General features: G+C 72.2%; 76 protein-coding genes (1 of these 76 cut by a window edge). 48 read left to right on the forward strand and 28 right to left on the reverse strand.

From position 1 onward, the window contains the following. From EU555_RS19815 to EU555_RS19845, 7 genes are all read left to right on the forward strand, one after another. Positions 1-184: the end of a 2Fe-2S iron-sulfur cluster-binding protein gene (locus EU555_RS19815; protein WP_135416949.1), read on the forward strand. 1886 nt of this gene lie to the left of the window's left edge; 184 of the gene's 2070 nt are visible here — the last part of the coding sequence; the start codon falls outside the window, past its left edge; the stop codon is at positions 182-184. A gap of 174 nt (positions 185-358) precedes the next feature. Next, positions 359-1267 carry a LysR family transcriptional regulator gene (locus EU555_RS19820; RefSeq protein WP_135416950.1) on the forward strand — a complete coding sequence of 303 codons (909 nt, stop codon included), beginning with the start codon at positions 359-361 and terminating at the stop codon, positions 1265-1267. 239 nt (positions 1268-1506) lie between these two features. Continuing rightward, a complete protein-coding gene (pbpC, locus tag EU555_RS19825) occupies positions 1507-3579 on the forward strand; it encodes a penicillin-binding protein 1C (RefSeq protein ID WP_245524391.1) in 2073 nt (690 codons plus the stop codon). A 126-nt stretch (positions 3580-3705) separates the two neighbouring features. Then, a complete protein-coding gene (locus tag EU555_RS19830) occupies positions 3706-5757 on the forward strand; it encodes an AI-2E family transporter (protein ID WP_135416952.1) in 2052 nt (683 codons plus the stop codon). Positions 5758-5851: 94 nt separating this feature from the next. Further along, complete coding sequence (gene hisN / locus EU555_RS19835; protein WP_135416953.1) at positions 5852-6643, forward strand: histidinol-phosphatase; 792 nt, start codon at positions 5852-5854, stop codon at positions 6641-6643. A gap of 362 nt (positions 6644-7005) precedes the next feature. Beyond that, positions 7006-7458, forward strand: a complete 453-nt coding sequence (locus EU555_RS19840; protein ID WP_135416954.1) for a hypothetical protein — start codon at positions 7006-7008, stop codon at positions 7456-7458. 67 nt (positions 7459-7525) lie between these two features. Beyond that, complete coding sequence (locus EU555_RS19845; protein ID WP_135416955.1) at positions 7526-7894, forward strand: hypothetical protein; 369 nt, start codon at positions 7526-7528, stop codon at positions 7892-7894. A gap of 73 nt (positions 7895-7967) precedes the next feature. Here EU555_RS19845 and EU555_RS19850 read toward each other — a convergent pair whose 3' ends face one another. The 4 genes from EU555_RS19850 to EU555_RS19860 all read right to left on the reverse strand — a co-directional run bounded on the left by EU555_RS19850 (position 7968) and on the right by EU555_RS19860 (position 11549). Next, positions 7968-8843, reverse strand: coding sequence for a hypothetical protein (locus tag EU555_RS19850; protein ID WP_135416956.1), 876 nt, complete (start codon positions 8841-8843; stop codon positions 7968-7970). A 912-nt stretch (positions 8844-9755) separates the two neighbouring features. Further along, complete coding sequence (locus tag EU555_RS37085; protein WP_342636486.1) at positions 9756-9983, reverse strand: hypothetical protein; 228 nt, start codon at positions 9981-9983, stop codon at positions 9756-9758. Further along, complete coding sequence (locus EU555_RS37090) at positions 9977-10378, reverse strand: hypothetical protein (protein WP_245524398.1); 402 nt, start codon at positions 10376-10378, stop codon at positions 9977-9979. Before EU555_RS37090 ends, EU555_RS37085 begins: the two co-directional genes overlap by 7 nt. 172 nt (positions 10379-10550) lie before the next feature. Continuing rightward, a complete protein-coding gene (locus EU555_RS19860; protein WP_135416958.1) occupies positions 10551-11549 on the reverse strand; it encodes an alpha/beta fold hydrolase in 999 nt (332 codons plus the stop codon). A 258-nt stretch (positions 11550-11807) separates the two neighbouring features. Between EU555_RS19860 and EU555_RS19865 the strand changes: the two genes are divergently transcribed. Then, the gene (locus EU555_RS19865; RefSeq protein WP_135416959.1) at positions 11808-12272 is read left to right on the forward strand and encodes an Hsp20 family protein; all 465 of its coding nucleotides are present in this window, start codon (positions 11808-11810) and stop codon (positions 12270-12272) included. Positions 12273-12337: 65 nt separating this feature from the next. On the opposite strand, the gene EU555_RS19870 is transcribed toward EU555_RS19865, so the two are convergent. The 5 genes from EU555_RS19870 to EU555_RS19890 form a co-directional block, all read right to left on the reverse strand. Continuing rightward, positions 12338-12655: a carboxymuconolactone decarboxylase family protein gene (locus tag EU555_RS19870; protein ID WP_342636487.1), complete on the reverse strand. Its 318-nt coding sequence runs from the start codon at positions 12653-12655 to the stop codon at positions 12338-12340. Between the two features lie 114 nt (positions 12656-12769). Then, positions 12770-14218 carry a TadE/TadG family type IV pilus assembly protein gene (locus EU555_RS19875; protein WP_167858614.1) on the reverse strand — a complete coding sequence of 483 codons (1449 nt, stop codon included), beginning with the start codon at positions 14216-14218 and terminating at the stop codon, positions 12770-12772. A gap of 17 nt (positions 14219-14235) precedes the next feature. Then, positions 14236-14970, reverse strand: a complete 735-nt coding sequence (locus tag EU555_RS19880) for a TadE/TadG family type IV pilus assembly protein (protein ID WP_167858615.1) — start codon at positions 14968-14970, stop codon at positions 14236-14238. After that, positions 14942-15487, reverse strand: a complete 546-nt coding sequence (locus EU555_RS19885) for a TadE family protein (RefSeq protein WP_167858616.1) — start codon at positions 15485-15487, stop codon at positions 14942-14944. Before EU555_RS19885 ends, EU555_RS19880 begins: the two co-directional genes overlap by 29 nt. Before the next feature lie 591 nt (positions 15488-16078). After that, entirely contained in the window at positions 16079-16522 is a 444-nt protein-coding gene (locus EU555_RS19890; RefSeq protein ID WP_135416963.1) for an RNA polymerase subunit sigma-70, read from the reverse strand. A gap of 199 nt (positions 16523-16721) precedes the next feature. Between EU555_RS19890 and EU555_RS19895 the strand changes: the two genes are divergently transcribed. From EU555_RS19895 to hemC, 3 genes are all read left to right on the forward strand, one after another. Next, positions 16722-17021, forward strand: coding sequence for an antibiotic biosynthesis monooxygenase family protein (locus EU555_RS19895; protein ID WP_135416964.1), 300 nt, complete (start codon positions 16722-16724; stop codon positions 17019-17021). 50 nt (positions 17022-17071) lie between these two features. Further along, positions 17072-17278: a hypothetical protein gene (locus tag EU555_RS19900; RefSeq protein ID WP_135416965.1), complete on the forward strand. Its 207-nt coding sequence runs from the start codon at positions 17072-17074 to the stop codon at positions 17276-17278. Positions 17279-17362: 84 nt separating this feature from the next. Next, entirely contained in the window at positions 17363-18298 is a 936-nt protein-coding gene (gene hemC / locus EU555_RS19905; protein WP_135416966.1) for a hydroxymethylbilane synthase, read from the forward strand. A gap of 16 nt (positions 18299-18314) precedes the next feature. Here the strand turns inward: hemC and pncB are convergent, their stop codons facing one another. Beyond that, positions 18315-19607: a nicotinate phosphoribosyltransferase gene (gene pncB / locus EU555_RS19910; RefSeq protein WP_135416967.1), complete on the reverse strand. Its 1293-nt coding sequence runs from the start codon at positions 19605-19607 to the stop codon at positions 18315-18317. 146 nt (positions 19608-19753) lie between these two features. Continuing rightward, entirely contained in the window at positions 19754-20263 is a 510-nt protein-coding gene (locus EU555_RS19915) for a pyridoxamine 5'-phosphate oxidase family protein (RefSeq protein ID WP_135416968.1), read from the reverse strand. A gap of 218 nt (positions 20264-20481) precedes the next feature. Between EU555_RS19915 and EU555_RS19920 the strand changes: the two genes are divergently transcribed. The 7 genes from EU555_RS19920 to EU555_RS19950 all read left to right on the forward strand — a co-directional run bounded on the left by EU555_RS19920 (position 20482) and on the right by EU555_RS19950 (position 27647). Beyond that, positions 20482-20691 carry a TOBE domain-containing protein gene (locus tag EU555_RS19920; RefSeq protein ID WP_135416969.1) on the forward strand — a complete coding sequence of 70 codons (210 nt, stop codon included), beginning with the start codon at positions 20482-20484 and terminating at the stop codon, positions 20689-20691. 231 nt (positions 20692-20922) lie between these two features. Further along, positions 20923-21951, forward strand: a complete 1029-nt coding sequence (locus tag EU555_RS19925) for an iron ABC transporter substrate-binding protein (protein ID WP_135416970.1) — start codon at positions 20923-20925, stop codon at positions 21949-21951. After that, positions 21948-22985 (forward strand): FecCD family ABC transporter permease, encoded by a 1038-nt coding sequence (locus EU555_RS19930; RefSeq protein WP_135416971.1) that lies wholly within the window; start codon positions 21948-21950, stop codon positions 22983-22985. Before EU555_RS19925 ends, EU555_RS19930 begins: the two co-directional genes overlap by 4 nt. Then, positions 22982-23752 carry an ABC transporter ATP-binding protein gene (locus EU555_RS19935; protein WP_135416972.1) on the forward strand — a complete coding sequence of 257 codons (771 nt, stop codon included), beginning with the start codon at positions 22982-22984 and terminating at the stop codon, positions 23750-23752. Before EU555_RS19930 ends, EU555_RS19935 begins: the two co-directional genes overlap by 4 nt. A 488-nt stretch (positions 23753-24240) precedes the next feature. Then, a complete protein-coding gene (locus EU555_RS19940) occupies positions 24241-25725 on the forward strand; it encodes an amidase (protein WP_135416973.1) in 1485 nt (494 codons plus the stop codon). A 145-nt stretch (positions 25726-25870) separates the two neighbouring features. Then, positions 25871-27160 carry a PQQ-dependent sugar dehydrogenase gene (locus EU555_RS19945; protein ID WP_135416974.1) on the forward strand — a complete coding sequence of 430 codons (1290 nt, stop codon included), beginning with the start codon at positions 25871-25873 and terminating at the stop codon, positions 27158-27160. A gap of 169 nt (positions 27161-27329) precedes the next feature. Continuing rightward, complete coding sequence (locus EU555_RS19950) at positions 27330-27647, forward strand: c-type cytochrome (RefSeq protein WP_135416975.1); 318 nt, start codon at positions 27330-27332, stop codon at positions 27645-27647. A 30-nt stretch (positions 27648-27677) separates the two neighbouring features. Here EU555_RS19950 and EU555_RS19955 read toward each other — a convergent pair whose 3' ends face one another. Further along, positions 27678-29147: a sensor histidine kinase gene (locus EU555_RS19955; RefSeq protein WP_135416976.1), complete on the reverse strand. Its 1470-nt coding sequence runs from the start codon at positions 29145-29147 to the stop codon at positions 27678-27680. Further along, positions 29144-29830 (reverse strand): response regulator transcription factor, encoded by a 687-nt coding sequence (locus EU555_RS19960; protein WP_135416977.1) that lies wholly within the window; start codon positions 29828-29830, stop codon positions 29144-29146. Before EU555_RS19960 ends, EU555_RS19955 begins: the two co-directional genes overlap by 4 nt. Before the next feature lie 338 nt (positions 29831-30168). On the opposite strand from EU555_RS19960, the gene EU555_RS19965 reads away from it, so the two are divergent. The 8 genes from EU555_RS19965 (at position 30169) to EU555_RS20000 (ending at position 42716) form a co-directional block, all read left to right on the forward strand. Beyond that, positions 30169-31518, forward strand: coding sequence for an efflux RND transporter periplasmic adaptor subunit (locus tag EU555_RS19965; protein WP_342636488.1), 1350 nt, complete (start codon positions 30169-30171; stop codon positions 31516-31518). 7 nt (positions 31519-31525) lie between these two features. Further along, a complete protein-coding gene (locus tag EU555_RS19970; protein ID WP_135416978.1) occupies positions 31526-34663 on the forward strand; it encodes an efflux RND transporter permease subunit in 3138 nt (1045 codons plus the stop codon). A 139-nt stretch (positions 34664-34802) separates the two neighbouring features. After that, positions 34803-35318, forward strand: coding sequence for an RDD family protein (locus EU555_RS19975; protein WP_135416979.1), 516 nt, complete (start codon positions 34803-34805; stop codon positions 35316-35318). A 147-nt stretch (positions 35319-35465) separates the two neighbouring features. Beyond that, positions 35466-36218 carry an arginyltransferase gene (locus EU555_RS19980; RefSeq protein ID WP_135416980.1) on the forward strand — a complete coding sequence of 251 codons (753 nt, stop codon included), beginning with the start codon at positions 35466-35468 and terminating at the stop codon, positions 36216-36218. Between the two features lie 155 nt (positions 36219-36373). Then, positions 36374-38266, forward strand: coding sequence for an autotransporter domain-containing protein (locus EU555_RS19985; protein WP_135416981.1), 1893 nt, complete (start codon positions 36374-36376; stop codon positions 38264-38266). A gap of 291 nt (positions 38267-38557) precedes the next feature. Continuing rightward, complete coding sequence (purB, locus tag EU555_RS19990; protein WP_135416982.1) at positions 38558-39868, forward strand: adenylosuccinate lyase; 1311 nt, start codon at positions 38558-38560, stop codon at positions 39866-39868. Positions 39869-40015: 147 nt separating this feature from the next. Then, entirely contained in the window at positions 40016-41287 is a 1272-nt protein-coding gene (locus tag EU555_RS19995) for an SAM-dependent methyltransferase (RefSeq protein ID WP_135416983.1), read from the forward strand. 151 nt (positions 41288-41438) lie between these two features. Next, a complete protein-coding gene (locus EU555_RS20000; protein WP_135416984.1) occupies positions 41439-42716 on the forward strand; it encodes an NAD(P)/FAD-dependent oxidoreductase in 1278 nt (425 codons plus the stop codon). A 471-nt stretch (positions 42717-43187) separates the two neighbouring features. Here the strand turns inward: EU555_RS20000 and EU555_RS20005 are convergent, their stop codons facing one another. The 4 genes from EU555_RS20005 to EU555_RS20020 form a co-directional block, all read right to left on the reverse strand. Further along, positions 43188-44066: an amidohydrolase family protein gene (locus tag EU555_RS20005; RefSeq protein ID WP_135416985.1), complete on the reverse strand. Its 879-nt coding sequence runs from the start codon at positions 44064-44066 to the stop codon at positions 43188-43190. After that, on the reverse strand, positions 44059-45345 hold the full coding sequence (locus EU555_RS20010; protein WP_135416986.1) for an MFS transporter: 1287 nt from the start codon (positions 45343-45345) through the stop codon (positions 44059-44061). Before EU555_RS20010 ends, EU555_RS20005 begins: the two co-directional genes overlap by 8 nt. 155 nt (positions 45346-45500) lie before the next feature. Next, entirely contained in the window at positions 45501-47459 is a 1959-nt protein-coding gene (locus EU555_RS20015; RefSeq protein WP_135416987.1) for a methyl-accepting chemotaxis protein, read from the reverse strand. A gap of 130 nt (positions 47460-47589) precedes the next feature. After that, positions 47590-49731 carry a hybrid sensor histidine kinase/response regulator gene (locus EU555_RS20020; protein ID WP_135416988.1) on the reverse strand — a complete coding sequence of 714 codons (2142 nt, stop codon included), beginning with the start codon at positions 49729-49731 and terminating at the stop codon, positions 47590-47592. Positions 49732-50014: 283 nt separating this feature from the next. Between EU555_RS20020 and EU555_RS20025 the strand changes: the two genes are divergently transcribed. Then, positions 50015-51643 (forward strand): dihydroxyacetone kinase subunit DhaK, encoded by a 1629-nt coding sequence (locus EU555_RS20025; RefSeq protein ID WP_135416989.1) that lies wholly within the window; start codon positions 50015-50017, stop codon positions 51641-51643. Positions 51644-51797: 154 nt separating this feature from the next. On the opposite strand, the gene EU555_RS20030 is transcribed toward EU555_RS20025, so the two are convergent. After that, positions 51798-52355, reverse strand: coding sequence for a Ros/MucR family transcriptional regulator (locus EU555_RS20030; RefSeq protein ID WP_135416990.1), 558 nt, complete (start codon positions 52353-52355; stop codon positions 51798-51800). A 226-nt stretch (positions 52356-52581) separates the two neighbouring features. Between EU555_RS20030 and EU555_RS20035 the strand changes: the two genes are divergently transcribed. The 3 genes from EU555_RS20035 to EU555_RS20045 are packed head-to-tail and all read left to right on the forward strand — an operon-like array spanning position 52582 to position 55333. After that, positions 52582-52797: a ferredoxin gene (locus tag EU555_RS20035; protein WP_135416991.1), complete on the forward strand. Its 216-nt coding sequence runs from the start codon at positions 52582-52584 to the stop codon at positions 52795-52797. Next, positions 52794-54089 (forward strand): NAD(P)/FAD-dependent oxidoreductase, encoded by a 1296-nt coding sequence (locus EU555_RS20040; RefSeq protein ID WP_205820960.1) that lies wholly within the window; start codon positions 52794-52796, stop codon positions 54087-54089. The genes EU555_RS20035 and EU555_RS20040 overlap by 4 nt, the downstream gene beginning before the upstream one ends. Next, a complete protein-coding gene (locus EU555_RS20045; protein ID WP_135416992.1) occupies positions 54086-55333 on the forward strand; it encodes a cytochrome P450 in 1248 nt (415 codons plus the stop codon). The genes EU555_RS20040 and EU555_RS20045 overlap by 4 nt, the downstream gene beginning before the upstream one ends. A 49-nt stretch (positions 55334-55382) precedes the next feature. On the opposite strand, the gene EU555_RS20050 is transcribed toward EU555_RS20045, so the two are convergent. After that, positions 55383-57182 carry an MBL fold metallo-hydrolase gene (locus EU555_RS20050; protein ID WP_135416993.1) on the reverse strand — a complete coding sequence of 600 codons (1800 nt, stop codon included), beginning with the start codon at positions 57180-57182 and terminating at the stop codon, positions 55383-55385. 258 nt (positions 57183-57440) lie between these two features. Here EU555_RS20050 and EU555_RS20055 point away from each other — a divergent pair, with 258 nt between their 5' ends. Continuing rightward, positions 57441-57854, forward strand: a complete 414-nt coding sequence (locus EU555_RS20055) for a MarR family winged helix-turn-helix transcriptional regulator (protein ID WP_167858617.1) — start codon at positions 57441-57443, stop codon at positions 57852-57854. Positions 57855-57858: 4 nt separating this feature from the next. Here EU555_RS20055 and EU555_RS20060 read toward each other — a convergent pair whose 3' ends face one another. From EU555_RS20060 to EU555_RS20075, 4 genes are all read right to left on the reverse strand, one after another. Next, on the reverse strand, positions 57859-58320 hold the full coding sequence (locus tag EU555_RS20060; RefSeq protein ID WP_135416995.1) for an acyl-CoA thioesterase: 462 nt from the start codon (positions 58318-58320) through the stop codon (positions 57859-57861). Continuing rightward, positions 58317-60128, reverse strand: a complete 1812-nt coding sequence (locus EU555_RS20065; protein WP_135416996.1) for a feruloyl-CoA synthase — start codon at positions 60126-60128, stop codon at positions 58317-58319. The genes EU555_RS20060 and EU555_RS20065 overlap by 4 nt, the downstream gene beginning before the upstream one ends. A gap of 3 nt (positions 60129-60131) precedes the next feature. After that, positions 60132-61346, reverse strand: a complete 1215-nt coding sequence (locus tag EU555_RS20070) for an ABC transporter substrate-binding protein (RefSeq protein WP_135416997.1) — start codon at positions 61344-61346, stop codon at positions 60132-60134. Between the two features lie 356 nt (positions 61347-61702). Further along, a complete protein-coding gene (locus EU555_RS20075; RefSeq protein ID WP_135416998.1) occupies positions 61703-62494 on the reverse strand; it encodes a crotonase/enoyl-CoA hydratase family protein in 792 nt (263 codons plus the stop codon). 137 nt (positions 62495-62631) lie between these two features. On the opposite strand from EU555_RS20075, the gene EU555_RS20080 reads away from it, so the two are divergent. The 4 genes from EU555_RS20080 to EU555_RS20095 all read left to right on the forward strand — a co-directional run bounded on the left by EU555_RS20080 (position 62632) and on the right by EU555_RS20095 (position 66311). Further along, positions 62632-63603, forward strand: a complete 972-nt coding sequence (locus EU555_RS20080) for a 3-hydroxyacyl-CoA dehydrogenase NAD-binding domain-containing protein (protein WP_135416999.1) — start codon at positions 62632-62634, stop codon at positions 63601-63603. A 133-nt stretch (positions 63604-63736) separates the two neighbouring features. Beyond that, complete coding sequence (locus EU555_RS20085; RefSeq protein WP_135417000.1) at positions 63737-64618, forward strand: beta-keto acid cleavage family enzyme; 882 nt, start codon at positions 63737-63739, stop codon at positions 64616-64618. An 11-nt stretch (positions 64619-64629) separates the two neighbouring features. After that, on the forward strand, positions 64630-65850 hold the full coding sequence (locus tag EU555_RS20090; RefSeq protein ID WP_135417001.1) for an ABC transporter substrate-binding protein: 1221 nt from the start codon (positions 64630-64632) through the stop codon (positions 65848-65850). After that, positions 65847-66311, forward strand: a complete 465-nt coding sequence (locus tag EU555_RS20095) for a DUF3237 domain-containing protein (RefSeq protein WP_135417002.1) — start codon at positions 65847-65849, stop codon at positions 66309-66311. Before EU555_RS20090 ends, EU555_RS20095 begins: the two co-directional genes overlap by 4 nt. Positions 66312-66375: 64 nt before the next feature. Here EU555_RS20095 and EU555_RS20100 read toward each other — a convergent pair whose 3' ends face one another. Then, complete coding sequence (locus EU555_RS20100) at positions 66376-67404, reverse strand: PAS domain-containing protein (protein ID WP_167858618.1); 1029 nt, start codon at positions 67402-67404, stop codon at positions 66376-66378. A 643-nt stretch (positions 67405-68047) separates the two neighbouring features. Between EU555_RS20100 and EU555_RS20105 the strand changes: the two genes are divergently transcribed. Both EU555_RS20105 and msrA read left to right on the forward strand, forming a co-directional pair. Beyond that, a complete protein-coding gene (locus tag EU555_RS20105) occupies positions 68048-68308 on the forward strand; it encodes a hypothetical protein (RefSeq protein WP_167858619.1) in 261 nt (86 codons plus the stop codon). Positions 68309-68424: 116 nt separating this feature from the next. Beyond that, positions 68425-69084, forward strand: a complete 660-nt coding sequence (gene msrA, locus EU555_RS20110; RefSeq protein WP_135417005.1) for a peptide-methionine (S)-S-oxide reductase MsrA — start codon at positions 68425-68427, stop codon at positions 69082-69084. Positions 69085-69127: 43 nt separating this feature from the next. Here the strand turns inward: msrA and mepA are convergent, their stop codons facing one another. Further along, on the reverse strand, positions 69128-70048 hold the full coding sequence (gene mepA, locus EU555_RS20115; protein WP_135417006.1) for a penicillin-insensitive murein endopeptidase: 921 nt from the start codon (positions 70046-70048) through the stop codon (positions 69128-69130). Positions 70049-70243: 195 nt separating this feature from the next. Between mepA and EU555_RS20120 the strand changes: the two genes are divergently transcribed. Next, positions 70244-70618: a PRC-barrel domain-containing protein gene (locus tag EU555_RS20120; RefSeq protein WP_167858620.1), complete on the forward strand. Its 375-nt coding sequence runs from the start codon at positions 70244-70246 to the stop codon at positions 70616-70618. 18 nt (positions 70619-70636) lie between these two features. Here EU555_RS20120 and EU555_RS20125 read toward each other — a convergent pair whose 3' ends face one another. Beyond that, a complete protein-coding gene (locus tag EU555_RS20125; RefSeq protein WP_135417008.1) occupies positions 70637-71002 on the reverse strand; it encodes a hypothetical protein in 366 nt (121 codons plus the stop codon). Positions 71003-71012: 10 nt separating this feature from the next. After that, positions 71013-71426 carry an EVE domain-containing protein gene (locus EU555_RS20130; protein ID WP_135417009.1) on the reverse strand — a complete coding sequence of 138 codons (414 nt, stop codon included), beginning with the start codon at positions 71424-71426 and terminating at the stop codon, positions 71013-71015. A 209-nt stretch (positions 71427-71635) separates the two neighbouring features. Between EU555_RS20130 and EU555_RS20135 the strand changes: the two genes are divergently transcribed. Further along, positions 71636-72262 (forward strand): LysE family translocator, encoded by a 627-nt coding sequence (locus EU555_RS20135; protein ID WP_135417010.1) that lies wholly within the window; start codon positions 71636-71638, stop codon positions 72260-72262. 69 nt (positions 72263-72331) lie between these two features. Here the strand turns inward: EU555_RS20135 and secB are convergent, their stop codons facing one another. Then, positions 72332-72829 carry a protein-export chaperone SecB gene (secB, locus tag EU555_RS20140; protein ID WP_135417011.1) on the reverse strand — a complete coding sequence of 166 codons (498 nt, stop codon included), beginning with the start codon at positions 72827-72829 and terminating at the stop codon, positions 72332-72334. A gap of 459 nt (positions 72830-73288) precedes the next feature. Between secB and EU555_RS20145 the strand changes: the two genes are divergently transcribed. The 9 genes from EU555_RS20145 (at position 73289) to EU555_RS20185 (ending at position 84147) form a co-directional block, all read left to right on the forward strand. Continuing rightward, entirely contained in the window at positions 73289-74008 is a 720-nt protein-coding gene (locus EU555_RS20145) for a Tim44/TimA family putative adaptor protein (protein WP_205820962.1), read from the forward strand. 103 nt (positions 74009-74111) lie between these two features. Next, on the forward strand, positions 74112-75329 hold the full coding sequence (gene mltA / locus EU555_RS20150; protein ID WP_135417013.1) for a murein transglycosylase A: 1218 nt from the start codon (positions 74112-74114) through the stop codon (positions 75327-75329). Continuing rightward, the gene (locus EU555_RS20155) at positions 75326-75982 is read left to right on the forward strand and encodes a Smr/MutS family protein (protein ID WP_425375135.1); all 657 of its coding nucleotides are present in this window, start codon (positions 75326-75328) and stop codon (positions 75980-75982) included. The genes mltA and EU555_RS20155 overlap by 4 nt, the downstream gene beginning before the upstream one ends. 546 nt (positions 75983-76528) lie before the next feature. Next, positions 76529-77881: a transcription termination factor Rho gene (rho, locus tag EU555_RS20160; protein WP_425375136.1), complete on the forward strand. Its 1353-nt coding sequence runs from the start codon at positions 76529-76531 to the stop codon at positions 77879-77881. 546 nt (positions 77882-78427) lie between these two features. Beyond that, the gene (gene mnmE, locus EU555_RS20165; RefSeq protein ID WP_135417015.1) at positions 78428-79738 is read left to right on the forward strand and encodes a tRNA uridine-5-carboxymethylaminomethyl(34) synthesis GTPase MnmE; all 1311 of its coding nucleotides are present in this window, start codon (positions 78428-78430) and stop codon (positions 79736-79738) included. Positions 79739-79836: 98 nt separating this feature from the next. Continuing rightward, entirely contained in the window at positions 79837-81720 is a 1884-nt protein-coding gene (gene mnmG / locus EU555_RS20170) for a tRNA uridine-5-carboxymethylaminomethyl(34) synthesis enzyme MnmG (protein ID WP_135417016.1), read from the forward strand. Beyond that, a complete protein-coding gene (gene rsmG, locus EU555_RS20175; protein WP_135417017.1) occupies positions 81717-82358 on the forward strand; it encodes a 16S rRNA (guanine(527)-N(7))-methyltransferase RsmG in 642 nt (213 codons plus the stop codon). Before mnmG ends, rsmG begins: the two co-directional genes overlap by 4 nt. Beyond that, positions 82355-83224 carry a ParA family protein gene (locus EU555_RS20180; RefSeq protein ID WP_245524393.1) on the forward strand — a complete coding sequence of 290 codons (870 nt, stop codon included), beginning with the start codon at positions 82355-82357 and terminating at the stop codon, positions 83222-83224. Before rsmG ends, EU555_RS20180 begins: the two co-directional genes overlap by 4 nt. 35 nt (positions 83225-83259) lie before the next feature. Beyond that, entirely contained in the window at positions 83260-84147 is an 888-nt protein-coding gene (locus EU555_RS20185) for a ParB/RepB/Spo0J family partition protein (RefSeq protein WP_135417018.1), read from the forward strand. The last annotated feature ends 305 nt before the right edge of the window (positions 84148-84452 follow it).

The following is an 84452-nucleotide window of genomic DNA, read 5'->3' on the forward strand; positions in this document are numbered from 1 at the left end:
GGCAAGGGGCCTCAGCCCCGCGTTCAGCTGCCGGGCCGGCACCTGCGGCACCTGCCGGACCAGGCTCGTGGCCGGCACGGTCACCTACCGGAACGAGCCCTCGGCCGCGACGGCGGCGGACGAGGTCCTGATCTGCTCGGCGGTTCCCGCCGCGGGCAGCGGGCCGGTCCATCTGGCCCTGTGAACGGCGCGGCCCGCGGCAGGGCGGGCCTCCCGGCGGGATGAGCCAGGCGCCGGCCGACGCGATTCACCATCCCGGGACGAACTCGCGGCGCGATCCCGCGAAGAGCTGTAATCGTCAACAGGACGGTGATCGTCGTGACGAGGGTCGGGCCGTCCGGGACGGAGGAGGCAGGCCATGGATCGCTGGCAGGCCATGCGCATCTTCGCGAAGGTGGCGGAGACGGCGAGCTTTTCCGAGACCGCGCGCCTCCTGCACATGAGCCCGCCGGCCGTGACCCGGGCCGTGGCGGCCCTCGAGGAAGCGATCGGCGCCCGGCTGTTCGTGCGCACGACGCGCTCGGTGAAGCTCACGGAGGCGGGCGGGCGCTACTACGAGGATTGCCGGCGCATCCTGGCCGACATCGTCGAGGCCGAGGCGGCCGCCGCCGGCTCCTACGCGACGCCGTCCGGCACGCTCGCGGTCACGGCCTCGGTCCTGTTCGGCCAGATGCACGTGCTGCCGATCGTCACCGACTACCTCGACGACTACCCGAGCATGGCGGCGCGGACGTTGTTCGTGGACCGCCAGGTCAACATCGTCGAGGAGGGCATCGACGTCGCGATCCGCATCGGCCACCTGGCGGATTCCGGCTTCACGGCGGTCCGGGTCGGCGCGGTGCGCCGCGTGGTCTGCGGCGCGCCGGCCTATTTCGAGCGCCATGGCGTCCCGCAGACCCCGCAGGACCTGAAGGACCACCGCATCGCCATGTCGACGGGCGCCTGGGCCTCGCCGGAATGGCGGTTCGCGCAGGACCAGCGCGTGACGGTCCATCCCGCCCTGGTGAGCAACACCAACGCGGCCGGCATCGCCGCCGCGGTGGCGGGCTGGGGCCTGACGCGGGCCTTGCACTACCAGATCGGCCCGGCCCTGCGCGAAGGGCGCCTCCGGATCGTGCTCGCCGAGTACGAGGAGGAGCCGCTGCCCATCCACGTGGTCCATCCCGAGGGGCGGCAGGCGCCGGCGAAGGTGAGGACGTTCGTCGACCTCGCCGTGTCGCGGCTGCGCGCTAACCCGCTGCTCGATGGAGGGAAACACGGGACGTGACGGCGGGCACGACCTCTCTCGCCGATCGTGTCCCGTCGCGAGGGCATGCCGACGGCCGGCCACGCGTGCCGGCGACGAGGTCCCCCGCCACAGCGTCGCGCACCGTGTCCCCGGGCGAGCCGGCCCGTTCGACCCTCGAAAAGCCCGTCGCAGCGGCCCATCGCCCCGGACCGCGAAATGCGGCAGGATGACCCCGGACCGGCGGCAGGACGACGGCAATGGGAGCGGGCACGAGACCGATGAGCCGGCGCCGCAAGGCAGCCCTGGCGCTCGCCGGCCTCGCCGGCGGCTCGGTCGTCGCCACCGCGATCTGGCTCGGGTCGGTCCTCGCCCAGCTGCCGCCCATCGACCTCGTCGCGGCCGAGGCCCGCTCGGCGGTCGTCCTCGACCGCGCGGGCGCCCTGCTGCGCCCCTTCGCCACCGCGGACGGGCGCTGGCGGCTGCCGCTCGAGCCCGCGGCGACCGATCCCCGCTTCCTCGCCATGCTGACGGCCTACGAGGACCGCCGCTTCCGCGCCCATCCGGGCTTCGACCCGGCGGCGCTCCTGCGGGCGGCCGGGCAGTGGCTCGTCGCCGGGCGGATCGTGTCGGGCGCCTCGACCCTGTCGATGCAGGTGGCGCGCCTCATCGAGCCGCGGGGCGAGCGCTCGCTGAACGCCAAGCTGCGCCAGGTCGCCCGGGCGGTCGCGCTGGAGCGGCGCCTCGGCAAGGACGGCATCCTGCGGCTCTACCTGGCCCTCGCGCCCTATGGCGGGCCGGTCGAGGGCCTGCGCGCCGCGAGCCTCGCCTATCTCGGGCGCGAGCCGACCCGCCTCACCCTGGCGGAGGCGGCCCTGCTGGTCGCCCTGCCGCAGGCGCCGGAAGCGCGCCGGCCCGACCGGTTCCCGCAGGCCGCCCGCCGGGCCCGCGACCGGGTGCTCGACATCGCGGCCGCCCGCGGCGTCGTCCCGGCCGAGGAGGCGGTGGCCGCCAAGGCCGAGCCGGTGCCGATGGCCCGAAAACCCTTCCCGATGCTCGCGCCCCATGCCGCCGAGGCCGCCCTGGCGCAGGAGCCCGGCCGGCGCGTGCACCGCCTGACCCTCGACGCCCGGCTCCAGGCCCGCCTCGAGCCGCTCGCGGCGGAGCGGGCGGCGGCGCTCGGGCCCGGGCTGTCGGCGGCGATCCTCGTTGTCGACAACGCCACCGGCGAGGTGCGGGCGCAGGTCGGCAGCGCCGGCTACCTCGACATGGCGCGCGCGGGCGCCATCGACATGACGGCGGCGATCCGCTCGCCGGGCTCGGCGCTCAAGCCCTTCGTCTACGCCATGGCGTTCGAGGCCGGGCTCGCGCACCCTGAGACCCTGATCGAGGACCGCCCGTCGCGCTTCGGCGCCTCCTACGCGCCGGAGAACTTCGACCTCACCTTCCAGGGCACCGTGACGGCGCGGCGCGCGCTCCAGCTCTCCCTCAACGTGCCGGCGGTGGAGCTGATGGAGGCGGTGGGCCCGGCCCGCTTCATCGCCCGCCTGCGCGCCGCCGGCGCCGGGATCGTCCTGCCGCGGGACGCCGCCCCCGGCCTGCCGGTGGCGCTCGGGGGCCTCGGCATCACGCTCAGCGACCTCGCCCGGCTCTATGCCGGGCTCGCCCGCGGCGGCTCCGTGCCGGCCTTGCGCCGGCGCCTCGACGTCCCGGCGGAGCCCGGGACGGTTCCGCCGCGCATCGCCGAGCCGGTGGCGGCCTGGTACGTCGCCGATAGTTTACGCGGCACGCCCCCGCCGGAGAGCGCCCTGCCCAACCGCCTCGCCTACAAGACCGGCACGTCCTACGGCTACCGCGACGCCTGGGCGGTGGGGTTCGACCGAAGGCACACCGTTGCGGTCTGGCTCGGGCGGCCGGACGGGGCCGGGGTGCCGGGCCTCGTTGGGCGGGTCGCGGCCGCGCCCCTGCTGTTCGACGCCGTCGCGCGGCTCGGGGCCGAGCCCGAGCCGGTGCCGCGGCCCCCCGACGCCCTGGTGGCGACGACGAGCGCCCTGCCGCCCCCCTTGCGCCACCTGCGCCGCGACGCCGCCGCGGGCCCGGCCGACCGCCTGCGCATCGCCTACCCGCCGGACGGGGCCCGGATCGATCTCGGCGCCCATGAGGGCGCGCCGGCCGGCCTCGCCCTCAAGGCGCTGGGCGGCACCCTGCCGCTGACCTGGCTCGTCGGCGGCCTGCCGGTGACCGAATCCGACCGCCGCCAGGCCGAGTGGCAGCCCGACGGGGCCGGCTTCGTGCGCATCTCGGTGCTCGACGCGGCGGGCGCGAGCGACAGCGTCATGGTGCGGATCGAGTAGCCCCGACCCCATTTTCGCGGGGTTCGCCCAGCGTCACCGGGGGATCGTTTCGCGCCCCGCCCCGTTCCCCCCTCGTGGAAAGCGTGGCGCATCGGGCCCGCCGCGCAAGCGTTGGATGTGCGTCGCATGGCGGATGGGCGAGACGATCGCAGGCGGGTGTTTCCCACCAGGCCGGCCCGGGTCCAGGCCGCCGAGACCCCCGGCGACGGGCTCGCGGCCCCCCTCGTCATCGCGGCGGTGATCGTGGCGGCCCTGTATTTCGGCCGCGAGATCCTGATCCCGATCGTCATCGCGGTGCTCCTGAGCTTCGTGCTCGGGCCCTTGGTGGCGCTCCTGCGCAAGCTCCGGCTCGGGCGCCTGCCGTCGGTCGGCGTCGCGGTGCTGCTGCTGCTCGCCGTGGTGGCGGGCCTCGGCGCGCTGATCGGCATGCAGCTCGCCGATCTCTCGACCGGCCTGCCGCGCTACCAGCGCACCATCGCCCAGAAGGCCGAGAACCTGAAATCCGGTCCGCTCGGCGACATCGCCGGGTATCTGCGCAGCATCAACCACCAGATCCAGCAGGCCGGCGCGGCCGAGCAGAAGCCGCAGGAGAAGCCCGAACCGGGCAGGCGCGCCGCCCCGCCGGCGGTGCAGAACCCCGACAAGCCGCTTCTGGTCGAGGTGCGCGACCGCGAGCCCGGCCCGGTCGAGCTCGCCGAGAAGGTGCTGGCCCCGGTGGTCTCGCCGCTCGCCACCCTCGGCATCGTCTTCGTGGTGCTGATCTTCATCCTGGTCCAGCGCGAGGACCTGCGCGACCGGATGATCCGCCTCGTCGGCTCGAGCGACCTTCACCGGACCACCGTGGCGATGGACGACGCGGCGCGGCGCCTGAGCCGGTTCTTCCTGGTCCAGCTCGCCCTCAATGCCGGCTTCGGCCTCGTCATCGGCGTCGGTCTGTGGCTGATTGGCGTGCCGAACCCGATCCTGTGGGGCATCTTCACCGCGCTGATGCGCTTCGTGCCCTATATCGGCGCCTTCCTGTCGGCCCTGCTGCCGCTGGCGCTGGCGGCCGCCGTCGATCCGGGCTGGAACATGGTGCTGGCGACCGCGGCCCTGTTCCTGGTGCTCGAGCCCCTGGTCGGCCAGTTCATCGAGCCCCTGGTCTACGGCCACTCCACCGGCCTGTCGCCCTTCGCGGTGCTGGTCTCGGCGCTGTTCTGGACCTGGCTCTGGGGGCCGGTCGGGCTCCTGCTCTCGACGCCGCTCACCGTCTGCCTCGTGGTGCTCGGCCGCCACGTCGACAAGCTCGAATTCCTCGACGTCCTGTTCGGCGACCGGCCGGCCCTGACCCCGGTCGAGAACTTCTACCAGCGCATGCTGGCCGACGATCAGGACGAGGCGCAGGAGCTGGCGGAGGTCATCCTCGCCCAGTGCTCGCTCTCGTCCTACTACGACGAGGTCGCCCTCAAGGGCCTCCAGCTCGCCGCCACGGATGCCCGCCGCGGCGTCCTGACCGAGGACCAGCTCGACCGCATCCGCATCGGCATCGCGCAGCTGATCGAGGACCTCTCCGACCGCGACGATACCGCGCCCTCGGCGCGCCCGACCCTCGCCGGGCGCCTGCTGCCGAGCCGGGCGGAGGAGGAGATGCCCTGCGAAGCCGCGCCGGCGGTGCCGGACGCCCCGGCCCCGGACCGGCTGCCGGAGGCCTGGCGGCGCGAGGGCGCGGTCCTGTGCGTCGCCGGCCGCGGGCCCCTCGACGAGGCCGCCTCGATGATGCTGGCCCAGCTCCTCGGCAAGCACGGCTTCGGCACGCGGGTGGTGCCGTTCGAGGCGGTGTCGCGGACGGCGATCGGCGCGCTCGAGGCCGCCGAGGCCCGGATGATCTGCATCTCCTACCTCGAGATCAGCGGCACGCCCGCCCACCTGCGCTACCTCGTCCAGCGGGTGCGGCGCCGGGCCCCGGAGGCGCAGATCCTGGTCGGGCTGTGGCCGGCGGACGACGCGGTGCTGACCGATCCCGGCGCCCGCGAATCGATCGGCGCCGACCACTACGCCGTGTCCCTGCGCGAGGGCGTCGAGGCCTGCCTCGAGGCGGTGCGGGAGGTGCCGACCGCCGAGCCCGCTCCCGCCGGATCCCCGGTCGCCGAGCCCTCTGCCGCCGAGCCCCGCCGCGAGCCGGCACCCGCCGGGGCATGAGGCCGCCGCTGCGGGGCTTGACGCCGGCGCCGCTCCGTCCTTTCGATCCGGCGGGAATGGGCCGAGGGCCCGCCGAGCCGGAATCGGGGACAGCATGAGCGTGGTGGATTTCGCGCGGTTCGTGGACGAGCTCGCCACCCAGTCGGGCCAGGCCATCCTGCCCTTCTTCCGCGCCGCCTTCGCCACCGAGGACAAGTCCAAGGGATCCGCCGCCTTCGACCCGGTCACCGAGGCCGACCGGGCCGGCGAGGCGGTGATGCGCCAGCTGATCAAGCGCAGCTTCCCGGACCACGGCATCCTGGGCGAGGAGTTCGGCTCCGAGCGCGAGGACGCGGAATATGTCTGGGTGCTCGACCCGATCGACGGCACCCGCGGCTTCATCGCCGGCCTGCCGATCTGGGGCACGCTGATCGGGCTCACCCGCGGCGGCGTGCCCTGCTACGGGCTGATGAACCAGCCCTTCACCGGCGAGCGCTTCTTCGGCGACGGCGAGGCCGCCCACTACAAGGGCCCGCATGGCAGCCGCCGCCTGCGCACCCGCCGGAAGGGCGACCTGGCGGAAGCCATCCTCCACACCACCGACCCGCGCCTGTTCGGCGAGGGCACGTCGGACCGGCAGGCCTACGAGCGGGTCGAGACGGCCAGCCGCCTCGCCCGCTACGGCGCCGACTGCTACGCCTACGCGATGCTGGCCGCCGGCCACATCGACCTCGTGGTGGAGGCCGCGCTCAAGCCCTACGACATCGTGGCGATGATCCCGGTGATCGAGGGCGCCGGCGGAATCGTCACCACCTGGGAGGGAACGTCCGCCGCGAAAGGCGGGCGGATCGTGGCGGCGGGCGACAAGCGGCTGCACGAGGCGGCGCTGGCGCTGCTGAACGCCTGACGACACCGTCCGGCCGGCCTTACGGCGGCAGGAGCCCCGGCAGGTCCGGCAAGGGCAGGTCCGGCAAGGGCAGGTCCGGCAAGGGCAGGTCCGGCGAGGCCGGACGTGACCGGCGCGCGCGGGAGCGGCGGCCGGTCGACCCCGTCCGCGCCAGCGCGCCGGTGCGCTCCCGCGCATCGCCACACGCCTTGCGCGACGTCGTCCAGTCCCGACACCTGCCCCAGGTGCAGGCTCGATCTCGACTCGGACGTTGTTGACGTCATGTGCGCTTGAGCACACAGTGACTCACGACGACTTGACGCTCACTTGGTCGCCTCCGCCGGACACCAGAGCAGGTCAGCCCCCTGTTCCGCGATTTCCGGGTGATCAGCCGGCGCGGCGACAACACGTCCGGCACGGTGTTCGTGAGCTACAACTTCACGGACGATCTCTCGGCCAGCGTCGTCGGCACCATCGCCCACTTCGAGAACGATTTCGTGCCGGGAGCGGTCCTGCCGTTTCCCCTGCGGATCCAGCGCCCGAACATCAACAGCACCGTCTACCGGGTCGGCGTGGACGCAACCTATCGGGTGACTCCCGACTCATCCGTGGGACCGACCGCGAGCCTCCGCTACCGCGACCGGAACGGGTTCCTGCCGACCCTGATGCAGTTCGCGCCGGCCAACACCCGGTACGGGCTCGGCGGCGTGGCGCAGTACGCGGTCACGGACGCGCTGACGCTCAAGGGTCGGTCGAACGGATCTGGATCCACACGCGGCGCATGCCCGATCGGGTCGACGCGAGCACCGGGCTCGTCCTTCCGGGAACCGGCGTGATCGCCCTGGCCACCCAGAGGCCTGGGCCTTCGCCGGCAGCCTGACCTACCGCTTCTGAGAGGGGCACATGAGTTCCGCACGCCTCTGGATGGCTCTCGGCAGCCTCCTCGTCGCCGCGATGCCGACCCCGGGCGCGGCCCAGCCCACCCCGCCGGACGAGGCGCTGGCGCCGGCCGTCAGCACCGTCGCGCCCGCCATGCCGGACGACCGGCGCTGCCCGGAAGGCCGCGGGCCGTCGGGGCGGTGCGTCAACCCGGCCCTCGCCCTGGCGGGACGGGACCGCCGCATCGTCTTCACCCAGCCGCGCCTCTCCTTCCTGGCCCCGCCCCGCGTCCTGCCGAGCGCGACGGTGACGAGCGACCGCCTGTTCCGCTCGCCCAACAACCCGATCACGGATGCCGACGTCGAGATCAGCCGGATCCTCGGCCTGCGCTGAGCGACGGCCCGCGGCGATCGTCGGGCGATCGCCCGCGCGGGCCGCCGGCGCGGTGCGGCACGCCTCGCATCGGTCAGGCGGCGTCCGAAGCCGAGAGGCACGCCATCGCGGCGGCGTGCGAGCGGTCGAGCAGCGAGAGGCGCCCTGCGATGTTGCTGTCGAGCGCCGCGACGAGTTCCGGGCGAGCGCGCAGGCGGCCACGGGCATCGACCTCGATGTCGCCGTCGGCGGCGGCGGCCTTGAGGAGAGTGCGAACATGGGTGCGCGACACGCAGAACCGCCGGCCGAAATCCGTGTAGTCGACCGCAACCCATCCGTCCGGACGGAGGTGCTGCCGGCGGACGAGCCTCATGAGCATCAGCATGCCGGCCGATGCCGAGTAGAAGCGCAGAAGCCGTGTATTCGCGAGAATGATCTCCCGCGCCATGGTCTGGAGCGTCGCGATCCAGGCCCCGCGCATCGCCTTGAGGAACGCGAGATCCTCGGCCAGCGGGAGAGCATAGCGTTCACGGCCGAACAGGACGCCGAGAGGTTCGTAATGCGACCGGACGAAGGCCCGATCGTGGTCGATCAGCGCCGGCGTCGGCAGGACGATGCGCAATCGCCGGTCGTTGGGAGCCGGGGCGATCCGGAGATGGCCGACCTGCACGAAACGGGCGACGATGAGATCGATCTGGCGTGGGCTGGCGACACCGAACCAGCCGACGGTCTCCTTGAGCCGGCTGATCGTCGGCCAGCTCGCCACGTCGTCCTCCCGGTATCCGCCCCATAGCGCCATGACGATGCCGTAGACCAGGATCCGCCCGCCATCGAGCATGAGCTCCATCGTCGACGGCTTGGCCTCGTGGAGTTCCAGCACGGCGTCGATGTAGACGTCGCGACTGGCGGGGAATCGTGGATCCTGCAGGATCCGGTCGGGTGTCGCGTATGCCCGCTCCGTGGCTTCCAAGACCGCAGGCCCGTTCCGTCGCCGATGCACGGGGATAGAAATACGCATTTTTCTCCATGTGCAGCAACCGCGCGCTCATGATTCTAGGGACGACGCCGCGAAAGACTTCGGCGCGCAGAAGCGGCCCGTCACTGCCGGCGCGGATGACGGCAATGCGTGGGGTCGTAACCGGTCATGGTGCCGGCGATGCGGCACAGAAAGCCATCGTCAGATCACACTCGATTTTCCTAGCCATAAGACGCATAAACCGAAGGCTTCTATCCGTAATTATCGCAAACTTAATCCGATATTTGTTTCAATATATGTTGTACTGCGGCGATTTTCAAGCACATTTAGCGCGATATAAAACTATCCATATGCCGATAACATAGGTTTCTAAATTAGAATTAAGATATTTTGCTGACGATATGCACGACTAATTACATATGTCAATTCGCAAAATCAACATTCATTTGATCACCGCCGGCCACCAGAGACGTCCGGCACGAGGAGTGATCACCAGGACGTACGCTGCTCTCACGGTTCTCGCCACCCTGGTCTCCAGCCCCGCCTGGGCCGCCTGCCACGTCGATCGCTGTCCGCCCTGTCCCACGGGCGGCGGAATGCCGGTCGCCCAGCCCACGCAGGTCGCACAGGTCCCGCAGACCGTGATCGGGCCGAGGATCATCCCCACGGTAAACCGTCGGCATCCGCAACGCCCCCACCCCGCCGCCGCCGCCGGCGACCAATCCCAAGCCGCTGTTCACCTCGTCGACCCAGGAGGCGGCGAAGGGCGCCTTCGTGAAACCCCAGCCCGGCGTGGTGAAGACCCCGGCCAACGCCAACACCCGCCAGTTCCGCTGATCCGGGCCGACGCCGGAGGATCAGGCGGCCTCGGCCGCGTCGCAAGGGGGACCCGCGCGCCGTCCTGGCTCAGGCCGAGGGCGCGGCGGCGGCGGCGGGATCGAGCGCGCCGAGATCGATGTAGGGGTCGAGGCCGGGCTGGTGCTCCGAGATGACGGCCGCCCCGGCCGCTTCGGCCACCAGGGATTCGACCCGGTAGGGCAGGATCTCGCCGGCGATCCCCCTGATCTGGATCGGCGGGAGCTCCACCGCCCGCACGAAATCGCTCACCTGCGCGTAGGTCTCGAAGCTCAGCATGATGCCGCCCGGCTCGGCGACCTGCTGCAGCCGGGCGGCCAGGTTCGCGGCGGCCCCGATGATGGGGTAGTCCCGCTGACGCGCCGCCCGATCTCCAGCGACAGGGTGGCGGGCAGCGGGATCGCGCCCGGCACCTCGCGGAAATCGTGCGTGACGGTGACCGGGACCTCGGCCGTGACGACGTGGTTGACCACCTCCTCCGCGTAGAAGGTCATCATCTCGTTGATGAGCTGGCCGGTCTCGGTCGCCTGCAGGCGCAGGATCTGCTCGGAGAGGCCGCGCAGATCGAGCCAGGCCGCCACTGGAAGCCCGACGAGGCCCAGGACCACGGCGACGAGGAGGAACGGTATCACCCGTCCCGGGCGATCGAGGCCTGTCTCTCTCCCTGCCGCCATCTCGTCGTCCCGAGCGGAACACGGTGCGCCCGCCCCTGCCACATTATCGGCGATGTGGCGACCTCAGGCTACGCATCTGCGCCGCCAGCCCCGCCGGATACGAGGCATGGACGACGCGCGGCCTGCGGCGAGGCGCCGCGATCCGGCGGTACCGTGGCGGCGGGCCGGCCGCTCAGGCGACCTGCGCGGGGACCGGCCTGTCCGCCGCCGAGCCCGGCACCGGGGTCTGCGAACCCGGCACGAAGGCGTCGAAGGCCGCCCAGAACTGCGCCCGGATCGCGTCGCGCTCCATCAGGATCTCGTGGCGGGCGCCGCGCAGGGTGATGGTGTGGCCGGCGGCGAGGCGCGCGGCGAAGCGCTCCACCGCCGGGGTGCTGCAGACCGGGTCGGCGCCGGCCGCCACCACCAGCACCGGCACCCGGATGCCCAGCGCGTAGCGCGGATCCTCGAAGCGGCGCATCGCCCGGAAGGCGGCGGCGAGCCAGCCGATGGTGGGGTCCCCGATCGCGCCGGCCCCGACCGCGAGCGCCGCGGCGGCGTTGCGGGCGTAGCGCACCGGATCGGCGGTGAGGCGGTTGTTCGGGAACGGCTTGGTGGCGATCGAGACCGCCGAGCCGCCCGGCACGTAGCGCCGGGCCAGCCCCAAGGCCCGCAGGAAGGCGGCGAGCCGCATCGCCGCCTTCGGCCGGCGGATCATGCAGATCGCCACCATCGGGGCGAGGACCACCAGCCGGTCGAAGGGCAGCCAGCCCTCGCGGGCGGCGGTGAGGCAGACCGCACCGCCCATCGAATGGGCGAGACCGAAGAACGGGCGCGGCAGCCCGGCCTCCATGACCTGCGCCTCCACCGCCGCGAGGTCGAGCCGGTACTCGGAAAAATCGTCGACATGGCCCTTGTGCGGGTCCTCGACGGTGCGGTCGGAGCCCCCCTGCCCGCGCCAGTCGAAGGCGACGACGTGGAAGCCGCGCGCGCGCAGCTCGGTCACGGTCTCGAAGTACTTCTCGATGAACTCCGCCCGGCCCTGGACCAGGCAGACGGTGCCCTGGATGGTCCGCGCCGTCGGCGCCCAGGTGGCGACCCGCAGCGACAGGCCGTCGGCGGTGCGCACGGCGCGCAAGGTGGCGCCCGGCGGGATCGGGTTGTCGGGCGTGGCGAGCAGCGGCACGGTCACGGTCGGGTCCCCGGAAACGTCGTCCCGCGCATCCTCGCACGGCAGAGCCTTAAAAGTGAGGCATGGGCGCGCGCGCGATCCACACCCGATCGGGGGCCTGAAAAAAATTCGCGCGACCCTGCTGGCGCCGGCCTTGAACAGTCTAGACCCCACTCCGATATCCCGGGGGCGCCGGCCGATACGGCGGCGCGCAAGACCGGGACCGGCCCCCGCGGCGGACCCACAAGACTACATATTGCTTCATACGGAGAATATGTCATGCGTCAGTTCGATCTCGCTCCCCTGTACCGTTCGACCGTCGGCTTCGACCGCCTGTTTTCCGCCCTCGACCAGTTCGTGAGCGCGGATGCGGCGCCGACCTATCCGCCCTACAACATCGAGCGCACGGCCGAGAACGCCTACCGGATCACCCTGGCGGTGGCCGGCTTCACCGACCAGGATCTGTCGATCGAGGTCCGTGAGAACGCGCTCACCGTGAAGGGCGAGCGCAAGGCCGAGGCCAAGCAGGCCGAGTTCCTGCACCAGGGCATCGCGGCCCGCGGCTTCGAGCGGCGCTTCCAGCTCGCCGACCACGTCCAGGTGACGGGCGCGGCGCTGGAGAACGGCCTGCTCCATGTCGACCTCGTCCGCGAGATCCCGGAGGCCAAGAAGCCCCGCCAGATCCAGATCGCCTCGGGCTCCCGCCCGCAGTCGATCGAGGGCAGCGTCCAGAAGGCCGCGTAACGCGCCTTCGATCCCGTCAGGGGAGCGCCCCGGCCGCCCGGCCGGGGCGTTGTCGTGCGCGACGGTCAGGGCAGCAGGTGCGTGCCGTGGGTCAGCGCCGCGCCGGCCCGCAGGGCGACGGCCACGAACACGGTCTCGGCCAGTTCCTGCTCGCTGGCGCCGGCCCTCTTGGCGGCCTCGCGGTGCACCTCGAGGCAGTAGGGGCACTGGGTCGTCAGGGCGACCGCCAGCGCCATCAGCTCCTTGTACTTGCGCGGGATCGCGCCGTCGGCGAGCGCCGCCTTGTCGAGGGCCTCGAAGGCCCCCATCGCCTCGGGGGCGAGGCTCTTCAGGGCGGGCAGCTTCTTCAGGTTGGCGGCGTCGTACAGGGCGTGGTCGTGCATGGCGTGTCCTCCCGGTCTGCCGGTGCCGGCCACCCGTCGGCCGGGGCGGCTCGGCCTCCTGACAGTTAGCGCAGGGCGGACGCGCGCCAATGCGCCCCGGGATGGGGTGCCCCGCTACTGCGTGATGCGCGCGAGCGCGCCGGTGGCGGCGAACATCTTGGCCACCGCGGTGTTGATCTCCGCCGGCGTGCTGGCCGCGTAGGCGTCGGCGCTCGACGTGGCGCAGGCGGCCATGTTCGAGGAGATCGAGCTCAGCAGGTTGGCCTGGATGTAGTCGAAGATGGTGTTGAGCGCCGCGGACGAGCTGCGCAGGTTCGCGGCCGGCACGATGTAGCGCGTGTTCAGCGTCATCACCGTGTAGCCTTTGGTCTTCATCGCCGAGCAGGCGCTGGGATCGAGCGACTGGATGTAGATCGGGACCGCGAACTGCGTGTACTTGTTGCAGTTGGCCTGCGTGCAGGGCGACCAGGGGGTGAAGTTCGAGTCGTACCCGTCCTGGCTGCCGTTGCTGGTGACCTTGATGTCGGAATCCTGGACGCCGTCGGTGATGAACATCACCGTGCCCTGCGGGGTCAGGGAGGTCAGGCCGGTGCCGGGGACCGGCAGCAGGGTGTTGAGGCTCTTGAGCCCGTAGGTCGAGTTCGTGCCGCCGTCGTTCAGGGCCGCGCTCAGCTCGATCCCGCCGACTGCCGCGATGGCGCCCTGGAGGTCGGACGAGAGCGGGAAGACGGACTTGAACTGGCTGCTGAAGGTGTAGATCGCGACCTTGAACCGGTTGGTGTTGCCGGTGCTGATCATCTGGTTGAGCGCGGCGATCACCGACTGCTTGGCGACGTCGATCCGCAACGTCGCCCCGGCATTGCGCGCGGTCGTGGTCGTGCCGGTGTAGTGGCAGGCGACGGCGCAGCCATTCGTCGCCGTATAGACGATCTGCTGGTCGGCCTGGGTCGCGCCGATCCCCATCGACGACGAGGTGTCGATGATGATGTAGATGTTGTTGAAGCCCGGCATCGTCAGCGTCGTGGCGCTCGAGCCGGACAGGGCGCTCGTGCTGGTGCCGAGATACTTCATGAACAGCGTCGGCATCGACAGGCTGTAGGAGACCTTCGCGCTCACCGTGAGCCCCAGGGCGGTGATCTGGATCGTCGGGACCGGCGCCGTCGACGGCAGGGCGCCGAGATTGGCGTTGAACTGGGCCTGCGCCTGGGTCTTGGCCGAGGCGATGGCCGCGCTCGTCGGGTCGAGAACCCCGGTATAGTTGAGGATGTAGGTCTGCACCCCGGTGATCGCCGCGATGGCGGCGGCATCCGCGGCGCGGTCGAGCTTGGCCTTGTAGGCCAGCGCCATGCCGTAATCGGTGGCGCAGCCGAGCGCCCCGATCAGCGGCACCAGGCAGAATCCGGTGATGAGCGCGACGTTGCCCCGGCGGTCGCCCGCGAGCGCCCGGCCGCGCCGGCGAAGGCCGGACAGGGCGCGGCGCGCCACTGCGTGCGCGACCGCGCGCGCGCCCTCGGTGATGCGCATGGTGCCCTCCACGAACGGCCGCGAGGCGGCCAGGACCATCAAGGAGATCCGGGAGATCAGGGACATTGCTGGCCGAACCCGTCGTCGCCGGAGGCGGCCGCGTACGCGATGGCGTTCGTGTAGCGCGGTTTGATGTAGGCCGAGCGCCGGATCGTCACCGTCTTGAACAGCGTCGAGAACAGGAACGGGGTCCAGTTGAAGGAGAGGTCGGCGACGATGACGAAGGACGGCGGCGAGCTGGTCCCCTGCGGGTTCGCCACCGGCGTGAACAGCGAGGCCGGCAGGGTCGCCGGGTCCGGGTTCGCGGTGTCGAGGGCGGCGGCGAGCGACGCGCCGCAGGCGCGCTGCTTGTCGCCGCCGGTCCAGGCCACCTTCGCCTTGTAGGTGCAGGAGGCCGTGCAGCCGGCGACCGTCGGGCTGAAGCTGATGCCCGCCATGCTGATCAGGATGTCGCTGTTCCAGGCGACCTTGCGGAGCGCGGCGTCGGCCAGCACCTGCGGGAAGATCAGCATCACGGCGTCGTTGGCGTAGTGCAGGTCGGCCGAGGCGATGCTGCTCGACACGTTCATGGCGATGATGCCGGCGACCCCGCTCGCCGCCTCGGCGATGAGCCGCGCCTGGCGGATGAAGCGCGCGTACTCAAACGCCCCTCCCGTCAGCGCGACCAGGAACGGGAAGACCAGGGCGAATTCGAGGGCCGCGACCGCGCCCCGGTCGGACGGGAAGGCCACGATCCGGCGCCAGGGCGGCCCGGGCGCGGTCTCAGCAGCCCGCATACGCGACGGCACCATTGTAGGGCTCCGAGCGGAAGGTGGTGCTGGCCATGAGGACGTAGCTCGGCTTGCCGTTGAAGGTCGTCGGCGCCGCCGAGGCGAGGAGGCCGGTGAGGTAGGTGGTCGGGTACTGGACCTGCAGGACGACGTACTGGCCGCCGGCGCCGGGGCAGAACTTGCCGGTCCCGTCGAGGGGCGGCTGGACCAGCCCGGTCCCGGCGGCATTGACGTAGGCGTAGTAGCCGGTCGGCGACTGGCCCTCCTGGACCACGCTCATCGTCACGAAGACGTTGGCGCAGACGAAGGTCGACGGCAGCTTCGGGCACACGACCTGGTCGCGGAACTGCGTCGCGGTGAGCCCCGCCGTGGAGATCGCGCCCGTGGTGACGGCGCGCGCGCTGGCGCTGGCGGCGCTGTCGAGGGCCGCCATCAGGAAGAAGGCGTATCCGGTCTGGATGATGCCGAGCAGGGTCATGGTGAAGGGCGCGGCCACGAGGGCGAACTCGACCGCCGTGACACCGCGCGCATCGGCCAAGGCGCTGCGGCACGACGCAGCGAAATGGCGGGCGCGGCGCCGCCACCCGCCCGCACACGCTGTGGGCTCATCTTGCCTGACCATGACGGATTTTTGCCGGATCACTCATGCCGAGGGACACTAGTGAGTCCTTGCCTACCCGCGGATTAAATCGTTTCCGCTCAAATGACACATTTATGCTCTTGGTTAATTAATGTCCGGTCAAACACTGTAGCTAGACTGCAAGGATTAGGCAGGAAGGCCTGCCTCTCTGCTGGAGCGTCTCGTCTCCGGCGCGGCCCGTCGCTACGGCGCCGCGCGGGCCGCGCTCGGCGCATCGCACGCGGACGGCGCCGAGGCACGGCGCGACCGCCATTCACGCCCATGACGGATGCCGTCGGGCACGTGTCCCTGGGTCAGCTCCGACGGCCGCAGCCGGGGACGAGCCGGATCGGCGCCGCCTGCGCCCGGCGGCGCCCCGGACGTCATCCGAAATCCGGTTGATCGCTTCAGGCGATCCCTGTGGGATCGCTTTCGCGATGCGGATTTCGGCGTCGCCCAGGCGTGCGAGCGAGGCTCCGCCGTCGCGGGCTGGTGAGACCGGATCCGGTATCAGAGGTCGCCGAAGGCGAGCTGGGCCGAGGTCGGGCGCTTGGCCGGCTTGCCGGTCTTGTCCTTGGGCGCCGCCTTGGCGGCGGCCTTGCGGGGACGCTTCGGCTCGGCGCCGCGGATGCGCGCCTTGCCCTTGTCGCGGGCCACCGCCTCGGGGGCGGCCTGATCGCCCGAGAGCCACTTGCCGCGCTTGATCACCTCGTTCACCCGGCCCTGGTTGACGCCGAGCTTGAAGGCGATCTCCTGCTGGGTCATCTCCGTCGACCCGTGCAGGTCGAGGATCATCCGGGCGAGCTCGGGCGTCATCTTCTTGCCGACGATGCGGCGGCCGGGCTTGACCACCCGGTTGGCGCGGTCGCGCTCGCGCAGGCGCTCGAGGATCGCCAGCGCCATCAGCATGCCGTTCTCGCGCAGGGCTTCCTCGAATTCCTTCAGCGTCGCCATCAGGACCGAACTCCGCTGTCACGCTCCGGCAGGAAAACGGCGCCGGGCGTGGCCGGTTGCCGCCGCGCGTGCGTCATCCACGGTTTGTGCGCCCCCGGCCCTCGTGTTGGCAACCGCCCGCCCGCGTCATCCACCGCTGTCCGCGTTGGACAAGACCGGCGGCTTCGCGCATGGCTTCGCGCCGAGACGGGAGGACCGCATGGTACTGGAGATCGCGCAGATCGACGTGAAGGCCGGGCACGAGAGCGCCTTCGAGGCCGGGGTGGGCCGGGCGGCGGAGCTGTTTCGCCGCGCCAGGGGCTGCCGCGGCATGGAGCTGCAGCGCTCGGTCGAGATCCCGACCCGCTACCGGCTGATGGTGCAGTGGGAGACCCTGGAGAACCACACCGTCGATTTCCGCGAATCGGCGGACTTCCAGGCCTGGCGCGCGCTGGTCTCGGAGCACTTCGCCGGCCCGCCGCAGGTGGAGCACACGGTGCTGTCGGTGCACGGCTTCTGAACCGGGCCTCCCTCCGGCCGTTCCCCCGGGACCACGACCGGAGGCACGCCATGATCGAGCACGGGGAGACCGAGGACCGAGAGACCGGCGGCGGACAGACCGACCGCGGACGGCCCGACCCGAAGCCGGGCGAGGGGCTCGCCAACGACAGCCTCGGGGCGAGCCGCCGCCCCGCCGGCGCCGACCCGGGCGGGGCGCCCGCCACCGGCACGCCGCAGGGCGGCCGGCCCGCCGACGCGCAGGTGCCCAAGGAGTAGCGGACGGCATGCGGCAATGGCGTGACACGGGGCGCCCGACTCGCTACTCGCGAAGCGAGGCTCCTCGATTTCACGGCACCCGACATGGCCCGACGTCCCCTGCGAATCGGCACCCGCGGCAGCCCGATGGCGCTCGCCCAGACCGGGATGGTGCGCGACCGCATCGCGGCCGCCCATCCCGCCCTCGCCGAGCCCGGCGCGATGGAGCTCGTCGTCGTCACCACGGTGGCCGACAAGGTGCTCGACCGGCCGCTCTCCGAGATCGGCGGCAAGGGCCTGTTCACCAAGGAGCTGGAGCAGGCGCTGCTCGCCGATCAGGTCGACGTCGCCGTCCACTCGATGAAGGACGTCGAGACCTGGCTGCCGGACGGCCTCGTCATCGCCTGCATCCTCGCGCGCGACGATCCCCGGGACGCCTTCCTGTCGCCGCGCGCGGGTCGCCTCGCCGACCTCGCGCCGGGAAGCCGGGTCGGCACCTCGTCCTTGCGCCGCGGCGCCCAGGTGCTGATGCGCCGGCCCGACCTGCAGATCGTGCCGTTGCGCGGCAACGCCAACACCCGGATGAAGCGGCTCGAGGAGGGCGCCTGCGACGCCACGCTGCTGGCCATCGCGGGCCTCGAGCGCCTCGGCCTTGCCGACCGCGCCCAGGAGATCCTGCCGGTGAACGAGATGCTGCCGGCAGTGGCGCAGGGGGCGCTCGGCATCGAGTGCCGGGCGGGGGATGCCGACGTGATCGCACTCCTGCAGGCGGTGGCCTGTCCCACGACGACCATCGCGGTCAATGCCGAGCGGGCGCTGCTCGCGGAACTCGACGGCTCCTGCCGCACCCCGATCGCGGCGCTGGCCCAGATCGACGGCGACAGCCTCACCCTCGACGGGCTCCTGTTCCTGCCCGACGGCAGCGCCCACTGGGCCACCCACCGCACCGGCCGGGTCGCCGACGCCCTGGCGATCGGGCGCGACGCCGGCGCCGAGCTGAAGGCGAAGGCGGGCGAGACCTACCGGGCGAAGCTGCAGTGAGGGCCCGGCGCGGTCCTCACACCAGCACCGGCACCGCCCGCTGGGCCCCCACCCCGAACACCCGCTTGTAGCGCTCCACCTCCTCCTCCGGCCCGAGCGCCTTGGTGGGATTGTCGGAGAGCTTCACGGTCGGGCGGCCATTGGCCGAGATCACCTTGCAGACGATGGAGATCGGGTCGAGGCGCTCGTCCGGCGCCAGGCCGCGGAAGTCGTTGGTGAGCAGCGTGCCCCAGCCGTAGCCGATGCGCAGGCGGCCATGGAAGTGGCGGTGGATCCGCTCGATCACGTCCACGTCGAGCCCGTCGGAGAAGATCGCCAGCTTCTCGCGCGGGTTGCGCCCGTGCCGGGTCCACCAGCGGATCGCCTCTTCGCCGCCCTCGATCGGGTCCTTCGAATCGATGCGGATGCCGGTCCAGTCGGCCATCCAGGCCGGCCCGCGCTCGAGGAAGCCGGTGGTGCCGTAGGTGTCGGGCAGGATCACCAGGAGGTTGCCGGCGTAATCCCGCTGCCAGTCGGCGAGCACGAGGTAGGGCGCGCGGGCGAGATCTTCCTCGGTGTCGGCGAGGGCCGAGTAGACCATCGGCAGTTCGTGCGCGTTGGTGCCCACCGCCTCGATGTCGTGGCGCAGGGCGATCAGGCAGTTCGAGGTGCCGAGGAAGCTGTTGCCCAGGCCCTCGATCATCGCCTCGACGCACCAGTCCTGCCACAGGAAGCCGTGGCGGCGGCGCGTGCCGAAATCGGCGATCGACAGGCCCGGCAGGGTCTTCAGCCGCTCGATCTTCTCCCAGATCCGCGTCATGGCGCGGGCGTAGAGCACCTGCAGCTCGAACTTGCCCATGCCCTTGAGCACGCCGCGCGAGCGCAGCTCGTTGAGGATGGCGAGTGCGGGCACCTCCCACATCGTGGTCTCGATCCACGGGCCGTGAAAGGTCAGCACGTACTGGCCGTCCTGCTTCTCCAGCAGGTAATCGGGGAAGCGGAAGTTCTCGAGCCAGTCCATGAAGTCCGGCGAGAACATCTGGCGCCGGCCGTAGAAGGTGTTGCCGCGCAGCCAGGTCGACTCGCCCCGGGTGAGCCGCAGCGACCGGCAATGGTCGAGCTGCTCGCGCAGCTCGCCGGGGTCGATCAGGTCGGCCAGCCGCACCCGGCTGGTGCGGTTCTGGATCCCGAAGGTGACCGAGACGTTCCGGTGACGCCGGAAGATCGTCTGGGCCATCAGCAGCTTGTAGAAGTCCGTGTCGAGCACGGAGCGGATGATCGGATCGATCTTCCAGGTGTGGTTGTAGACCCTGGTCGCGAGATCGAGCATCGCCCGTGCCTGCCTGAGGCGGCCGCCCGCGCGGGCGGCCGGAACGCCGCCCAACGGGACGGCCAAGAGCGCGAAACCGGCACGGTTCGGGGGCGCAAGTCAAGCCGCTGCCCCGCGCCTCTGCGCAATCCTCACATGCGCGATTATCAGCGGGCGCCGAGGTCGACCGCCTTCTTCTCGGTCTTCGGCGACTCGCCGGTCACCGCCGCCTTCACGTAGCCGTAGAGATGCAGCATCGTGGCGTTCGGGCTGTCCCAGTACTCGCCCTTCTCGGGGTGGACCCGGATCAGCGCGATCGAGGGATCGTCCTTGCCGCCCGGGAACCAGGTCTTCAGGCTCTCGCTCCACTTGGCGTCGATCTGCGCCTTGTCGCGCACGATCTCGGCCTTGCCCGAGACCGAGACGTAGTTCTGGCTCGACGGGTCGGCATACGACAGGTTGACCTGGTTGTCGCGGCCGATCTCGTTCGTCACCGGCGCGTCGTGCTTGACGAAGAACCAGAGGTCGCCGGCCTCGTCCGCGTCCTGGTTCCACATCGGGCGGCTGCGGAGCTGCCCGTCGGCATCGGCCGTGGTCATCATCGCGACCTTCACATCCTTGATCATGGCGAAGAGCTTCTTCGCGCCCTCGTGGTCGCGGTGGCTGCCCTGGTGCATCTCGATCTCCCGTAACGGCATGACGAGCGGGCAGGCCCGCTCGAAGCTGCACGACAACGGACGATGCCCGCTTTGGTTTCGGCGCCCGGCGGGCGGAGATGGGCGCGAATTCGGGCGCGCGCCGCTCGCCGGAGAGCGGGATCGCGCCTATCTGTGCCGGCGGAAGCGGCCGTCCGAGGCGCCGCCGCGATGCGGGACGATCCAGGAGACCCGACCCCATGAAGATCAGCGCGCGCAACCAGCTCGACGGCAAGGTCGTCGAGGTGAAGAAGGGCGCCACCACCGCCCATGTCCGGGTCGAGCTCGCCGGCGGGCAGATCGTCACCGCGGCGATCACCAACGAATCGGCCGACGAGCTGGGCCTGTCCCCGGGCAAGGCCGTGAAGGCGGTGATCAAGTCCAGCGACGTGATGATCGCGACGGACTGAGATCCAGTTCGAGAGGCTGAACGGCCACGCAGATGCGTTTATCATCCAACCCGCGACCTCATCCTGAGGTGCCGGAGCGAAGCGGAGGCCTCGAAGGACGGCTCCAGGGATCGCAGTGGCTTCTGGAGCCCTCCTTCGAGGCTCCTTGCAGCCGCACCTCAGGATGAGCTCGCGGGTAGGACAAGGATTGAAACCGATCACTTCCGTCATCAGGCCCTGAATGTGTTCGCGATGCGGTCCGACCGACGTTCCCTGCTCATCGGCTCCGCGGCCTTCGCGCTGACGAACGCGGCGCGCGCCGCCGAGGCGTTGCGGGACGATGCCGGCCGGGCCCTCGACCCCCTCCGCCCCCCCGTCGCCCGGGTGTTTCCGGCCGGGCCCCCGGCGGCGATCCTGCTCTATACCCTGGCTCCCGAGCTGCTCCTCGGCTGGCCGCGGGCGATCCGCCCGGCGGAGCGGCCCTACCTCCTGGCGCAATCCGCCGACCTGCCGGAGGTCGGGCGCCTGACGGGGCGCGGCAACACCGCCAACCTCGAAGCGGTGCTGGCGCTCAAGCCCGACCTGATCCTCGACGTCGGCGCGACCGCCGAGACCTACCGCTCCCTCGCCGACCGGGTGCAGGGCCAGACCGGCATCCCCTACGCCCTCCTCGACGGCCGGCTCGCCGCGGCGCCCGCGACCTACCGCAGCCTCGGGCGCCTCGTCGGGCGCGAGGCGGCGGCCGAAACCCTGGCGGTCCTGGCCGAGCGGACGCTCGCGACGGTGCGCGAGCGCGTCGCCGCGGTGCCGGAGGAGAGGCGCCCCCGGGTCTACCTCGCCCGCGGGCCCCGCGGCCTCGAGACCGCGCGCCAGGGCTCGATCAACGTCGAGGCGCTGGCGCTTCTGGGCGCCGTCAACGTGGCGGGGCCCGGCGGCAGCCTGGCGCAGGTCTCGCCCGAGGACGTGGTGGCCTGGGCGCCCGAGGTGATCGTCGCCCTCGATCCCGCCTTCGCGGCGGCGGCACGGCAGGACCCGCTCTGGCAGGCGACGCCGGCCCTGCGCGGCAACCGCCTCCATGTCAGCCCGACCCTGCCCTTCGGCTGGGTCGACGCCCCACCCTCGGTCAACCGCCTCGTCGGCCTGTGGTGGCTCGGAAAGATCCTCTATCCGGCGCAGTTTCCCGAGGACATCCGGGCGGTCGCCCGCGACCTCTACGGCCGGCTCTATCACGTGACGCCGGACGATCCCGCCCTCGACCGCGTGCTGGCGGGAGCCCTGTGAGCGGCATCGCGCTTGCCGGCGCCCGGGCGGTCCGGCTCGGCGGGCCCTGGCTCGCGCTCCTCGCCCTGGTGCTGGCGGCCGCCCTCGCCTTCGGGGTCGGGCGCTACCCGGTCTCGCTCCTCGACGTCGCCCGGGTGCTCCTCGCCCGCCTCACCGGCCACGCGCCGGACGTGGCGCCGGCGGTCGAGGCGGTGGTGCTGCAGATCCGGGGGCCCCGCATCGCCGCCGCGATCCTGATCGGCGCCGCCCTGTCGGTCGCCGGCACCGCCTTCCAGGGTCTGTTCCGCAATCCCCTCGTCTCGCCCGACATCCTCGGCGCCTCGTCGGGGGCGGCCCTCGGCGCGGTCCTCGGCATCTGGCTCTCCCTCGGGGTGCTGGCGATCGAGGGCCTCGCCTTCGCGGGCGGGCTTCTCGCGGTCGCCTGCGTCTACGCCCTGGGAGCGGCCCTGTCGGGCCGCGATCCCGTCCTGGTCCTGGTGCTCGCCGGCGTCGTCATCGGCTCGCTCCTCGGGGCGGGCGTCGGGCTCATCAAGTCCCTCGCCGACCCCTACAACCAGCTGCCGGCGATGACCTTCTGGCTGCTCGGCAGCCTGTCGGCGACGCACCCTTCCGACCTCCTGCCGCTCGCCGGCCCGGTCGTCCTCGGCACCGGGCTGCTGCTCCTGCTGCGCTGGCGCCTCGACGTCCTGTCGCTGCCGGACGAGGAGGCGCGTTCCCTCGGCCTCGCCACCGGCCCGCTGCGGGTCGCGGTGGTGGCGGCCGCGACCCTCGTCACGGCGGCGAGCGTGGCGGCGGCGGGGATCGTCGGCTGGGTCGGCTTGGTGGTGCCGCATCTCGCCCGCTTCCTGGTCGGGCCCGGCTTCGGCCGGCTGATCCCGACCGCGGCGCTCCTCGGCGCCGGCACGCTGCTGACCATCGACACGCTCGCCCGCACCGTGGCGCCGGTCGAGGTGCCGCTCGGCATCCTCACCGCCTTCGTGGGCACGCCGGTCTTCCTGTGGCTGCTCGCCCGGGCGGAGCGCGACTGGTCGTGACCCTGCTCGCGGCCGACGACCTCGCCTTCGGCTATCCGGGCCGGGAGATCGGCCGCGGCCTGTCGGTGCAGCTCGCCGCCGGCGAGGCGCTGGCCTTGCTCGGCCCCAACGGCGGCGGCAAGACCACGCTCCTGAAGACCCTGCTCGGCCTGCTGCCGGCGCGGGCCGGTACCGTCCGGGTCGCGGGCCGGCCGCTCGAAAGCCTCACCGCCCGGGAGCGGGCGCAGGCGATGGCCTACGTGCCGCAGGCCGGCGCCAGCGCCTTCGCGTTCACGGCGCGCGCCGTGGTGCTGATGGGGCGCACCAGCCGCACCGGCCTGCTCTCGGCCCCGTCGCGCGCCGACCACGCGGCGGCGGAAGGAGCGCTTGCCCGGATGGGCATCGCCCACCTCGCCGAACGGCCGGTGACGCGGCTCTCAGGCGGGGAGCGCCAGCTGGTGCTGGTCGCCCGGGCACTCGCCCAGGAGCCCCGCATCGTGGTCCTCGACGAGCCGACGGCGAGCCTCGATTTCGGCAACCAGGGCCGGGTGATGGCCGAGATCCTGCGCCTGCGCGCCGACGGGCTCGGCCTCCTCTTCACCACCCACGACCCCAACCAGGCCGCCCGCTACGCCGACCGGGCGCTGCTCCTGCGCGGCGGCTCGGCCCTCGCCGCCGGTCCGGTGGCGGCGGTGCTGGAGGCCGGGACCCTCGGCCGGCTCTACGGCGCGCCGGTCGAGGAGGTGCGGGACACCGCCACCGGCGCGCGGGCCTTCCTGCCCGGCTGAGCATGCGCGCGGGGCGTCACGGTGCACGATGGTGGGGCTTGATCGCAGGGTCGGTCCATCCCACCCGCAAACCTCATCCTGAGGTGCTGCTTGCAGCAGCCTCGAAGGAGGGTTCCAGGGACCGCGGCGATGTCTGGAGCCCTCCTTCGAGGCCCACGATGTGGGCACCTCATGATGAGGTTTGCGGGTGGGAGAGATGACAAACTTATCTTTCTATGCAAATTCACGTACAGTAGCATGCCGTAGACGGGTTTTCGCAGATTTTATTTCGTATCATACTTTGAAGAACTGGTCACGATGCCGACGGCCGGAGCCTGGTGCTGCTACGATCCGACATGTGCCTGCAGAACGGGCGGCAGCCCGGCACGACGCCGTCCGTCCACGGCGCGGGCACCATGCAGGGAGCGATGGGCCGACCCGTACCCACCGCGCTTGCCGAGCCGCCGAGCCCCGTGCTCCGCTTCGGCGAGACGCCTCAGGATGCCCGGATGCCCACCTCCACCGATCTCGTGACGATCCGCGCCACCGACCTCGCGCGGGCGATCCGCGACAGGGCCGTCTCGGCCCGCGAGGCGATGCAGGCCCATCTCGACCAGATCGCCCGCCACAACCCGGCGGTGACCGCGATCGTGTCGTTGCGCGACCCGGACGTCCTCCTGGCGGAGGCCGACGCCGCCGACCGGGAACTGGCGGAGAAGGGTCCGCGCGGGCCGCTGCACGGGCTGCCGCACGCGGTGAAGGACCTCTCCGCCACCGCCGGGATCCGCACGACGCAGGGCTCGCCGCTGTTCCGCGACACCGTGCCGGACACCGACGCGCTCCACGTCGCGCGCCTGCGGGCGGCGGGCGCGATCCTGATCGGCAAGACCAACGTGCCGGAATTCGGCCTCGGCTCGCACAGCCGCAACCCGGTCTTCGGCACCACCCGCAACGCCTACGACCCGGCGAAGGCCGGCGGCGGCTCGAGCGGCGGGGCCGCGGTGGCGCTGGCGCTCCGCATGGTGCCCCTCGCCGACGGCAGCGACCATGGCGGCTCGCTGCGCAACCCCGCCGCCTGGAACAACGTGCTGGGCCTGCGCACCGCCGCCGGCCGGGTGCCGGGCCGTACCGACGAGGTCTTCCTGCCCCCGCTCACCGTCAACGGGCCGATGGCGCGCTGCACCGCCGATCTCGGCCTGCTGCTCTCGGTCCAGGCCGGCTACGATCCCCGCACGCCGAACGCGATCCGCCAGGACCCCGCGATGTTCGCCGAACCGCGGCCGCGGGACCTGAAGGGCCTGCGCATCGGCTGGATGGGCGATCTCGGCGGCCATCTGCCGTTCGAGCCCGGGGTGCTCGACCTCTGCGAGGCCGGCCTCCAGGTCTTCTCCGCCCACGGCGCCGCGGTCGAGCCGGTGCTGCCGGCCTTCGACCCGGAGGCGATCTGGCGGTCCTGGGTCCTACTGCGCCAGTGGATCACCGGCGCCACCCTCAAGCCGTACTGGGACGACCCGGACAAGCGCGCCCTGATGAGGCCCGAAGCCGTCTGGGAAGTCGAGCAGGGCTTGAGGCTCTCGGCCTTCGACGTGCACGCGGCCAGCGTCACCCGCACCGCCTGGTACCATTGCGTGCGCGGCCTGTTCGAGCGCTTCGACGTGCTGGCGCTCCCCTCGGCCCAGGTCTTCCCGTTCGACGCCGAGGAGACCTGGCCGCGCCGCGTCGGTGGGCGCGCGATGGACACCTATCACCGCTGGATGGAGGTCGTGGTGCCGGGCACGCTGTCGGGCTGCCCGGCGATCAGCCTGCCGGTCGGCCTCAACCCGGCCGGGCTGCCGATGGGGATCCAGCTCATCGCCCCGAACCAGGACGAGGCCAGTCTGCTCGCCATCGCGGCGGCCTACGAGGCCGTCACGGGCTTCGACCGGATCATGCCGCCGGTCCTGGCAGACCGGTCGCCGGTCCTGGCAGACCGGTCGCCGGCCCTGCGCGGTTGAGCCTCACCGGCGGGAGGCCTGAATCACGGCGGCGTGAACGGCCGAGGCGTCCTGTCCTGCTTGCTGCTGGCAGAGCCTGCCGGCATACATGGCGGGCAACAAGCTCGGCCACGCCGAAAACGGCCGATTCCCGGAGGAGACCTCGATGAAGCCCTTCCTGATGGCGGCCCTCGCCGCGAGCGTGTCCTTCGCGGGCGCTGCGCTCGCGCCCGCCGCGTCGGCGCAGGACACCACCGCCGGCGATACCAAGGCCAAGGTCGACAACCTGGAGAAGCTCGGCAACTTCCGGCCGACCGGCGTCGCCGAGCCGGCCCCGATCCCGCAGACCGGCCGGCGCGCCGACGCGATCAACCGCACGCTGCAGAAGATCAAGGTGCCGGACGGCTTCAAGATCGAACTCTACGCCGTGGTGCCGGATGCCCGCGCCATGGCGGTCGGCCCGAATGCCGGCGTGGTCTGGGTCGGCACCCGCAAGTCCAAGGTCTACACCGTCACCGACCGCGACAAGGACCGGGTCGCCGACGAGGTGAAGGTCTACGCGCCGGGCATCGACTTCAAGATCCCGAACGGCGTCTGCTTCTCCCGCGACGGCGTGCTGACCATCGTCGAGCAGAACCGGGTGCTGGCGTTCCCGGCGGCCGAGTTCTTCTACGAGGGGACGGACGGCCCGGCCGTCGTCGTGGTCAAGCAGGGCGAGCTGATCCCGCCGGGCGAGGAGAGCTACAACCACACCGCCCGGATCTGCCGCATCGGGCCGGACGGCAAGCTCTACGTCTCCCTCGGCCAGCCCTACAACGTGCCGCCCAAGGAGAAGTCCGACCTCTACGCCAAGACCGGCATCGGCGGCATCATCCGCATGGACGCCGACGGCAAGAACCGCGAGGTCTACGCCACCGGCATCCGCAACTCGGTCGGCATGGACTTCGCCCCCGACAAGACCCTGTGGTTCACCGACAACCAGGTCGACGGCATGGGCGACGACCAGCCGCCGGGCGAATTGAACCAGATCACCAAGCCGGGCCAGAATTTCGGCTTCCCGTGGTACGGCGGCGGCGGTGTGCGCACCGTCGAGTACAAGGACGACAAGGTCCCGGCCGACGCCGTAGCCCCGAAGGCCGAACTGCCGCCCCACGCCGCCGACCTCGGCATGATCGTCTACAAGGGCAAGCAGTTCCCCGAGAAGTACCGCGGCGGCATCTTCACCGCCGAGCACGGCTCCTGGAACCGCACCACGCCGATCGGCGCGCGGGTGATGTTCGTGCCCGTCAACAAGGACGGCACCGCCGGCAAGCCCGAGCCCTTCGCCGAGGGCTGGCTGACGGAAGGCGGCGAGTATCTCGGCCGCCCGGTCGACGTAGCGACCCTGCCGGACGGCTCGCTGCTCGTCTCCGACGACACCGCGGGCGCGATCTACCGCATCTCCTACGAGAAATAGGCCGCACGAGATCGGCCATCCGGGGGGCGGTCCCGGAGCCCTGCCCGATCGCATTGCAATCGGGCAGGGCTCCAGGTCTTTGATTGTGCCGCATTGACTTCGACGAACCGGTCTCCGCTTCGTCGGACGATGCTCTGGCGGCCGCCCCTCCCCGTTTCAGGAGACGACCATGACCCGCGCCCTCGCCCTCCTGCTGCTTCTCGCCGCCACGGCTCCGGCCGCCGCCGGGGACGCCAAGGCCGGCCGGGCCAAGGCGGTGTCCTGCCAGGCCTGCCACGGCCTCGACGGGCTCTCGAAGCTGCCCGACGCCCCCAACCTCGCCGGCCAGGTCGAGCCCTACCTCGTCAAGGCCCTGACCGAGTTCCGCAACGGCACCCGCAAGAACGAGGTGATGTCGGTGGCGGCGCAGGAGCTGACGGATTCCGACATCGCGAACCTGGCGGCGTATTACAGCGGAATCCAGATCGACGTGGTCCCGCCGGGCTAGCGCGGACGTGCGCCGCCCGCTGCCATCACGTCAGAGAGGATCACGACCGCTGCGCGGCTGCAGAATCCCGGCTGGAGCCGAGGCGCCGGCCTGCGCGACGGCGAGGCGCCGGCGCGCCGGGTCGGTGGGCGCCGGCACCGGGCAGACGAGGGTGAGGCGCGCGCCGCCGCCCGGCGCCTTCCCGGCCTCCACGGGAAAGCCGTGCAGCCGGGCGATGGCCGCCACGAGGCCGAGGCCGAGGCCGAGGCCGTTGCCCGGCGTCTGGCGGGCGCGCTCGGCGCGGTAGAAGCGCTGGAAGATCCGGGTCCGCTCGGCCGGCGGAATGCCGGGTCCGGAATCCTCGACCACGATCACGCTGGCGGCCGGCCCCTGCTCCAGGCCGACCCGCACCGAGCCTCCGGCGGGCGTGAACTTCACCGCGTTGTCGATCAGGTTCGAGACCGCCTCGAACAAGAGGTCGCGGTCGCCCTCGACAGGGGAGCGCCCCGCCCCCTCATCGACCGCGACGGCGAGCGCGACGCCCTTGTCCTCCGCCACGGGCTCGAAGAACTCCGCCGCCTCGCGCACGATCCGGGTGAGGTCGACCGGCGCGAAGCCGGCCCGCCGCAATCCATGCTCGATCTCGCCGATGCGCAGCACGGCCGTGACCATGGCGAGCGTCTGATCGATCCAGGCCAGGCCCTGGTCGATCGCCTCGCGGAACTCCGCGACGCTGCGGGCCTGCTCGCGGCTGCGCTCCAGCCGCGCCCGCAGCCGCGTCAGCGGCGTGCGCAGGTCGTGCGCGACCGCGTCGCCGACGCTGCGGACCTCCCCCATCAGGCGCTCGACCTCGTCGAGCATCCGGTTGACGTTGCGGGCGAGGCGGTCGAACTCGTCGTCCCGGCTCCCGACCGGCAGGCGCCGCCGCAGGTCGCCACGCATCACCTCGGCGAGCGCCGCCTCGGTGACGGCGAGGCGCCGGCGGGCCCGGCTCGCGAGGAGGAGGCCGCCGAGGCCCGACAGGGCGAGGGCCGGGACCAGCCCGAGGCCGAAGGCCCGCAGGGTCGTGGCCCGCACCCGGTCGATCTCGTCGGTGTCGTGGCCGATCACCACGGTGCCGCCGTCCGGCAGCGCGAGCGCGGTCGCCCAGATCTCGTCGCCGAGCGATCCCTCGCTCACCTCGATCGTCGCGCCGACCCGCTCCGCGTCGCCGTCGCGGGCGAGCCCCGCCGGCAGGCCGACGAGATTGCCGGCCAGCCGTCTCCCGTCGCGCCCGAACACGCCGCCGTAATGGGTGGCGTGGCGGTCCATGGCGATCCAGGTCTCGACCCGCGCGCTCGCCGCCGCCGGGTCCTCGGCGGCAGCCCGCACTTCGAGCCGCAGCGTCTCGGCCAGCTCCTCGCGCAGGAACGACACCGTCTGCCAGTAGACGAAGCCGAACATCGCCAGCGCCAGCAGGACCGACCACAGGGCGATGCCCAGCGCCCAGCGAAAGGTGGTGGAACGCAGGAGATCGGTCATCGCGGTTCGTCATCAGGGGTCAGCGTGAAGCCGATGCCGCGCACGCTGTGGATCACCGGCGGCTCGCCCGCCGCCTCGAGCTTGCGGCGCAGGCGGCCGAGATGCACGTCGATGAGGTTCGATTTCGGCGTGAAGCGGTAGTTCCAGACCTCCTCGAACAAGAGCGCCCGGGTCACGACCTGGCCGGGGCGGCGCATCAGGTATTCGAGCAGGGTGAGCTCCCGCGGCAGCAGGTCGAGGTCGCGCCCGCCGCGCCGCCCGATCCCGGCGATCAGGTCGATCTCCAGGCTGCCGACCCGCAGCAGCGTCTCGCGGGTGTCGGCCGGGCGGCGCAGCAGCGCCTCGATGCGCGCGGCGAGCTCCCCGAGCGCGAAGGGCTTGGCGAGGTAGTCGTCGCCCCCCGCCCGCAGGCCGCGGATGCGCTCGTCGACGTCCGAGAGCGCCGAGAGCACCAGGGCCGGCGTGCGGTCGCCGGCGCCACGCAAGCCTTGCAGCAGGCTCAGGCCGTCGAGCCCCGGCAGCATCCGGTCGAGGACGATCGCGTCCCAGGCCTCAGCTGTCGCGCGCTCCGCCCCCTCCGGCCCGGCCGCCGCCCAGGCGACCGCGTGCCCGCGCCCGCGCAGGTCGCCCAGGATCTCCTGCGCCGTCGCGGCGTCGTCCTCGATCAGGAGCAGCTTTGCCACGTCTGTCTCGTACCCCGCCGCTCGGCTTGCCGGTACCTCTCCCCGGGAAGGGCGCTTCGGGACAACCCGGGACAAGACATGGCGCGGGATCCCCTCTCCAGGCGATGCCGGGCTTGCCCGGTATCGCTCAAGGTGTGGGAGAGGGGGACCCGCGTCTTTTCTTGTTCCCAGACAGCCCTGTCACGGAAGTGAGAAGAGGCGCCTTCAACACCCGCTTCTTCCCCCAAACCCGCCCGCTATCCCAGCGGAAACCGAAACGTGAACGCGAATTTAATGGCCGGCCTGACCCCGGCCCATAGGTGTTGGAACGATTCCAATCGAGCCGGGTGAGAGAGGTCGTGCTGCTGGCCGTCGAGACCGTCGCGCGCGTCGTCGAGAGCGAGGCGCGCCCTGGGCAACGGGCGAAGGAGGCTCCGGTGGTGCGGCCGCCGCGCCCGGGCGGCCGGCCGCCGTGGCGCGGGCTCGTCCTCCTCGTCGCGGTGCTGGCGCTGGCCGGGGCCGGCTCGTGGTACCGCGACGCCGCCGGGACGGCTTTGGCGCCCGTCCTCGCCCGGCTCGGGCTGATGGCGCCGGCGCCCGCCCCCGAGGCGCAGGAGAGCGCCGCCCCGGCCGACCCGAACCTCGTCACCCTCGACGAGGCCGGCCGGACGCGCATCGGCCTCGCCTTCGGCACGGCCGAGCGCCACCGCATTGTCCTGCCGGTGAGGACGCCCGGTACGCTCGCCTTCGACGAGCGCCGCGTCACGCATCTCAAGCCCCGCACCGCGGGCCGCGTGCTCACCCTCGCGGTGCAGCCGGGCGATCCAGTCCGGGCCGGCCAGACGCTGGCGACCCTGGATGCCGCCGGCCTGCTCGAGGCCCGCAACGGGCTCGCCGAGGCGCAGGCCAGCCTCGCCGAGGCGCAGGCGACCGAGACGATCGCGGAGATCAACCTGAAGCGCGGGCAGGACCTGCTGAGGGTGATGGGCGTGGCGCAGGCCGATGTCGACCGCCGCCGGGTCGACCTCGCCAAGGCGCATGCCGCGACCCTCGCCGCGAAGGCCAGGGTCGACCTCTACGCGGCGCAATATGCGCGGCTCGCCCCCGAGCCCGGGGCACCGGCCGGCACCAGCGCCATCGTGTCGCCGATCGACGGGGTGGTGACGGCGAGCGGCATCACCCTCGGCGAGGTGGTCGACACCAGCCGCGACGCCTTCACGGTGGCCGATCCTTCCCGGATCCAGGTGCTGGCGAGCCTCTACGGCCGCGACATCGCGGCGGTGAAGCCGGGCGACGCCGCCACCGTGCGGGCGCCGGTGCCGGACCACCCGACCTTCGAGGGACGGGTGCGATCGGTCAACGCCGCAGTCGATCCGGCCACCAACACCGCGCCGGCCCGCATCGAGATCGCCAACCCGAACGGGTCCTTGCGCGCCAACATGTTCGTGTCGGTCGAGATCTCCGCGGATCTCGGGCGCGAGGCCACGACGATCCCGGCCGCCTCCGTGCAGCAGACCGAGGACGGGCCGGTGGCCTTCGTGCGCACCGGCGACGACCGGTTCGAGAAGCGGGCGCTGACCCTCGGCGTGCAGCGGGCGGATTGGGTCGAGGTGAAGGACGGCGTGACGGCAGGCGAGAGCGTGGCGACGCAGGGCAGCTTCGGCCTCAAGGCGATCCTGCTGCGCGGCCTGCTCGGCTCGACGGATTGAGGGCGCGATGAAGGCCTGGTTCGCCCTCCTGACCCGCCGCCGCTGGCTCGTGCTGGCGATGGCGCTGGCCGCCGCCGGCGGCGGCATCGTCTCCTTGCGCGGTCTGTCGATCGACGCGGTGCCGGACATCTCGCCCAAGCAGGTGATGATCCTGACGCTCTCGCCCGGGCTCGGGCCGCTCGAGGTCGAGCGCCTGGTGAGCTTTCCGGTCGAGAGCGCGATGGCGGGCGCCCCCGGCCTGACCGGCCTGCGCTCGACCTCGCGCTTCGGCGTCTCGGCGGTCTACGTCACCTTCGACGAATCGGTGCCGATCACGGAGGCGCGGGCCCAGGTCTTCCAGCGCCTGCCCCAGGCCAAGGCGATGATGCCGGCCGGCATCGGCGACCCGCAGATGGGCCCGATGGCGACGGGCCTGGGCGAGGTCTACCAGTTCGAGCTGCGCGGACCGGCCTACTCGCCGATGGACCTGAAGCGCATCCTGCAGTGGACGATCGCGCCGCGGCTCAAGCTCACCCCCGGCATCGCCGACGTGAACATCTATGGCGGCCAGCTCCCGACCTACGAGGTCCGGGTCTCGGCCGAGAGCCTGCAGCGCTACGGCGTCACCCTGGGCCAGGTCTACACGGCGCTCGCCGAGAACAACCTCGCCCGCGGCGGGGCCTATCTCGAGCACAACGACCAGCAGGAGGTGATCCGGGGCTTGGGCCTCGCGACGGGGCCTGAGGACATCGCCCGGATCGTGGTGGCGACGAATCCCGGCGGCGTGCCGGTGACGGTGGCGAGCCTCGGCGAGGTGGTGGAGGCGCCGAAGGTCCGACTCGGCGCGGTGAGCCGCGACGCCGCCGGCGAGACCGTCGTCGGCATCGCCATGATGCAGCAGGGCGAGAATGCCAGCGCGGTGGTCGAGCGGGTGAAGGCGACGATCGAGAGCTTACGCCCGGTCCTGCCCCCCGGCATCGCGATTCGACCCTATTACGACCGCTCGGCCCTGGTCGCGCGCACGATCCGCACCGTCGCGCACAACCTCGTCGAGGGAGCGGTGCTGGTGATCGTGGTGCTGCTGCTCCTGCTCGGCAACCTGCGGGCCGGCCTCGTGGTGGCCGCCGCGATCCCGCTCTCGATGCTGCTCGCCTTCGCGGGCATGCGGGTCCTCGGCCTGTCCGGCAACCTGATGAGCCTGGGCGCCATCGATTTCGGCCTCATCGTCGACGGCGCCGTGGTGATGATCGAGAACGTCATGCGCGCCCGCGGCGAGCATCCGGAGCGGCCGGCGCACGCCGTCATCCGCGACGCCGCCGCGGAGGTGGCGAAACCGGTGATGGCCGCGGTCGCCATCATCATCCTGGTCTACCTGCCGGTGCTGGCGCTGGAGGGCGTCGCCGGCAAGATGTTCCGGCCGATGGCGCTCACGGTGATCCTGGCGCTCGCGGGCTCCCTCCTCATCACCCTGACCCTGATGCCGGCGCTGGCCGCCCTCGTGCTGGCGGGCCGCGGGATCGGCGAGCGCGAGACGCGCCTCGTCCACGGGATGCGGCGCGTCTACACCCCGGTCCTGCTCTTCGCCGAGCGGCGCACCGGCGCCACCCTGCTGGTGACGCTGGGGCTGTTTGCCGGCAGCGGCCTCCTCGCCACCCGGCTCGGCGGCGAGTTCCTGCCCAAGCTCTCGGAGGGCTCGATCGTCGTCACCTCGGAGAAGCTGCCGGGCATCAACCTCGATGCTTCCCTCCAGACGATGCGCCGGATCGAGGCGGTGCTGAAGTCGTTCCCCGAGGTGAAAAGGGTGGTCTCCCTCACCGGCAGCGCCGAGATCCCGACCGACCCGATGGGCGTCGAGTCGACCGACAGCTTCGTCACGCTGTCCGACCCCGCCACCTGGACGACCGCCACGACCCAGGACGGCCTCGTCGCGGCCTTCGGCGAGCGCCTGCGCCAGGAGGTGCCGGGGGTCGCCTACGCCTTCTCGCAGCCGATCCAGATGCGGATGGACGACCTTCTGGAGGGCGTGCGCGGCGACGTGGCGATCAGCCTCTACGGCGACGACCTCGGCGTGCTGAAGGACAAGGCCGACGCCATCGTGCGGGCGGTCTCCGCCGTGCCGGGCGCCGCCGACGTCAAGGCCGAGTCCCAGGCCGGCATGCCGGCCCTGTCGATCACGATCGACCGGGCGGCGGCGGCGCGCTACGGCGTCAGCGCCAGCGACGTCCTCGACGTGGTCGAGGCGATCGGCGGCCGGCCCGCGGGCTCGGTCTACCGCGACGACAACGCCATCACCGGCATCGTGGTGCGGCTCGAGGCGGGCGACCGCGCCGATCTCGGGCGGGTGCGCGCCCTGCCGGTCGGGCGCGGGGGCAAGGTCACCGTGCCGCTCTCCCTCGTCGCCTCGGTCGCGGTCGCGAGCGGCCCGGCCCAGATCAGCCGCGAGCGGCTGCAGCGGCGCATCTCGGTCCAGGCCAACGTGCGCGGGCGCGACGTGCAGAACTTCGTGGCGGCGGCGCAGGCCGCGGTGCAGGCCCAGGTGAGCCTGCCGCCGCGCTATTCCCTCGTCTGGAGCGGCCAGTTCCAGAACCTGCAGGAGGCGACCGCCCGGCTCGCCGTGGTGGTGCCGGCGGCCCTCGCGGCGATCCTGGTGCTGCTCGTCGTGATGTTCTCCGACCTGCGGGTCGCCGGGCTGATCTTCCTCAACGTGCCGGTGGCGGCGACCGGCGGCATCCTGGCGCTCTACGCCCGTGGCCTGCCGTTCTCGGTCTCGGCGGCGATCGGCTTCATCGCCACCTTCGGCATCGCGGTGCTGAACGGCGTCGTGCTGATGAGCACCATCCGCGACCTCGAACGCGCCGGCCTCTCCCCCCGCGAGGCCGCGACCGAGGCGGCGGAGCGCCGCCTGCGCCCGGTGATGACCACCGCCCTCGTGGCGACGCTGGGCTTCCTGCCGATGGCGCTCTCGACCAGCGCCGGGGCCGAGGTGCAGCGCCCGCTCGCCACCGTGGTGATAGGCGGCCTCGTCACCGCGACGCTCCTGACGCTCGTCGTGCTGCCGGCTTTCCACCCTTACGCGGCGCGGCTGCGATGGCCCCTCCGGCGCGTCCCGGCGGCCGGGACCGGGGACGCGGAGGGCGCGCGGCGGAGGGCCGGGACGGAGGCGTAGAGCGCCTGCCGCCGGCGCGCCCTTCCTGTGGGGCAGGCCGCGATGTCGCGGCCCGCGGCCGACACCCTTGAGCCGGGCCGCGGCCGCGCCCACCTTATGCGCCGGGTGACGAGGCGAGCGACGACGGCGGAGACGCGCGATGGCGAATTCCTGGCAAGGCGGCCCCTATTCGGGCGGTCCGACGTATCAAGGCACGATCCCGCCGGCCGGGTCCGGCTGGGCCGGCCCGCCGGTGCTGGTGGCGCATGGCTCGCTGTCGCGGCGCTTCATGGCCTACCTCCTCGACATCGTGTTCATCTTCGGCTTCAGCTGCCTGTTGTGGCTGGCGATCTCGTTCCTCGGGGTCATCACCTTCGGGGTCGGCTGGGCGCTCTACGCCATCCTGCCGGCGAGCGGCATCCTCTACAGCGCCATCACGGTCGGCGGGCCGCGCCAGAGCACGCTCGGCATGCGGATGCTCGGCCTGCGGGCGGTGCGGGCGACGACGGGCGGGCCGATCGACTGGATCACCGCAGCCGTGCACGCCCTGCTGTTCTACGTCGCGCTCTCGACCTTCCTGCTCTGGCTCCTCGACATCGGCATCGGCGTGCTGCGGGCCGACCGGCGCATGGGTCACGACCTCGTCATCGACCTCGCGGTGGTGCGCGACGCGTGAGGATGCAACCTTCGGTGTCCTGTCGCGCTTAAAGCGCAGGATTTCGCGCCGGCGCGCCGCCAGGCTGTTGAGACGGGCCGCGCCGGTGCTATCCTCCACTCCCCGGCGGCCAGGCGCCGGCCCTTTCGCCTGCGAGCACGACGAAGCGTGACCAGCCATCCGCGGGATGCACCGCAGTTCTACCTCACGGCGCCCTCGCCCTGCCCCTACCTGCCGGGGCAGCAGGAGCGGAAGGTCTTCACGCATCTCGTCGGACGGCGCGCCCGCGACCTCAACGAGATCCTGACCCAGGGGGGCTTCCGCCGCTCGCAGACCATCGCCTACCGGCCGGCCTGCGAGACCTGCCGCGCCTGCATCTCGGTGCGGGTGGTGGTGGGCGACTTCGCGGCGAGCGACAGCCAGCGCCGGGTGCTCAAGCGCAACCGCGACCTCGTCGGCCAGGCCCAGGCCAACCGCCCGGCCTCGGAGCAGTACGCGCTGTTTCGCCGCTACCTCGATGCCCGCCACGGCGACGGCGGCATGGTCGACATGACGGTGCTCGACTACGCCATGATGGTCGAGGACAGCCACGTCGAGACCCACCTGGTTGTGTACCGCAGGCGCGGACCGGACACCGCCATCAACGGCCGCGGCACCGGCGCCCCGGTCGCCGTCTGCCTCACCGACGTGCTCTCCGACGGGCTGTCGATGGTCTACTCGTTCTACGACCCGGCGGAGGCCGAGCGCTCGCTCGGCACCTTCATGATCCTCGACCACATCGAGCGCGCCCGCAGCCTCGGCCTGCCCTACCTCTATCTCGGCTACTGGGTCGAGGGTTCGCGCAAGATGCAGTACAAGGCGAAGTTCACCCCCCAGGAACGGCTGATGCCGAACGGCTGGGCCCGGGTGGGGGAGACCTGAGGGCGACCCGGCCTGTCGCCGACGGGCCACAGGCCGGGCCCTACACTTTTTCGCTTCTGTAACTCGGGCGGCGCCAGCTTGACCGCACCGATCCCGCCCTGCCCCATGGCGGCGCCGAAGCGGCGCATCACGGCTGCCGGCGGGGGAGATGCGGGATGGGTATGCGTGACGGGCGCCTGCGCCGGGCAGGCATGGCAGCGGCGTGGCTCGCCGGTACGGCGCTGGCGGGGATGCAGGGCGCCGCGGCGCAGGGCGTGACCGGGCTCACCGTCTTCGGCGACAGCTACGCCGATACGGGCAACGTGGTGCGCCTCAGCGGTCAGCCCCTCGCCTTCCCCTACGTGAACGGCCGCTACTCCAACGGCGCCAACTTCGTCGACGGCTTGCAGGCGATCTACGGCCTGCCCGCTTCGGCCGTCGCGAACTACGCGGTCGGCGGCGCCCAGACCGGTACCGGCAATGTCGGCTCGCCCCTGCTGCCGGGCCTGACCCAGGAGGTCGGGGCCTTCCTGGCGAGCGGCCAGCGCCTCGGTCCCGGCACCGTCGTGGCCATCAACATCGGCGGCAACGACGGCATCGCGGCGGCGCTCACCGGCCTCACCACCGCCCAGGCGCCGCTCCTCGGCCGGGCCTCGGCGGCGAACGCCGTCGGCACTATCGGGCAGATCATCGGCGCCGGGGCGCGGACGATCGTGTTCAACGGCTTCACCACCCTCAACGGCCTGCCGCGGGTGGCGGCCTCCGGCAATGCCGCCGCCGCCGACCTCTTCTCCCGCACCTATTTCGACGGGCTGCAGGCGGGCCTGGCGCCCTATGCCGCCGCCGGCACCCGGATCGTCCTCCTCGACAACGGCCAGATCTTCCAGCGCATCATCGCCGATCCGGGCCGCTACGGCTTCACCAACGCCACCGCTCCTTGCGCTCTCGTCGCCGCCTGCATCACGGCCCCGAAGGCGGTGCAGAACACCTACCTCTCCCTCGACGGCGTCCACCTGACCGAGGCCGGCTACCTCGTCCTGTCGCGCTACATGGCGAACGCGCTCGCCGCCCCGAACGGCATCGCCGCCCAGGCCGAGCTCGGCCAGATCGGCACCACGAGCTTCGCCGGCGCCCTGCTCCAGCGCCTCGACGCCTACCGGCTCTTCGCGCCCGCCCCCGGCGAGGCGACGGGCGCGCTCGGGGCCACCGGCGTCGCGCCGCTCGGCGCGAGCCCAAGCCCGCTCATCGTGTGGGGCCAGGGCGGCTATGCCGGCGGCAGCCGGGCGACGCGGGGCTTCGCCACCGGCTACGATTACGACAGCCCGAGCGGCACGATCGGGCTCGAGGCGACGCCCATGCCGGGCGTGCGCTTCGGCTTCGCCTTCAACTACGCCAACCCGCACGCGAACCTCAGGGGCGGCGGCGGTTCGATCGACGTCGACAGCTACGGCTTTGCCGCCTACGGCTCGTTCACCGGAACGAACCTCTTCGCCGACGCGGTGCTGGCCTATGGCCGCCACGACTATTCCGTGACCCGCCCCGGCGTGATCGACCCGCTCACCGCCGCGACCGGCGGCGACAGCGTGGCGGTGGCGGCCAAGGCCGGCTACCTGTTCGACGCGTTCGGGCCGTTCCGCCTCGGGCCGATCGTCGGCCTCACCTACGCCACCACCCGGGTCGGCGCCTATACCGAGCGCGGCGACCCGGTGCTGACGCAGAGCGTCGGCGCCACCGGGATCGAGTCGCTCGTCGGCCGCGCCGGATTGCAGCTGCGCGCCGCCCCCTTCGCGCTCGCCGGCCTGCCGGTGCGGGCCTTCGTCAACGTGACGGCCGAGCACGAATTCCTGGATGGCGGCCGTACGCTGGTGACCTCGCTCACCTCGACCCCGCTCCTGCCGATCCTGACGCCCCTCGGCCGCGGGGCGCGCGGCACCTACGGCCTCGTCGAAGCGGGCCTCTCCGCCGACGTGACCCCGGGGGTAAGCCTGACGCTCACCGGCGGCTCGACCTTCGCCCGGACGGGCGGGGATGGGTATGCGGTGAACGGGGGGCTGACGGTTCGGTTCTGACATCGTCCTGGTCATCCCGGGGCCGCGAAGCGGAACCCGGGATTCACAACCGCTGACGATTCACGACTGTCAGGACACATCCGCTTGGTCGTGCATCGTCAGCAATTTTGGATCCCGGGTTCTCGCCTGCGGCGAGCCCCGGGATGACGTCGAGAAAGCCCTTCGGTCGGGGAAGCGCCTGTCTCCGCGCCTCACCAGGCGCCGCCTCCCCTCCCCTTCCTTGCCTTCTCGCCCCGCATCCCATAGCCGTCGCGGCATCATTCCCCGCCCCCGCGCGCAGGAGCCCCGACGATGATCCCCCGCTACAGCCGGCCCGAGATGACGGCGATCTGGTCCCCGGAGACGCGTTTCCGGATCTGGTTCGAGATCGAGGCCCACGCCACGACCGCGCTCGCCGAGCTCGGCGTCGTGCCGAAGGAGGCCGCCGCCACGGTGTGGGAGAAGGGCCGCGACGCGGTGTTCGACGTCGCGCGGATCGATGAGATCGAGCGCGTCACCAAGCACGACGTGATCGCGTTCCTGACGCATCTGGCCGAGATCGTCGGGCCCGAGGCGCGCTTCGTCCACCAGGGCATGACCTCGTCGGACGTGCTCGATACCTGCCTCAACGTGCAGCTCGTCCGCGCCGCCGACCTGCTCATCGCCGACATCGACGGGCTGCTCGCCGCGCTCAAGCGCCGGGCCTTCGAGCACAAGCTCACCCCGACCATCGGCCGCTCGCACGGCATCCACGCCGAGCCGGTCACCTTCGGGCTCAAGCTCGCCCAGGCCTATGCCGAGTTCGAGCGCGCCCGCGCCCGCCTCGTGGCGGCCAGGGCCGAGGTCGCGACCTGCGCCATCTCCGGGGCAGTGGGGACCTTCGCCAACATCGACCCGCGGGTGGAAGAATACGTCGCCGAGAAGATGGGGCTGACCCCGGAGCCGGTCTCGACCCAGGTGATCCCGCGCGACCGGCACGCGATGTTCTTCGCGGTGCTCGGCGTCGTCGCCTCCTCGATCGAGCGGCTGGCGATCGAGGTGCGCCACCTGCAGCGCACCGAGGTGCTGGAGGCGGAAGAATACTTCTCCGAGGGGCAGAAGGGCTCCTCGGCGATGCCGCACAAGCGCAACCCGGTGCTGACCGAGAACCTGACGGGCTTGGCCCGCATGGTGCGGTCCTACGCGCTCCCGGCGATGGAGAACGTGGCGCTCTGGCACGAGCGCGACATCTCGCATTCCTCGGTCGAGCGGATGATCGGGCCGGACGCCACGATCACCCTCGACTTCGCGCTGGCCCGCCTCACCGGCGTGGTCGACAAGCTGCTGGTCTACCCCGAGCAGATGCAGCGCAACCTCGACCGGCTCGGCGGCCTCGTCCACTCGCAGCGGGTGCTGCTGGCGCTGACCCAGGCCGGCGTATCGCGGGAGGACGCCTATCGGCTCGTCCAGCGCAACGCGATGCCGGTCTGGCGCGGCGAGGGCGACTTCCTCACCCTGCTCCAGGCCGACAAGGAGGTGACAGCGGCGCTCAAGCCCGAGGCGATCGCCGAATGCTTCGACCTCGGCTACCACCTCAAGCACGTCGACACGATCTTCCGGCGCGTCTTCGGCTCCGCCGAGTGACTGTACGGGGCGCCCGACCACAGGGCTGATCCGCGAAAGATGCAGGGCACGCCGTCACTTACGCCGATCCGGCAGGCTTGACGCCTCGACGCCGAAGGCCATCCTCGTCGACCGAGGGAGTGGTCTCGCGTCTCACGAGGTGGCGGCGTGGTCCTCGATCATCTGCTGGAGACGGCGTTTTCCGTCAGCGGCCTGAGCGGCACCCTGACGGTGGTGACGGCGGGCGGCCGCCGCTTCCGGGCCGGGGACGGGGACGGCCCGGAAGCGGCGATCCGGTTCGCCGATGCGGCGGCCGAGCGCGAGCTCATCCTCGATCCCGAGCTGAAGTTCGGCGAGCTCTTCACCGACGGGCGCCTGATCCTCGAATCCGGCAGCCTGCCGGAGCTGATGACGGTGCTGCTCGGGCGCAACCACGACGAGCCCTCCCTGCGGCAGGTGCGGGCGCTCGCCGCCTTGCGCCGCCTCGGCCGCCGGATCGCCGGCCGCAACACCCTGTTTCGGGCGCGCCGCAACGTCGAGCGCCATTACGACCTCGACGACCGGCTCTACGCCCTCTTCCTCGACGCCGACCGGCTCTATTCCTGCGCCTATTACGCGACGCCGGGCATGAGCCTGGAGGAGGCGCAAACCGCCAAGATGCGCCACATCGCGGCGAAGCTCCTCGCCGGCCCGGGGCAGCGGGTGCTCGACATCGGCTGCGGCTGGGGCGCGCTCGGGCTCTACCTCGCGGGGGTGGCGGAGTGCGCGAGCGTGCGCGGCATCACGCTCTCGGCCGAGCAGCACCGGGTGGCGCAAGGACGGGCGGCGGAGCGGGGCCTGTCGGGCCGGGTGCGTTTCGCGCTGGAGGATTACCGCACCCTCCACGGCACCTTCGACCGCATCGTCTCGGTCGGCATGTTCGAGCATGTCGGGCCGGCCCATTACGGCACCTTCTTCCGCGTCGCCCGCGACCGCCTCGCCGAGGACGGGGTGATGCTGCTGCACACGATCGGCCGGACCGGCGTGCCCTGGCCGACCAACCCGTGGATCACCCGCTACATCTTCCCGGGCGGCCACCTGCCGACCCTGTCCGAGATGATGCCGGCGATCGAGCGCGCCGGGCTGATGCTCGCCGACGTCGAGGTGCTGCGCCTGCACTATGCCGAGACCTTGAGCGACTGGCGCACCCGCTTCCTCGCCCACCGCGACGAGGCCGCCGCCCTCTACGACGAGCGGTTCTGCCGGATGTGGGAATGGTATCTCGCCAGCGCCGAGGCCGCCTTCCGGTACGAGGACGCGGTGGTTTTTCAGCTCCAGCTCACCCGCCGCAACGACGTGGTGCCGCTGACGCGGGACTACATCGCGGACAGCGAGGCGCGCTTGCGGCAGGCGGAGGAGGCGTGGGAGCGGGGAACGGAGCCGATGCGGGCGATCGGGTGAGCCATCCGTCCCGCCCGGGTTGCGCCGGGCGCCCCCGCATTGTTTCAGGATCCTTCCACCCGAGCCCGTCGAAGGACGGGGCTTAAGGCGGAACGCGGGCCTTGAGGCCGGCGGCGGGTGCGCGGGATCCGGGCGACGAGAGAGTGCTTCGATGCAGCGGGACGAGATGACGGCCGACATCGTGGTGGTCGGCGGCGGCATGGTGGGCCTGTCCTCGGCCATCGCGCTCAAGGACCGTGGGCGCGACGTGGTCCTGTGCGACCCCGGCGAGGCCCGGGCCCGCACCTCCTACGGCAATGCCGGCGTGGTCAGCCGCGGCTCGATCCTGCCGATGTCCGGCCCTGCCCTCTGGGGCAAGCTGCCGGCCTACCTGCGCAACGCCGATCCGGGGTTGCGCCTGCACCACCGCCACCTGCTGCGGGTGCTGCCCTGGGCGGCGCACTTTTTGGCGAGCGCCCGGATCTCGGCCTGGCGCCAGGCCGCCGAGGCGCTGGCGCCGCTGACCAGCGCCGCCTACCCGGAGCACCGCCGCCTCGCCGACCGGGCCGGCGTGCCCCACCTCCTGCGCGAATGCGGCTGGGTGAAGCTCTACCGGACGGAGGCCGCCTTCGCGGGCGCCGCCCTGGAGCGCGAGATCCTCACGCACCATGGCGTGCCGTTCGAAATTCTTGAATGGGCCGACATCCAGGCGCTGGAGCCGGCGCTGATCCGCCCCTTCACCCGGGCGATGCTGCTGCCCGAGACCGGCGCGGTCGGCGATCCCGGCGGGCTGGTCGAGGCCTGCGAGCGGCTCTTTGCCGGCCTCGGCGGCCGGATCCTGCGCACCACCGTGAGCCGCCTCGAACCGGGGGTAGCGGGCTGGCGCGTCGTCCATCCGGGCGGGACGGTGCAGGCGCCGCAGGTCGTGCTGGCGACCGGGGCGGCGGCGCACGAGCTCGCCCGGCCGCTCGGCTACCGCTTCGCCTTCGCGGCCGAGCGCGGCTACCACCGGCACTACGCGCTGCAGCCGGGAAGCCCGGCCCTGACCCGCCCGGTCTACGACACCGGCGCCGCCTCGATCCTGTCGCCGATGGGCGAGGGCCGGGTGCGGGTGCTCTCCGGCGTCGAGGTCGCCGACCGCCACGCCGAGCCGGACTATCGCCAGATCGAGGCGGCGGCCCGGGAGGCCGCCGGCACCGTGCGTCTCGGCCAGCCCCTCGACAACCGGCCCTGGCTCGGCTCGCGCCCCTCGACCCCGGACGGCCTGCCGGTGATCGGACCGGCGCCGCGGCACGACGGGCTGATCTTCGCCTTCGGCCACGGCCATATCGGCCTCTCGACCGGCCCGATCACCGGCCAGCTCGTCGCCGACCTCGCCACCGGCCGCACGCCCGCAGTGCCGGTGGCGCCGTTCGCGCCGGGTCGGCTGCTGGGATGGCCGCGCTTGTAGATCAGATGGAGCGGCATTTCGCGCAGCAGAATCTCAGAGCCTGTTTGACTGCCGACAAGGATATCAGACAGAACTGATCCATCCCATCTACGACCTCATCCTGAGGTGCGACTGAAAGGAGCCTCGAAGGAGGGTTCCAGATATCACAGAGATTGCTGGAGGCCTCCTTCGAGGTCAGTCGATCTTCAATCGACTGACACCTCAGGATGAGGTTGAGGATGGGATAAATTTGCCAGGTGGGTCAAACAGGCTCTCAGATCTGCTCTGCAGACCTGAAAACCTCCATCGTCATCCCGGGGCCGCACAAGCGGAGCCCGGGATCCAGAGCCGCAGTTTTTCCAGAACGAGGCGGCGGACGTTCCGCCCTATACTCTAATTTCTGCGGTTCTGGATTCCGGGCTCCGCTACGCGGCCCCGGAATGACACGATGGCCTTCAAATCCATCGGTGAGATCGAACGGCGCTCATCAGCTCAGGCAAACTCACCGAACCCGTACAACCGGCCCGGATTCTCCACCAGCACCCGGTGCCGGTCCGCCTCGTCCGGCACCCACTCGGCCAGGAGGTCGAGGAGGTCGCCGACATTCATCATCGGGCCCCAATGCGAGACGTGCGGCCAGTCCGAGCCCCAGACGCAGCGCTCCGGCGCCGCCGCGTGCAGGGCGCGGGCGAAGGGCACCGTGTCGGCATAGGGCGGCCCCGCGATGGTGTTGCGGTAGGCGCCCGAGAGCTTGACCCAGGCACCGTCGCGCACGAGCGAGACCAGGGTGCGGAAGCCCGGATCCTCGACCCCGCAGGAGGTCGGGAAGTGGCCCATATGGTCGATGCAGAACGGCACCGGCAGCCGGGCGAGGCGCCCGGCGAGCGGCGGCAGGGTGCGGGCGTCGATCAGGAACTGCAGGTGCCAGCCCATCTCGCGGCAGAGCGCCCCGTAGGCCTCGACCGCCTCGAAGCCCACGCCGCCGCCGTAGAGCACGTTGAGGCGCAAGCCCACCACGCCGGCGTCCTTCAGGGCCGCCAGCTCCGCCTCGGGCAGCCCGAGGGGGACGACCGCGATGCCGCGAAGACGCCGTGGATGCGCCCGCAGGGTCTCGACCATCAGCCGGTTGTCGGTGCCGTGGACGCTGACCTGGATCAGCACGCCGTGCGTCATGCCGGTGGCGTCGAGCATCGCCAGGTAGGCGTCGGGCGTCGCCTCCGGCGGCGTGTAGCTGCGCGTCGCCACGAAGGGATAGGCGGGCGGCAGCCCGATCACGTGGGCGTGGGTGTCGACCGCGCCCGCCGGTACGGTGAAGCGGGTCGGCCCGTGCGGGTGCGGGGCGGGGCCCGGGCAGTCGCGGATCTCAGGCATCGGCGTGCAGCACCTTTCCGCGGGTCTCAGGGAGAGCGTAGGCGGTGAGGAAGAACACCCCGTAGGCCGCGGCGGCGAAGATCGCGATGGCGCTCGCCAGGCTCATGCCGGCCGAGAGGTAGCCGACGAGGGCCGGGAACAGCGCGCCGATGCCGCGGCCGAAATTGTAGCAGAAGCCCTGGCCGGAGCCGCGCAGGCGCGTCGGGTAGAGCTCGGTCAGGAAGGCGCCCATGCCGGAGAAGTAGCCCGAGGCGAAGAAGCCGAGGGGGAAGCCCAGCACCCACAGCACCGCGTTCGAGAGCGGCAGTTGCGTGTAGACCAGGATCACCGCCACGGCGCCGAGCGAGAAGATGAGGAAGAGCGGCCGGCGCCCGAGCCGGTCGGCGAGCCAGGCCCCGGCGAGGTAGCCGGCGAAGGAGCCGACGATCAGGGCCGCGAGATAGCCGGTCGAGGAGACGACCGACAGGCCGCGCTCGGTGGTGAGGAAGCGCGGCAGCCAGGTGGTGATGGCGTAGTAGCCGCCCTGGCAGCCCGCCGACATCAGCGAGGCGAGGAGCGTGGTCCGCAGGAGCGGGCCGGAAAAGATCTCCCAGATGGCGGGGCTGTCGCCGGCGGCCCGGGCGCGGGCGCGGGTCTCGGCGGCGACCTTCGGCTCCTCGACGTAGCGGCGCAGGTAGAAGACCAGGAGGGCGGGCGCCGCACCGATCACGAACATCCAGCGCCAGGCGGTCTCCGGCGGCAGGACCGAGAACAGGATCGCCTGCGCCAGCACCGCCATGCCCCAGCCGATCGCCCAGCCCGACTGGACCGAGCCGACGGCCCGGCCGCGATACTGCGCCCGGATGGTCTCGCCCATCAGCACCGCGCCCGCCGCCCACTCGCCGCCGAAGCCGAGGCCCAGCAGCGCCCGGGCGATCAGGAGCTGGGAGAAGTCCTGCGCGAAGGCGCAGACCAGCGAGAAGAACGAGAACCACAGGATGGTGATCTGCAGCGTCAGCACGCGGCCGATGCGGTCGGCGAGGTAGCCGGCGAGCCAGCCGCCCAAGGCCGAGGCCAGCAGCGTCACGGTGGCGGCGAGGCCCGCGGTGCCGGCGTCCACGCTCCACAGCTTGATGATCGTGCCGATCACCAGCGGGTAGATCATGAAGTCCATGCCGTCGAGGGCCCAGCCGGCGGCGCAGGCCCAGAAGGTGTGGCGCTCCGGCGGGGTCATGTCGCGGTAGAAGGCAGTGAGGCTGGCATCCTCCACCGCCACCGCGTCGCGGGCGGAACTGGTCATCGGGCGCTCCCTGACGCTCGTTGTTAGATCTTGCGGGCCCGGGGAGGCCCGAGGGAGCAAAGGCACGATTTTCGGCCGCGTGCCACCGCGCCGGCCGGGGAAGATCGGTCAAAAGCCGGCTAAATTGATTGTTTCCAATGGAAAGTGGGACGGCATCAGCCCGTGAAGCGGAGTCCGACCTCGACGCCGTGCTGGCGCACCACCTCGCAGGTCCGCTCCGGGCTGCCCTCGAGGTGGAGCCGGATGCGCGCCGGCAGCCGGACCGGGCGGTCGAGGGCCAGCTTCGCGCCGGACACCGAGAGGTTGAGGATGATGCAGGCCACCGCGTCGACCGGTCCGGCCCCCTCCGGCAGGATGATCCGGCCCGGCATCGAGGTCCGCACCCGGTCGTCGACCCGCCGCTCCTCGATGCCGGCGAGCCACTGGTCGAGGCTGCCGGCGATGTCGGCGACGCCGGCCGCCGTCGTCTGGACGTTGGTGCTGACCTCGCCGGTGGTGCTGCGCTGACGCTCGCTCGCCTCCGCGGTCTCGGCGATGAAGCCCTGCACGGCATCGATCCCGCCGCGGATCGAGGCCAGGGCCTCGGCGACCTCGCGCGACACCGTCTGCATGGCGCCGATCTCGCCGGAGATCCGGCCCGTCGCCGCCCGGGCCTGGCCGGCGAGGTTCTTCACCTCGGCGGCGACGACCGCGAAGCCGCGGCCCGCGGCCCCGGCCCGGGCCGCCTCGATCGTCGCGTTGAGGGCCAGGAGGTTGATCTGGTCGGCGATGGCGGTGATGGCCTCGACCACCCCGTTCATCGCCTGGGCGGCCTGGTCGAGCCGGGCGGTGGCGGTGCCGGCGGCGCCCATCCGGTCCTGGATCTCGCCGACCGCCTGGTGGGACTGGCCCATCCGGGTCGCGATCGAGACCGAGGTCCGGTGCATCTCCTCGGAGGCCACCGCCACGGCCTGAACGCGGCTGAGGGTCTGCTCGGCCGCCGCGATCGCCCGGGCCCGCACGGTCATGCTGTGCGTGACGTCGGTGGCGAACTTGATCACCTTGCAGGGGCGCCCGTTGAGGTCGAGCACCGGCGAGTAGGTGGCCTGGATCCAGACCTCCCGGCCGCCCTTGCCGAGGCGCTGGAAGACCGCGGCGGCGTAGCGCCCGGCGCGCAAGCCCTCCCAGAACTCGGCGTAGCTGCGGCTCGCGGCGGTGTCGGCCGAGACGAACAGGCGGTGGTGCCGGCCGACGATCTCGTCGAGCCCGTAACCCATCGCTTTCAGGAAATGACCGTTGGCATCGAGGATGATGCCGTCCATGTCGAACTCGATCACCGCCTGCGAGCGCAGGGCCGCCTCGATCTTGCCGGCGGTGTCGGCGGCGTGCTGCTTGGCGGCGGTGATGTCGGTGGCGTACTTGACGATCCTGAGCGCGCGTCCGCTCGCGTCGAGGATCGGGTTGTAGGTCGCCTGGATCCAGACCTCGCTGCCGTCCTTGGCCCGCCGCGCGAACTCGCCCGACTGGTACTCGCCCCGGGCGAGGCGCGCCCAGAACGCGCGGTATTCCGGCGAGGCCGCCTGCGCGTCGGTCACGAACAGGCGGTGGTTGCGGCCCCGCACCTCGTCGAGGCCGTAGCCCATCGCGGCCAGGAAATGCGCGTTCGCGTCGAGGATCGTGCCGTCGGGGGAAAAGTGGATCACCGCCTGCGAGCGGTTGATGGCGGCGATCTGGCCGGCGGCGGCGATGGCCGCCTGCTTCTCGGCGGTGACGTCGAGGGCGACCATGACGATCCGCACCGGCCGGCCGGCGCGGTCGAGCACCGGGTTGTAGCTCGCGCGGATCCAGACCTCGCGGCCGTCCTTGGCCAGGCGCCGGTACTCGGCGCTCTGGGACGCGCCCCGGCGCAGGGAGGCCCAGAACGCCTCGTCGGCGGGGCTGTCCGCGTCGGCAGGATCGACGAACAGGCGGTGATGCCGGCCGCGCACCTCGTCGAGGCTGTAGCCCATCAGCGTGAGGAAGGTCTCGTTCGCCTCGGTCAGCTGCCCGTCGAGCCCGAACGTGACGGTGGCCTGGGAGCGCGCGATGGCATCGAGCGTGGCGGCTGCGCTGGAGCGCCGGCGTGTGGCGAACATGTTGCGTCCCAGAGGATTGCGGGCCCTGGCGTCCTTCATGGACGCACCGGCTTAACGTCGTATGACCTCCGGGCGTCGAAGCGACGGGACAGGCTCGCCTGGGCTTCCGACGGGACGGCCCCGGGCGGTGTCAGGTCCTGGCCAGCATCTCGCGGATGCGCAGGGCGAGCGCCTCGACCACGAAGGGCTTGGTCAGCACCGCCATGCCGGGCTCGAGCTGCCCGCGGCCGAGCGCCGTGGTCTCGGCGTAGCCGGTGATGAACAGCACCTTCAGGCCCGGCCGCCGCGCCCGGCCCGCATCGGCCATCTGCCGGCCGTTCATGCCGCCCGGCAGCCCGACATCGGTGACGAGGAGGTCGATGCGCACGTCCGATTGCAGCACCTTCAGCCCCGCCGCGCCGTCCGCCGCCTCGATGGCGGTGTAGCCGAGATCCTCCAGCACCTCGGTCACCAGCATGCGCACGGTCGGCTCGTCATCGACGATCAGCACGGTCTCGCCGCGCTCCGCCCGGGGGGCGTCCGCGAGAGTCGCGTGCGCGGCTTCCACCTCGCAGGCGCCGTGGTGGCGCGGCAGGGTGATGCACACGGTGGTGCCGCGCCCGACCTCGGAGGTGATCCGCACCTGCCCGCCGGATTGCTGGGTGAAGCCGTAGATCATTGAGAGGCCGAGACCCGTGCCCTGGCCGATCGGCTTGGTGGTGAAGAACGGGTCGAAGGCCCGGGCGATCACCTCGGGCGCCATGCCGCTGCCGGTATCGGTCACGCAGAGCGACAGGTACTCCCCGGGCGGAAGGTCGAGCGCGTGCGAGGCGGCCTCGTCGAGGCGGCGGTTGGCGGCCGCGATCGCGATGCGCCCGCCCTCCGGCATCGCGTCGCGGGCATTGAGGCAGAGGTTGAGGAGCGCGTTCTCGAGCTGGGGCGGGTCGACGAGGACGGTCCAGAGGTCGGGGGCGACCGCGACCGCGATGGCGATCGCCGGCCCGACCGTGCGGCGGATCAGCTCCTCCATCCCGGCGACGAGCCGGCCGACATCGGTCGGGCGGGGATCGAGCGTCTGGCGCCGCGAGAAGGCCAGGAGCCGGTGGGTCAGCGCCGCGGCGCGCTTCGTCGCGCCCTGCGCGGCGGTGACGTAGCGGTCGACATCCTCGTGCCGGCCCTGGTTGATGCGGGCCTGCATCAGCTCGAGGGAGCCCGAGATGCCGGCGAGCAGGTTGTTGAAGTCGTGGGCGAGGCCGCCGGTGAGCTGCCCCACCGCCTCCATCTTCTGCGACTGGCGCAGGGCCTCCTCGGCGCGCATCAGCTCGGCGGTCCGCGCGGCGACCTGCTGCTCCAGCGTCTCGGTCAGCGCCCGCAGCATCGTGGTGGCGCGGTCGCGCTCCGCCTCGACGGCGCGGCGCTCCTCGACGTCGATGAGGACCCCCGGGAAGCTCAACGGCGTGCCGTCCGGGGCGTGGTCGACCCGCCCGTTCGCCTCGAGCCAGTAGTATTTTCCGTCGGCGCGCCGGGTGCGGTACTGGTGCGCGTAGGCGCCCCCGCGCGTCACCGCCGCGTCGATCGCCGCGATCAGACCGGCCCGGTCATCCGGGTGCACCGTCTCGATCACCTGCTCCAGGCTCAGGCCCTCGCGGCCGAGCCCCGGATCCAGGCCGAAGCTGCGGGCGAAGGCCTCGTCGACGGTGAAGCGGTCGGTCGGCAGGTCCCAGAACCACGTGCCGATGATCGCGCCGGCCGAGAGGGCGAGCCGGACCCGCTCGATGTTCTCCCGGGCGATCGCCTCGCTCTCCCGCAGCCGCCGCGTCGCGACGACCTGCGCGGTGGTCTCGTTGGTGAGGATGAACAGACCGGCGATGCGCCCCTCGCCGTCGAGGACCCGCGAGTAGGAGAAGGTCCACCAGGTCTCGGCCGCTCCCCGGTCGGTGCCGAGTTTCCACGGCAGGTCGACGAAGCGCCGGCTGCGGCCCGCGAAGGCGTCCTCGATGATCGGCCTCGCCTGCTCCCAGCCGTCGGCCCAGACCGTGTCGAAGCGCTCGCCCATCGCCCAGTCGAGCCGGGGGCCGAGGAGCGGGAAGTAGGTCTCGTTGAAGAAGAAGTGCAGCTCCGGCCCCCAGGCCAGGATCATGCTCTCGGGCGAGTTCAGCACCAGGCTCAGGGCCGTGCGCAGGGCTTCCGGCCAGGTCTCCGGCGGCCCCAGCGGGTGGCCCGACCAGTCGCGCGCGCGGATCATCGCGGCGGCGCGGCCGCCGCCGGCCAGGAACGGAAGGGGGTCGCTCATCGGGGTCGCGACAGGTTCACCAAGGGACGATCAGGCTCACGCCGCGGCACGATGGCTGCCCCGGCGGGTCTCGACGGGCAGTCACGAGATCCGGATCGCAGCCTGAGCGCGGCGGCAAGGCCGGCCCGGCGGACGGACCGGCGCCTTATCGCCCGAAGCAGGCGATTCGGCAAAGCTTCCGACGCAAGGGCAATGATGTCCCGGGCAATGGCGCTCCGGGCGATGGCGGGCGGGCCGCGCTTTTGGCAGGATCGGGCCGACGCGCGACGGGAGGACCGACCGGATGGCCCACTTCATCAACGACCGCGCCGCCCTGGTGGCGGAGGCGGTGGACGGGGTCGTGGCGGGCAGCGGCGGGCGCCTCGCCCGCCTCGACGGCGACCCGGCGATCCGGGTCGTGCTGCGGGCGGACTGGACGGCCGACCGGGTTGCGGTCGTCTCGGGCGGCGGCTCGGGCCACGAGCCGGCCCATGCGGGCTTCGTCGGGCGGGGCCTGCTCACCGCGGCGGTCTGCGGCGACGTGTTCGCCTCGCCCTCCGTCGACGCGGTGCTGGCCGGAATCCTGGCGGTGACCGGGCCGGCGGGCTGCCTCGTCATCATCAAGAACTACGCCGGCGACCGGCTCAATTTCGGGCTCGCCGCCGAGCGCGCCCGGGCGCTCGGCCTCAGGATCGAGACGGTCACGGTCGCCGACGACGTGGCGATCCCGGGTGCGGCGCAGCCGCGGGGCATCGCCGGCACGCTCCTGGTGCACAAGGTGGCGGGCCACGCGGCGGAGAGCGGGCGCCCTCTCGCCGAGGTGGCAACCGCGGCTCGGGACGCGGCGGCCGGGATCAGGTCGCTCGGCATCGCGGTGTCGGGCTGCACGATGCCGGGCGGGGCCGCGGAGGCGCGCCTCGCCCCCGGGGAGGCCGAGCTCGGCCTCGGCATCCACGGCGAGCCGGGCATCGAGCGCATCGCCCTGCCGCCGGCCGCTCGCCTCGCCGACCTCATGATGGGGCGCCTCGCCGAGGCCGTCGCCGGGGACGGGCCGCTCGCCCTCCTCGTCAACAACCTCGGCGGCACCACGGCGCTGGAGATGCAGGTCCTGACCCGGGCGGTGCTGGCCACGCCGCTCGGCGGCCGCGTGCGCCTGCTCCTCGGGCCGGCCGCCGCGATGACGGCGCTCGACATGCACGGCGCCTCGCTCTCGCTCATGCCGCTCGATCCGGCGGCCGAGGCGGCGCTCACCGCCGCGACCGAGGTGCCGGCCTGGCCGCGGGCGGTCGCCGTGACGGCGCCCGCGACCCGCGCGCTGCCCGATCGCCTGGCCCGGGGCCCCGCCGCGGCGCCCTCGCGCGATCCCGCCGCGGCGGCGGCGATCACGGCGGTCTGCACCGCGCTGGTCGCCGCCGAAGGGGAGCTCAACGCCCTCGACGCCCGGGTCGGCGACGGCGATACCGGCACCACCTTCGCGGCGGCGGCCCGGGCGGTGCTCGCCGACCTCGACCGGCTGCCGCAGGCCGAGCCCGCCGCGCTCTGCCACGCGCTCTCGGACCGCCTCGCCCGGGTGGCCGGCGGATCGAGCGGGGTGCTGCTGTCGATCTTCTTCGCGGCGACCGGCTCCGGCCTCGCGGAAGGGGCGGGCTGGCCGGCCGCGCTCGCCCATGGGGCGGAGCGGCTCCAGGCCCATGGTGGGGCGCGTCCCGGCGACCGCACCCTCCTCGACGCCCTCGTGCCGGCGCTCGAAGCCCTCTCGGCGGGCGGCCTGGCCTCCGCGGCGCGAGCGGCCGAGGCGGGGGCGGCCGCCACCGCCCGGATGACGCGGGCGGGCACCGGCCGGTCGAGCTACCTCGCGGCCGGCGACCTCGCCGGCGTGGAGGATCCGGGCGCGGTCGCGGTGGCCCGGGCCTTCGCGGCCCTGGCGCAGTAAGTGTCTCTCACACAACTCCCGATCGCCGGCCTTGCTCAGTGTGGCGGCCCCGGCGCAGCGGGAGTCGTGTGAGGTGCACGAAGGCCAGGGGCCCTGGATCCCCCTGGATGATGCCGGTCGCGGCGCGATCCGGCGCCGCACCGGAGCGCCGCCGTCAGCCGCCGCGGCGACCGCGACGGGGCTTGCCTTCGCTCGGGGCCTCCGGCTCGGACATCGCTGCGACCTCCGGCTCGGGGGCAGGCGCGGTCACCGGCTCGGGAGCGTCGTTCGCGACGTCGTCCTCCGCCCGTGCGACGCTGCGGCGGCGCTGCTGACCGAGGCCGAGGGAACGGGCCAGCTCGGAGCGCTGCTCGGAGTAGCTCGCCGAGGTCATCGGATAGTCATGGGGCAGACCCCATTTCTGGCGATAGGCTTCGGGCGTCAGACCCCGCAGGGTAAGGTGGCGGCGCAGGGTCTTGTATGATTTGCCGTCCTCGAAGCTTGTCAGGTAGTCGTGAGTGATCGATCGGCGAATCTCGGCCGGAGTTGCCTTAGGGTGAGAAGGCTCCGGGAGAGCTTTCTTCCCTTGAGTCATCTCGCTCAACGCGCCGTAGACGTCGGCGATGAGCTTCGACAACTCGGCACTCTGCAGATGATTGCTGCTGACATAGGCCGATATAATATCAGCCGTCAACGTGACGATCCGATCGTGAGTGTTGGCGGTTTCGTCCATGCCGGCGCGCTCTAGGGATTCATCGCAAATCGGTGCCATATCTTTAAGTTCGTCATGCGAAAAAAAGCAAGGATCATCTCTTGGCAAAATTTCGCTGTCCCAGGGGAATCGATCGCTGGACATAACGGGTGACGCGAGTTGCACGTCCCTGCTGCCGCTCCTCCGGCCTGGCCGGAACTCCGCCGGGCCGCTAAGGTTCTCCCGTGGAAGACCCCGGGAGCGGCGGATGCGCGTCGTCGTCGACCTGAATCGCTGTCAGGCCTACGCCCAGTGCTGCTACGCGGCGCCGGAGCATTTCGTGCTGCAGGGCGACGAGATCCTGGTCTACGACCCGGCGCCGCCGGCGGCGGCGCGCGCGGCGCTCGACCGGGCCGTCCAGGCCTGCCCTGTCCGGGCCATCCGGGTCGAGCACGACGAGGACCGCGCCGGGGCGGGGCCGTGAGGGACGGGACGATCGTGGTCGCGGGGGCCTCGCTCGCCGGCCTGCGCGGGGCCGAGGCCCTGCGGGACCGCGGCTTCTCCGGCCGCCTGATCCTCGTCGGCGACGAGCCGTATCGGCCCTACGACCGCCCGCCCCTGTCCAAGCATGTGCTCACCGGCGAGGTCGCTCCCGGCGCCACCACCCTGCCGGGCGTCGGGCGGCTCGAGGCCGAGTGGCGCCTCGGCACGGCGGCGGCGGGCCTCGATCGTGCCGGCCGGGCGCTGCGCCTCGCCGATGGCACGACGCTGCCCTTCGACCGGCTGCTGATCGCCACCGGGGCCCGGGCCCGGCCCTGGCCGAAGGCCGACGAGGCGCGGCTCGCCGGTGTCCATACCCTGCGGGGCCGGGACGACGCGGCGGCGCTGGCGGCCGACCTGTCGGCGCGGCCGGGGCGGGTGCTGATCCTCGGCGCCGGCTTCATCGGCTGCGAGGTCGCCTCCAGCCTGCGCGCCGTCGGGCTGCCGGTCACGGTGGCGGATCCGGGGCCGGCGCCCCTCGCCCGGGCGCTGGGCACCGTCGTCGGCGGCTTCGTCGCCGGGCGGATGGCGGCGGCCGGGGTCGATTACCGCCCGGGCACCCGGGTCACGCATCTGGAAGGCGCGGGAGGCCGCGTGCGGCGCGCCCGGCTCGAGGCCGGCGGCACGATCCAGGCCGACCTCGTGGTGGTGGCGCTCGGCGCCCTGCGCAACACCGGGTGGCTCGCCGGCGCGGGGCTCGACGCCGACGAAGGCGGGCTGTCCTGCGACGGCGCCTGCCGCGTCCTCGACGCGGCGGGCCGGCCGGACGACGCGATCTTCGCCGCCGGCGACGTCGCGCGCTGGCCGCACCCGCTCTATGGCGGCCGCCCGGTCGCCCTCGAGCATTGGGGCAACGCCGTGGCGCAAGCCGCGCACGCCGCCCGCGCCATGCTGGACGGGCCGGAGGCCGCGGGCGCCTATGCCGAGCTGCCGGCCTTCTGGTCGAGCCAGTTCGGCCTCAACATCAAGTCGCTCGGGCTGATCGAGGGGGCGGATGCGGTGGCGGTCGCGCAGGGCAGCCCGCGGACGGGCCGCTTCCTGGCGGTCTATGGCCGGGCCGGGCGCACGGTCGCGGCGGTCTCGATCAATGCCGGGCGCTGGCTGCCGGCCTACGAGGCGCCGATCCGGGACGGGGCAGCCTTCCCGCCGATCACCGGCGCGGCCGACCAGCCGCGGCTGCGGTCCCTGCCGCCGGGCCTGCCGGGCCCGCGCGGCGCCAGCGGGGCACGACCATGACCGATGCCGACCCGACCCTGTTCGCCCAGGTCCGCGACCCCGCGAACCGCGCCGATCCCTACCCGCTCTACGCCCGCCTGCGGGCCCACCCCGTGGCGCGCCAGGACGACGGCCTGTGGGTCGCGAGCGGCTACGCGGCGATCCGCGCCCTGCTGCACGATCCCCGCGTCAGCTCGCAGGACCTGCCGCGCTCCGAGCACCCGCGGACCGGCAACCCGGTCAAGGACTGGGTCGTCAACCCGCTCAAGGACTGGATCATCAACCGCCACCGCCCGTTCATCTTCCGCGATCCGCCGGCCCACGACGCCCTGCGCCGCCAAGTGATGGGGCAGTTCACGGTGTCCCGGGTGCGGGGCATGAAGCGGCGGACCGAGGCGCTGGTGGCCGAGCACCTGGAGGCCTGCGCGGGCTGCACCCCCTTCAACCTCGTCGACGACCTCGCCTACCCGCTCCCCGTCACGGTGATCTGCGAGCTCCTCGGCGTGCCGCGGGAGGACGAGCCGCGCTTCCACGGCTGGGCGACGCAGCTCGCCACCGCGCTCGAGCCGGAGAGCCGGACCGATCCGGCGGTGCATGCCCGCAACGTCGCGACCTTCGACGCCATCGCCGACTACATGCGCGACCTGATCCGGGCGAAGCGGCGCCGGCCCGCCGACGACCTGCTCTCGGGGCTCGCCACCGCGACGGACCCGGAGGCCGGCCGGATGAGCGACCCCGACCTCGTCGCCACCGCGGTCCTGCTGCTGATCGCCGGCCACGAGACCACCGTGAACCTGATCACCAACGGCATGCTGACGCTGCTGCGCTGTCCCGACGAGCTCGCGCGCCTGCGGGCCGACCCGGAGCGGGCGCCGCGGGTGATCGAGGAATTGCTGCGCTACGAGCCGCCGGTGCATTTCCGGACCCGGCTCGCCCTGGCGCCGATCCCGATCGGCGGCGCAGTGATCCCGGAGGGCGCGCCCCTGGTGCTGCTCTTCGCCGCCGGCAGCCGCGATCCGGCGCGCTTCCCCCTCCCCGACCGGTTCGACCCGGACCGGGAGGACAACCAGCATTTCGGCTTCGGCGGCGCCCTGCATTACTGCGTCGGCGCGCCGCTCGCCCGCATCGAGGCCGAGGCCGCCCTGACCGCGCTGGCAACCAGGCTGCGGGCGCCCCGCCTCGCCGAGGACCCGCCGCCCTACCGGCCCGGCGCATCGCTGCGCGGCCCGCAGCGCCTGCTCCTGCACATCGACGGCGTCGACTGAGGACCCGCGACCGCACCGTCCGGCCTGCGGCCACCGGAAAAACCGCCGCTCACGCCTCGATCTCGCGCAGGGCGAGCGCGGCGAGCCAGCGCAGATGGGCGACCTCCTCCGGGTCGAGGTCGCGCGGACGGGTGTCGGCGACGCAGAGGGTGCCGATGCAGCGGCCGTTGCGCAGCACCAGCGGCTGGCCGGCATAGAACCGCAGGCCGGGCGAGCCGGTCACGGCCGGGCTGTCGGCGAAGCGGGGATCGGCGAGGGTGTCGGGCACCACCAGCGGCGTCTCGTCGCCCTCCCGCTCGGCGAGCGCCACCGCGTGGGCGCAGAGCGTGGCGTCCCGCGGCGTCTCGGGCTCGGGGAAGCCCCGGGCGGCCTTCATCCACTGCCGGTCGCCGTCGACCAGCGACAGGGCGGCGAACGGCACCGCGAGCGCCCGCGCCGCCAGGGCGACGATGCGGTCGAACCGCTCCTCCGGCGGCGTGTCGAGCAGGTGCAGGGCCCGCAGGGAGGCGAGGCGTTCCGGCTCCCGCGCCGGGATCTCGGCCCGGGCCCAGCGGCAGGCGGTGCGCATCAGCCAGGCCCGCAGCCGGCTGCGGGCATAGGTGTCGGTGAACGGGATCGTCAGCCGGTCGCTGAGGCCGGCGGCCTCGTCGCCGGCCCGCTCGGCCTCCCGCGCCACCAGGACCAGCGGCAGGTCCTGTCCCGCGGGACCGCAGGCGCGCACCGCGGCGCAGAGCAGCCCGAGATCCGCCGGCGCCTCGCCCGGCGCCAGCACCACCAGCGCCGGGCGGTGGCGCAGGACCGCCGCCGCCAGCGCCTCCGGCACGAGCGGGCTGCCCTGCACCATGACGCCGTCGCCGCGCAGGATCGCGGCGAGGCGGACCGCCTCCGGGCTGTCGGCCCCGGCGAGCACGACCGTCCGCCCGGCGAGCGCCGGCTCGACCGGCTCGCGGGCCGAGGCCTCCCGGGTCCCCGCCGCCGTGACCTGCCGGACCACGAGGTCGACGGCCTGGCCCTCGGCCGCGGCGAGGAGCGCCACCGGCGCCGCGGCGTCGCGGTAGCGCGCCACCAGGGCGTCGAGGGCGTCGTCGTCGCGCTGGGGATCGTGATGCATCAGGGCGAGGCGCGCCGCCCCGGCCTCGCGGGCGGCCTGGAGCGCGTACTCGACGGTGCTGTGGCCCCAGCCGGCCTTGGCCGGGTACTCGGCCGCCGTGTACTGGGCGTCGTGGATCACGAGGTCCGCGTCGCGCAGGAAGGCGGCGTGGCGCGCATCGAGACCGGCGAGCGGGGCGCTGCCGTCGGCCGCGGCGGCCGCATAGGGCTCGTGGTCGAGGGCGTAGACCAGGCTCGCCCCGTCTGCCTCCAGGCGGTAGCCGAGGGTGAGCGCCGTGTGGTTGAGGTAATGGGTCACGACCCGGACGTCGTCGTCCTCGCCGAGGGTGAGCATGCCCTCGACCAGCTCGTGGTAATGGATTGTGGCGCCGAGCTGCTCCAGCGCGACCGGGAAGTAGCTGTACTGCATCTGGCCCGACAGCGTGTCGCGCAGCGAGCCGCCCAGGCCGCGGGGCGCGTACACGTCCCACTCGTTGCCGGGCCTGAAGAACGGCGCGAAGAACGGCAGGCCCTGGATGTGGTCCCAGTGGGTGTGGGTGATGAGCACGTGGCCCCGCACCGGCCGCCCGGACGCGGCGAGTTCCTGGCCGAGCGCGTAGGCGCCGGTGCCCATGTCGAGCACCACCAGGGTGCCGCGGGCGGTGCGCACGGCGACGCAGGAGGTGTTGCCGCCGTAGCGGACCGTGCCGGGACCGGGCACGGGCAGCGACCCGCGCGTACCGTAGAAGCGGACCTGCATGGCGTCGGGATCCTGGCGGCGGTTCCGGGCGATGCTCGAACGCCCCGGATGATGCCTGCCGGCGGGGCAAGTTGGAAGGGTCTGCCGCGGGCGGCTTGGAGAGGTTTGCCGCCGGGCGGCTTGCGCGCCGGCGCGTTCGCGGGCAGGTGGCGGGGGCGTGTCCGTCGAAACAGGGCCTGTCCAGCGTTGCAGCGTGACGATTCCGCGGGCCTTGCCCGCCTCGAAGGACTGATCGGCTACACCCTGCGGCGGTCACAGGTGGCTGTCTCCCGCAGCTTCGTCCAGCTCTTCTCCGACCTCGACGTGCGCCAGACCCAGCTCGGCGTGCTCACCATCATCGAGGGCAGCCCCGGCCTCAAGCCGAGCCAGATCGGCGCCGCCATCGGCATCAAGCGGGCGAATGTCGGGCCCCTCCTCGACGAGCTGGAGCACCGGGGCCTGGTGCGCCGGGAGCCCAGCCCTTCGGACCGGCGCTCGCAGGCCCTCTTTCTGACCGAGACGGGCACGACCCTGATGGCCGCGCTGCACCAGCGCGAGGCCGCCCACGAGGAGCGGATCGCCGCGTTCCTGACGCCTGAGGAGCGCGCCGTGCTGCTCGACCTGCTGCGCCGGGTCGAGCAGGGCGCGCGGGACGCGGCGGAGGAGGAGGCCGGGGCGGAGGAGGCGGATTGACCCCTCACTCCCCCCGGAACCGCCGCACCAGCTCCTCGGGGATCGGCGTCGCCTTCATCCGGGCCCGGTCGTCGGGGTGACGGCCGGCCCAGACCCGGCGCTCGCGGCCCTCGACGGCGAGGTCCCCGGCGTTGAGCAGGCGGTGGCGCACGGCGAAGCTCGAACGGCCGACCTCCACCACCGTCGAGACGATCTCGACCGTGTCGCCGTAGCGCGACGGCTTGAGGAAGCGCGCCCCGGTCTCGACCAGCGGGATACCGAGGAGGTCGTAGCGCGCCAGCATCCCGGCCTTCGGCAGCCCGGTCGCGGCCTCGCACAGGAGCGCGGTCGACCAGTCGAAGAAGTCGAAGAAGCGCGGGTTGAACACGATGCCGGCGGGGTCGCAATGGCCCCACTCCACCGTCAGGGTGCGGGTTGCGGTGAAGCCCTCGTGGTCGACGACCTGGTATTCGCGGGGCGGGATCATGCGGACTCCGGGGTGATGATGCCGGGCGCGTCGGGCCCGGCGTACAGGAGAGCGACCGCCTCGGCCCGGTTGCGCAGCACGCCGCGCTGGTTGATCGAGCCCTTGTCGGTCACCTCGTCCCGGTCGAGGGCGGGGGGTTCCGCGAGGAGCAGGAGCCGGGCGATGCGGTTCGACGAGCCGGTGGATCTCTGCGCGAAGGCCGCGAGGCGCCGGGAGAACTCGTGCCGCACCGCCGGGTGGGCGAGGATGGCCGCGTCCTCGCCGGCTGCGCCGTCGCACAGCGCCCGGCAGGCGGCGACATCGGGGAAGACCAGGGCCGCCACTTCGTCCCGCGCCTCGCCCGCGATGGCGACGTCGCGCACCAGCGGCTGGAACGCGTCGAGGAAGGCGGCGCGCAGCGGGCCGACGCTGACCCAGACCCCGGTGGTGAGCTTGAAGTCCTCGTTGAGGCGCCCGTCGAAGGTGAAGCCGCGGTGGAGGTCGTCCGGATCGACCGGCACCAGCGCGTCGCCGAGGCGGTAGAAGCCCTCCTCGTCGAAGGCCGCCGCCGTCAGGTCCGGCCGGCGCCAGTAGCCCGGCGTGACGTTGGGCCCGCGCACCCGTGCCTCGCGCTTTCCGCCGACCGGCGCGACCTTCAGCTCGACGCCCGGGGCCGGCAGGCCGACCTGGCCGGCCCTGGCCGGGCGGTCGTCGGTGACGAGGGCGAGCGGCGCGGTCTCGGTGGCCCCCAGTCCCGTCACCATCGGCACCGTCCGGCCGATCGTCCGGCGGGCGAGGTCGTCGATCGCGTCCCAGACCGGCTGCGGCAGGCCGGCGGCGGCGAAGAAGGTGACCTGGAGCCGGCGGAAGAAATTTTTCCGGAGTTCCGGGTCGTCCCGCAGGTGGGGCACCAGCGCCTCGAAGCCCTTCGGCACCGTGAGGTAGAGGGTCGGGGCGACCTCGCGCAGGGCGCGGACCGTCTCGCGGATGCCGCCGGGGGTCGGCCGGCCCTCGTCGATGTGAAGGGTGCCGCCATTCGCCAGCACCAGGTTGAAGTTGTGGTTGCCCCCGAAGGTGTGGTGCCAGGGCAGCCAGTCGACCATCACGGGCGGCTCCTGCGTCAGGGCGGGAAAGCGCGCCTGCAGCATCGCCTGGTTGGCGCTGAGCATCCGGTGGGTGTTCACCACCGCCTTCGGCACGCCGGTGGAGCCGGAGGTGAACAGGAGCTTGGCCACCGTCCCGGGCTCGACCGCGGCGTGGGCGGCCGCCACCGCCTCCGGATCGTCGCCCTGCAGCAGTACCGCGAACGGGGTCGTGGTCCGGCCGATCGCGGCGCCGTCGGCGATCACCACCTCGGTCCCTGCCGGCACCGCCGCCGCGATGGCCGGGGCGTACACCGCGCCCTCGGCCGCGAAGACGAGGCCGGGGGTGAGGAGATCGACGATCGCCCGCAGGCGGGCGTGGTCCTGCGACACCGTCGAATAGGCCGGCGAGACCGGCGCCACCGCGATGCCGACATGGAGGGCGGCGAGCGAGATCAGCGCGTGCTCGAAGCTATTGCCCGACAGGATCATCACCGGCCGCTCGGCCGAGAGGTTCCGGGCGAGCAGGGCGGCGGCGATCCGCTCGACGCTACGAAGCGCCGCCCCGTAGGTCAGGGGCTCGAACGCCCCGTCCGGCCCGCGCCGGACCAGGAACGGCCGGTCCGGCGCCTCGGCGGCGTGGCGGGTGAGATGCGCGGTCAGGCGCTCGGGGTAGGGCGGCAGCGCCGCTGTCGCGGTGACGAGCAGGCTGCCGTCGTCCCGCGGGACGAAGCGATGCGTGTCCATCGCTCAGCCCTTCACCAGCGGGCAGCCGCCCTCGGAGAGCGGGCGCCAGGCTTCCTCCGCCGGGACGGTACGGACCGGCTTGAAGTAGTCCCAGCCGCCCTTGCTCTCGTCCGGGGTCTTGGTGGTGAGGAGATACATCGGGTGGATCTTGCGGCCGTCCTCGCGGATGCGGCCTTGGCCGAAGATCGGATCGTCGGTCGGCGTCGCCTTCATGGCGGCCACCACCGCGCGGCCGTCGCCGGCCTCCTTCACGGTACCGACGGCCTTCAGGTAGTGCTCCACCGCCGAGTACACGCCGGCCTGCATGTCGTTCGGCATCGCGCGGCGCGGATGGCGCGCAGCGTAGCGCGCCGCGAAGGCCCGGCTGCCGTCGGTGAGGTCCCAGTAATAGGGCGTCACGATGTAGACGCCCTGCGTCGCCTTGAGGCCGAGCGCCGGCATGTTGGTGATGTTGAGGATCAGCCCAGCGAGGCGCTGGCCCGGGGCGATGCCGAACTCCGCCGCCTGCTTGAGGGCGTTCGAGGTGTCGTCGCCGGCATTGGCCAGCCCGATCACGTCGGCGCCGGAGGCCTGGGCCTGGAGCAGGTAGGACGAGAAGTCGGCGGTGCCGAGCGGATGGCGCGCCGCGCCCTTCAGGCTGCCGCCATTGGCCTTCACCTCCTCGGCCGCCGCGCCCTCGAGGTCCTTGCCGAAGGTATAGTCGGCGGTGAGGAAGTACCAGGACTTGCCGCCCTGCTGCACCAGCGCCTTGGCGAGCGCATGACCGAGCGACCAGGTGTCGTAGGTCCAGTGCACGGTGTTGGGCGAGCACTGCTTGCCGGTGAGCTCGGCGGTGCCGGCGCCCGAGCCGATGAAGACCTTGTTCTTCTCCCGCGCCAGGTTCGAGACGGCGAGCGCCACGGCGGAGTTCGGCACGTCGACGATCAGGTCGACGCCGTCCTGGTCGAACCAGCGCCGGGCGATCGCCGCGCCGATATCGGTCTTGTTCTGGTGGTCGGCCGAGACCAGCTCGACCGGCCGGCCGGCCTTGGCGGCGAAGTCCTCGATGGCGAGCTGGGCGGCGATGACCGAGCCCTGGCCCTGATAGTCGGCGTAGGGGCCCGACATGTCGTTGAGGACGCCAATCTTCACCGGCCGCTCGGCGGCGGCGGCGGGCGCGAGGAGGGCGAGGAGAGCGGCGAGGGCCGGGGCGAGCCGGCGGATGGGGCGACGGGGCATGGGTTCCTCCGGGGGTTTGGGGGTGGCCGGTCTTGGTGCCGGGTTTTGCGGCTATGGATCAGGTCTTCGAAACGCTTTTTCTTTAGCCTGACGAAGTAAAAAGAAGGCGCGGGATCCCCTCTCCCGTGTGGGAGAGGGGAACATTGCTTTAATTCTACTCGCTGCGTTTCCGCTTCTCAGGGTCATCCCGGGGCCGCGTAAGCGGAGCCCGGGATCCAGAACCGCGGATGGTGCCGAATGAGTCGGACGCGTTCCGCTCTATCCTCAACGTCTTGAGCGTCTGGCTTCCGGGCTCCGCTGCGCGGCCCCGGAATGACCCTGAGCGTGTGAGTATCCGGTGCGAGCAACTGCCCGCCCTACTCCCGCACCTTCTTCGCCCGCCCCTCCAGGAACTCCGCCAGCCGGCGCTTGGCCTCGGCGTCGCTCTGGGCCACCGCGGTCATCAGGGCCTCGGTGAGGTAGCCCGTCGCGGGATCGGCCTCGGCGATGCGCGGCAGGGCGTGGATCAGGGCGTAGTTGGTGAGCGGCGCGTTCTCGGCCGCCCGGGCGGCAAGCGCGATCGCCCGCTCCAGCCCCTCGTCCGGGGCGACGACGTAGTGCGACAGGCCGAGCCGCTCGCCGCTCTCGGCGTCGTGGACGCGGCCGGTCAGCATCATGTCGCGCATCCGCGAGACACCGATCAGCCGCGGCAGCCGCACCGAGGCGCCGCCGCCGACGAAGATGCCGCGCTGGCCCTCCGGCAGGGCGTAGAAGGCCGACTGCTCGGCCACCCGCAGATGGGCGGAGAGCGCCAGTTCCAGCCCGCCGCCGATCACCGCGCCTTTCAGCGCGGCCACCACCGGCACCCGGCCGAACTCGATCTCGTGGAAGGCCCGGTGCCACATCCGCGAGTGCAGCATGCCGGCGGGCGCGTCGCGCTCGGTCAGCTCCGCGAGGTCGAGGCCGGCGCAGAAATGCGGGCCTTCCGCGGCGATCACCAGGGCGCGCACGTCGTCCGGCAGGCCCCGGGCGATGCGCTCGAGCCCCAGCACCATGCCGTCGTCGAGGGCGTTGCGCTTGTGCGGGCGGTTCAGGGTCACGATCGCCACCGCGTCCCGCCGGGTGACGACCAGGGACTCGGTGCCGAGGCCCGACAGGTCCTCCGCCATATCGGCGCTCCTCCGATTCTCGCTCCGGCCTGTTCGCGCCGGATTGCCAAACCTGATTTGTAATGTGATATAACTATCTCAACGGGTCAATCGGGCGATAAGCCCTGACAGCAGGCCCGATCAGGGAGGGCGCCGCGATGGATGACGCGAGCCAATCGGCCTCGGGCTACCGCACGGCCATCGGACGGGTGGCGGTGATCGGCACCGGCGTCATCGGGGCGTCGTGGGTGTCGCAATTCCTCGCCCAAGGCCTCGACGTGACCGCCACCGATCCGGCCCCCGGCGCCGAGACGCGGCTTCGCGAGACGGTCGCCCGGCACTGGCCGGTCCTCGCGCAGATCGGCCTCGCCTCCGGCGCCTCGCCCGAGCGCCTGACCTTCGTGGCCGAGCCGGACGCGGCGGTGGAGGGTGCGGATTTCGTCCAGGAGAACGGTCCCGAGCGCCTGGAGATCAAGCGCGACACCTACCGGCGCCTCGATGCCGCGGCGCCCCCCGACGTGGTGCTGGCGACCAGTTCCTCGGGCCTCGCCCCGAGCGCGATCCAGGATGCCTGCCGGTATCCCGGCCGGGTGGTGCTCGGCCACCCCTTCAACCCGCCCCACCTGGTGCCGCTGGTCGAGGTCCTGGGCGGCCGGCAGACCGACGAGGGCGCGATCGCGGCCGCGATGACCTTCTACGTGCGCATCGGCAAGCAGCCGATCCGCCTGCGGCGCGAGATGGTCGGCCACGTCGCGAACCGCCTCCAGGCGGCGCTCTGGCGCGAGGCGTTCCACCTCGTCGGCACCGGCGCCGCGACGGTGGCCGACATCGATGCCGCCATCGCCCACGGGCCGGGCCTGCGCTGGGCCCTGATGGGCCCGTGCCTGCTCAACCACCTCTCCGGCGGCCCCGGGGGGCTCGCGCACACCCTCGACCATCTCGGGCCCTTGATGGAGGCGATGTGGGCCGATCTCGGCGACCCGCGCCTGACGCCCGAGCTGAAACAGACCCTGGTCCGGGGCCTCGGCGAGGCGCTGGCGGGGCGCGACCTCGACGCGATGGTGGCCGCGCGCGACCGGCTCCTCGTCGACCTCGTCCGGCGGAAGCGCGAGGCGCCGGAGCTGCCCTAGAGCACCGTCCGATCGCGCTGCCATCGGACGATGCTCTAGATCTTTGATTTTTCTGCATTTTCTTCGACGAACCGGCATCCACTTCGTCGGACAATGCTCTCACCCGACCCCCAACCGACCAAGGGAGGACAACATGGCCAAGGTGATCGTGACGGTGGCGCCGACGGGCGGCATGGCCTCGAAGGCGCAGAACCCCAACCTGCCGACCCAGCCGGAGGAGATCGCCGAGTCGGTGCACAAGTCCTGGAAGGAAGGGGCGGCGATCGCGGCGCTCCACGCCCGCCGGCCGGACGACGAGGCGACCTGCAACGACGGAATCTACCGGCGGATCAACGGACTGATCCGCGAGCGCTGCGACATCATCCTCAACAACTCGACCGGCGGCGGCTCGAGCGGCGACATGCTGGTGCCGCGCCCCGACGGGCTGTTCGAGTCGAGCTTCGAGGAGCGGCTGAAGGGCTGCGAGGCCGGGGCCGAGATGGCGACCTTCGACGGCATGACCTTCGCGGACGTGCATGGCGGCCGCGAGATCCTGGTGGTCACCACCCCGAGCCGCTGCGAGCTGCTCGCCAAGCGCATGCAGGAGCGCGGCATCAAGCCGGAATGGGAGGTCTTCGGGCCCCAGCACATCCTGCAGGACGTGACCCGGCTGATCGAGAAGGGCTACGACAAGCCGCCCTACTACATCAACATGGTGCTCGGCGCCGACAAGGGCTTCCAGGGCGCGATGCCCTACTCGCACGACATCCTGGCGGCGATGATCCGGATGCTGCCGCCGCAATCGATCTTCTGCGTCTCCGGCATCGGCCCGGCGCAGCTGCCGGCCACCACCCAGGCCATCCTGCTCGGCGGCCACGTCCGGGTCGGGCTCGAGGACAACAACTACTACGCACGCGGCCAGCTCGCGACCAACGAGCAGCTCGTCGCCCGCACGGTGCGGATCATCAAGGAGCTCAACCACGAGCCGGCGAGCCCGGCCGAGGCCCGGGAGATCCTCGGCCTCAAGGCCGCCTGAAGGAGGCATCGATGCGCGCTCTCCGCTCCGCCCTGCTCGCGGGCCTCCTCTCCCTCGCGCCCGCCGCAGGCCATGCGGAGGGCGCCGTCTCCGGCGATCGCGTCAAGATCGGCGTGCTCGCCGACATGTCGACCGCGATGGCGGACAATTACGGCACCGGCAGCGTCACCGCGGCGCGCCTCGCCGTCGAGGATTTCGGCGCCACCGTGCTGGGCAAGCCGATCGAGATCGTCTCGGCCGACCATCAGAGCCGGCCGGACGTGGCGAGCTCGCTCGCCCGGCGCTGGTACGACGTCGAGGGGGTCGACATGATCACCGACCTCGACAACTCGGCGATCTCGCTCGGCGTCCAGGCGCTGGCGCGTGAGAAGGGCCGGCTCGCCCTCATCACCGGCTCGGGCTCGACGGTGATCACCGGGGCGCAGTGCTCAGCCAACGGCGCGCTCTGGGTCATCGACACCTTTGCCCTCGCCCGCACCATCGCCAAGCCGCTGGTCGAATCGGGCGAGAAGAGCTGGTTCTACGTCGTCGCCGACATCACGCTCGGCAAATCCTTCGTCGCCGACGTGACGCCGGTGGTGACGAAGGGCGGCGGCAAGGTCGCGGGCCAGGTCTTCCACCCGCTGCTCTCGCCCGACCTGTCGTCGCAGATCCTGCAGGCGCAGGCCTCCGGCGCCGGGGTGATCGCGCTGTTCAACGTCGGCGGCGACGCCATCAACGCGGTCAAGCAGGCCTCCGAGTTCGGGGTGCTCGGGGGCAAGCAGAAGCTCGCCGGCTTCTACATGACGGCGGTCGACGTCCACGCGCTCGGCTTGAAGGTCGCGGGCGGCCTCTACCTGTCGGAGGCGTTCTACTGGGACCAGGACGAGGCGAGCCGCGCCTTCGCCAAGCGGTTCTACGACCGTCAGCGGGCGATGCCGAACAGCTACCAGGCCGGCGTCTACTCGGCGGTCACGCACTACCTCAAGGCCGTGAAGGCGGCCGGCACCGACTCGGCCGAGCCGGTGATGGCCAAGATGCGCGAGATGCCGATCGAGGACTTCATGACCAAGGCCGGGCGGCTGCGGCCGGACGGGCGGGTGATCCGCGACGTCTCGCTCTTCCGGGTCAAGCGCCCGGAGGAGTCGAAGGGGGAGTGGGACGTGATGGAGCGGGTCGCGACGCTGTCGGGCGACGACGCCTTCCGGCCGATCGAAGAGAGCGACTGCCCGCTGGTGCGGGGAAAGCCGTGACGCTCCCCGCTCCCATCCTGGAGCACGTCTTCGACGCCCGCATCGCGGTCGACGTGCCCTACGAGGTCGGCCCGACGGTCGCCGGCGCGCGGCGGGTCATCGCCATCACGGGCGGCACGGTCTCCGGGCCGGGCCTGTCCGGCCGTGTTCTGCCCGGCGGGGCCGACTACCAGACCATCGCGGAAGGCGGGCTCACCCGGCTGCACGCCCGCTACGTGATCGAGGCCGCGGACGGCGCCCGGATCTACGTCGAGAACACGGGCCTGCGCTTCGGGCCGCCGGAGGCGCTGGAGCGCCTGCGCCGGGGCGAGCCGGTCGATCCCGCGCTGATCTACTTCCGCACCGCGCCGCGATTCGAGACCGCGGCTCCGCACCTCGCCTGGATGCAGACCAGCCTGTTCGTCGCCACCGGGGCCCGGGCTCCGGATCACGTCGCCCTGAGCGTCTTCCGGGTGGCGTAACCCTGGGCCGGGACCCAAGGACGCCAAGACCAAAGGGGCGCCAGGACCACTGGGCGCCGGGACGTCACTCCGTTCGCGCCACCGCGACCGTGCCGTCGATCAGGGTGAAGACGATCCCGGCCTTCCGCAGGGCCGCGAGGACGTGGGGGCGCGAGCGGGAGGCCGGACCGTCGGCCTCCTCCTCGAGGCGCCGCACGGTGGAGAGCGACAGGCCGCTCGCCCGCGCGAGATCGTTCAGGGTCCAGTCGAGGAGGCCGCGGGCCGCCCGCAGGTGGCGGCCCTGGATCGCCTGTGCGAGGTGCGCCTGCCCGTCGTGCCCCTGTCCCGGCTCCCGCTGGCGCGGCAGGCTCGCCGGCGGGGCGGTCTCGGCTTCCAGCGGCGTGATCACGACAGTCCAGCACGCCGGATCGGCGTTCCCGTCGCGCAGGGGCACCATCGTCATGCGGAACGGCGCCACACCGCCGCCGGCGAGCCGCAGGGTCGGGGTGATGCTGAACGGTCTGCCGGCCGCGGCGAGGCGCAGCAGCTCCTCGCGCCAGCGCGGCCGCTCGTCGGGAGCGAACGGGCTGAGCCAGTTCCCCCGGATCTGCTCGCGGCTCAGGCCCACCAGGGCCAGGAACTCCGGGCCGTACTCGGTCAGCGGCAGCGTCGGCTCGGTGTAGATGAAGACCTGCGCCTGCCGTGCCAGGCTGGCCCGGCGGTGCTGCTCCATGCGGTGCATCTCGGCCAGGCGCTCGCGGTCGGTCACGTCGAGCAGCACGCCGGTCAGCGCGACCGGCCGCCCCTCGGCGCTGAAGAACACCTCGCCGCGGCTCACCACCGTGCGCGCCGTGCCGTCGGGCCGGATCAGGCGGACCGTATGACTGCCGAACAGGCCGGTCTGGACGATCTGGGCGGCGTCCTCGAGCACGTCGCGGTCCGCCGGATGGACGAGGCCGAGCAGGCGCTCGTAGCTCGCCGGCTCGCTCTCCGGCAGGCCGGGCAGGCGGTAGAGCCCGGACGACCAGACCTGCCGCCCGGTGGTGAAGTCCCAGCGCCAGGCCCCGGTCAGCCCGAACGCTTCGACGAGGCGCATGAAATCGTGCGACGACATGTCCACGGGGCGCATGTCCGCGGGGCGAAAGCCCGGGACGCCGGGGGCCCGGCGCGCGTTGCCGATCCGGTTGGTGCTCATCGGGCGCCCGCCCGCGCCTCGCGCTCCCGGTCGCGCGGGGTCCGGTGGCGCGTCTCACCGGACCGTTCCGGGCCGAGCCGCCGTCGCCCGCGGCAGCACGCCCCCCTTGCGCCCATCGCAATTCCGCTCTTCAAGGTAAAAATTCCTAACAAAACGTTCTTCACTGCGCTGCGAATACGGATACATGCCGCAGCGGCATGTCAATCTAATCCGATGAATACCTGTAAATCAACCGGACTGTCCACAATGCGACACCCGCCCGCTCCGGCAGCGCCGATCCTGGCCCGAGCCCGTGTCGGCCCCGACGCAGACCCGAGGAGTGCCACTCGGAGGAGGAGAGCCCGGACCGTACTGCCCAAGCATGATCCGGTGCGACTGCGGCACGGGGCAGCACCCCGCCCGGCGCGCTCCAGGGGAACAAGACGAAAATTCTCCCACGAACGTTACCGGCAGTAATTTTGTTCCATTCAGAGAAGAAAAATAGAAAACTACGTCTATTGCTGGCGGCCCGGTCCGCGACCTATCTAGACGCTTGGTGTTCCGGTCTCCGGAGCCGCGTGTCATGCCGGGTCTGACCATGCGTCCTGCCATTTTCGATCCGTTCGGCGAACGTCTGGACCTGCGGCCCGGGCAGGAGGCGGCCTGCGCCTCGGCGGCCCGCCGTCGCCCGGTCCGGACCCGTCGGATCGTCGGCGCCGTGCTGTTCTGGGCGCTGGCGGCCGGGCTGATCACGGCGCGCGGCGTGTTCTTCGATCCGAGCACCGCCTTCGGGCCCGACGCGCCGGCCCGCGTCGCAGCGACCCAGGCGCCGGTCCTGCGCTGAGCGGAAGAGCTCCCCTCCCCTTCAGGAACGGCCTCCGGCATCCCACATCACGGCGCGAGAGAGCCATCCAGAGCCTCCGGAGCCGCGAGGCTCCGTTTCGAGACCGGAGCGACCCGATGCTGTTCTTCCGCAAGCGCGCCGAGATGCCCGCCCCCGACCAGATCCTGCCGGGGCGGCCCGCCCCCCTGCCGACGGCGGAGCGGCACTTCGTCAACGGCCGCCCGCTCAAGGGCCCGTATCCGGACGGCACCGAGACGGTCGTGTTCGGCCTCGGCTGCTTCTGGGGTGCGGAGCGCAAGTTCTGGCAGCTCGGCGATGGCGTCTTCGTCACGGCAGTCGGCTACGCCGCCGGCACGACCCCGAACCCGACCTACGAGGAGGTCTGCTCCGGGCTGACCGGGCACAACGAGGTCGTGCTCGTCGCCTACGACCCGGCGGTGATCCCGTTCCAGACCCTCCTCAAGACCTTCTGGGAGAGCCACGACCCGACCCAGGGCATGCGCCAGGGCAACGACGTCGGCACGCAGTACCGCTCCGGCATCTACCTGCCCGACGCCGCCCGCCGGGCCGAGGCCGAGGCCTCGCGCGACACCTACGCCGCCGCCCTGAAGGCCCGGGGCTACGGCCCGATCACCACCGAGATCCGCGACGGCGGCCCGTTCTACTTCGCCGAGGAGTACCACCAGCAGTACCTGGCGAAGAACCCGGGCGGCTATTGCGGCCTGGGCGGCACCGGCGTGTCCTGCCCGATCGGGGTCGGCGTCGCGGCCGAGTAATCCTTCGCCGGGACCGGCCCCGGCCGGTCTCGGCGATCCCGTCTCAGCGCGCCTTCAGCACCGTGCGGCAGGCCTCCGGCAGCCCCGCCAGGGTCATCGGCGGGCGCGGCTTGCCGGGCGGGCGCGGCTTGGGGTTGAGCACCGCGTCCGAGAACCAGTAATCGAGCTCGGAGCCGCAGCCGTCGCCGCCCGGCGGCGGGTCCTGGTCGTGGCAGGCCGCGTCCCCGGCCGGGCATTCGAGCCGGATGTGGAAGTGGTAGTTGTGGCCGTAGATCGGCCGCACCTTGGTGAGCCAGCCGCGGTCGGACCCGGCCTCGCGGCAGAGCGCCAGCTTGATCGCCGGGTTGACGAAGATCCGCGCCACCTCCGGCTCGCGCGACACCATCTTGATCAGGCGCAGGTGCTCCGGCCGCCAGACCTCCGGGTCGATGTCGCGCCGGTCCGGCCGCACCACGTTGGTGGCCGACATCTCCTCGCGCTCGGCCCGGGTGAGGCGCCGGTCCGGCATCGGGGTCAGCCAGATGTCGGCGTCAAGGCCGAGCTGGTGCGAGGCGTGGCCGGTCAGCATCGGCCCGCCCCGGGGCTGGGACATGTCGCCGACGAGGAGGCCCGGCCAGCCCGCCTTGCGGGGCGCCTCCGTGGCGACTCTTTCCAGGAAGGCGACGAGCCGCGGGTGGCCCCAGTTCCGGTTGCGCGACAGGCGCATCACCTGCCAGGTGTCGCCGTCGATCGGCAGCGCCTGCGCCCCGGCCACGCAGCCGCGGGCATAGCCGCCGATCGCCTGCGGCGGCAGCGCCGCCGGCGTTGTGGCCCGGCCGAACAGGGCTTTCGCCGGCACGGAGGGGTCGTCCGGGTTGGCGAGCGGCGGCAGCGGCTTCGGGTTGAGGGTGCCGCGATCCTGCGCGAGGGCGGGAGCGGCGAGCGCGAGGAGGACCGTCAGGGCGGCGGCACGGCGAATCGGCATGGGCCGCAGGCTAGCGTCCCGATCGCGCAGGGGGAACCGCCCCGCTCATCCGCCATTCGCCGCAGAGAGGGGCCGGCGCTCGAGGGCCGTGCCCGGAACAGGCCCCGCCGCGGCAGCGTTGCCGGGGCAGAGGACGAACGATCCGGAGGATAGCCGATGACCACCGTCGCGCCGACCGTGGGCGACCGCTCCGACATGGGCAGCACCACCACGACCCAGACCAACGCGCTCATCGCCAGCGACCGCGTCGAGGGTACCGCCGTGCGGCGCCCGAACGGCGATTCCATCGGCCGCATCGAGCGCCTGATGATCGAGAAGGCCACCGGCAAGGTGGTCTATGCCGTGATGAGCTTCGGCGGCTTCCTCGGCATCGGCGAGGGCTACCACACCGTCCCGTGGTCGACCCTGCGCTTCGCGCCGGAGCTCGACGCCTACGTGCTCGACCTCACCGAGGAGCAGCTCCGCTCCGCCCCGCCGGCCTCGGCGGAGGGCAACGACCCCTCCTTCGACCGGAACTGGGAGGAGCACGTCCACCGCTACTTCAACGCGACGCCGTACTGGAGCATCTGAAGGCTCCCGGCGGGGGCGTCACGGCGCCTCCGCCGGCACGCCCGACAGGGCCCAGCGGCACAGGCTCGTCTCCTTGACCTTCAGGCAGTCATAGGCGGTGCCGCCCACCACCACCCGCTCGGCATTGCCCTCGACCCGGTCGCGGCCGATCCGGGTGCAGCCGAGATGGTCGGCCTTCGGGTCGGCGAGCCGCGCCTTGACCGCCGCCGGATCGCCCCCCGTCTCCGCCATCAGGAGGCGCAGGTTGGACAGGGCCCCGCAGGTCACGACCGGCTCGGGCGGCGCGGGCTTCGCCGGCGCGGCCGGCGCCTTCGCCCTCTGGGCGCCCGCCGGACACGCGAGCAGCGCGAGGACCAGCCCGGCACCGACGAGGTCGCGCCTCACGCGCGGCCCCTCATAAGCCCCCCAATCGGCGCACCAGCGCCCATTCGGCCTCCGTGACCGGCTGGACCGACAGGCGCGAATTGTTGACGAGCACCATCTCGCGCAAGGCCGGCTCCGCCTTGATCGCCTCCAGGCTCACCGGCCGGGGCAGGGCCGCGACCGCCTTGAGGTCCACCATGCCGAAGCGGCCGGTCTCGTCGGTGTGGTCGGGATAATAGGTGCGGATCACCTCGACGATGCCGACCACCGCCTTGCCCTCGTTCGAGTGGTAGAAGAAGCCCTGCTCGCCGAGCCTCATCGCCTCGAGATTCTTGCGGGCGACGTGGTTGCGCACCCCGTTCCAGGACGTCCCCGCCTCCCCGGCGGCGACCTGGTCGTCCCACGACCAGACCGAGGGCTCGGACTTGTAGAGCCAGTACGCCATCCCGTCGTCTTTCCTCTCGCCTCTCGCGCGGTCGCCTGCGGCCCCCATCGCCCGATCCGGGGGCGCGAGTCCAGGGGGAACGAGGCTGCCGTCCTGCGGTGGCCTGACCCAGGGTCCGGTGGCGGCCGGCGCGGGCGCTCCCGGCGCGAACCGGCATCCCGGAGGAGTTCGTGTATGGTCGCGCCACAGCGGCAGGGGGGGTGAGGCCGATGAGCGTGGACTGGACCTGGCTTCTCTCGGCGGGCGCCTTCGCGGTCGCCATGTCGGCCACGCCCGGGCCCAACAACACGATGGTGGTGGCCTCCGGGGCCACCTACGGCTTCGCCCGCACCCTGCCGCACATGCTCGGCATCGCGGCGGGTTTCCCGGTGATGCTGGTCGTCCTCGGCACCGCCGGCCTGCCGCTGCTGACCGACCTGCGCGTCCATGCGGTGCTCAGATGGGTCGGCGCCGCCTACCTGCTGTGGCTCGCCTGGAGGATCGCGCGCGCCGACCCGGACCCGGCCGAGCCGGCCGCCGAGGGGTCCATCAAGGCCGGCGGACGGCCCCTCGGATTCCTGCAGGCGGCCCTGTTCCAGTGGGTCAACCCGAAGGCCTGGATCATCGCCGCAGGCGCGCTCGCCACCTATACGGGAGCGGCCGAGGGTGCCTCGCTCACCGCGACGCTGCTGCTCGCCGTCCTGTTCGGGGTCGTCGCCCTGCCCTGCGTGGCCCTCTGGACGCTGATCGGCGTCGGCACCGCCCGGGTGCTCCGGACGCGGCGGGCCGTGCGGCAGTTCAACCTCGCCATGGCTGGGCTGCTGGTCGCGTCCCTGGTGCCGGCCCTGAGGGAGTAGGGGGCGCGACGAGGAGGAGACGGCCGCGTTTCCCGTGAAACACGGCCGTCCGGTGCGGGGGAAATCGCGTTACGCGATGCCGCCCTGGGCCTGGGCCTCGGCGGCCTTCTGGCGGTAGAGGCCGACGAAGTCGATCGGGTCGATGTAGAGCGGCGGGAAGCCGCCGTTGCGCACCGCGTCGGCGATGATCTGGCGGGCGAACGGGAACAGCAGCCGCGGGCACTCGATCATCACCGCCGGGTGCATCTGGTCCTGCGGGATGTTGCGCAGGCGGAAGATGCCCGCATAGGTCAGCTCGAACGCGAACAGCACCTCGGCGCCGATCTTGGCGTCGCCCTCGAGACGCAGGTCGACCTCGAAGTCCTCCTCGGCGAGCTGCCGGGCGTTGACGTTGACCTGGATGTTGATCTGCGGGCCCTGCTGCTGCGGCTGCAGGGAGCGCGGCGCGTTCGGGTTCTCGAAGGAGAGGTCCTTGGCGTACTGGGCCAGCGCGTTGAGGGTCGGCGTGAAGTCGTCGGGCTGCGCCGCGGCGCCACCGTTACCGTTCGGGACCGGGGAGTCGGCCATGGCGGAGGGTTCCTTCGAGGGCTGGACGTAACGACGAACCGCCGCACGCTGCCGCGAAAATCGGCGCGCGCGGCGGCGGCGTTGCCGCTATCATGCCCTTCACTTGCGAACAAGCGAGGCACCGATCATCCCTCCCGCCACCCTGACCCAGCGGCAGGACGGTCCCGGCCCGGAACGGTGCCCCCGTGCGGCGTCACAGCGCCCGGGCGCCTGGATACGACGGAGGCCCGGCCCCATATCAATGAGAGGCCCGCGGGTGCCGCCCGGACGCTTGCCTTGCCCCGGTCCCGGTGCCAAAGCCGCCGGGGGGCTGCGGACCGCCGAGGTTCGCGGCGCCGGGTGCCTGGTGTGTGGGTGCCGGATGTCCTGGTGCCGGACGTCTTGGTGCCACGTCTGTTGCAAGCTGTGCCGGGGCGGTCAGGGATGCTCCGCGTAGAAGCCGCCACGATCGGATCGATGATGCAGGATTCCCTCGACCTTACGACCCTCATCTTTCTCGGGCTTGCGGTCTTCGTGATCTGGAAGCTGCGCTCCGTCCTCGGCCAGAAGACCGGCAGCGAGCGGCCGCCGTTCAACCCGCTCGCGCGGCGCGAGGAGCCGCCGGCCGCCCCCCGCGACGGCGACAACGTCGTGCGGCTGCCGGGCGCGGGACCCGAGCGTGCCGCCGCCGCCCCCGTGGCGACCGCGGTGCCGCGCAACTGGAAGGGCGTGGTCGAGCCGAACTCGCCCGCCGCCCGCGGCCTCGACCTGATCCTGCAGCAGGAGCCGAATTTCGATCCCCGCGCCTTCACGGACGGCGCCAAGGTCGCCTACGAGACCATCGTGATCGCCTTCGCCAAGGGCGACCGCAAGACGCTCAAGACCTTGCTCTCCCGCGAGGTCGCCGACGGCTTCGAGCGGGCGATCCAGGGCCGCGAGCGCGCCGGCCAGACCGTTGAGACCACCTTCGTGTCGATCGACCGGGCCGAGATCGTCGGCGTCGACGTGCGTAACCGCGTCGCCCAAGTCACCGTCCGCTACCTCTCGAAGCTGATCACCGCCACCCGCGGGCCGCAGGGCCAGGTGGTGGATGGCAGCCCCGAGAAGGTCGTCGACGTCACCGACGTCTGGACCTTCGCCCGCACCCTCGGCAGCCGGGACCCGAACTGGCAGCTCGTCGCCACCGAGGCCGGGCACTGACGGCGCGGCGCCCGGCGGCTTGATCGGCCGCCGGCCCTCCGCGACGGTCCCGCCGCGAGACGCTCGGAACGCCACTTTCCCGGGGCCGGAGCCCGTCAAGCCCATGCCGCCGGCGCACGGCCCAATTCCCCTCGCACCACGCCCCGTCGCGATCCTGCTCGCCGCCTCCCTGCTCGCCGCCGCGCCCGGCCGTGCCGAGGAGAGCGCTCGCCTGCGGGTCGGCGAGGCTTTGCTCGAGCCCGTCCTCCTGAGCACCCTGCCGGGCTTCGCCGGTGACGACCTCGCGGCGTCCCTCGCGGTCTTCCGGGCGACCTGCGCCCGCCCCGCAGCCCCCGTCCTCGCCGAGGCGGTGCCCGGCGCCCCGGGCCAGGACCTCACCGCGGCCTGCGCCGCCGCGGCCGGCGTGACGCCGGCGGGGGCCCGCGCCTTCTTCGAGCAGCACTTCGTCGCCTACCGCATCCTGCGGCCGCACCGCGACGCCCCGGCGGAGCGCATCGCCGGCTTCCTCACCGGCTACTTCGAGCCCGAACTCGACGGCTCGCCGGTGCCGACGCCCGACTTCACCGTGCCGGCCCTTGCCCGTCCCGACGACCTCGTCTCCCTCGAGCCCGGCGAGACCCGGCCCGGCCTCGACCCCGCCCTCCGCGCCGCGCGCCGCGAGGGCGACGCCTTCCTGCCCTATCCGGACCGGGCGGCGATCGAGGACGGGGCGCTCGGATCCCGCGCCCGCCCGCTGGTCTGGCTGCGCGACGCCGTCGACCTCCTGGTGCTGCAGGTCCAGGGCTCCGGCCGGGTGCGCCTGCCCGACGGCCGCGCCTTGCGCCTCGCCTATGACGGCCGCAACGGCCGGCCCTACACCTCCGTGGCCCGCCTGATCGTCGCGAGCGGCCACCTGCCGCTCGAGGGGCTGACGCTCGCCCGCTGGACCGGCTGGCTGCGGGCCAACCCGGACGTCGCCCGCGACCTCATCCGCCGCAACGCCTCCTACGTCTTCTTCCGGGTCGACGACGGCGCCCCGGAGGCAGGCCCCCGCGGGGCGGCGGGCGTGCCGCTCACCGCCGGGCGGAGTCTGGCGGTCGACGCGACCCTGTGGCGCTACGGCCTGCCGTTCTGGCTCGACGGGACGATGCCGGACCCGGAGGGCGCCAGCACGCCCTTGCGCCGCCTGGTGGTGGCCCAGGATACCGGCTCGGCGATCCTCGGGCCGGCCCGCGGCGACCTCTATCTCGGCACCGGCGCCCGGGCGGGTGCGACCGCAGGCCTGCTGCGCAACCCCGCCCGCTTCGTGGTGCTGCTGCCGAAGCCCGGAGCCGCGCCGTGACCGAGCCGCGCCGCCCGCGGCGGATGCGCCGGCTCTCGTCCGAGGAGAGCCGGCTCTGGGCCGAGATCTCCCGCCTGATCACCCCCTTGCGCGGGCGGCCCTCCCCTCCCCCGCCGGAACCCGCGCCAACCGCCCCCGAGGCGCAGCCCGCGCGGCCGGGACCCCGCAAGGTCGCGTCCGCCAAAACCGTTCCGGTCAAGACCGTCTCAGCCAAGACGGTGGGGACCAAGATGGCGGGGACCAAGCTCGCGGCGGCCACGGCTCCGGCCGCCGTCGCGCCGAAGACCCCTCCCCCGGCGCCGGCCCTGCCGCCGCTCGCTCCCCTCGAGCGGCGGGTGCGCACCGGCCTGCGCCGCGGCTCCCGCAGCGTCGACGCGGTGATCGACCTGCACGGCCTGCGACAGGCCGAGGCCCACGCGACGCTGGTCGGCTTCCTGCACCGGTCCCGGGCGGCCGGGCACACGGTGGTGCTGGTCGTCACCGGCAAGGGCGGGAGCGGCGACGACCCTTACGCCGAGCGCGGCGTGCTGCGCCGCAGCGTTCCGCACTGGCTGCGCCTGCCGGAGCTGCGCGCCCTGGTCCTCGGCTTCGAGGAGGCCGCCCACCATCACGGTGGCGGCGGAGCCCTGTATATTCGCCTGCGACGGCGCTGACGGCACCGCCCGATCGCCTGTGAACCCGGCAGGCCTGCCGTCGTCGCCAGCAAAGCCAAGCAAGCCGCTCAGCGTCCCGTTGCATTCCTGCCTATATGCCTATTTCTTCATCTCAGGCGGTCACGTCGCGCACATGTAATCAGCGATAGAGTGATCTGAGGCCGTGGTATCTCGGCTTTACCGCGAGGAGTCGCGGCGGTTAAAACCCTCCATATGTTAATGCGTGGCGGGGACGACTGCGCCGATAGTCCGGGCGTGCTTCGGGCGCGGCGAGGGCATCGGCGCCGGGCTCCTCCCTCTCCTCCACCGCCGCGATGCCTGTCGCTCCCCACTTTTCCCCACCGGGGACTTGAGTCGACGACGAGGACCCGCTACACAAAGTCGTTCCCTCCTTCATCGTCACGTCACGTCGCATCCAGGGCCGGTCCGGCTCCTCCTCGCGACCTCCGGGACAATCAGGCGACGACTTCGCGACCGGTGCCCGCCTCGGCCACCCCGTTGCTCCCGCTCAACGCCGCGTCCTGCGGCGGACGGACCTCTCCCCCCATGACGCCCCCCAGCCTCGCCCCCGCACCCCGATATCCCATGATCGAAGACGCCCTCGCCCCGACCGAGACCCTGGCCGCCCCCGCGATGCGCGAGGTGAAGCTCCAGGACCTCAAGTCGAAGACGCCGACCGAGCTCCTGACCTTCGCCGAGGAGGTCGAGGTCGAGAACGCCTCGACCATGCGCAAGCAGGAGCTGATGTTCGCGATCCTGAAGCAGCTCGCTGCCAAGGACGTCGAGATCATCGGCGCCGGCACGGTCGAGGTACTGCAGGACGGCTTCGGCTTCCTGCGCTCCTCCGACTCGAACTACCTGCCGGGTCCCGACGACATCTACATCTCGCCGACGCAGATCCGCCGCTTCGGCCTGCGCACCGGCGACACCGTCGAGGGACCGATCCGCGGCCCGAAGGACGGCGAGCGCTACTTCGCGCTGCTCAAGGTCAACACCATCAATTTCGAGAACCCGGACAAGATCAAGCACAAGGTCCACTTCGACAACCTGACGCCGCTGTTTCCCACGCAGCGCTTCAAGCTCGAACTGTCGGAGCCGACCCGCAAGGACTTCTCGCCCCGGATCATCGACATCGTCGCGCCGATCGGCAAGGGCCAGCGCGCCCTGATCGTGGCGCCGCCGCGCACCGGCAAGACGGTGCTGATGCAGAACATCGCCCAGTCGATCACCCTGAACCACCCCGAGTGCTACCTCATCGTCCTGCTCATCGACGAGCGGCCCGAGGAGGTCACCGACATGCAGCGCTCGGTGAAGGGTGAGGTGATCGCCTCGACCTTCGACGAGCCGGCGACCCGCCACGTCCAGGTCGCCGAGATGGTGATCGAGAAGGCCAAGCGCCTGGTCGAGCACGGCCGCGACGTCGTGATCCTCCTCGACTCGATCACGCGGCTCGGCCGCGCCTACAACACCGTCGTGCCGTCCTCCGGCAAGGTGCTGACCGGCGGCGTCGACGCCAACGCCCTGCAGCGGCCCAAGCGCTTCTTCGGCGCCGCCCGCAACATCGAGGAGGGCGGCTCGCTGACCATCATCGCGACCGCCCTGATCGATACCGGCTCGCGCATGGACGAGGTGATCTTCGAGGAGTTCAAGGGCACCGGCAACTCCGAGATCATCCTGGACCGCAAGGTCTCCGACAAGCGCATCTTCCCGGCGATCGACATCACCCGCTCCGGCACCCGCAAGGAGGAACTGCTGGTCCCGCCGGACGCACTCAAGAAGACCTATGTGCTCCGCCGCATCCTCAACCCGATGGGCGTCACCGACGCGATCGAGTTCCTGCTCGACAAGCTGCGCCAGACCAAGAGCAACGGCGACTTCTTCGACTCGATGAACACCTGACGCGATCCTCGGTCGCGGTCGGTCGATCCCTGCGCGGCGCCCCTCCCGGGGCGCCGTTCGCATGTGGGGTCCCTGCCAGGCCTCGATCCTGCCCGGTCGGGGGCGAACGGGATCGCTGCGTCGCGCACGCCAGGACACTTCTCCCCTCTCCCACCCGCAAACCTCGTCCCGAGATGCCCAGGGCAATGGGCCTCGAAGGAGGGCTCCACCGGGCACCGAGATGTCTGATGCCCTCCTTCGAGGCCGCTCCCGCGCGGCGATCCTCGATCGCCGGTCACCTCGGGATGAGGGCGCGGGCCGGACACGATCCTGCAGCCGGCAGGCGGACGGACCGATGATGGGCGGCCCGCTGGGGCCATCGTCCATGCGGATCCGTCTCCCTCCCGGATGAACGCCGCCGCATCGATCGCCATCCCGTTCGGATCACGTCGACCTCGCCCGGCCCGCATGTCCCTGCCCCACGGTCGGCATCGCCCCCGGATCCATGCTAGCGACGTCGCGCGAGGGCCGCCCCGGCCCGCTCTCCTGCCCGCGATCCCTCACCCGATGCTCTCCTCCGACACCATCTTCGCGCCCGCCACGGGCTCCGGTCGCACCGCCGTCGCCGTCGTGCGGATCAGCGGTCCCGGCGCCGGACCGGCCCTCGCGGCGCTGATCCGTGCGCCGTTGCCCCCGGCGCGGCGCCTGTCACTGCGCACCCTGCGCGAGCCGGCGAGCGGCGAACTCCTCGATCACGCCCTAGTCGCGTGGCTGCCCGGTCCCGGCACCGCCACCGGCGAGGACATGGCGGAGCTGCATCTCCATGGCGGTCCGGCGGTGCGGGCTGCCGTGCTGCGCTGCCTCGGCGGGTTCCCGGGTCTCGTGCCGGCGGAACCGGGAGCGTTCACCCGACGGGCCTTCCTCAACGGACGCATGGACCTGACCGCCGTCGAGGGTCTGGCCGACCTGATCGACGCCGAGACCGAGGCACAGCGACGCCAGGCCGTGCGACAGCTCGACGGAGCCCTCGGCCGGGCTGTGGAGGGCTGGCGCGCCGTGCTGCTCGACGTGCTGGCAGGAACCGAGGCCGCCCTCGACTTCTCCGACGAGGGCGACGTCGACGACGAGGTCCTGACCGCAGCAGGGCGCGACGCCGCCGCAGGAGTGCGCGACGCGATCCGAATGGCGCTCGCCGACGATCGACGGGGCGAACGCCTGCGGGACGGCGTCACGGTCGTGCTCGCCGGGCCGCCCAATGCCGGCAAGTCCACCCTGCTCAATGCGCTCGCCCGCCGCGACGTCGCGATCGTCTCGGAGATGCCCGGAACCACGCGGGACGCGATCGAGGTGCGCTGCGACCTCGGCGGATTGCCGGTCCTGCTCGTGGATACGGCGGGGCTCCGCGACAGTGCCGACGCGATCGAGGCGGAGGGCGTGGCGCGAAGCCGCCGCCGCATCGACCAAGCCGATCTGGTGCTCTGGCTGTGCGAGCCCGGCGGTGCCGCACCCCCTCCCCTGCCGGTCCCGGTTCTGACGGTCGCAACCAAGGGCGACCTGCCGGCGGCGGCCTCGGACGGGTTGACGATCTCGGCGCGGACCGGCTTCGGACTGGATCGGCTGCTCGGCGAGATCGAGCGCTTTGCCCAGGGCGCGCTCGGTGCCGGGGACGCGCTCGTGACCCGCGAGCGGCAACGGCTGGCGCTCGAACGCTGCCTCCACCACCTCGACCGGGTCGTCGCGCACGGCGTGACCCTGCCGGCCGAGCTGGTAGCGGAGGATCTGCGTCTCGCCGTCCGCGCGCTCGGGGAGGTCGCCGGACGCGTCGGGGTGGAGGAGATGCTCGACCGCCTCTTCGCCAGCTTCTGCATCGGCAAGTAGGCAAGCCGGTCGGCATCCGCGGATGGGGTTTTCACGTGAAACGTCGCCTGGGACGCGCGCGCGATTGACGCCGGCACCGCGCCGCTCCTAATCACACCATGCCATCGGACGATTCTCTCCCCTTCGACGTCATCGTCGTCGGCGGGGGCCATGCGGGCGCCGAGGCGGCCGCCGCCGCTGCCCGCTACGGCGCCCGCACCGCCCTCGTCACCCACCGCCGCGACACGCTCGGGGCGATGTCCTGCAACCCGGCCATCGGGGGACTCGGCAAGGGCCACCTCGTGCGTGAGGTCGATGCTCTCGACGGGCTGATGGGCCGGGTCGCCGACCGCGCCGGCATCCAGTTCCGCCTGCTCAACCGCCGCAAGGGCCCGGCGGTACGGGGTCCGCGCACGCAGGCCGACCGCAAGCTCTATGCCCATGCGATGCAGGCGGCGCTCGCCGTGACGCCGAACCTGACGATCGTCGAAGGCGAGGTCGCGGATCTGACGATCGTGGACGGGCGGATCGCCGGGGCTTTGCTCGCCGACGGCCGCACCCTGCCCTGCCGCGCCGCGGTGCTCACCACCGGCACCTTCCTGCGCGGCCTGATCCATATCGGCGAGGTCACGACCCCGGCCGGGCGGATCGGAGAAGCGCCGGCCCTCGGCCTGTCCGCGACCCTCGACCGCCACGGCTTCGCTCTCGGGCGGCTGAAGACCGGCACGCCACCGCGCCTCGACGGCCGCACCATCGACTGGCGGGGAATCGACCGGCAGGCCGCCGACGACGAGCCGGTGCCGTTCTCGACCCTGACCGCGCGCATCACCACGCCGCAGATCGAGTGCGGCGTCACCCGCACGGGCCGGGCGGTCCACGACCTGATCCGCGCCAACCTGCACCGCTCGGCGATGTATTCCGGCGGCATCACCAGCCGAGGGCCGCGCTACTGCCCGTCGATCGAGGACAAGGTGGTGCGCTTCGGCGACCGCGACGGCCACCAGATCTTCCTTGAACCCGAGGGGCTCGACGACCCGACGGTCTACCCGAACGGCATCTCGACCTCCCTGCCGGAGGAGGTGCAGCACGGCATCGTCCGCCTGCTGCCGGGCTGTGAGCGGGCGGTGATCCTGCGGCCCGGCTACGCCATCGAGTACGATTACGTCGATCCGCGCGAACTCGACCCGACGCTGCAGACCCGGCGCGTTGCCGGCCTGTTCCTGGCGGGGCAGATCAACGGCACCACTGGCTACGAGGAGGCGGCCGGCCAGGGTCTCGTCGCCGGGCTCAACGCCGCCCGCCTCGCCGGGGCTGCGGACCTCGCGGTGTTCGACCGGGCCGAGTCCTATATCGGCGTGATGATCGACGACCTCGTCACCCACGGGGTCAGCGAGCCCTACCGGATGTTCACCTCGCGCTCCGAGTACCGGCTCAGCCTGCGGGTCGACAATGCCGACGAGCGCCTGACCGGACGTGGCATCGCTCTCGGCTGCGTCTCCGCGGCCCGGGCCGCCCACGATGCCGCCCGGCGCGGGGCCCTGAACGACGCCCGGCAGCGGCTCGACGCCCTGAGCCTCACGCCGAGCCAGGCCGAGCGCCACGGCATCACCCTCAACCGCGACGGGATCCGCCGCTCTGCGTTCCAGCTCCTCTCCTATCCGGAGATCACCTGGGAGCAGCTCGCGGCCGTGTGGCCGGACCTGCGGGACATCCCCCCTGCCCTCGCCGACCGGCTCTGCACCGATGCGACCTACGCGGTCTATCTCGACCGCCAGCGGGCGGACATCGCGGCGTTCCGGCGCGACGAGGCCGTATCCCTGCCGCCGCATCTCGACTATGCCGGCATTGCCGGGCTCTCGAACGAGCTGCGGCTGAAGCTCGACAAGGTCCGGCCCCTCACCCTCGGCCAGGCCGCCCGGATCGAAGGCGTCACTCCGGCCGCCCTCACGCTGCTGGCGGCTCATGCCCGACGGGGCGCTCCGGTACAGGCGCCGGCGGAATGAGAACCAACGCTCCCGGCCGCGACGCCGTCCTGCGCGAATCCGCCGTTTCACGTGAAACAGCCGACGCCCTCGACCTCTACGTCGCCCAGCTCACCCGCTGGCAAGCGATCAAGAATCTCGTCGGCCCCTCCACCCTGGCCGAGGTCTGGACCCGCCACATCGCCGATTCGCTGCAGCTCCTCGCCCTGGCCCCCGACGCGACCCGGTGGCTCGATCTCGGCAGCGGCGCCGGCATCCCCGGCTTGATCCTGGCGATCGCCGGGCGCGGGCGCCCGGGCTTTCGCGTCGACCTCGTCGAGAGCAACGGCCGCAAGGGCGCTTTCCTGCAGGAAACGGCGCGCCTCACCGGCGCGCCCGCCCGTGTCCACGTCGCCCGGATCGAGACGGTGATCGCACGCTTCGATGACGCGCAGATCGTGACGGCGCGCGCCCTCGCGCCCCTGTCCCAGCTCCTCTCCTGGACCGCGCCGCTGTTGAAAAACGGCGCCACCGGGCTTTTTCCGAAAGGGCGTGATGTCTCAACCGAATTGACCGAGGCCGGCGAAAGGTGGAAGTTCGAGGCGGATCTGATCCCGAGCCGGACCGATTCTGAGGCCAGAATCGTCCGCGTCTCCAGCGTGAGCGGCCTTCTCCCATGATCGCGGAACCCCAAGAGGCGCAGGCCGGCTCCCCTGTGGCGCAGGCGAGCGGCAGCCCGCGGCCCCTGCGCATCATCGCGCTCGCCAACCAGAAGGGGGGCGTCGGCAAGACCACGACGGCGATCAATCTCGGCACCGCGCTTGCGGCGATCGGCGAGCACGTTCTGATCGTCGATCTCGACCCGCAGGGCAACGCCTCGACCGGCCTCGGGATCGACCGGCGCCAGCGCCGCCTGTCGACCTACGACGTGCTCGCCGGCGAGGCGACCCTGAACGAGGCGGTGCAGGCCACGGCGGTGCCGCGGCTGTCGCTGGTGCCCTCGACCATGGACCTGCTCGGCCTCGAGATGGCGATGGCGAGCGCGGCCGACCGGGCGCAGCGCCTGCGCCGCGCCCTCGGGCCGCTCGAGCGGGACGATGCATCCGGGGAGCAGCGTTTCACCTACGTGCTGATCGACTGCCCGCCCTCGCTCAACCTGCTCACCCTCAACGCGCTGGCGGCGGCGCACGCGGTGCTGGTGCCGCTGCAATGCGAGTTCTTCGCCCTGGAGGGCCTGAGCCAGCTCCTGCGCACCGTCGAGCAGGTCAAGGGCGCGCTCAATCCGCGCTTGGCGATCCAGGGCGTGGTGCTGACGATGTTCGACCCGCGCAACAACCTGTCGGCGCAGGTGGTGGCGGACGTGCGCGCGTTCATGGGCGACAAGGTCTACGAGACCATGATCCCCCGCAACGTGCGCGTCTCCGAAGCGCCGTCGCACGGCAAGCCGGTGCTGCTCTACGATCTCAAATGCGCCGGCTCGCAGGCCTATCTGCGCCTCGCCTCCGAGATCATCCAGCGTGAGGGCCGCCTGCCGGCGGCCGCCTGAACCGCCGTGACGGAGTCAATGTGAGGATGAAGGGTATGGCGGAAGAGGGAGCGAGGCCACGCCTCGGGCGTGGCCTCGCGGCGCTGATCGGCGATTTCGGCGAGGAGACCCCGGCCGTCACCGAGAAGGCGAAGGCCGCACAGCGGCGGGTGCCGATCGAGTTCCTGCGGCCGAATCCCCGCAACCCGCGCCGCCACTTCGCCGAGGCCGAGCTCGAGGAGCTGTCGGCCTCGATCCGCACCCGCGGTGTGATCCAGCCGATCGTGGTGCGGGCGCTGGCCAACGTGCCGGACGCATTCGAGATCGTCGCCGGCGAGCGGCGCTGGCGGGCGGCGCAGCGGGCGGGCCTGCACGACGTGCCGGTGGTGGTGGTCGAAATCGACGACCGCACCTCCCTCGAATACGCGATCCTGGAGAACGTCCAGCGCGCCGACCTCAACGCCATCGAGGAGGCGGCGGGCTACGAGCGGCTGATGAGCGAGTTCCGCTACACCCAGACCGAACTCGCGGAAATCATCGGCAAGAGCCGCAGCCATCTCGCCAACACCCTGCGGCTGCTCCAGCTGCCGCCGGGCGTCCAGGACCACGTGATTGCCGGCACCCTCACCGCCGGCCATGCCCGGGCGCTCCTCTCCGTCAAGGACCCGGAGGGCGTCGCCCGCCGAGTGATCGAGGACGGCATGACGGTGCGCGAGGTCGAGGCCCTGGCGGCCGGCGAGCAGACCGGCACCGGCCCGCGCCCCGGTCGGCCGCGCAAGGCCGCAGTCGAGAAGGACGCGGATACCCGCGCCCTCGAGCGGCGCCTGGAGGACGCGCTCGGCGTCGCGGTGTCGATCGAGGCCAGGGGCGGCGGCGGCGAGGTGCGGCTGCGCTACGCGAGCCTCGAGCAGCTCGACGGGCTGTGCCGGCGCCTGGAGATGTAGCGGGCGTTATTTCGGCTGCGGTCCCATTCGCGCCCTCATCGTGAGGTGCTGGGCGATCGGAGATCGCGCAGCCTCGAAGGAGGGCTCCAGGGATCGCACAGACTTCTGGAGCCCTCCTTCGAGGCCCGGCGATCGAGTCGGCCGTGAAGAACGGCTAAATCGTTGGAAGATCGCGCGGATTGGTTATGCACACGTCTTCGCGCGTGCAAGGGCTTGGCGTGGGTCAGTGGGTTTCCTTGCAAATTGCACGCGCGGCGAGGGCGTGATTCCCTGCTCCTGACGACGGGAGCGGGAGACGGGGCATG

This window comes from Methylobacterium nonmethylotrophicum (assembly GCF_004745635.1).
Taxonomy (GTDB): Bacteria; Pseudomonadota; Alphaproteobacteria; order Rhizobiales; family Beijerinckiaceae; genus Methylobacterium; species Methylobacterium nonmethylotrophicum.

Bases quoted from the DNA above. Each gene is read 5' to 3' on its own strand.
- EU555_RS19820 (WP_135416950.1), top strand. From the start codon at position 359: ATGGATCGCTGGCAGGCCATGCGCATCTTCGCGAAGGTGGCGGAGACG.
- pbpC (WP_245524391.1), top strand. From the start codon at position 1,507: ATGAGCCGGCGCCGCAAGGCAGCCCTGGCGCTCGCCGGCCTCGCCGGC.
- EU555_RS19830 (WP_135416952.1), top strand. From the start codon at position 3,706: ATGGCGGATGGGCGAGACGATCGCAGGCGGGTGTTTCCCACCAGGCCG.
- hisN (WP_135416953.1), top strand. From the start codon at position 5,852: ATGAGCGTGGTGGATTTCGCGCGGTTCGTGGACGAGCTCGCCACCCAG.
- EU555_RS19845 (WP_135416955.1), top strand. From the start codon at position 7,526: ATGAGTTCCGCACGCCTCTGGATGGCTCTCGGCAGCCTCCTCGTCGCC.
- EU555_RS37085 (WP_342636486.1), bottom strand. From the start codon at position 9,983: ATGCTGAGCTTCGAGACCTACGCGCAGGTGAGCGATTTCGTGCGGGCG.
- EU555_RS37090 (WP_245524398.1), bottom strand. From the start codon at position 10,378: ATGGCGGCAGGGAGAGAGACAGGCCTCGATCGCCCGGGACGGGTGATA.
- EU555_RS19865 (WP_135416959.1), top strand. From the start codon at position 11,808: ATGCGTCAGTTCGATCTCGCTCCCCTGTACCGTTCGACCGTCGGCTTC.
- EU555_RS19870 (WP_342636487.1), bottom strand. From the start codon at position 12,655: ATGCACGACCACGCCCTGTACGACGCCGCCAACCTGAAGAAGCTGCCC.
- EU555_RS19875 (WP_167858614.1), bottom strand. From the start codon at position 14,218: ATGGTCCTGGCCGCCTCGCGGCCGTTCGTGGAGGGCACCATGCGCATC.
- EU555_RS19880 (WP_167858615.1), bottom strand. From the start codon at position 14,970: ATGGTGCCGTCGCGTATGCGGGCTGCTGAGACCGCGCCCGGGCCGCCC.
- EU555_RS19890 (WP_135416963.1), bottom strand. From the start codon at position 16,522: ATGGCGACGCTGAAGGAATTCGAGGAAGCCCTGCGCGAGAACGGCATG.
- EU555_RS19895 (WP_135416964.1), top strand. From the start codon at position 16,722: ATGGTACTGGAGATCGCGCAGATCGACGTGAAGGCCGGGCACGAGAGC.
- EU555_RS19900 (WP_135416965.1), top strand. From the start codon at position 17,072: ATGATCGAGCACGGGGAGACCGAGGACCGAGAGACCGGCGGCGGACAG.
- hemC (WP_135416966.1), top strand. From the start codon at position 17,363: ATGGCCCGACGTCCCCTGCGAATCGGCACCCGCGGCAGCCCGATGGCG.
- pncB (WP_135416967.1), bottom strand. From the start codon at position 19,607: ATGCTCGATCTCGCGACCAGGGTCTACAACCACACCTGGAAGATCGAT.
- EU555_RS19915 (WP_135416968.1), bottom strand. From the start codon at position 20,263: ATGCACCAGGGCAGCCACCGCGACCACGAGGGCGCGAAGAAGCTCTTC.
- EU555_RS19920 (WP_135416969.1), top strand. From the start codon at position 20,482: ATGAAGATCAGCGCGCGCAACCAGCTCGACGGCAAGGTCGTCGAGGTG.
- EU555_RS19925 (WP_135416970.1), top strand. From the start codon at position 20,923: ATGCGGTCCGACCGACGTTCCCTGCTCATCGGCTCCGCGGCCTTCGCG.
- EU555_RS19940 (WP_135416973.1), top strand. From the start codon at position 24,241: ATGCCCACCTCCACCGATCTCGTGACGATCCGCGCCACCGACCTCGCG.
- EU555_RS19945 (WP_135416974.1), top strand. From the start codon at position 25,871: ATGAAGCCCTTCCTGATGGCGGCCCTCGCCGCGAGCGTGTCCTTCGCG.
- EU555_RS19950 (WP_135416975.1), top strand. From the start codon at position 27,330: ATGACCCGCGCCCTCGCCCTCCTGCTGCTTCTCGCCGCCACGGCTCCG.
- EU555_RS19955 (WP_135416976.1), bottom strand. From the start codon at position 29,147: ATGACCGATCTCCTGCGTTCCACCACCTTTCGCTGGGCGCTGGGCATC.
- EU555_RS19970 (WP_135416978.1), top strand. From the start codon at position 31,526: ATGAAGGCCTGGTTCGCCCTCCTGACCCGCCGCCGCTGGCTCGTGCTG.
- EU555_RS19975 (WP_135416979.1), top strand. From the start codon at position 34,803: ATGGCGAATTCCTGGCAAGGCGGCCCCTATTCGGGCGGTCCGACGTAT.
- EU555_RS19985 (WP_135416981.1), top strand. From the start codon at position 36,374: ATGGGTATGCGTGACGGGCGCCTGCGCCGGGCAGGCATGGCAGCGGCG.
- purB (WP_135416982.1), top strand. From the start codon at position 38,558: ATGATCCCCCGCTACAGCCGGCCCGAGATGACGGCGATCTGGTCCCCG.
- EU555_RS20000 (WP_135416984.1), top strand. From the start codon at position 41,439: ATGCAGCGGGACGAGATGACGGCCGACATCGTGGTGGTCGGCGGCGGC.
- EU555_RS20005 (WP_135416985.1), bottom strand. From the start codon at position 44,066: ATGCCTGAGATCCGCGACTGCCCGGGCCCCGCCCCGCACCCGCACGGG.
- EU555_RS20010 (WP_135416986.1), bottom strand. From the start codon at position 45,345: ATGACCAGTTCCGCCCGCGACGCGGTGGCGGTGGAGGATGCCAGCCTC.
- EU555_RS20015 (WP_135416987.1), bottom strand. From the start codon at position 47,459: ATGTTCGCCACACGCCGGCGCTCCAGCGCAGCCGCCACGCTCGATGCC.
- EU555_RS20020 (WP_135416988.1), bottom strand. From the start codon at position 49,731: ATGAGCGACCCCCTTCCGTTCCTGGCCGGCGGCGGCCGCGCCGCCGCG.
- EU555_RS20025 (WP_135416989.1), top strand. From the start codon at position 50,015: ATGGCCCACTTCATCAACGACCGCGCCGCCCTGGTGGCGGAGGCGGTG.
- EU555_RS20030 (WP_135416990.1), bottom strand. From the start codon at position 52,355: ATGGACGAAACCGCCAACACTCACGATCGGATCGTCACGTTGACGGCT.
- EU555_RS20035 (WP_135416991.1), top strand. From the start codon at position 52,582: ATGCGCGTCGTCGTCGACCTGAATCGCTGTCAGGCCTACGCCCAGTGC.
- EU555_RS20045 (WP_135416992.1), top strand. From the start codon at position 54,086: ATGACCGATGCCGACCCGACCCTGTTCGCCCAGGTCCGCGACCCCGCG.
- EU555_RS20050 (WP_135416993.1), bottom strand. From the start codon at position 57,182: ATGCAGGTCCGCTTCTACGGTACGCGCGGGTCGCTGCCCGTGCCCGGT.
- EU555_RS20060 (WP_135416995.1), bottom strand. From the start codon at position 58,320: ATGATCCCGCCCCGCGAATACCAGGTCGTCGACCACGAGGGCTTCACC.
- EU555_RS20065 (WP_135416996.1), bottom strand. From the start codon at position 60,128: ATGGACACGCATCGCTTCGTCCCGCGGGACGACGGCAGCCTGCTCGTC.
- EU555_RS20070 (WP_135416997.1), bottom strand. From the start codon at position 61,346: ATGCCCCGTCGCCCCATCCGCCGGCTCGCCCCGGCCCTCGCCGCTCTC.
- EU555_RS20075 (WP_135416998.1), bottom strand. From the start codon at position 62,494: ATGGCGGAGGACCTGTCGGGCCTCGGCACCGAGTCCCTGGTCGTCACC.
- EU555_RS20080 (WP_135416999.1), top strand. From the start codon at position 62,632: ATGGATGACGCGAGCCAATCGGCCTCGGGCTACCGCACGGCCATCGGA.
- EU555_RS20085 (WP_135417000.1), top strand. From the start codon at position 63,737: ATGGCCAAGGTGATCGTGACGGTGGCGCCGACGGGCGGCATGGCCTCG.
- EU555_RS20090 (WP_135417001.1), top strand. From the start codon at position 64,630: ATGCGCGCTCTCCGCTCCGCCCTGCTCGCGGGCCTCCTCTCCCTCGCG.
- EU555_RS20100 (WP_167858618.1), bottom strand. From the start codon at position 67,404: ATGTCGTCGCACGATTTCATGCGCCTCGTCGAAGCGTTCGGGCTGACC.
- EU555_RS20105 (WP_167858619.1), top strand. From the start codon at position 68,048: ATGCCGGGTCTGACCATGCGTCCTGCCATTTTCGATCCGTTCGGCGAA.
- msrA (WP_135417005.1), top strand. From the start codon at position 68,425: ATGCTGTTCTTCCGCAAGCGCGCCGAGATGCCCGCCCCCGACCAGATC.
- mepA (WP_135417006.1), bottom strand. From the start codon at position 70,048: ATGCCGATTCGCCGTGCCGCCGCCCTGACGGTCCTCCTCGCGCTCGCC.
- EU555_RS20120 (WP_167858620.1), top strand. From the start codon at position 70,244: ATGGGCAGCACCACCACGACCCAGACCAACGCGCTCATCGCCAGCGAC.
- EU555_RS20130 (WP_135417009.1), bottom strand. From the start codon at position 71,426: ATGGCGTACTGGCTCTACAAGTCCGAGCCCTCGGTCTGGTCGTGGGAC.
- EU555_RS20135 (WP_135417010.1), top strand. From the start codon at position 71,636: ATGAGCGTGGACTGGACCTGGCTTCTCTCGGCGGGCGCCTTCGCGGTC.
- secB (WP_135417011.1), bottom strand. From the start codon at position 72,829: ATGGCCGACTCCCCGGTCCCGAACGGTAACGGTGGCGCCGCGGCGCAG.
- EU555_RS20145 (WP_205820962.1), top strand. From the start codon at position 73,289: ATGCAGGATTCCCTCGACCTTACGACCCTCATCTTTCTCGGGCTTGCG.
- mltA (WP_135417013.1), top strand. From the start codon at position 74,112: ATGCCGCCGGCGCACGGCCCAATTCCCCTCGCACCACGCCCCGTCGCG.
- rho (WP_425375136.1), top strand. From the start codon at position 76,529: ATGACGCCCCCCAGCCTCGCCCCCGCACCCCGATATCCCATGATCGAA.
- mnmE (WP_135417015.1), top strand. From the start codon at position 78,428: ATGCTCTCCTCCGACACCATCTTCGCGCCCGCCACGGGCTCCGGTCGC.
- mnmG (WP_135417016.1), top strand. From the start codon at position 79,837: ATGCCATCGGACGATTCTCTCCCCTTCGACGTCATCGTCGTCGGCGGG.
- rsmG (WP_135417017.1), top strand. From the start codon at position 81,717: ATGAGAACCAACGCTCCCGGCCGCGACGCCGTCCTGCGCGAATCCGCC.
- EU555_RS20180 (WP_245524393.1), top strand. From the start codon at position 82,355: ATGATCGCGGAACCCCAAGAGGCGCAGGCCGGCTCCCCTGTGGCGCAG.
- EU555_RS20185 (WP_135417018.1), top strand. From the start codon at position 83,260: ATGGCGGAAGAGGGAGCGAGGCCACGCCTCGGGCGTGGCCTCGCGGCG.